The organism is Propionicicella superfundia DSM 22317 (assembly GCF_000423465.1).
In the GTDB taxonomy this organism is placed as follows: Bacteria; Actinomycetota; Actinomycetes; order Propionibacteriales; family Propionibacteriaceae; genus Propionicicella; species Propionicicella superfundia.
Genome location: NZ_AUIA01000018.1, coordinates 1 through 112,504 on the forward strand (window position 1 = coordinate 1; position 112,504 = coordinate 112,504).

Consider the following 112,504-nt stretch of genomic DNA (forward strand, 5'->3'; position numbering starts at 1 on the left):
CGACGCCGATCCGGCGGAACGTATCGAGCTGATCGATCACCGCCGGCGCCGCACGCGTCCCGATCAACTCAGCCCCCGCCATCAAGAACACATACGCATTCTGCGCATGCGGCGCCTTGATCCCCGACACCTTCACCCGCGTACCCGACCCCGCCAACGTGTCCACCATCACCAACACCTGCTCCAACGTCGGCGCCTCGAACTGACCCGTCGCCGACTTCGCCCAATCGATCCCCGCCTCCGCGATCAACCGACACGCCGTCGCAACCTCCTCCACCGACAAGAACGCCGTATCGATGATCATCTTCGTCATCACACCCTGCGCCGCATCCACATACTCCCGGAACTCCGCCAGGATCTTGTCGTACTTCCGATCCTTCAGATCATGCAGATTCATCGTGTTGTCCAACACCGTCGCCCCCCACCCGACGGCCTCCTCCACCTCCCGACACTTCACCGCACTCGACTGATTCCCGAACGGGAACCCCACACCAGCCCCCACCAACACACCCGTCCCCGCCAACTCCTCAGCCACCACCGGCGTCCAATACGACGACCCGAAACAAAACGCCATGCAGTTATACGCCACCGCCGTCTTGCACTCCGCCCGGATCTCCGCCTCCGTGATGTCCTTCCGCAAAATCGCGTAATCAAAACACTTCCCCAACTCACGCTTCGTCAACCTCGCGAAATCAGGCATGAAAGACTCCTTGTCCGTCGCACAGCAAAGCCGCCGTCGTTGGCGGCACTCGTTCGGCTCTGATCGATGTTGTGCGAACCTGTTAGAACCTGTTCAATAATGTCATCTCCTGCGGACGGCCGCAAGGGCAACCCGGACCGGACGAGGCGGTGAGCGGCGGCGTAGCTACGCTCCGGCCGGGAAGCTACCGGGGGACCGGTAGCGTCCCGGCCTTGGCGTAGCGTCCCGACCCGGGACGTAGCGACGCCGATCCATGCGTCGCCTTCGCGACCGAATGGTGGTTCTGCGCGCCGCGATTGTCTCTGGACCCATCGGTGCGGTAACACTTTGCAGGTGACGAGGTCTCATATTCTCCTGCTCGGTGTCGACGGGTTCTACCTTCCGATCCTGGAGGCCGAGCCTCTCTGCGGACCGGCGCTCATGTCGCTGGCACAAGAGGGAACGCGCGTGGACATGCGGATGCCAGTTCCGACACTGTCAGGCCCCGGGTGGGCGACGATCCTCACCGGAGTGCCCGCCGAGCAGCATGGGGTCACCAACAACCAACTCTTCGGTAACCGGCTGGTCATGTTTCCCGACCTGCTGAGCCGGGCCTTCTATGCCGATCAGACCACCGTCACCTTCGCGGCCGCCGGCTGGTCGCCGCTCGTCGATCCCGCGAGCACCGGGCCCGTCATCCACGAGCGGCGGGAGCAGCAGCTCGCGGGGCTGCACTACGTCATCTCGCGCGAGGGCGAGCAGCGCGGGTACACCGTGACCGACGCCGAGATCACCGACTACGCGGACTTCGCCCTGCGGCAGGACGTCGCCGTGGACGTCGGCTTCGTGTACTTCTGCGGCACCGACGAGGCGGCACACCTGTTCGGGACGGAGGGGCCGGAGTACCGGCGGGCCATCACGCGCATCGACACCCATGTGGCTCGCATCCTCGCCCGGGTGGAGGAGCGCGCTGCGCGGGGCGAGCCCTGGCTGGTGGCGGCGGTCACCGACCACGGACACCGTCCCGAGGGCGGCCACGGCGGCGGGTCCGACCGCGAGACGGCGTCCTTCGTCCTCGCCCGCGGTTACGGACGTCCCAATCCCGACTGGCCCGCCCGGATCGAACCGCACGAACTCGCGGGGCTGCTTCTCGCCGAACGCGCCTGAGGCCCCGGGAGCACAGGGCCCGGACCAGGACGAACCACAGGGCCGGACCGGACCGGCTCCGGACCGGAGCACGGGAGACGGGACGTCCGCACCGCCCTCCCGATCAGAGAGCCGGCTGCGCGTCCGCTCCGCCGCTGGCGGGAACGTATTCCCGGGGGACCCGGCGCGTGATGGCGCACGTGACCTCGTAGGAGATCGTGCCGAGCAGATCGGCCAGTTCGGTCGTCGTGATCCGTTCGTCGCCCGAGCGCCCCACGAGGACGACCTCGGCGCCCCGGGAGACCGCCGAGCCAGGCCCGAGGTCGACCATGAACTGGTCCATGCAGACGCGTCCCGCGATCGGGTAGGACCGGCCCTCGATGAGAACCCGCCCCGTATTGGACAGTCGCCGGTTGTACCCGTCCCCGTAGCCGACGGGGATCGTCGCGATCCGCGTGGCGCGCGGCGCCGTCCAGGTGCGGCCATAGCTGACCGTCTCTCCCGCGACGACGTCCTTCACGAACGACACCCGCGTGCTCCACGCGAGCGCCGGCCGCAGATCGACCGTCCGGGGGGTCGCCGCGTCGGGGTACGAACCGTAGATCATGATGCCGGGCCGCACCATGTCGAACCAGGTGTCGGGGTGCGCCAGGACACCCGCCGAGTTCGCGAGGTGCACGATGCGCGGACGGCCACGGGCCGCCGTGACGGCTTCGACCGCCGCGGCGAAGCGCCGCGTCTGCGCCGCCGTGTACTCGTCCTGAGCCGGGACGTCGGCGACCGCGAGATGGGAGAACAGACCCTCCAGGTCGAGGTTCGGTGCGTCGTCGATCAGCGCTGCCAGGTCGGCGGCCCGCTCCGGCCGCTCCCCGAGGCGTCCCATGCCGGTGTCGATCTTCAGGTGCACGGGAACGGTGACGCCGGCTCGACCCGCCGCCGCGGCGACCATGTCGATGGTCGTCGCATCGACGACCGTCAGCGTGATGCCGTGCGCGACCGCCGCGTCGACCTCGTCGGAGAAGCACGGGCTCAGCTTGAGAATCGGCAGCTCGACGCCTGCCCTGCGGAGTTCGAGTCCCTCGGCCACGGTGGCGACACCGAACCGGTCGGTCACCCCGGCCGCGGCCAGGTGGCGGGCGACCGGCACGGCACCATGGCCGTAGGCGTCGGCCTTGACGGCGGACAGGATCAGCCTGTCCCCCACACGAGCGCGGATTCCGCGCAGATTCTCCTCGATCGCGCCGAGATCGACCCGGGCGTACGTCGGCTGGCTCACGGACTCACCGTAGCGCCGTCCCGCCGAACTCACCGAGCGCTCTGCATCCTCCGGAATTCCGCCGATTCCCGCGGGAAGGGGAGCGCTCGGCGAGACGGGTTCTCCGCGACGGGCCCGTCAGGCGGCGTCCGTCTGCCCCGGCTCCCCCGGCACGGCATGCGCAGCCGCGACCGTCGCCGTCGCGAACTCCACGAACACGCGGACGAGACCGGTCACCACGAGCGGGAAGACCCAGCCCGTCAACAGGAACAGCACCGCGACCACCATGTAGAAGCTGTTGACGGTGCTCCCCCCGTAGGGGAGGGCGCTCATCGAGGAGTAGAACAGCCCGGCGACCGTGCCGACGTACCACAGCAGGCCCGCGGCAAACGTCCCCACATGGAGCAGTTTGCCGAGCTGCGGTGTCGCGACCTTGCTGAACCCGAAGTCGAACAGCAGGCCGAACGGGCTCGGCTTCACCGGTGCGGCCGCGTAGCCGGGGACCGTCGCCGGGTACCCGGTCGGTCCGGGGGCGGCGGAGGCCGCGCTCTGCGGATAGGACGGGCTCGGCGGATACGCCGGGGACCCGCCCTCCTGCGGCTGGACACCGTACCCGTAGGCCTGCGACACGTCGGGCGCCTGACGCGCACCCTCGTACGGATTGGGCGCCGACGGATAGCCGGCGGCCGGGTAACCCGCCGATCCGGCGGAGGAGGGGTAGCCGCCCTGCCCCTGAGGCTGCTGCGGGTCGTAGTTCGGTCCGAGGTTCGCGTAGGGATCCTGCTGCGTCATGGACCTATCCTCCCCCGCCGGGGGCCAGGTCGCAGCCCGTGGGATCCCCCGGTCCCCTCAGAACAGCAGCGAGAGGCCCGGATCCTCCAGGATCGTGGCGACGTCGCCGAGGAACTTCGACCCCATCTCCCCGTCGACGAGACGATGGTCGAACGTGATGACCACCGTGCACACGTAACGGGGCTCGATCCGCTCCTCGGCGCCGGTGCCGACCAGCCACGGACGCCGCTTGACCGTCCCGAGGCAGAGGATCGCGGCCTCGCCCGGGTTGAGGATCGGCGTCCCGGCGTCCACCCCGAAGATGCCCACGTTCGTGATCGTGAAGGTTCCGCCGACCATGTCGGACGGCTGCACGCGACCCTCCCGCGCCACGGCGATCATCCGGTTCATGGCCTGGGCGAGCTCCACGAGGTTCAGCTCGTTGGCCTGCTTGATGTTCGGCACGATGAGACCTCGCGGCGTGGCCGCGGCGATGCCGAGGTTCACGTCGCGGTGCAGGACGATCTCACCGGTCGCCTCGTCGTAGCTGGAGTTGATCTCGGGGTTGCGGGCGATCGCCAGGCACGCGGCCTTCGCGAACACCAGCAGAGGCGAGACGCGCAGGCTGGCGAACTCGCGGCGCCCCTTCAGCGACTCGACGAGCGTCATCGTCTCGGTCACGTCGATGGTCACCCACGCCGTCGCCTGCGGCACGCGCAGCGACTCGGTCATGGACGTGACCATCGCCTTGCGCACGCCGCGCAGCGGCCGCCGCTCGTGCTCGGGCCGCGTCACCCGCACCGACGACACGGCGTCGGCCGCCGCGACGACGTCCTCGCGTGTGATCACTCCCCCCGGCCCCGACCCGGGCACGCCGTGAAGGTCGACACCCAGATCGCGTGCGAGGCGGCGCACCTGCGGGGCGGCGAGCGGGCTGCGCGGCAGCGACGGCGCGGGCGGTTCGGCACCGGGCGCGGGCAGCGGATCGCCTGCCGCCTCGGCCGTCACCGCATGGGTCTCGGTGACCTCGTCCACACGCCGCGAGACGGGCCTGTCCGTCGCGTACGACTCCTGGACCTGTTCCTTCGTCTCCTCCGGCGGGACCGCGACGACGCCCTTGCGCGGCCGTCTGCTGACCGCGCCCGGCCTGGCCCCGTAGCCGACGAGCAGCGCGGCGCCCGCCTCCGCGGCGGTGGAACGTCCACCCTCGACCTCGCGCGGGGCGGCGTCGGGGGCGGCCGGAGTCGGCGCGCTGGGCGCCGACGGCGCGGACTCTGCGAGGTCGGTCACCGTCGTGACCGACGATCCGGCGTCGGGAGAGGGTCCGTTGCCCCGGCCGTCGTCGATCTCGATGACCGGCGTCCCGATCGCGACGGTGTCGCCCTCGGCGACCAGGAGGCGGGCGACCCGGCCGGCGTGGGGCGAGGGCAGCTCGACCAGGGACTTCGCGGTCTCGATCTCCAGCAGGATGTCGTTGACCTGCACCTCGTCGCCGACGGCAACGCGCCACGACGTGATCTCGGCCTCCACCAGTCCCTCGCCGGGATCGGGGAGTCGGAACTGCAGCATGGTGGTCTCCTCGTTGTCGCGCGTGCTCAGTAGGCCAGGGTGCGGTCGACCGCGTCAAGGATCCGGTCGAGGTCGGGCAGGAACTCCGACTCCAGCTTGCTCGGCGGGTACGGGAAGTCGTAGCCCGTCACCCGCAGCACGGGGGCGTGGAGCGAGAAGAAGCACCCCTCCTGGACCCGGGCGGCGATCTCGGCGCCCAGCCCGGCATTGCGGCTCGCCTCGTGGACGACCACGGCCCGGCCCGTGCGGGCCACCGACTCGAGGACCGTGGCGTCGTCCAGCGGGGACAGCGAGCGCAGGTCGACCACCTCCAGGTCCTTGCCCTCCTCGGCGGCCGCGACGGCGGCCTCCAGGCAGGTTCGCACCTGTCCGCCGTAGGTGAGGAGCGTGGCGTCCCGGCCGGGCTTCACCACGCGCGCCCGGTGCAGCGGGAGCGGCGGGGCGACCAGGTCGACCTCGCCCTTCTCGTGGTAGCGCCGCTTCGGCTCGAAGAAGATCACCGGATCGTCGCTCGCGATGGACTGCTGGATCATCCAGTACGCGTCCAGCGGATTGGACGGTGTCACGACCTTCAGCCCGGGGGTGTGGGCGAAGTACGCCTCGGGCGACTCCGAGTGGTGCTCGATCGCGCCCACCCCGCCGCCGGCCGGCATCCGCACGACGACCGGCATCGGGAGCCTCCCGTGCGACCGGAAGAACATCCGGGACAACTGGCTCACGATCTGATCGAACGCCGGGAACACGAACCCCTCGAACTGGATCTCGACGACCGGCCGGTACCCGCGCAGGGCCAGGCCGATCGCCGTCCCGACGATGCCCGACTCGGCCAGCGGCGAGTCGACGACGCGATCGGTGCCGAACTCCTCCTGCAACCCCTCGGTGATGCGGAAGACGCCGCCGAGCCTGCCGATGTCCTCGCCTGCGAGCAGCACCTTCGGGTCGGCCTCCAGGGACCGCCGCAACCCCGCGTTGAGGGCCTTCGCCATCGTGAACGCGGTCATCCGGCCACCTCCGCGTCGAGGAAGCTGTCCGCGTAGGCGACGTAGGCCGCCCGCTGCGTCGCGAGGTACTGGGGGGTGGCGGCGAAGGCTCGCGACCACATGTCCGGCAACTCGGGCGGAGGCAGCGTCAGGCAGCCGGTCCGCATCCGCTCGGCGAGCGCGTCCGACTCCGCCTGCAGGTCGTCCAGGAACGGCTGGTCGATCGCGCCGCGGTCCAGCAGGTACGCCTTCGTGCGTTCGATCGGATCCTTGGCCCGCCATTCGGCGAGCTCGGCCTCGAGCCGGTACTTGGTCGGATCGTCGGACGTCGTGTGCGCGCCCATGCGGTAGGTGAACGCCTCGATGAACGTCGGCCCCTTGCCGGAGCGGGCGCGTTCCAGCGCCCACGATGTCACCGCGTGCACGGCCAGCGGGTCGTTGCCGTCGACGCGAACCCCCGGGAATCCGTAGCCGTCGGCCCGGCGGTACAGCGGGATGCGGGACTGGCGCGCGATCGGCTCGGAGATCGCCCACTGGTTGTTCTGGCAGAAGAAGACCACCGGGGCCTGGTAGGAGGCCGCGAAGACGAAGGCCTCGTTGACGTCTCCCTGGGACGTCGCGCCGTCGCCGAAGTAGACGAGCGTCGCGCCGTTGTCGGCGGGGTCGGGATTGCCCACGACACCGTCACGTTGCATGCCCATGGCGTACCCGACGGCATGCAGCGTCTGGGTGCCGATCACGAAGGAGTACAGGTGGAAGCGCAGCCGCCGCGGGTCCCAGTCGATCATGGACGTTCCGCGGAACGGCGCCAGCAGTGCGAGCGGGTCGACGCCCATCTTCAGCGCCACCGCGTGCTCGCGGTAACTGGGGAAGACGAAGTCGAGCGGCCCCACCGCGGCGGCCGAGCCGACCTGCGCGCCCTCCTGGCCGAGCAGCGGGCACCACAGCCCGAGCTCTCCCTTGCGCTGGAGTGCGGTGCCCTCCGTGTCGAGGCGGCGGGCGAGGACCATGTCGCGGAGGTACCCGGCGACGTCCTCGTCGGTGCCCGTGAAGGCGAAGTCCGCGTTGGCGGTGCGTTCCCCTGCGGGAGTGAGGAGCTGGACGATCTCGTCCTCGGTCGTATCGGGTGTCACGCGGCGCTCCTGTCGGTCCGGACGACGGATGGACGGTGATCGCGATCGGGAGAACCGCCCCGGCCGCGACAAACCTACGGTACCGTAACCGTAGGTACCTCCCAAGGTCCAGCCCTGTGCCACACGCCGGGCGGCCCCGGATCTCCCAGGGCGGCCCGGCGGTGGGCTCTCAGTGCGCGACAGCTCCAGCGGACCCGGCACCCGTCATCGACCGCACCTCCATCTCGGCCTGAAGCTCGGCGTCCGCCGGCACGGAGGACGTGACCGTGCCGATCCATCCCGCGAGGAAGGCCAGCGGCAAGGACACGATGGTCGGGCTGGTCAGGGGGAAGATCGCGATCGGATTGGTCGCCGAGATCGCCGGCGAGAGCACGATGAGGACGATCGCCGACACGAGCCCGGTGTAGATCGACCACACCGAGCCGCGCGTGGTGAACCGCTTCCAGTACAGCGTCATCAGGATCGCCGGCAGATTGGCGGACGCCGCGACCGCGAACGCCAGCGACACGAGGAACGCGATGTTCTGTCCGTTCGCCGCGATGCCGCCCACGATGGCGAGCACCCCGATGACCACGGCGGTGGTGCGCGCGACCTTCACCTCCTGCGCCGGATCGGCCTTGCCCTTCTTCAGCACCGAGTTGTAGAAGTCGTGGGCGAACGAGGCCGACGCCGTGATCGTGAGTCCGGCCACGACGGCCAGGATCGTCGCGAACGCGACGCCGGAGATGATCCCCATCAGGACCTCGCCGCCAAGGACGAGGGCGAGCAGCGGTGCGGCGGAGTTGGCCTTGCCCGGAGCAGCCAGGATGCGCTCGACCCCCACGAGTTGCGCGGCGCCGTATCCGAGCATCAGCGTGAACAGGAAGAAGATCCCGACCAGCACGATCGCCCAGGTGGCCGAGCGACGCGCCTCCTTGGCCGACGGCACCGTGTAGAACCGCATCAGCACATGCGGCAGGCCGGACGGGCCGGCGACCAGGGCGATCGCCAGGGACAGGAAGCTGAGCTTGGTGACGACCCCTCCGGCGCCGTACTGGAGCATCGGCTGCAGGATCGCATCCCCCTTCGGATGGACCGCGGCGGCGTTGCCGAGGAGCGTGGACAGGTTGAACCCGTTCTTCGACATCACCCAGAACGTCATCAGCGCCGCGCCGGCGATGAGGAGCGTCGCCTTGATCATCTGCACCCAGGTCGTCCCCTTCATGCCTCCGATCAGGACGTACACGATCATGACGACGCCGACGACGACGATCACCCCCGACTGGGCCAGGGGATCGGTGACGCCGAGCAGCAAGGCCACCAGCCCGCCCGCGCCGGCCATCTGCGCGAGGAGGTACACGAACGAGATGGTGAGCGTCGACAGCGCCGCCGCCGTCCTCACCGGCCGTTGGTTCATGCGGAAGCTCAAGACGTCGGCCATCGTGTACTGACCGGTGTTCCGCAGCGGCTCGGCCACGAGGTACAGCGCGAGCAGCAGTGCGACGAAGAAGCCCACGGAGTACAGCAGCCCGTCGTAGCCGTAGACGGCGATGGCGCCGGTGACGCCGAGGAACGCTGCGGCGGACAGGTAATCACCGGTTATAGCAAGTCCGTTCTGGCGACCGGAAAAGGCCGCGCCGCCCGTGTAGAAGGAGCCGGCCCGCTTCTCTGAATCACGGGTCACTTTGATCACGACAAGCAGTGTGACAACGACGAATGCCGCAAAGATCGCAATGTTGATGATGGGATTCCCGGTGTTCATGCCCCCACCTCCGCTTCGACCCGCTGCCGCAATTCGGCCGCCTGCGGGTCGAGCACCGTCGCCGTCCGGCGCATGTAGAGCCACGTCGCGAACCAGGTGGTCGGGAACTGGATGAGGCCGATGATCATCCCGTTGGTGAGAGTGCCGACCAGCGGAGCGCCCATGAACTCCTCGGCGAAGGTGGACAGCAGGACGTAGAGGAAGTACCACGCCAGCACCGCCACCACCACAGGGAAGGCGAAGGTCCGGAAGCTCCGCCGGAGGCCCTGGAAGTCGTCCGAGCGCTGCATCCGGACGTAGGCCGACATCGGGGGGTGCGGGTGCGGTTCGACCGTGCTCAACTCGGGCAGAGGCCAGTGGTCCTCGGGAAGGCGGTACTCCGGCGAACTCTCGTCCGGCATACCCTGGGGGGTATCGTGCGACGTCATATCGGCCCTTCTGATCGGAAGCGGTCGGATGGGACCGGGCACCCTCGCCCGGTGGAGTCAATCAGCGGACAATCCCTGCACGGAAAGCGATTCCGTCGAACGGAATGCGGAGAAAATACGGGAGCAGGAACGGGATGTCAACACTTGTCGGGAAAAAGTCACACCCGCACCGGGCAGAAGTGACCAACGGCCGCCGCCACGGCATCGAATCACCGGAGAAGCGACCGCCGACGCCGGGAGCCGCGTCACCTCGTACGGCGGCGCGTCACCTCGTACGGCGGATCGTGTAGCTCGGCGACGTGGACGTGAAGCCATACGGATTCGTGTACGACAGCCGCCACCGGTACGTCCCCGCCGTCCCCGACCCGTACGTCAACGGAATCGTCACCTGACCCGACGAGTTCGTCACCCCCGACCGACTCCTCGACCACGACCCGCCCACCAGGAACTGCACCCACACCGTCCGGCCCGACCCCGTGTTCGGCACCGACCCCCTCACCGACACCGACCGACCCACCTTGGCCGTGGCGGGACGCGAGACGACGGCCGGAGTGGTCCCCCGCCGCGTGACCGTATAGGTCGGCGAGGTCGACGTGAAGCCATGCGGATTCGTGTACGACAGCCGCCACCGGTACGTCCCCGCCGTCCCCGACCCGTACGTCAACGGAATCGTCACCTGACCCGACGAGTTCGTCACCCCCGACCGACTCCTCGACCACGACCCGCCCACCAGGAACTGCACCCACACCGTCCGGCCCGACCCCGTGTTCGGCACCGACCCCCTCACCGACACCGACTGACCCACCAGCGCCGACGCGGGCCGGGAGGTCACGACCGGAGTGGTCCCCCGCCGCGTGACCGCGAAAGTGCCCGAGTAGGTCACCGCCGTGCCCGATCCCACCCGCAGCCGGTAGGTGTACGTGCCGGCGGTCGTGGCGCCATAGGTCAGGGGCAGCGCGACCCGCCCGTCGGACGCCGTCGTGCCCGTCCGGCTCGTCGACCAGCCCGACCCGGTCCTGACCTCCAGCGCGACCGGCCTGCCGCCGGGGTTGACCTCGCTCACCGTCGCCGTCACCGACGCCGACTGCCCGACCAGCAGCGAACCCGGGACGGACGTCGCGGCGACACTCACGGACTGCCGCGGCGGCGTCTGCGAGGGAGCCGGCGGACTCATGGTGTTCACGGTCACGAACCGCCACCCCTCGGCGGATCCCCTCACCGGCCGGTAGGTCGCCGCACCGGACTGCGAGTACGACCAGGACGACCACGTGCCGTCCCCGTTCTCGACGGCATGCCAGTACGACCAGTAGTGATCGGCCGCGACACGCTCGTCGCTCGGCAGGCCGTCGATCGACGTGAGGAGCCCCGAGCGCTGCGTGACGGCGTAGCCGGCGCTCTGCAGCGCGTCCAGACCCGTGTCGTGCGACGCGGCGCACCCGCGCGTCACCCCCTGCCCGAGCGCGGACGCGTCCACGACGACCCACACGCCGGCGCACGTCTCCGGCGCGGCGACAGGCGCGGCGCTCGCGGCGGGCACGGCTCCCCCGGCCAGCAGGCCGGCCACGGTCAGCGCGGCGACAGCCCGCAGGACGCCGCGACGCGACCTCCGCCACGTCCGCAGGTGGGTGATCAGGGACATCTCCGCCCGTCCTTCCGATGGGTCGGCGCACCGGAGGAGGACCTGGGCGCGCTGACGGTCGTCACCCGCAGGCATTCCGGCTGTACGGTTGCGCGTCAGCCCCGGAGTCGCACCGGGTTCCCCTGCATGGCCCGACCACGGTAACGCGCCCGGCGCCCGAGCGCACGCCGTCGATATCCCTGCACCCGCTCCGCCGGGCATCGACCCCTGTCAGACTGGACACGACCACGATCTGCGCGGGAGGTGCCATGCTCGTCGCCGAGGACCTTCTCCTGCTGCTCACCGACGACGACTCCGGCAAGCCCGAGGTCATGACGTCCAACTCCGGATTCCTGCTCGCCGGAGCCCTGCTGGCCGATCTGGCGCTGAGCGGCCACCTGCGGCTGACCGAGCGCGGCGAGACGACGCGCCGCAACAGGATCGTCCCGGACCCTGGCCTCGAACCCCCCGCAGACCCGCTCCTCGCCGAGGCTCTCAGCCGCGCCGCCCGGAAGAGCAGTTGGCGACCGGGCGCCCTCGTCTCCGCGCTGTCGCGGCTCCCCCGGCTCCGCACCCGCCTGTTCGAACGGCTGTCGCGGGCCGAGCTCGTCCAGCGCGACGAGCGGAGCTTCCTCGGGTTCCGGTGGTCCCGGTGGCCGGCCGTGGCGGACGGTCACGAGGCCGACGTCCGGCGGGGGCTGCAGGACGTGCTGCTGCTCGGCGCCGCCCCCGACGACCGGCAGGCGGCCCTCATCGGACTGCTCGCCGCCGCCGGCATCGTCCCCCGCATCCTGCTGCGGGGAATCGCCCACGACGGCGCCGGCGTCCGCCGCCAGACCAAGGAGTTGCGGACCCGGCACTGGGTCGCGCGGGCGACCTACGACGCGATCCAGGAGGCACAGGCCGCCGCGGCGGGCGCGGCGACCGGCGGGTCCTGACCGGCCGCGGTCCGGCGGAAGCCTCCCGCGTCGGCCCTCTCAGTCCGTCAGGGTGGCGGCGAGCACCGCCTTGATCGAGTGCATCCGGTTCTCGGACTGCGCGAACACGATGGACTGCGGCGAGCCGAACACCTCGTCGGTCACCTCCAGCTCGCTCATCCCGGCCAGCCGGTACACCTCGTCGGCGACCGCCGTGCTGCGGTCGTGGTAGGCGGGCAGGCAGTGCATGAATCTCACATCGGAGTTGCCGGTCTGCTCCAAGACGTCCATCGTCACCTGGTACGGGCGCAGCGCCGCGATCCTCCGTGCCCACACCTCTGCCGGCTCCCCCATCGTCAGCCACACGTCGGTGTGCACGAAATCGACGTCGGCCACCCCGGTACGCACATCGTCGGTCACCGTGATCCGCGCGCCCGTGATCGCGGCCGCGTCGCGGGCCTGCTCCACCAGCTCGACCGGCGGCTGGAACCCCGACGGGGCGACGATGCGGACGTCCATGCCCAGCAGCGCCCCCGCGTACAGCAGCGAGCGGGCGACGTTGAAGCGCGCGTCGCCGAGGAACGCGAAGGCGATGTCCCGATCCTCCAGGCCCGACGACTCGCGCATCGTGAACATGTCGCACAGGCTCTGCGTCGGATGCCACTCGTCGGTGAGCCCGTTGTACACGGGCACCTGCGCATGCTCCGCGAGGATCTCCACATCGCGGTGCGAACCGCCGCGGAAGGCGATCGCATCGTAGATCCCGCCCAGCATCCGCGCCGTGTCGGCGACGGACTCCTGAAGCGCCAGATGCGTGTCGTCGGGGCCGAGGTAGGTCGTGAACGCGCCCTGGTGGAACGCGGCGACCTCGAAGGAGGTCCGCGTCCGGGTCGACGGCCTGTCGAAGACGACCGCGATCGTCCGGCCCACGAGCCTGCGCGCCTCGACCCCGGCGCGCCGGTCCGCCTTCAGGCGTGCCGTCAGATCCACCAGATGCCGCCACTCCGCGGGGGTGAAATCCGTCTCCTTCAAGAAGTCACGCCCGGCAAGGGAGCGCACGGCCTCCTGCGACATATGCCCGCTGTTCCTCTCACGCGTAGGTGGCCACGATAACGGGCATGCCTCCGGCCGTGACAGTATCGACACATGCTGACTCGCTTCCTGGCGAACGCCGCGGCCCTCGCGGTCGCGACCCTCCTCGTCCCGGGAATCTCCGCCGGAGGAACGACGAACGCCGACAAGGTCTTCGCGATCCTCCTGGTCGCGGTCATCTTCGGCGTGGTGAATGCCCTGGTCAAGCCGTTCTTCACCTTCGTCACCGCCCCGCTCGTCCTCGTGACGCTCGGCATCTTCCTGCTCGTCGTGAACGCCGCTCTGCTGATGCTGACGTCCTGGCTGGCGGGGTACCTGCAGATCGGGTGGCACGTGGACGACTTCTGGTCGGCCGTCCTCGGCGCCCTCATCGTGTCGACGGTGAGCTTCATCGTCAACGCCTTCCTGGACAACAACCGAGAGGAGACGCACCAGTGACGTCCCGCCGATCCCGCGCCCACGACCGCCCGGAGCCCGGCGAGACGGACACCTTCGGCGTCGTCTTCGTGTGCACCGGCAACATCTGCCGATCCCCGATGGCCGAGTTCATCGCACGCGGCAGGGCGGAGCGCGAACTGGACGTCCCTGCCCGCTTCTCCAGCGCGGGAACCAGCGACGAGGAGGACGGCAATCCCGTCGATCCGCGGGCGGCCCGGCAGCTCCGCGCCGCCGGGTACGCCACCGGCGGTCACGTCGCCCACCGGATCACCGGTGCCGAGATCGCCGCCGCCGACCTGATCGTCGGCATGGAGGAGCACCATGTGCGCGCCCTCCGCCGCTCCGCTCCCGGCGCCGACGTCCGGCTGCTCAGCGAGTTCGACCCCGGCGCCCGGCCGGGCCAGGGCGTCCCCGATCCGTGGTACGGCGGGCAGGAGGGATTCGAGCGCACCGCCGCCGCGATCGAGGCGGCGATCCCGGGCATCTTCGCGCACATCCGCCGGTTCGCGACCGGGGCGGCCGACGCCGTCTGACGATCAGGCTGCCCGCCCCATAACGCTCCTCACAGGTCCGCCGATCCGCGGACGCGCGGCCGAACGCGTCCATGCCGGTCCGGAAAGCGTGGCAGGCTGGCACCATGCACATCCTGGTGGTTGACGACGACCAGGCGGTCCGGGACTCCCTCGCACGGTCGCTGCAGTACAGCGGCTACGAGGTCTCGACCGCCGTCGACGGCGTGGACGCCCTGGCAAAGCTGGCGGGAGCGCGTCCCGACGCCGTCATCATGGACGTGATGATGCCGCGCCTCGACGGCCTGGAGGCCACGCGCATGCTGCGGGCGAACGGCAACGACGTGCCGATCCTCGTCCTGACGGCGCGCGACGCGGTCAACGACCGGGTCGACGGGTTGGATGCCGGCGGCGACGACTACATGGCCAAGCCGTTCGCGCTCGACGAGCTCCTCGCCCGCATCCGGGCGCTCACGCGGCGCTCGAAGCCTGCCGCGGAGTTCACCACCGACCTGCTGGTGTTCGAGAACCTCACGCTCGACCTGCAGACCCGCGAGGTGACACGGGCCGGGCGGCGGATCTCGCTCACCCGCACCGAGTTCGCCCTGCTGCAGACCTTCATGGAGCATCCGCGCCGCGTCCTGGAGCGCGGCTGGCTGCTCAACGAGGTGTGGGGATTCGACTTCCCGACCACCGCGAACTCCCTCGAGGTCTACATCGGGTACCTGCGCCGCAAGACCGAGGTCGATTCCGAGCCTCGGCTGATCCACACGGTGCGCGGGATCGGCTACGTCCTGCGTGAATCCCCACCGTGATCCGGGAACTCCTGGAGAGGCTGCCGAATCCCCGCCGATTGCTGCAGGACCGGATCTCGGTCCTGGTCGCGATCGGTGTCGCCTTCGCCGTCGGTATGGCCTCCGTGGCGGCGTACGTGACAAGCGCCGTCGCGCTGTACGCCCGCACCGACGACGAACTCGTCGAGATCGCCGCCGTCACCCGCACCTGGGTACAGCGCGACATCGAGGGGATGGGCGGGATCAACAACGACGCGCTCCGCGCGGTGAACGCCAACGTCGTGCTGCTGCGCTCGGACAACCAGTCGACCTACGTGCCGGGATCGCCCGCACCGTTCACCCCCGGGGCCACCGAGCTGGCGATCGCACGCACGCAGGTGGGCTCGTCGGCGCGCACCGTCAAGGGCACCGACGGCGCGCGGTACCGGCTCGTCGCCGTCCCGCTCGACGTGGACGGGTCGTACTACGCGCTCGTCATCGGTCGTCCGCTCGCCCCCACCGAGGACATCCTCCGCTCGCTCCAGATCGCCATCCTCGTATTCGGCTTCACCGGGATCGTCCTCGCGACCGGATTCGGGTGGTGGATCGGGCGCTCGGCCGTGCGTCCGCTGCGCGACCTCAGCCAGGCCGTCGCCGTCATCACCGAGACCGACGACCTCGAACCCATCACGGTCCGGGGCGACGACGAGATCGCCGACCTGACGCGGGCGTTCAACACGATGCTGTTGAGCCTCGAGTCGTCCAGGGAGCGGCAGAAGCGGCTCATCGCCGACGCCGGGCACGAACTGCGGACCCCCCTGACCTCGATGCGGACGAACATCGAGCTGCTGATGGCCGACGACCGGTCCGGCATGCTTCCGCCCGGCGCGCGCAGCGAGATCCTCGCCGATGTGGCGGCGCAGCTCGGCGAGTTCACGACGCTCGTGGGCGATCTCGTCCAGCTCTCCCGCGAGGACCGCGTCGAGGCCGCGCCCGAGCCCATCGACTTCCAGGACGTGGTCGCGCGGGCCGTCGAGCGGGCGAAACGGCGCGGACCGAGTCTCACCTTCGACGTCTCCCTGGAGCCGCTGTACCTCGTCGGCGAGCCCGACAGCCTGGAGCGGGCGGTGACGAACCTGCTCGACAACGCGGTGAAGTTCTCCCCCGACGGGGGCACGGTCACGGTCGAGATGGCCGACGGCCGGCTCCGGATCGCCGACCAGGGACCGGGCATCGCCGAGGAGGACCTGCCGCACGTCTTCGACCGGTTCTACCGCTCCGACAAGGCCCGCACCACTCCCGGGACAGGGCTGGGCCTGTCCATCGTCGACCACACGGTGAAGGCGCACGGCGGCGCGGTCGCGGCCGGCCGCGCCCCCGAAGGCGGCGCCGAGTTCGTCGTGAGCCTGCCCGGTCGGAGCGCACCCTGGTCGTCCGACGAGGACACCGAGGAGACCGTCGTCCTGCGTCGCGACGACTTGTAGGCGCCCACCGTGGAGAGTTGATGTTGGTAGTCCAACATCAACTCTCCACGCAACGCCCGTTCGGGAGTTGTCCACAGGCCCGGAGGCGCCCCGGCACGGGAGACGCCATGCTCGGTGCATGCACAGTCGGCTCCCCACCCCGCCCGAGGCCATCTCCCTGGCCGTGCGGCAGGGCCACGCGATCGCCCGTTCCCAGCTCGCCGCGCTCGGGGTCAGCCCCGAGGTGGTCCGGCGGCTGCGCCGCGAAGGCCGCCTCGTCCCGCTGGCCCGCGGTGTCTACGCCACCGGAGACGGCGGATGGGCGCAGGTGGCCTGGGCGGGGGTGTTGATCGGCGGATCACGGGCCGTGCTCGGGCTCCGCGCCGCAGCGTTCCTGCACGGCATGGTGCGCGAACCCGTGCTACCCGTCGAGGTCTTCGTCGGGAGCGCGCGTCATGAGCGTGACGAGCGCTGGCGGTTCATCCGCTCCGATCGATCCGGGCGGGGGGACCTTCCGCGCACGTCGATCCCGCAGACTCTCGTCGATCTCGCCGCCGAGGTCGAGTCCGATGAGCTCGTCGCCTTGGTGGCGGAGGCGACACGCGCCCGTCGCACCCATGGCCGCGAGGTGCTGCACCTTCTGGACGACCTTCCCCGGCATCCGCGCCGGAGGCTCCTCGCCGACCTTGTCGCCGAGGTGGCGGCGGGGTGCGAGAGTCCGCTCGAACTGCGGTATGCGCGGGACGTCGAGCGCGCTCACGGACTTCCCCGTGCCGTCCGGCAGGCCGGCCCGACCGCCCGCTACCGTGCCGACGTCTGGTACCGGGAGTACGGCGTCGTCGTCGAACTGGACGGCCGGCGCTACCACGCGGGGCGCGCCGCGCTCATGGACATGACGCGGGACAACGAGCATCGCCTGGCGGGGCTGATCACCCTCAGATTCGGCTGGGCGCATGTCGTGGGATCGCCGTGCGACGTGGCATGGACGGTCGCGCGGGCGCTGGCTGATCGCGGCTGGTCCGGGCTGCCGGTCTCCTGCCCGCGCTGCCACCGCGTGGCCTAGCGTGGAGAGTTGATGTTGGACTACCAACATCAACTCTCCACGCTGGCCGACAATGGCGGCATGCAGCAACGTGTGGTCGCCGTCGTCGCGGCGATGGCCGAGGAACTCCGGGCGCTGGCCGACGCGACGGCCGCCGAAGGCGCGGTCCGCGAGGAGCACGTCCTCGGCAGAAGCCTCCGCCACGGCACGCTCGCCGGGACACCGGTGGTCCTCGCCCGTTCCGGCGTCGGGAAGGTCGCCGCTGCGGCCACGGCGGCGATCCTGTGCCAGCGGGCGGATGCCGTCGTGATGGTCGGGACCGCCGGAGGGCTGGCGCCCGAGGTTCGTCCCGGGGACGTGGTCGTCGCCGACGCGCTCCTCCAGCACGATGTGGATCCCCGGCCGCTGTTTCCCCGCTGGCAGGTCGACGGCGTGGTCCGGCTCCGGCCCGATCCCGAACTCACCGGCGCGCTGGGCGCCGCCGCGTCCGATGCCGTTGCCGGGCACCGCGACGCCCTGGCCGCACTCGGCCTGCCGACCCCGAGGTGGCACACCGGGCTCATCGTGAGCGGCGACCAGTTCATCGCCGACAGCGCGGCGTCCGACGCCCTGCGCCGCGACCTCCCCGACGCGCTGGCCGTCGAGATGGAAGGAGCGGCGGTCGCCCAGGTGTGCACCGGCGCCCGCGTTCCGTTCGCCGTCGCGCGCACGATCTCCGACCGGGCCGACGACGACGCCCATGTCGATTTCGCCCGCTTCCTCGCGACGGTGGCCGCCCCGTATGCGCGCGACCTCGTCGTGCGGGCGCTCACGATCCTCGGCTAGCGTTCCTGATTCGGTATCGACGCCGACAACGCCGCCTGGCGATATGACCGTCACCCCGGGCGGCGCCACGGTCGACGCAGCCCGCTGACGACAGCCACGAACGCCCGCACGTCACCCAGCCGCCCACGATCGGAGGATGAGCCTGCAACGACGGCCCGCACGAATCCCGTCGCCGCCGAGTGTATGGGGCGCATGAGGCGCGACAGCGCGTCTGATGATCGAGAAGGGACTCGACGATGAAGAACCGCATGTGCAGGGGGGCCTTGCTGTTATGGGCGGCCGCAGCGAGCATTGGTCTGATCCTGCTGCCGGGCGGTGTCGCCCGGGCGGACGACGCCGGTTCGGATGGCCAGGCGAAGCTGCAGAAGACCTCATCGGGAGGGGAAGTCTCCCAACTCGACATCTTCGCAAGAGAGGCGGGAGCTGCCTTCTTGGACAACCAGGCTGCCCTGGGCCAGTTGAAGGGTTGGATCCTGGACCAGCCCGAGACAGCGAAAAGCGGCTATCTGGAGCAGATCAACGACGCGGCCACCCTGTCCACGCGGATTCTGTGGTACGGAGACAAGAACCCGTTCCTAGTCAAGATATTGGATAAGGCCGCCAGCCTCGGTATCAAGGCCGAAGCTGAGCCCCGGTCAATGTCGCTGTCCCAAATCGGGCAGGCCACCCAGAAGATCTGGGACAACGCCGACAGGATCAACAGGTCCGGCTCTGTCGTCACATCCATCGCCGGTATCGGCCTGGAGGACAACGGCTTGGAGGTCGACGGAGTGTGGGTCGGGGCTCTCACCGCCGACTCGACGGGCAAAGTCGCTCAGGATGTTCTGGTGTCCCGCCAGGCTCTTTCCGCCGAGGTGGCCAAGCTGTCCGGAGCCAGGGCCTTCCTGATCGAGAGCGACGCGGATGTCGCGGCGACTCGGTCGAAGGACACATCGCCCTTTTGGGCGGGTGGCTACATGAAGAACACCAGCGGCGGTGTGTGTGCAACCGGTTTCTCCCTGAAGGTGGTCGGCATGATCCAAGGCCTCTCCGGCACCGTGATGACGGGTTCCCAGTGCGGCTCGGTGCACGACGCCGGCACCAACAAGTGCAGCACGACCGTGCTGTTCTCCTCGACCAGAACCATCGCCCGCTCCTTTGGCGCGACTCTTATCACCGCCTGAGGCTGCTGCGGCGGCCCGTGCAACCGGTTTCGAACCCGGCTGGCGGGCAGCCGCCCATCACATGCTTGCCCGCATGCAAAAGGAGCACCTCACATGTCCAGCCCACACGGCCTTTCGACCCGCATCCTGGCCCTCATCGCAGCCGTGGTCCTCGCTGGCTGCTCATCGGGCGCTCTCACCAGCCCCGATGCGTCCGGCGAGGACAGCCCCTGGTGGAGCGCCTCCCCCTCCCGCCCAGCCGGGTGCTGGCTGCCCGGCTCCGAACTGGTCTCGTGCGGCAGGCTCGTCAGTGTCGCCGGGCAGGGCCCCGACGGCTCGACCGTCCCCCTGCCCGGCGTGGTCCGCTTGTCATCCAGCACCTTCAGCGCGGCAGGCGACTGGCTGGAACTGGTCACCGAGATCGGCCCGTGCCACATCTCAACCACCCCGTACCGCATCAGCGACGGGCAATGGATCCCGGACCTCACGAGGCGGACCGTCGCCACCATAGGCTGCGCGACGGGCGCCGACGACACTCCCGAGTGGGTACGGGCGCTCTTCGACGACGAGTTCCACGTCGCCACGACGGACAGCGGTCGGGTCGAACTCGCCTCCGGGCCATCGGAGTGGATCGAGCTCGAATGGGAATGAGCGCTCCGCCCATCGCCCTTCGCGCGGCACCCCGCCGCCACGCACGAAACGCCGGTCCGGAGCGTGTGGGCAGAATGTGACGATGCCAAGGACGACAGGCGAAACGGACGGAGCCGGTGGGCGACCCGCGCCACCGGACTTCGACAGCTACGTCCGCACCCAGTGGGAGTCCTGGATGCGGTTCGCCTACATCGTGACCGGCAACCGCCACGACGCTGAGGACGCGGTGCAGGACGCCCTTGTGGGCATCTACCCCCGATGGCGGCGCGTGTCTTCCCACGGCGACCCAGACGCCTACATCCGCCGCTCCATCGTCAACGCCAACATCACTCGATGGCGGCGGACGCGGAAGACCACCCCATATCCAGATCTCGATCCCGCTACCCGGACCGATGGCGACGCCACCGACGCCTTCGCTGATGCGGCGCTGCTCGCCGAACTGCTGCGCGGGCTCCAGCCGCGGCAACGGGCCATCGTTGCCTTGCGCTACCTCGAGGACCGCAGCTACGCGGACATCGCAACTCTCTGCAACTGCACCGACGCGGCAGCCCGATCCGTCGTCCGCCACGCATTGAACGCCCTGCGGGATGCGGTTGACAAGGAACAACCATGAACCAAGACCAGACCAACCCAGAAGAGCCCACCGACGCGGCAGCCCACCGGAGCACCCGGGACCGCCTCACACGCGCCCTGGAGACCCTCAGCGACCCGGCAGCCACTCCGCTCACCGGGGCCATGCTGGCGGAGATCCACGCTCGCGCAGCCAGAACCAGGCTGGTTCTCGCGACTGTTGTCTGCGTCGGCGTGATCGCCCTCGTCGTCGGCATCGCCGTCGCCTCACGCCTGTCCGTCGAACCCGTGCCCTCCGGCACCGAGACCACGACGCCCTACATCGAGGCAGGGGGCGGCGTCGGCACACCTGCCGCTCCCAGCGGCTTCCGCTGGGAGACCAGAGGCTCCGTTTCTGTCGCCGTCCCCGACGACTGGACCACAGGGTCCGCACCGCGCCCGGACTACTGCGCCCGGCCGGCAACCCCGGCGCGGCCGTACATCGACCTCGACTATGCCACCGGCAGCACGTCGACCACGTGCCCCGCTTTCCCCGACGCCGCGCAGGCCATCCATGTCACCCTGAACGACGCCTCCGCCCCAGCGCCCTGGCAACCCGAGTCGTCCACATGGACACACGCGGAAACCACAATCGCAGATACACGGATCACCGTCGTCTTCACCTCGGACCAAGCGAACCTGGCTCACCAGATACTCGAATCCGCCCACGACTCGTGAGCCGCCGGAAGATGCTCGGTCTGCCGAGCGGCGCTCCGGGGACGCCGACGGGCATCAGTCCTCGACGGTCTCGCCCACGTAGTCGGCGACCCACTCCACGAGGGGCAGCAGCCGCTCGGCGAGTTCCCGCCCCCGGTTGGTCAGCGAGTACTCGACCCGCGGCGGGACCGTTCCGAACGTCTCCCGGTGCACGAAGCCGTCCGCTTCGAGGGTCCGCAGTGTCGTGCCCAGCATCTTCTCGCTGATCCCGTCGACCTCGCGCCGCAACTCCCCCCAGCGGTGCGTGCCGCCCGAGAGCACCACGATCACGAGGACGCCCCACTTGCGCGTCACATGGTCGAGGACGACGCGGGTCGAGCACTCCGCCGAGAAGAGAGGCTTGTCGCCGCCTCGGGCCCGCAACTCCGCAAAACTAACAGACATACCTGTACCTAACCAGAAAGTGGGTACCGTCATTCCGGAATACGCGTCGTCCCGGCAGAGGTTGTCCCTGGCGACACGCGCACCCGCGCACCGACGAAAGGAACCCTCACCATGACCATCCTCGTCACCGGCGCGACCGGTCACCTCGGCGGCCTCGTCATCGACGCACTCCTCGCCCGCGGCGCGGAGCCCGGCGACATCATCGCCGTCGGGCGAAACACCGAACGGCTGAGCGGGCTGGCCGGACGCGGTCTCGGGACCGCGGTGGTCGACTACACCGATCCGGCCACGGTCGCAGCCGCTGTCGCGGGCGCGGACACGGTGCTCCTCATCTCGGGCAACGAGATCGGGCAACGTCTCGCGCAGCACCGCAACGTCATCGAGGCCGCGGCGCGGGCGGGCGTGACACGATTCGCGTACACCAGCGCCCCGTTCGCCACGACGTCCACGCTGCTCCTGGCTCCCGAGCACAAGGCGACCGAGGAGGCCATCGCCGAGGCGGGACTGCCCGCCGTGATCCTCCGCAACAACTGGTACAACGAGAACGCCGTGCCCGACTACGAGCGGGCCACCGCGTCGGGCGTCCTTCTCACCAGCGCCGGGGACGGCCGCATCGCCTACGCCGCCCGAGCCGACTACGCCGAGGCGGCCGCCGCGGTCCTGCTCGCCGCCGAGCCTCCGGCGGCGGTGCTCGAACTCGCCGGCGACCGGGCCCTCCTGCCCGAAGACGTGGCGGAGTCCTTCGCCGCCGTGTCCGGTCGTCCGGTCGAGGTGCGCCACGTGACCGGCGACGAGCATCGCGCCGCGCTGCTGGCCGCGGGCGTGCCCGAGGCGGCGGTCGGCTTCGCGGTCGCCCTCGACGCCAACGTGGCCGACGGCACCCTCGGCTACACCGACGGCACGCTGTCGCGGCTCCTCGGACGGCCGACGACCCCGTTGGCGGATACGCTGCGCGAAGCCCGCTGAACGGGCGACGGCCTCGCCCGGCTGTGCGGACCTCAGCCGGGCGAGGCCCTTCGGCCCTCCGCCCGCCGTATCCCGCCGCGTCCGTACGGCATCCTCCGGGACCGTCCGGCAGTTTGCTCTTTTCTCGATCTTCTTCCGCTGTTCCCTCACACGGCCATCGCGTACTTTGCTCATGGACGGAGGCAAGGTCGCGCCGTACCCGAGCGGGCAGCGATGCCCGCAGAGAGGAGCAAGAAATGACTAACCAAGGATTGGTCATCGGCATCGACTTCGGCACCGGAAGCTCGAAGGGGGTGCTGGCCGAGCTGGACGGCAAGGTCATCGCCACTTCGGAGCAGCAGCACCGGACATCCATGCCGAAGCCCGGTCACGTCGAACACGACGCCGATGAGGTGTGGTGGGCGGACTTCCTGGCGATCACACAAGATCTGTTGCACAAGGCCAGCGGCCCGATCGTCGGCATCACGACGTCCGGCATCGGACCCTGCAGCGTCTTCTGCGACGCCAACGGGGTCCCGCTTCGCCCGGCGATCCTGTACGGCGTGGACACCCGCGCCTACAAGGAGGTGGAGGAACTCACCGACAAGCTCGGCGTCGACGCCCTGCTCGAACGGTGCGGCAACCTGCTGACCTCGCAGTCGCACGGCCCGAAGTTCCTGTGGACGGTCCGCAACGAACCCTGGGTGTGGGAGAAGGCGAAGTACTTCTTCATGAGCCAGACCTACGTCGCCTTCAAGCTGACCGGCGCCTACGTGCTGGATCATCAGTCGGCGTCCATGTTCGATCCGATGTACTCGCCCCGGACACAGAGCTGGATCCCCGAGTGGTCCGAGCTGTGCGCCCCCGGAATGGCCCTCCCCGAGCTGAAGTACTCCAATGAGATCGCCGGGTACATCACGGCCGAGGGGGCCCGGCTCAGCGGGCTGCCCGAAGGCATCCCGGTCGGCGTCGGCACGACCGACGCCTTCAGCGAGGCGATCAGCGTCGGCGTGAAGGACGCCGGCGACGTCATGCTGATGTACGGCTCGACGATCGTCGCCGATCTGATCGCCGACCACGTCATGGCACACCCGAACCTGTGGGCCTGCACCAGCGTGTACCGCAACACGTTCGCCCTCGCCGGCGGCCTCTCGGCCTCCGGGGCACTGACCACCTGGCTCAAGGACCTCACCGGCGGCGTCGAGTACGCGGTGCTCACCGAGGAGGCCGAAGAGGTCAAGCCAGGGGCCAACGGACTGCTCGCCCTGCCGTACTTCGCCGGTGAGCGGACGCCGATCAGCGACCCGATGGCCCGCGGCGTGATCGCAGGCCTGACGCTGAGCACCACCCGCGGCGAGCTGTACAGGGCGCTGCTGGAGGCCACGGCCTACGGCACCCGGCACCTGCTGGAGTCCATCAAGGAGGCCGGCGGCGAAGGAAAGCGCTTCGTCGCGGTCGGCGGCGGCACCAAGGGCGGCCTGTGGACCCAGATCATGTCGGATGTCTGCGGCATCGAGCAGGTGCTGCCGAAGCTCGCCATCGGCGCCAGCTACGGCGACGCGCTGATCTCGGCCCAGAACGTCGGCGCCGCCGACGAGGCGACGAGCTGGATGGAGCCCGCGGCGACCGTCACCCCGAACCCCGACAACAAGGGGCTGTACGACGAGATGTTCGCCCGCTACCTCGAGCTGTACCCGGCCACGAAGGACATCGCGCACTTCCTGGCCGCCAAGCAGATCGACGGCTGATCCTCGACGGGACGAGGGGTGGCGGCCTGGCCGTCACCCCTCGTGCTGTGTCGTGAGCCGTGTCCGGAGCGGGGGGCGCGACGCCGGCACCACGCCGCCCGCGCAGGTCGCCGACGTAGGGTGACGCCATGACTTCTCCGCGCTGGAAGCCCGCACGCGACGTGTCCACCGCCTCGGTCACCGCCCTCGGCCTCATCGGCGGGTGGGTGAGCGCCCGCGAGTCGGGCGTTCGGCCGCTCGGCACCGTCCTGCTCGGGGCGGCGGCGGTGTGGGCCGGGCGCACCTGGTACGCGCGTCACGGCGCGGGGCCGGCCGCCGCGCTGCTCGCGCTGTACGTGGCGGCGTTCGGCGCGTCCCATCCCCTGGCCCGGAGGATCGGCCCGTGGCCGGCGGTGCTGACCGCGACGACCGTCACGGCGGGCACGGCGTACCTGGCGTCCGACCGCCGGGCCTGACGTTGCGGGCTCGACCCGGAGCGATGGCCGGCACGCGGCGGCCGCGACCGGCAGCGGTCAGACCGGCGGCTCGGGATCGTACTGGATCCCGCGGCGCACCTGCCGCGCCCGTTCCCGCCCGGCCAGGCGGTCGACCAGATGCAGCGCCATGTCGATCCCCGCGGACACACCGGCGGCGGTGACGACGTCCCCCGTGTCGACCCAGCGCGCCTCGCGATCGGGCAGGCAGGTCGGCTCGGCGGCGAGCAGCTCGCCGAAACTCGCATGGTAGGTGGTCGCGGCACGTCCCGCGAGCAGCCCGGCGGCAGCCAGGACCAGCGCGCCCGTGCACACGCTGGTGATGAGCGCGCCGCGTTCGCGAAGGTCGCGCACCCAGGCGAGGGTGCCGGCGTCCCTCATGAGCGCGCGCGTCCCGGCGCCGCCGGGGATCACGACGAGATCCAGGTCGGGCGCCCACGCCGCGTGCGGGACGAGGACCGCGCCCTTCGCGGCGGTGACCGGCACCTTGTCACGGGCCACGAGCCGCGTCTCCCAGCCGTCGGCCGGGTGGTGGCTGGTCCAGTACGACAGGACCTCCCAGGGGCCCATCGCGTCGAGTTCCTCCACCCCGTCGAACAGCAGGATCCCGAGTCGTCTCACCCGGCCAGTATCGCCGACGCCGCCGAGCGATCCCGGCGTCAGCACGAGGACACGACCCACAGATTCTGGATGTCGGCGTAGCGGACGACGTGGGGATCCCGCTCGCCGGCGACGTCGAGGCGCACCTCGCCGTGGTCGCCCGAGGCGACCGTCCCGCACACCGTCGCGGCGCTCGTCCTCACCTTCAGGTACGGCGTCGTGGCCTTCGGCGGCGCGAGCCACAGCAGGGACGCCCCGATCAGCAGGGCGACGACGCTCACGACCGCCGCCCCTCGGGCGACGGCGAGCCGCGCCACGGACCCGCTGCGCCGCTGGACGCTGAAGTCGTCGAACGACTCGTACCGCCGCTCGAACTCGGCACGGGAGATGGTGGCGGGGTGCCCCGCCGTCGCCGTCAGCGCCGTCCACAGCGATGTGAGGCCCGCGACGGTCGCGACCACGGCGATCGCCACGACCGCGATCCTCCAGGCCGGGTCGATCGAGGCGGCATCGGGCAGCTTGATGAGCAGCAGCCCCGCGGCGGCGGTGCTGACGAGCCCCGAGAGGCCGCCTCTCCAGGCATCGACGGAGGTGGGCACCTCCTTCTCCGCGAGGGCGGCCAGCCGCTGCCAGTCCTGGCTGCGACGCTGCGCCTCCGCCGTCGGCGCGGCGGGCGGACGGTCCGGCAACGGCCGGGGGGTCTGCGGTTCGGACATGGCTCTCCTCACAGGACGTACAGCGTGAAGCAGGCGCCGCACCCGGCGACACCGCCGGGCGCGCCGTCGTAGATCCCGGGTGCGTCGCAGGTGACGGTCACGGTCGAGGGAGGTCCGTCACCGTCCCCGAGCGCGGCGGCGGACGCGACGCCTTCCGCGTCGGCCACCTCGTCGTCCAGCCGGGCCACGACGGACTGCTCGGCCTCCTCGCGGAAGGTGAAGGGGCCGGAGCAGCGCGGGCACGGCCCCGCCGCGGTGATCCGCCATCCCGTGCGGCGTCTCGCGGCGGCGGTCCTGATCCTCCCCTCCTGCTGCAACCGGTAGGACTCATCGGTCCAATGCTGCGAAGGGGTGCTCTCGTGGACATACTTCATGGCGCCTCCCCGTGGGCCATCCCACCGCGTCCCCGCGCGGTGCCCCATCGTCCCCCGGGAGAACGGGTCGGCGGCAGTCACCGACTCGATGGACGTCCCGGCGAGGCGGCGCGACGGTCCTTCCGGGCCCCACAGACTCCGCACAGGACTGTCCGACGCGGCTTGTAGGGTGGCCGAATGGACTCACGCGCCGCCTCGCCGGAGCTCGACGCCGCCGACCGCCCTCACTGGCGGCGCGATGTCGCCGTGTTCCTCTCCGGCCAGGCCGTGTCGCTGTTCGGCTCGATGATCGTGCAGTACGCGGTGATGTGGTACATCACGCTCACGACCAAGGACGGCGTCGCCGTGGCCATGTCGGCCGTGTTCGGGTTCCTCCCGCAGGCGATCATCTCGATCTTCGGCGGCGTCTGGGCCGACCGGCACAACCGGAAGCTGCTCATCATGGGCTCCGACGCGGTGATCGCGCTGACGACCCTCGTCCTCGCGCTGCTGATGCTGTCGGGGCGGACCGACCTGTGGCTCATCTTCTGCGCGCTCGCGGTGCGCTCCGCCGGAGCGGGCATTCAGACACCCGCCGTCGGTGCCCTGATCCCCCAGTTGGTGCCGACCACTCACCTGATGACCATCAACGGGCTCAACCAGAGCATCCAGTCCGGACTGATGCTCATCGGTCCCGCGGTCGCGGCCCTGCTGTACAGCGTCCTGCCGATCGGTGCCGTGTTCTTCGTGGACGTCGGCACCGCGATCATCGGCATCGGGCTTCTTGCGCTCGTGCCCGTCGGCAAGGTCGCGCGGTCCTCCGAGGCCGTCAGCTACTTCGGGGACCTCGTGGAGGGGGCGAGGTACGCGGCCGGGCACGGGCTCGTACGGTGGCTGCTGGGGCTCAACGCCGTCGTGATGGTCCTCGCCGCGGCGCCGTCCTACCTCACGCCGCTGATGGTCGCCAACACCTTCGGCGACGAGGTGTGGAAGCTGACGGTGCTGGAGCTGTCCTTCTCGGTCGGCATGCTGATCGCGGGCGCGACCGTCGGGTTGTGGGGCGCGAGGCTCGACCGCATCCGCCTCATCTTCGGCTCGGCGATCGCCTTCGGCATCCTGTCGATCGCCCTGGGCCTGTCGCCCAATCTGTGGGTGTTCTACGTCTTCATGTTCCTGACCGGTGCGGTCGTGCCCGCCTTCTCCACCCCGTCCATGACGGTGCTGCAGGAGTCGGTGGAGCCGGAGCGGCAGGGTCGGGTGTTCGGTCTCTTCGGCATCGTGTCGGCCGTGGCGATGCCCCTGGGCATGGCGGTCTTCGGTCCGCTGGCCGAGGTCTGGTCCGTGCAGGTCGTCCTCGTGCTCGCGGGGGTCGCGACCTTCGCCGCCGCGGTGCTCGCCGTGTCCCTGCCGGTGGGCCGTGCCGCGCTGCGCGAGGCCCGAGCCGTCGCCGGGGGGCCTTCCACGGGGGGCACGCCGACACAGGCCTGACGTCCGGGCTCGCTGCGCACGGGCCGACAGGGCCTTCCGCCCGCCCGGGCGGCGTCAGGCGGCGACCGCCCGCGCCGGTTCGTCCTGCGGCGGGGGGGCGTCCCCGGGCTCGGCCCGCCCGGCGCGTGCCGCCAGCATCGCGATCAGCCAGACGATGACGCCGGCGAGCATGGAGTACACCGCGGCCAGCCAGATGTTGCGGGGCTGACCGCCCGTGAACTGACCGACGATGGCCTGGCCCAGGACGAGTTCGGCCAGCCATGCGGCGGCGAGGACGACGACGTGGACACGCAACCGGCGGCGTCCCCAGGCCCGCACCAGCAGCCAGGCCAGCATCACGACGGCGACCGCTCCCAGCGCGAGGCGTGCCCACTGGAGCGCCGGGTATTCGTCGCCCTCGACGATCCGCCACACGGGCCAGCCCAGGCAGCGCACCAGCGATCCCTCGCCGGCGACGACGATGCCGAGCAGGTGCATGACGATCACCACGCCGGTCGTCGCCCAGCCCCACCGGCCGAGTCGGGACTCGCCGTCTCCCGGGTCCTCCAGACGGACGGCCGCCCACGAGATGAGGCAGAGCGCCACCTGAGCCGCTGCGACGTCCAGCACGCCGAGAGCCTTCGGCAGGCTGAAGAGCACGATCATCATGCCGAAGAAGCCCGAGGCGATCGCGGCGACCAGCGCGGCGAACGGGAACCACCGCAGGCGCCTGTCGGGAAGGCGCCGCCCGAACCACGCTGCGAAACCCAGGGACACCAGCGAGCCGAAGGCGACGACCCGGTGGGTGAACTCGATGGCCGAGTGAAGGCCGCTGGGCGTCACCTGATCGTGGAAGCACCCGGGCCAGGTGGGGCAGGCGAGTCCCGACTCGGTCGCGCAGACGGCCGACCCGAGCAGGACGGCGCCGAGGGTGAAGCCGGTCGCCAGCCGGTAGCTCCGACGCGGGACGGGCACCTGTTCGGTCACACTCATCAGCCGGTCTCCTGGATCCGCGGCACGCCGCGGCCGGACGCCGGGGTCGCCGGTGCCGATCATGCCAGTCCGGGACGTCCGCCGCTGGCGATTCGTGACGTGACAAGCACCGCGGCGGGATTCCGGTGACGCTCCCCGGTACCGGGGAGCCCACCCTGGCGTCCCGGTGATCGACCCCTGGCAGACTCGCTGACCCGCCGCGGGCGCCGCTCACACCTCGGCGTGACCGTGGCTGTGGCGGTGGTGGCTGTCGGGGAAGTGCGGATGGGAATGCGTGACGGGCTCGTGGGTGTGGACGTGCCGGTGCCGCACCCCGGCCGGGACGGGCGGTTCGTGGACGTGGTCGTGATGCCCGTCGTCGTGGGTGTGCCAGTGCTCGTGCGTGATCGGCTCGTGCGTGTGCTCGTGGACGTGCGCCTCGGTGAGGTGCAGCCAGACCCCCGCCCCCATGAGGACGGCGGCCACCACGAGCGGCCAGCCGAGCGGGTCGCCGAGTGCGACCGCGAGGCCGGCGCCGACGAAGGGGGCGACCGAATAGTACGCCCCGGCGCGGGCCGTCCCGACCTTCGCGAGGGCGGTGATGAACAGCACCAGGCTGATGCCGTACGACACGACGCCGACCGCGGCCGCCCCGAGCAGCGGTACGGCCCCGGGCAGCGTCGCTCCGAGGACCAGCGCCAGCACGAGGTTCACCGGGCCCGCGACCGCTCCCTTGACGGCCGCCAGCCAGGTGGCGTCGGTGAGGGCCACCTGCCGGGTGAGATTGTTGTCGATCCCCCAGCACAGGCAGGCGCCGAGCACGGCCGCCGCGGGCCAGACTCCGGAGAACTCGACGGCGCCCGGCCACGACAGGACGACCGCCCCGAGCGCGATCAGAGCGAATCCGGCGACGACGCGCCGGTCGGTCGCCTCGCGAAAGACGACCCACGCGATCAGGGCCGTGAACACGCCTTCGGCATTGAGCAGGAGGGACGCCCCCGAGGCGGGCATCGCGCTGAGGCCGAGCATCAGCAGCACGGGGCCGAGGACGCCTCCGAACACGATGGCGCCGGCCAGCGGCGGGATGTCGGCGCGGGCGAGGTGGACACGCGGGCTCCGGCGCACCAGCCGCCATGCGAACAGGGCGAGGCCCGACGCGGTGTACAGCAGCCCGGCCAGCAGCCACGGGCTGATGTCGCCCAGCAGCAGCTTCGCGACCGGGGCCCCGGCACCGAACAGGACGGCCGACCCGAGACCGGCCAACGCCCCCGCGGACGACGCGATCCGGCGGCTCATCCACTCACCTCCACTGCTCCTGGGCGGCACGCACCGCATCCACCAGCCCGGCGACGTCGCGGATACCGGCCGGGTCCAGCCCCAGCCGCGCGGCCGCCTGCAGCACCATGGGCTGCCGAAGACGCGCCCTTCCCACGAGATCCTCGTCGGACAACAGGGCCGCCGGCCCGCCGTGCCGCACCGCACCACTCTCCAACACTGCTACCGAATCGGCCCACCACAAGGCGAAATCTACCTCGTGGGTTGAGATCACCACTGTCGTCCGCGCCCGCAGCAGGCTCTCCAGTGCGGCGACCATCTCGTCGACGCCCTGCGGATCGAGCCCGGCGGTCGGCTCGTCCAGCAGGATCAGGCACGGCTTCATCGCCAGCGCCCCGGCGATCGCGACCCGCTTGCGCTGCCCGTACGACAGTTCGTGGATCGGGCGCTCGGCGAGATCGGCGATGGACAGGACGCCCAGCGCCTCGTCCACCCGCCGACGCACCTCGTCCTCGGGCAGGCCGAGGTTCACGGGCCCGAACGACACGTCCCGCTGGACGTCCGCGGCGAAGAGCTGGTCGTCGGGGTTCTGGGCGACGAACTGGACCACCTGACGATGGGCCCGCAGACCGCGCCGATCGTAGGCGACAGGGGCGCCGTCGACCAGCACGCGTCCCTCCCCGGGGCGGATCGCCCCCGACAGGGTGCGCAGCAGCGTCGTCTTGCCCGAGCCGTTGGCCCCGAGCAGAGCGAGCCGCCCGCCCCGGGGGATGTCGAGATCGGTCCCCCGCAGCACCTCGTGCTCCCCGAAGCGAACCGACAGTCCCTCGGCCGTGAGGTGACGGTGGCTCATCGCGCCCACTCCCACGCGAGCGCGCCGCCGCCGATCGCCGCCACCACCGCCACGCTCGCGACGAGGAACCCCGTCGACCGCACGCGTTCGGGCGCGAGGGTGCGCAGACCCTCCTCGTACCCGCGTCCGGCCAGGCCGGCCTCCAGCCGCCGCGCACGCTCCCAGGCCCGGACGAACAGGACGGCGACCCCCATCGACGCCGATCGCATCGCAGCCCGCCGTGTCGCGTAGCCGAGGCGCGCCTCCTGTGCGGCGTGGATGGCTCCGGCGGACTCCAGCAGCCCGAACGTGAAGCGGTACACGAGGGCCGCGATCTCCACGAGCGCATCGGGAAGATGCGCCCGGCGCAGTCCCTCCAGCAGGTCGACCATCGGCGTCGAGCAGGCCAGCACGAACATGGCCAGGGTCGCCGCGAGGGCACGGATCAGCAGATTGCCGGCCGTGGCGACTCCCTCGGGGGTGACGCGCACGACGAGCGCACCGTCCCACGCGACGCTCACGGCGACCGTCGCGACCCCGATCAGGATCGACACCAGCGGCACCCAGCCGATCCGGCCGAGCCTCCTCCAGCCGACCCCGACCGGCCCGACCAGCAGCACCAGGCTGACCACCGCCACCGCGCACCCACCCGGGACGGACGGCAGCGACACCGCCGCGAGCAGCAGTCCCGCCGACAGGATTCCCTTGTCACGCAGCGACCGCACGCGCCACGGGCTGGACCACGCGGCGTGGTCCAGCGCGAGGCCGTGGGCCATCAGGCGGCGGGATCGGGCGACGGCCGGCCGTCGGGAGCCGCGGCCTTGCTCCGGCGACGTCCCCACAGCCCGCCGAAGGCGAAGCCGAGGACGACGCCGCCGAGGGCGGCCTGCAGCGCGAACAGGCCCGACTCGACCTCGCCGGACTCGGGCTGGAAGAACGGCTCGAACCAGGGCTGGTAGTCGGGATTGGATTCCTCGATCTGCGCCGTGGCCGCCCCGTCGGTGCCGCCGAAGCGCTCCTCGGGGTCGGTGCGGGTGCCGCCGACGACGAAGCTGACCGCGAAGATCACGACGAGGGCGGCGACGAGCAGGATGTTGACGGTGGACTTCCGCAGCCTTCCCATCTCAGGCCTCCTTCACCGCGAGGGAGCCGAGGACGCCGAGCCGCTCCAGCTCGGGCCGGGCGACATCGGTCAGCAGACGGAAGACGAGCACGCCGAGGATTCCCTCGGCGATCGCGAGCGGCACCTGCGAGATCGCGAAGATGCCCATGAACTTCGCCACCGAGCCGAAGATGCCCGAGACGGGGTCGGGGAAGGCGAGGGCGAGCTGGAACGACGTGACGACGTACGTCGACAGGTCGGCGAACGCGAGCGCGAGGAACACGCCGACGTTGCGGTTCAGCTTCAGCTTGTTCGACAGCGTCCAGAACGCGTAGCCCACCCACGGCCCGGCGATGCCCATCGAGAAGACGTTCGCGCCGAGCGTCGTGATGCCGCCGTGCGCGAGCAGCAGCGCCTGGAACACGAGGACGATCGTGGACAGGAACGCCATCACGGGTGGCCGGAAGAGCACCGCGCCGAGCCCTGTCCCGGTGGGATGGGAGGAACTGCCCGTGACCGATGGCAGCTTGATGGAGGACAGGACGAAGGTGAACGCCCCGGCGGCGGCGAGCAGCAGGCGCGACTCGGGGTGCTCCTTCGCCTGCTTCACGACCGCACGGGCCCCATGGACGATGAATGGTGTGGACACCGCGTACCAGGCGACGCAGTGGGCGACAGGCAGGAATCCCTCAGCGATATGCATGAGTTCCCTCTCTAGGTGACGTGGCCTAAGGAACCGACGCCTGCGCACGTATCTGACTGCCAGCCGAAGCTGGATCACAGTGGCCCGACCGTCCCGGATTCGCACCGGGTTCCGTCACGCAGGCACTTGGCATGATGCCACACTTCGGACGGCCCGGAGGCCGATCCGCGGCACTCGCCGAGGGGGCTCGTCTCAGTCCAGCAGGAAGGGCATGGCCGCCGCGAGGAAGCCCTGCGGATCCCGGGAGTGGACGCGGTGACCGGCCGCGACCGTGACGACGCGCGCGTCGGGAAGGGCGGTCGCGAGCGCGACGAGGCGTGGCAGCGGGACCCGGCTCAGCGGGCCGCCCGCGACGACGAGCGCCGGCGCGGAGACGGCTCCGAGCGCGGCCCACCACTGCTGCTGCGGCGACGTCAGTTGCGCGATCACCTGCCACATCAGCCGGGGGTCGAAACGGCGCATCCCCAGCGGAGCGAGCGCGCACATCCCGAGCGCGGTGCGGCACGGGAACGGAGGCCCGTCGTACGGGCCGCGCGGCGGCACCGGGGGGTCTTCGAGGACGAGGCGCGTGATGCGGTCGGGGTCGTGCTGCGCGACGAGCGTGGCCGTGTACGCCCCGAGGGAGTGCCCGACGAGGGCCAGCCGCTCCACACCGGCGTGGTCGAGGCGCCTCAGGACGTCGTCACGGAACGCGACGAGCGGATATCTGCCGGGACACGCGGCGCCGCGGTGGCCGAGCAGCGGGAACGCCAGGGTCGTCCGGCCGTGGGCGTGGAGTGCGCCGCGCACCCGATCCCACGTCGCAGGACGGCTCGCCGCCCCGTGCAGACAGACGACAGGTTCCACTCGGCCAACCTAGCTCGGGCCGCAATCCGAGACGGGCCGGGACGCTCATCCGCGTCGGGTCCCGCGCAGGCCCTCCGGCCCGCGGATCGGCCGGTTCGGGCTGTGTCCAGCCTGTGGACGTCCCTTGACGAGCGGGCACGGCCATCGGAGACACGGGGGCCCGACGCGGGTCAACAGCGTGTCCGCCTTGTGGATGACGGGATCTCCCGCCGACGGCTGATCCCCCTGACAGGACAGGGTTTCTGCACTGATCGTCCAGGTTTCGACCGGACTGTCCACAACACTGTCCACAGAACGCCGAAGAGTCCATCATTCAATGGACTCGGGTGTCCTAGAGTCTGTTGTCAACCTGACACGCCGCCAGGGAACCGACCCAAGTTCGAGGGGCCGCCCCCATGACCGTTCCGCCATCAGCCGCACCCGCGCGACACCTGCGGGCACGCCGGAATCCCCGCTGGATCGCCGCGGGCATCCTGGCCATCTGCCTCGGCGCCGTCGGGTCGCTGCTGCTCTACTCGCGCGCCGCGACGGCCAACGTGGTCGTGGCCATGGCCGCCACCGTCATGCGCGGCGAGGTGGTCGACGCGGACGATCTCGTACAGATGACCGTCGGGCATCTCGGCGGCATGCGAGCCGTCCCGTCGGCGCGGCTCACCGATCTGGTCGGGCAGGAGGCACTGGTGGACCTCCCCGCCGGCAGCATCGTCCTGGAGGGCACGACCGGGACGTCCGAGCAGCCCGCGGGGCGGGCACAGGTCGGGATCAGGCTCCCGCTCGGCCGGCTGCCCGTGGCCGCCCTCCCCCGCGGAACGCCGGTGCGGATCATCTCGGTGCCGCCGCCGGACGCTGCCGGAACGAGCCCGGTCAGCGTGCGGGGAACGGTCGCCTCCGCTCCGCTGGAGACGGCCGACGGCGCCCGCGTGCTGGACGTGTGGGTGCCCGCGGCGTCCGCCGAGACGGTCGCCCGGCTCGCCGCGGTCGATCAGCTCGCGTTGATCCTGGAGGCGCCGTGAGCGTGCTGGTGCTGACGTCCGCCGGTGGCTCCCCGGGCGTCACGACGACCGCGGTGGGGCTGACCCTGGAATGGCCGCGGGACGCGCTGCTGGCCGACTGCAACCGCGACCCCGACCAGGCCGTCCTCGCCGGATACCTCGCGGGTGCCGATCCGAGCGGACGGGGCCTCCCCGCCCTCGCCCTCGTCCACCGGGAAGGGCGGTCCCTCGACTCCGAGATCCTGCGGGCGACGATGCCCCTGACGAGCGCGCCGCCGTACCGCAGCCTTCTTCCGGGCTTCGTGCACCCGGCCGGAAGCGACCTCTTCGCCCCGGTGTGGCCGGCGCTGCTGGACGCGTTCCAGGCGACCAGCGCGGCAGGCACCGACGTGATCGTCGACGGCGGCCGGATCGGGCGGACGGGACTGCCCGACGTCCTGGTGACCCGGGCCGATGCGCTGGTGGTGTGCTGCCGGACCAGCCTGCGCTCCCTCGCCGGACTGCGCCTGTACCTGCCGCCGCTGCAGGACGCCGCCCGCGAGGCGGGGACGCGCGTCGGGCTGCTTCTCGTCGGCGACGGGCAGCCCTACGGAGCGGCCGAGATCGCCGCGCAGTTCCAGACGCCCATCGTCGCCACGGTGGCACACGATCCCGTGGCCGCCGGCGTCTTCAGCGAGGGTCACCCCGCGCCCCGCCGCTTCGCCGAATCGCCCTACCGTCGCTCGATCGTGGCGGCCGCCTCGCGACTCTCGGCCCTCGCTGCGCGGCCCCACGCCCGGCAGGGCGCCTCATGAAGCCTCTCGGAACGATCCCGCTGCTCGCCCGCGACGACGGCCTCGATCCCACGATGCCCGCGGCGACCCCGCCCGCGCCGCGTCCCGAGTTCGCTCGCGAACCCGACGGGATCGACTGGCCGCTCATCGTCGGCCTTCGCCGGGTGGCCTCGGCCGAGATCGCGGCACGCCTCGCCGCGCACCTCGCGAGCACGGGCCGTCCTCTTCCCGAGTTCGACCGCCGGCTGCTCGGGCGCTCGGTCGTCCGCTCGGTCGTCCGCGCGCACGCACGCCAGCAGAGCGACGCCGGGCTGGCCCTGTGGTCGCTGGCGACCGAGCAGGTGTACGCACAGGCGCTCGAGAGCGCGATCTTCGGCTATGGCCGCCTCCAGCCGCTGTTCGAGATCCCGGCCGCGGAGAACATCGAGATCAACGGGCACGAGTCCGTCATGGTGCAGTTCCCCGACGGCACCCGGACGCCGCACCCGCCCGTCGCGGACAGCGACGAGGAACTCATCGAGGCCATCCGCTTCCTCGGCGAGTCCGCCACGCCGTCGCGCCCGTTCGACGAGGCGCATCCCACCATGACCCTGGCGCTCGGCGACCGGTTCCGGCTCCATGCGATCGCGTTCGGACTCACGCACAGGCCCGCGATCACCATCCGGCAGCACACGCTCACCGACGTGTCCCTCCCCGACCTGGCGGACACGGGAATGCTCCCCCGGGAACTGGCGCGACTGCTCACCGCGGCGGTGCGCGCCCGCAAGTCCGTGGTGATCGCCGGCGACCAGGGCGCAGGGAAGACCACCCTGCTGCGGGCGCTCATCGCGGCGATCCCGCACGGCGAGCGCTTCGGCACGCTCGAGACCGACTACGAGCTCCTCACGCATCTGCAGCCCGGTCGCTCCAACATCGTCGCGCTCCAGGCGCGCATCGGGATGGGCGAACTGGTCGACGGTCGGCACCTCGGGGAGTACTCCGTCGCCGACCTCATCCCCGAGGCGCTGCGGCAGAACCTCACCCGGCTCGTCGTCGGCGAGGTCCGCGGCACCGAGGCAGGCGCCATGTTCCAGGCCATGCAGGCCGGTGCCGGCACCTTGTCGACGACGCACAGCCATTCGGCGGAGTCCACGATCGACCGCCTCGCCGCCCGCGTCGCCGAAGGCGGGGTCCTGACCATGTCCGAGGCGTACCGGCAGATCGCCCACCACCTGGATCTGCTGATCCATGTGCAGCTCACCGACGACACCTGGCGAGGCGGGCGCCGGCGGCGCGTCGTCTCCGAGGTCCGCGGCCTGACCGGCGCCGTCGAGAGGGAGCGTCCCGTCACCCACCTCGTCTACCGCGCGTCCGGCGGCACCCCGGGCGTCCTCGATCCCGGCGACAGGCTCCGCCGGGACCTCGCCGAGTTCCTGCCGCACGATTCCCCGAGGGGCGATCGCCATGCCTGAGGTGCTCGCCCTCGCGTGCGGGGCCCTGATCGCAGGGGGCCTCTGCGCGTTCCTGGCCGGACTGACGGGGGTGGTTCCGCGACGGGGATCGAAGCGCCGCCGAAGCCACCGCGAACGGCGGCGGCGGCTCGGCACGGCCGCCACCGGCAGGGTCGCGCTCGCCGTCGCCGGGGGCGTGCTCGGCACGGCACTGACCGGGTGGCCCGTCGTCACGATCCTCGTCCCGGCCGTCGTCCTGCTGCTGCCCGGGCTGCTCGCGACGCCCGTCAATCGAGACCTCCTCCTCCTGGAGGCCCTCGACCGATGGGTGCGGCTCCTGGTCGCGACCCTGTCCACGGGGGTGTCGATCCCCGATGCGATCCGCGCGACACGCCGCCAGGTCCCCGCTCTCCTCGCCGATCCCGTCGCGGCGCTCGTGGCCCGGCTCGACGACCGGTGGCCGATCCGCCAGTCGCTGCTCGCGACCGCCGACGACCTGGCCAGCCCCGACGCCGACGCCGTTCTCGCCGCCCTCGTCCTCGCCGCGGAACGAGGCGGCACCGGTGCCGTCGAGACGCTCCAGTCGCTGGCCGACTCCATCGGCGACCGGCTGCGGGCCGGACGGGAGATCGAGGCCGAGCAGGCCAAGCCCCGGATCGTGGTGCGGCAGGTCACCGTCCTCACCCTCGTCATCCTGGGCGGGGCGATCATCCTCGGACGAGACTTCTTCGCCCCGTACGGCACGTGGTACGGACAGATCATCCTCGCCTCGTTGCTCGCGGCCTATCTCGGGTCGCTCGTCTGGCTGCGCCGCCTGACCGCTCCCCGTGTGCGCGAGAGGATCCTCCAGTGACCGGCCCGGTCATCGCGTTGATCGCGGGCATGCTCCTCGCGGGCGGAAGCTGGCTGATCGCGGCGGGAGCCGTCCACCATCCGCCGCGGCTGACCGACGCCCTGGACGTCCTCGACGGCATCCGCGGGGGCGCGTCCGAGGACCGCATCGCGGCCGGGGACGGCCGGCTCGAACGCGTCGGCGCCGCGGTCTTCCGCGCAGTGCGGCTCCCGCTGACGACCCGGCAGCGCTCCGCACTGCTGCGCCAGGAGCGCTCCGTGGGCGACTTCTACGCGGAGAAGCTGATCTGGGCACTCGTCGGCCTCGCGGCCCCGCTCGTCCTCACCGGGGTGCTCGCGGGCGTCGGCGGTCTCCCGGGATTCGTTCCGATCGGCGCCGGACTCGCCGGCGCGGTCGCCGGGTTCCTCGTGCCCGACCTGGTGCTGCGGCGACAGGCGAAGGCCGATCGCAGCGACGGCCGCGAAGCCCTGTTCACCTACTTCGACCTCGTCGTCCTGGAGCGTCTGGCCAACAGGTCGGGGCCCCAGGCGCTCGCGGCAGCGGCAGAGGTGTCGCAGCATCCCGTCTTCACCCGCATCCGGGGTGCGCTCGACCGGGCGCGGCTGGAGCAGACGGCACCGTACGCGCACCTACGCGCCCTCGCCGACGAGTTGGAGTTCTCCGAGCTCCACGACATCGCCGACGTGATGCGGCTCGACGAGTCCGGCGCGGCCCTGGCCGGCGTCCTCCGGGCCCGGGTGGCCGAGCTTCGCGATGCACACCTCACCGGCCGGCGCATCGCCGCACAGACCGTGTCGGAACGCATGACCCTGCCCATGACCGTCCCGACCCTCGTCTTCACCCTGATCCTGTTCGTCCCCCCGCTGCTTCGGCTGCTGACCCCCTGACCGGCCCCGTCCATCCGAACCGACCCCTACCCAAGGAGTACCCGTGCTGATCCCGTTCCAGGTCCTCGCATCGCTGGTCGCCGCACCGAGGAGGGATGAGCGCGGGCTGTCGCAGTCGACGGAGAACGCCCTCCTCGTCGCCGGCGCGGTCGCCGTCGCGCTGCTGATCGTCACCGTCGTCACGGCGTACGTGACCGGAAAGCTGCAAGGCCTGCAATGACCCGCCCGGAACGGCGCGACGAACGCGGCCTCGCGGACTCGACCGCCTGGGCGCTGCTCATGCCGTTGCTGCTCGCCCTCATCCTCGGCCTGCTGGCCGTGGGTCTGTGGATGTACGCCCGCATGGGTGCTGCCACCGCCGCCGCGGTGGCCGGCGACACCGCCGCTGCCGCGACCGGGGATCCCGACGAGGCGCGCCGGAAGGCGATCCGTATCGCCGAGAACGCCGGCGTCCGGGAGATCGACGTGTCGATCAGCCGGGCGGACGGCCTCGTGACCGTGACCGTCCGCGGGAATGCCGTCCTGCCCGTCGAGGTGGGCGGCCTCGGCCGCATCCACGAACAGGCCACGCGACCTGTCGAGGCGGCGACCCGACCATGAGACACCCGCCACCCCCGCGGGACGAGCGGGGCATGTCGATGTCCGTCGAGCTCGTCATCGTCGTCCCGGTGCTGATCGTGCTTCTCGGCGTCGTCGCCGGCGGCGGCAGGTACTGGCACGCCCGCACGACCGTGGAACGCGCCGCGGCCTCGGCCGCCCGGGCCGCCACGTTGCAGCGCTCGGCTTCCGCGGCGGAGGCGGCCGCGCGGCTCGTCGCCACGACGGAGTTGGACGGTGCCGGAGTCGGGTGCGGATCGCGGGATGTCGCCGTCGACACGTCGGGGTTCGCCGTCCCCGTCGGTCGGCCCGCCACGGTGACGGTCGCCGTGGCGTGCCATGTGTCCTTCGGAGGCCTGATCGTCCCCGGCCGGCCGGGGACGATCGTCGTCGCCCACTCCGCTTCCTCCGTCCTGGACCGCTACCGAGGGAGACACGCATGAAGATCGTGCGCGGGGTTCTCGCCCTGCTCGTCCTGCTGGGGCTCGTCGCCGGCGCTCCGGTGCTGCTGGCGGCCGCGTTCCGTCCGCCCGACCTCGGCCGGGGCTGGCGCATCCTGCTCATGCCCGATGACGGGACGCTGCTGACCTTCGCCGTCGTCCTCGCGGGCTGGGCCGCGTGGCTGGTGTTCGTCGTCTCGCTGCTGGCAGAGCTCGCCGAGCGGGTGTCGCACGGGCGGGTCCGCACACCGCGCGGGCTGCGGGCGCCGCGCGCGGCGGCGGCGTTCCTCGTGGGGGCGGTCGCCGCTCTCGCGACCCTGCGCGCCGTCGCGGGCGATGACGTCCCGCCGCCGGCCCACGCCTCGGTGCTGTACGCGCCGGTCCCCGACGCCGTGCCGGAGGCCGAGCGGCCGGCGACCGCGGCGGAGGCCGTTCCGCCGCCCGCTGCGGAGACGCAGGCCGTCGACGACGCGCACCTCTCCTACACGGTGGCTCCCGGCGACGACCTGTGGACACTCTCCGAGCAGTTCCTCGGCTCCGGAGCGCGGTGGTCCGATCTCGTCGCGGTGAATCCCGGTCTCGACCCGCGCCTCGACCTCCGGGCCGGCCAGATCCTGCGGCTCCCGGCCGACGCGAACCCGCCCGGCACGAGTCTCGCGGCCGGGCCACGTCTTCCCGCCGCTCCGCTGGACAGGGCATCGGGAGAGAGCCGGACGGTCACGGTCCAGCGCGGCGACTCCCTGTGGTCCATCGCCGAGCGGTCCCTGGGCGACGGGGAGCGGTGGCGCGAGATTCACGAACTCAACCTCGATCAGATCGCCGATCCCGACCAGATCGACATCGGCTGGGTGCTGCGACTCCCCGGCTCGGCGGGGACCGCGTCCCCGCAGCCGCCGGCACCCGAACGACCCGCGGCCAGGCCGGACTCGGCACAGACGCCGCGGACCGCGCAGCCCACGTCGGACCCCCCGGTGGGGTCGGCTCCTGCCACGCCGGCAGCCACGACGGGCTCACCCGACGAGGTCGACACGGAGGATCGGGCCACGGTGATCGCCGGCGAGTCCGCCGCGAACCCCGCGCTCCTGCTCCTCGGCGGAGCCGGCCCGCTGATGGCCGCCGGGATCTGCGCCGCGCTGGCGGCGTCGCGGGAGACGCAGGGATGGAGCCGCCCGCGTGGGCGACGTTTCCTGCAGCCCGGCGAGGACGGTGCCCGGGTCCGGACGGCTCTGGCGACCGTGGCCGATCCCCTGCGGCTGACCCTGCTCGACGCAGCCCTGCGCCTGGTCGGAGAGCACTGCCAGGTGTTCGGCATCGACCCGCCGCCTCTGTCGCGCCTCGGCGTCACCCGCGACCGGATCGTCCTCGCCTTCGACGGCGCGCCCCCCGCGCCGCCCGCGTTGTTCGAGGCCGCCGCCGACGGATGGGTGCTGCCTGCCTCCGCGCGGGCCGACGCGGGCGACCCGGCCGGGCCGCACCCGTACCCGGCCCTCGTCACGCTCGGCGAGCTCGACGGCGAGACCGTCCTGCACGATCTGCTGTCCACCCCGGTGCTGGGCATCTGCGGCCCGACGTCGGCCGTGGACGACGTGGCGACGGCCTGGGTGCTCGAACTGGCCACCGCTCCGTGGGCGCCCGACCTGCTGCTCCATGTGACCCCGGGGCTGGCCGGGCTCCTCCTCCCGGCGCGCGACGACGTCTGCTCCGGCACCGAGGACGATCTGGTGGACGGGCTGGAATCGCTCGTGGCGGCCCGGCGCGAGGGACTTCGCCACGGACTCGCCGACGTCCGGCCCGCCGCGGTCTTCGTGTTCGGCGGACGACTCCCCGCCGCCCTGCGCGACAGGGTGCTCGCCGCGCGCGCCCACGAGGCCGGCGTCACGGTCGTCCTCGCGCACGACACCGGCCCCGCGACCTGGGAGGTGACCGGCCCCGAGGCCGCTCTGCGAGGTCGCCTGCTGCCGCAGGGGCCCGCGGTGTCGCACGCGCAACGCCTGGCCGCGCAGACGCAGGCGGCGGTCGCGGAGCTCCGCCAGGTCGCCGAGAGCCCCCGGTCCACCCCGGCCCCGTGGTGGCCCCCCGAGGGCGAGGACCCGCCCCCTTCCACGCCCTCGAACCGTCCCCTCGTCGTCAGCCGCCAGGAGGAAGCCGTGCCAGGAAGCCACCGACCGCTGCATCCGCTCCTCAACCTTCTCGGGCCGATCGAACTGCTCGGGACGACCGGCTCCCCGCCCGCACGGGGGCAGCGGACCTGCATGGAGTACTGCGCCTGGCTCCTGGAGCATCAGGGCAGCACCGCCGCGGCGATGACGTCGTCGCTGCTGGTCGCCGAGTCGTCGCGGCGGTCGTCCGTGAGCAGGCTGCGGTCGTGGCTCGGCAAGGACGACGACGGCGCCGCGTACCTGCCGGACGCCTATTCGGGGCGCATCTGGCTGCACCCCGCCGTCAGTTCGGACTGGCAACAATTGCAGATTCTCATCGCGCCCGGGGTGAATCGCACACCGCCGGAGACGCTGCACACGGCGCTCGGCATGGTGCGCGGCGCCGTGCTGGCGGACGCGGCGCCCGGCCAGTGGAGCTGGGCCGAGGAGTTGCGGATGGACATCATGGCGACGATCCGCGACATCGGGCTGGAACTCACCGATCACGCCCTGAACGCGGGGGACATCGACCGTGCGCGGTGGGCGATCGCCCGCGCGCTGACCGTCTCGCCCGAGGACGAGGAGTTGCTGTGCGCACGGATCCGCACCGAACGCCGGGCCGGGAATCATCGTGAGGTCGAGCGTCTGGCGCTGAAGACCACGGCACACGCCCGCCGGCTCGGCGTCGACCTCCGGACGGACACGGTCCGGCTTCTCCAGGAGGTGATGGAGGGGCGCATCCGAGCCCGCACGATCCTGCCCTGAAAACCCGCCGCGGCACGCCGCGACCGACTGGCAATACGGGTAGGCACAGGTTCACACTTGGGGCGCAGATCTGAAACACTGTGCAACCAGCGCGTGGGAATTTGTGGGGTGCGTCATGAACGACCGATACGACGACATGTACCAGGCCGCGTCCAGGTACTACGTCCAGGGGGAGACGATGCAGAGCATCGCCCGCCACCTCGGGCTCTCGCGATCTTCGGTCTCCAGACTGCTGAAGAATGCGCGCGAGACCGGACTCGTCCGCATCAGTCTCGCCGAGCAGAGCGGCTCGCAGTCCCCGGCGGCGAAGGCCATCGGCGATGCGTTCGGTGTCCGGGTCCACATCATCTCGGTGCGCGACAGCGCCAACGAGTACGTCCGTTTCGACCAGGTCGCCCGGCTCGCGGCCCGGCTCATCACCGAGGCGGTCGGCGACAACATGCTGATCGGGGCCGCGTGGGGTGTGACGGTCGCCAACGTCGCCCGGCATCTCGGTCACCGCTCGCTGGTGGGCAGCAGCATCGTCCAGCTCAACGGCGGCGCGAACTCGCACAGCACCGGGATCCCGTACATAGGGGAGATCCTCGAGACGATAGGAGAGGCCTTCGACGCCCGCGTCGTCCACTTTCCCGTCCCGGCGTTCTTCGACTACGCCGAGACCAAGGCGGCCATGTGGCGGGAACGGTCCATCCAGTACGTCCTCAACAAACTGGCGCATCTGGACATCGCGATCTTCGGCGTGGGGTCGCCCCAGGGCGCGGTGCCGTCCCAGGTGTACACCGCCGGCTACTTCGACCCCGACGAGATCGCCCGCATAACCAAGCGGGGCATCGTCGGGGACGTGTGCACCGTCCTGCTGCGCGAGGACGGTTCCTGGGAGGACATCGATTTCAACCACCGCGCGTCGGGCGTCACACCGCGCGATCTTCGCAAGGTCCCGAAGCGCATCTGCGTCGTGGGCGACCCGCGGCGGGCGCCCGCCCTGCTGGGGGCGTTGCGGGCGGGCGTCGTGACGCACCTCGTCGTCGACGAAGGGACCGCTCGGCTCGTCCTCGACCGGATGTGAGGTCCGGGCCACGGCCCCGGCACCCCCGCCGAACGCTCTGAAACCCCCGGAAATCAGCGGGAAACCGGCAGTTTGGGAGCGCTCGGCGGATGGAGCGGGCGGGAGCACCCGCAAGGCACCCCCGCCGAACGCTCTGAAACCCCCGGAAATCAGCAGGAAACCGGCAGTTTGGGAGCGCTCGGCGGATGGAGCGGGGGTCAGTCCCGGTCGAGGGCGCGGCGGCGGCGATCCATGATGCGCAGGATCATCGGCGTGAAGATCAGTTGCATGGCCAACTCCATCTTGCCGCCCGGCACCACGATGGTGTTCGCCCGCGACATGTAGGAGTCGTGCAGCATCGACAGCAGGTACGGGAAGTCGATACCGCGCGGATTCGCGAACCGGATGACGACGATCGACTCGTCGGGCGTCGGGATCCAGCGGGCGACGAACGGGTTGGACGTGTCGACGACGGGAACCCGCTGGAAGTTGATGTGCGACCGCGTGAACTGCGGGCAGATGTAGTGCACGTAGTCGTTCATGCGCCGCAGGATCGTGTCCGTGACCGCCTCGGTGGTGTACCCGCGTTTCGCCCGGTCGCGGTGGATCTTCTGGATCCACTCGAGATTCACCACCGGCACCACGCCGATGAGCAGATCGACGTGCTGGGCGACGTTGGCGTCGTCGGTGACGACACCGCCGTGCAGGCCCTCGTAGAAGAGGACGTCGCTCGACGGCAGATCCTCCCAGGCGGTGAAGGTACCCGGGTCCTGCCCGTACGGGGCCGCCTCCGTCGTGTCGTGAAGGTAACGCCGCACCTTGCCGGAGCCGGTCTCGGCGTACGACGCGAACGTCTGCTCCAACTCGGGGAACAGGTTCGCCTCGGGGCCGAAGTGGCTCAGCGTCCCTCCCGACTCGGCGATCCGCTTGGACATCTCGACGCGGTCGTAGCGGTGGAAGCTGTCACCCTCGATGAACGTCGCGTCGACCCCTTCCCGGCGGAAGATCCCCGAGAAGGTCTGCATGACCGACGTCGTCCCCGCCCCGGACGAGCCGGTGATCGCGATGATGGGATGTTTCGTTGACATGGTGCCTGGCCCTCCTCGGCGAGTGGTCACTCGCCCCGATCGTCGAACAGGCCGCGCTCGGCGAACAGCGGCGACGTGTACGTGCGATGGGACGTCTCATCCGTGTGGTAGTCCTCGATGCGCGAGACCTCCTTGGCAGACCCGAAGATGAACGGGCTGTGCTGGTAGAGGTCGGTCGGCACCGTGTCGAGGGGCGACGCCACACCGGTCGTCACCCTGCCCCCGGCCTGCTGGACGACGAAGGCGACGGGGTCGACCTCCGGGAGCAGCAGGAGCTTGCCGTGCCGCAGGTCTGTGCGGATCAGGCGCGGCGACAGGAACACGCCTCCACGCATGAGGATCCGGTGGCAGTCGGCGACCAGGGATGCCACCCACCGCATGTTGAAGTCCTTGCCGCGGTCTCCGGACGAGCCGCGCAGGCACTCGTCGACGTACCGCTTCACCGGGGACTCCCAGAAGCGCGCGTAGGAGGAGTTGATGTGGAAATCGGTCGTCTGCTCCGGGATCCGGATCTGCGGATGGGTCTGCAGCCACTCGCCGGTCAGCGGGTCGAGGGTGAACCCGTGAGTGCCGTGCCCCAGTGTGAGGACGAGCATCGTGGACGGTCCGTAGATGGCGTAGCCGGCCACCACCTGGGTCGAGCCCGGCACCAGGAAGTCGGTCTCGCAGGCGCTCTGGTCCCCGCTGGTCCGCAGGATCGAGAAGATGCTGCCCACGGTGCCGTTGAGATCGATGTTCCGCGCACCGTCCAACTGGTCGCAGATCAGGGCGTAGTGTCCCCGCGGGATGAACCGCGGCGGGCAGATCGGGCCGTTGCTCTTGTCGGACAGCAGGCCGCAGGTCAGCCCGGTGCGGGACACCGAGGTGCTGAAGATCTCGAGGGCCTCCTCGTCGAGCGACTGCGGCGGCTGATCGGGGACGACGCCGAGTCTGCCCTGGGCGATCCGCTTCGAGATGAGCTTGCAGGCCGTGGCGACGGCCAGCACCAGGCTGTTCAGATCGCCCGTGGTGGTGCAGGACTGCGCGCGGCGCTGGTCGATCAGGAACTGCGTGAGGGTCTTGTACTCGTGGATCATCGCGCGCCCCCGGTCACCGCGTCCAGGCCTGCCGCGGCGCACCGGCGACAGGACGATCCGGCGGGTCACCGAGCGGCCTGCGGCTCTGCGAATCGGTCATGAACACCCTCCTTGCTGAAGGTGCCTCCATCGTGTGGCCCGGGACGGACGGCCACCCGGGATTCGGCAAAGTTGCACGCTTGCGCAACAGGACGCCGCCCCACCGCGCGCCTTGGACGCGTGCCGGTCAGCGCTGGACGGAGTCCCGGTACGCGCGCAGCAGCCAGGGCCAGTCGGTCTGGATGGCGTCGACGCCGAGGTCGAACAGCGGCTGCCACGCCGCAGCGGGACAGTCGAAGATCGCGTCCTCGTCCTCGTAGCCTCCGAACTGGGGGATTCCCGTCGTGAGCGTCACCGAGTTGACGAGGATGAACAGTCCCCGGCGGTGGTAGCCCTCGATGACGTCCGGATCGAACCACGGACTCTGCGGCGTCGTGGTGATGAGCTCCAGCCCGACGGTGTTGAGCTCGTCCAGGCGCAGGACGTCCTCGACCTCCTCCTCGGTGCTGCAGATCGGAACGAACGGGTACTTCGTGGGGTGGCGCCGCAGCCGTGAGATCGCCTCCATCTCCCACGCGGGAGCCTTCAGCATCAACTGGCCCGGCATGCGCAGGCCGTCGAGGGCGACCAGAAGCTGGGGCCACCGCCACCACGAGCGGTCGATCGTGAACAGCACCGGGCCACCGGCGAACTTGCCCAGCAGTTCGAGCAGGGGCTGGACGCGCGCCGTCCGGCCCGGGCGGTCGCGCCAGATGTAGGACTGCTGCCGCACCTCGGTCGCGGTCAGCGTCTGGATGTTGCGCTCGATGCCGAGATGTTCGGGCTCGAACCCGTCGTGGAACGCCCAGAAGTACATGTCGGCCGACGCGCTCACCGGGATCTGCACGACCTCCGCCCCGCTGCGGACGGCGGCGCGCACCGCCCCGATGGTGTTCGGCGCGATACTGGCGTGGCCGAGGCCGCGGTGGGCCACGACGGCGGGTTTGGCTCGGCGCAGAGTCTCACCGAGCTGAGAGTTGAGGGCGGCGTAGTCCGGAAGTCCCAACATGCTCGACCTTCCCTGGTCCCGAGCGGGATGCTCCACGGGGACAGTCTAGCGAGACCCGGCCCGTGGACACTGTGGGTCGGTCACGCGCGCTCATCCATCGGCAGGTAGTCGCGAACCGTCTGGCCCGTGTACACCTGTCGCGGGCGGGCGATCTTGTTGGTCGGATCGGCCACCATCTCGCGCCAGTGAGCGATCCACCCGGGGAGCCGGCCGATCGCGAACAGCACCGTGAACATCTCGACGGGGAAGCCCATCGCCTGATAGATGAGGCCGGTGTAGAAGTCCACGTTCGGGTAGAGCTTGCGCTCCTGGAAGTACGGATCGGCCAGGGCGGCCTGTTCGAGCTCGACGGCGAGGTCGAGCAGGGCGTCGTGACCGCTGTGCTGCCGCAGGATGGCGTCGGCGTGGCGCTTGACGATGGCGGCGCGGGGATCGTAGTTGCGGTAGATCCGGTGTCCGAACCCCATCAGGCGGGTGTGATCCTTGTTGTCCTTGACCCGGTTGATGTAGGTCTGGGCCGGGATGCCCTCGTCCTGGATCTGGCGCAGCATCTCCAGCACGGCCTGGTTGGCCCCGCCGTGCAGCGGCCCGGACAGCGCGCTGACGCCGGCGGCCACGGAGACGAACAGGTTCGCCTGCGACGAGCCGACGACGCGGACGGTGGAGGTCGAGCAGTTCTGCTCGTGGTCGGCGTGGAGGATGAGCAGGACGTCCAGGGCGCGGGTGATGTCGTCGGTGAACTCGTACTCCTCCGTCGGATACCCGAAGGACATGCGCAGGAAGTTCTCGACGTAGCTCAGGGAGTTGTCGGGGTAGAGGGTCGGCTCGCCGCGGGAGTTCTTGTAGCCGTAGGCCGCCAGCGTCGGCACCTTCGCGATGAGCTGGTGCGTGGCGCGTTCGATCCGCTCGGGCGCGAAGCCGACGGCGTCCTGGGCGAACAGGGAGAGAGCGATGATGCCTGCCGAGAGCACGGGCATCGGGTGCGAGCGGCGCGGGAAGGTCCGGAAGAAGTCGCGCATGCGCTCGTCGAGCAGCGTGGAGCGCCGGATGTCGTTGGTGAATCCCTCGAGCTCCTCGGCGGTGGGGAGCTCGCCGTAGATGACCAGATAGGCGGTCTCCAGGAAGGTGGACTGCTCGGCCAGTTGCTCGATCGGGTATCCGCGGTAGCGGAGGATCCCGGCCTCGCCGTCGATGTAGGTGATCGCGGACTTGCAGCTCGCGGTGTTGGCGAAGCCGTTGTCCAGGGTGACGTTGCCGGTTTCGTTCCGCAGTCTGGAGATGTCCAGACCGTGACCGCCCTCGACCGAGGGGACGATGGGGAGGTCGACCTGGCTGTCGCCAACAGTGAGATGTGCCACATCGGATGTCACGAGAACTCCTTCACTCACGCGGCTCCTGCCGCAATCGCCGTCGATCATGCGCAACACTACAGGCGCGTCGTGGCAGAACCGGATCTTCTTCGAGAAGTACTTGATAGTTCAACCAATCTCCTCTACCATCAGGATAGTTGACTTCTAAATGACCACGCGAGGAGAACACCATGACCACCATCGCCGACCTCACCGGAACCTATGCTCTCGACCCCAGCCACTCCCGCCTCGGCTTCGTGACGCGGCACGCCATGATCACCAAGGTCCGCGGATCCTTCGACACCTTCGAGGGCAGCGGGACGATCGACGGCACCGACGTCGCGAAGTCCGGCGTCGCGGTGACCATCCAGTCGACCAGCATCAACACCAACAACGCCGACCGCGACAACCACCTGCGCAGCGGTGACTTCTTCGGCGCCGGGGACTTCCCGACCATCACCTTCACGTCGACGGGCTTCGCACAGACCGACGAGCTCACGCTCGAGGTGACCGGCGACCTGACGATCAAGGGCGTGACCAAGTCCGTCACCGTCCCGTTCGAGTTCACCGGTGCGGCGACCGACCCGTTCGGCAACCAGCGCGTGGGGTTCGAGGGCAGCACGGTCATCTCCCGCGCCGACTGGGGGATCACCTGGAACGCGGCCCTCGAGGCCGGCGGCGTGCTCGTGAGCGACAAGATCACCCTGGAGATCGAGGTCTCCGCCATCAAGCAGGCCTGAGCGCCCGCCGCCCGGAGGCGGCTCGTCCCCAGTGAGGACGAGTCGCCTTTCGTCGTCCCGCCCGGTCACGGACGGGCACGCACGCCCGCCCGCCAGGTCTTGATCCCGCCGTCCAGGTTGCGGACCGTCCGCCCCGCCTGGGCCAGCAACCGGGTCGCCGAGTGCCCGCGCTGCCCCACGGCGCAGAAGACGAGGACCTCCGCGTCGACAGGGATCTCGTCGAGACGCTCGCGCACCTCGTCCAGCGGAACGTTGACGGCGCCGGGGATCGTCCCGGCGGCGAACTCACCGACGGTCCGCACGTCCAGAAGCATCGCCCCGTGGGTCGCCAGGTCCGCCACCTCGTGCCACTGCGCCGTCCGGACGAGGCCCCGGTGCTGGTTGTCGGCCAGGTAGCCGAGCATGTTCACGGGGTCTTTGGCCGACCCGAACTGAGGTGCGTAGCACAGGTCGAGGTCGAGCAACTCGGAGGCGGTCATCCCCGCGGTCATCGCTGTCGCGATGACGTCGATGCGCTTGTCGGCTCCGGACGCACCCACGGCCTGCGCCCCCAGGATGGCGTCGGAATCGGGGTCGACGAGCAGTTTCAGGGCCAGTGCGCTCGCGCCCGGATAGTAGCCGGCATGGTTCAGGGGGTGGGTGTGGATCACGCGGTGCGGACGCCCGCTCGCCCGCAGTGCCTTCTCGGTGACGCCCGTCGCGGCGACCTGCAGGCCGCACACGCCGACGACGGCCGTGCCGAGGGCGCGTGGGTTCCTGACCGGCAGTCCCGCGATCGAGTCGGCGGCCAGCCTGCCCTGCCTGTTGGCGGGCCCGGCGAGAGGGACCAGCCCGGCCGTGCCGTCGGGGCGGCGTTTCTCGATCACATCGCCGACGGCCCACACGCCCGGGGCGCTGGTGCGGAGTTCGTCGTCCACGGCGATGCCGCCCGCCTGCCCGAGCTCGATGCCCGCCGCGGCGGCCAGCGTGGTGTCGGGCCGGACGCCGATGGCGGCGACCACGACGTCGGCAGCGACGACGTCGCCGTCGGCGAGGCGGACCCCGCCCTCGGAGATCTCGACGGCGGAGGCTCCGAGGCGAACGGCGATGCCGTCGGCTTCGAGCGCATCCGCGACGAGCCTGGCCATCTCGGGGTCCAGCGGGGCCATGACCTGGTCGGTGGCCTCCACGACAGTCACGTCGAGCCCCCTGTGGCGCAGGTTCTCGGCCACCTCGAGCCCGATGAACCCGCCACCGATCACCGCGGCGCTGCCCGCACCCGCGATCGCCTCCGTCATGCGGTCGGTGTCCTCGATGTCGCGCAGGGTCAGTGCCCGGTCGATCCCGGGGATCGGGGGCCGCACCGCACGAGCACCGGGCGACAGCACGAGGGCGTCGTACGCGAGCTCGGACTCCTGGCCGGTGGCGAGATCGCGCACCGCGACGACCCGCCGGGCGACGTCGATCGCCGTGGCCTCGTGGTGGATCCGCACATCGAGGCGGAACCGGTCGAAGAGGGACTCGGGCGTCTGCAGGAGCAGCGCGGAACGCTCCTCGATGACACCCCCCACGTAGTAGGGCAGGCCGCAGTTCGCGAAGGAGACGTTGCCGCTGCGTTCGAGCACGGTGATCGTGGCGTCTTCGAGCAGCCTGCGCAGGCGGGTGGCGGCGGACATGCCGCCGGCGACGCCGCCGATGATGACAATGGACTTCGGGTTGTTCACGCTTGAAGCCTATACCCCAGGGGGTATATGGTTCCACCCGTAGGGAACCCGACCAAGGAGATCATCAGAACATGTGTTACCCGGTGGCGTGCAAGGTGTGCGGCAAGACGACCTGGGCCGGCTGCGGCCAGCACATCGACTCGGTGCGGAAGCAGGTTCCCGCCGGCCAGTGGTGCGGCGGACACGAGTCGCAGGCGAGCAGCTTCTTCTCGAAGCTCATCGGCCGATGACCCGGCTCCCGGCGGACGAGATGGCGTCGGTCATCCTGCGCCTCAAGCGTGCACAGGGCCAGCTCGGCGGCGTGATCGCCATGATCGAGGAAGGCCGCGAATGCCGTGACATCGTGACGCAGGTCGCAGCGGTCTCCAAGGCTCTCGACCGCGCCGGCTTCGCGATCATCGCGTCCGGCCTGCGGCAGTGCTTCACCCCCGAGGGCGAGCTGGACGAGGTCGACGTCAACGAGATGGAGAAGCTGTTCCTGTCCCTGGCCTGAGACCTGGACGCTAGGAGCGCAGCGACTCCACCACCTCGGCGAGCTGGACCATGGCCCATTCCAGCTCCCCCTCGGTGATCACCAGCGGCGGCGCGATACGGATGGTCTGAACGTGCGTGTCCTTCACGAGCAGCCCCCGCTCGAGCAGCCGCTCGCTCACCTCCCGGCCGGTCCCGGCCGCCGGATCGATGTCGACGCCCGCCCAGAGGCCGGCGGTTCGCACCTCGGTGACGCCGTGGCCCACCAGCGGCTCCAGCGCGGCCCTCAACTGCGCCCCGCGTTCCACGGCCCGCTGCTGCATCTCCCCGGTGTGCAGCAGCGCGATCACGGCGGACCCGACGGCGCTCGCCAGCGGATTGCCGCCGAACGTCGAGCCGTGCTGCCCCGGCTGTATCAGTCCGAGGACGTCCCGGGTGCCGACGACGGCGGACACGGGCACGATCCCGCCGCCGAGCGCCTTCCCGAGCAGGACGAGGTCGGGCTCGACCCCCACCTGGTCGCAGTACAGCGTCGTGCCCGTGCGGGCCATGCCGGTCTGGATCTCGTCCACGATCATGAGGACGTTGCGCTCGCGCGTCAGCCGCCGCACCTCCGCCAGGAACCCCTCGGGCGGGAGGATGACGCCGGCCTCACCCTGGATGGGCTCCAGGAGGACGGCGACCGTGTTGGGGGTGATCGCCGCACGCAACGCGTCGACGTCGCCGAACGGGACGGACGTGAGCCCCGGGGTGTAGGGCCCGAAGTCGGCCCGGGCGCTGTCGTCGTTGCTGAGCGAGATGATCGTCGTCGTCCGCCCGTGGAAGTTGTCCTGCATCCCCACGATCTCGGCCGCGTCCGGGGCGACGCCCTTGACCTGGTACCCCCACTTGCGCGCGAGCTTGATGGCGGTCTCGACGGCCTCGGCGCCGGTGTTCATCGGCAGCATCATGTCCATGCCGAGGAGTTCGCACAGGTCCTGGGCGAACGGGCCGAACGCGGACGCATAGAACGCTCGCGACGTCAGGCACACCTTGTGGAGCTGCGCGACGGCCGCCTCGACGAGGACGGGATGGTTGTGACCGAAGTTCATCGCCGAATAGGCCGACAGGAAGTCCATGTAGCGGCGTCCGTCGACGTCGGTCATCCACACGCCCTGGGCCGACTCGATGACGACCGGCAGCGGATGGTAGTTGTGAGCGGCGAAAGTCTCGATCTGGTCGATCACCGTGTGCGAACGTGCCACCTGTCCGTCCTCGCTCCCTCGGGCGGCGCCCTCGCCGCGCGCAGTCGGCTCCCACCCTAGTGGCGCTCGCCCACGGTCCGTTCGCGATTCCGGCGCCCCGGCACCGGCGCTACACGGCGGCGACGGCCACGCTGGACGAGAGCGGGCTGTCCGCGGGCAGCGACGCCAGCGCCTCCGCCCCCACGAGCCCGTCTCCGGCCGCCTCGAACGGCTCGAACCGCGGCCACTCGCGGCGGAGCCCGGCGATACAGGATTCGCGCACGTGCCGGCTGCGGAACACACCGCCGACGAGGCAGACGACGGGACGCGGCGACGCGGCCTCGCCGATCCGGGACACGGCGGTCCGCGCCGACAACGCGAGCTCCTCCCCCGCTCGCCGGCAGATGGCCGCGGCCACCTCGTCGGTCTCCGCCAGACAGGCGATGCCCTTCGCGAACGAGGCGACGAGCCGCACATGACCCGGGTTTCCCTGCAGTTCGATGTACGCCTGGGACAGATCGGGCCAGCGCTCCGTCGCCAGTTCGGTGATCGCCGTGGCGGGGCCGCGCCCGTCGTAGGCGCGCATGACGGCCTCCAGCCCGGATCGCCCGATCCAGAACCCGCTGCCGACGTCGCCCATGAGGTTGCCCCAGCCGTCCACGCGCGCGACCGAGTCCGCGCCGACCCCGAACGTCACCACGCCTGTGCCGGACGCCACCACGACGCCCCGGCGGAAGCCGACGGCACCGAGGAAGGACGTCACGGAGTCGTGGGCGAGGATCACCCGCCCGACGCCTCTCGCCCTGCACAGCTCCAGCAGGATGCGCGGATCGCCCTCCGCCCTCGTCAGACCCGTGGTGCCGACCGCCACGGTCCAGTCCGACGGGCCCGGAGCGGGGATCACCGCGGAGACCACCTCCGCCAACTGCGGCATGATCTCGGTGTTGGTGCGCAGACCGGGGAAGGACAGCCGCCGGCCCGCATGCGAGACCTTCACGGCCGTCTGCCCTCCGTCGATCGCAAGGAAGCGGTCGTCTGCCGTACTCATGGACGGGGCGCCCTTTCCGCAGGATGAACGGTGGGTGTGCCGCGCTGCGGCACACCCACCGGGATTCGTGGATCAGCCCTTGGTGAGCGGGCCGAGGGTCTTGTCGTCCTTGTACACCTCGGCGGCGTTCTCCTTGGTCACGATAACCGGGTCCAGCAGGTACGCCGGGACGATCTTGACGCCGTTGTCATAGGACTTGGTGTCGTTGACCGGGACCTCTTCGCCCTTCTGCAGGGCATTGACCATGGTGATGGTCTGGGCCACGAGCTTGTTGGTGTCCTTGAAGATGGTCGAGTACTGCTCGCCCGCCATGATGGACTTCACGGACTCCACCTCGGAGTCCTGGCCGGTCACGACCGGGATCTCCTTGCCGGCGGCCTTCACCGACGTCATCGCCGCGCGAGCGAGCGTGTCGTTCGGGGAGAGGATGCCGTCGAGCTCGGCACTGCTGTAGTAGCCCGACAGCACGGTGTCCATGCGCTTCTGCGCGTTCTCGGCCTTCCAGCCCTGGGTGGAGACCTGCGAGAAGGTCGTCTGTCCCGACAGGACCTTGAGGGTGCCGTCGTCGATCTTCGGCTGGAGCACGCTCATGGCGCCGTTGAAGAACACCTGGCTGTTGGCATCGTCGGGCGAGCCCGCGATGAGTTCGATGTTCCACGGGCTGGAGCCCTTGCGCGCCTTCAGGCCGTCGAGCAGCGCCTGGCCCTGCAACTGACCGACCTTGTAGTTGTCGAAGGCGACGTAGTAGTCGACGTCATTGGTGTTGAGCAGCAGCCGGTCGTAGGCGATGACCGTGGCGCCCGAGTCCTTGGCCGCCTTGAGCTGCGTGTTGAGCTGAGAGCCGTCGATGGCTCCGACGACGATGACCTTGGCACCCTTGGTGACCATCGCATCGATCTGGTTCTGCTGCTCCGAGACGCCGCCGTTGGCGAACTGGACGTCGGCCTGGTAGCCCGCAGCCTTCAGCCCGTCGTTGAACAGCCCTTCGGCGAGCACCCAGTTCTCCGACGTCTTCTGCGGCAGCGCGACACCGATCAAGGAGCCGGCCGCGAAGCCTCCGGAGCCACCGGTCGACCCGCTGGTCGACTCGGTCCGGCCGCTGCCACAGCCGGCCAGGGCCAACGTCGCGGCAGCAGCAAGGGCTACCGCGCCCTTCGTGAACTTCCTCATTCCGAACCTTCCTGATTGGAGCAATCGGCCGAGCCGGCTGGCTGCGGCCACGGGTGCGGTTCCACTGCGAACCGGGACGGACGTTCAGACCTTCTGTGTGACGTCCTCGACGGGGGGTGTCTCTTCCGTGGGCTCGGCGATGTCCGAGACCATCTGCTGCGCGGCCCTCCGCCGCAGCAGGAGACCGGTGATGGAGGGGCGGCCCTGCTGTTTGTTCCACACGTCGACCGCCACGGCGAGCAGCAGCACCAGGCCCTTGATCATCTGCTTCCAGTCCGCCCCGGCGCCCATGAGATCGAGCCCGTTGTTGAGGACGGCCATGACCAGACCACCGACCATGGAGCCGACGACCGTGCCGACGCCGCCCGAGACGGCCGCGCCGCCGATGAACACGGCCGCGATGGCGTCGAGCTCCCAGCCGACGCCGTCGAACGGACCGGAGGCGGTCGACCGGGCGACGAACATCATGCCGGCGAGTGCGGCCAGGGTCGACATGTTGACCATGACGAGGAAGTAGACGGTCTTGCTGTTCACGCCGGACAGCTCGGCGGCGTGCCGGTTGCCGCCCACGGCGTAGATGTGGCGGCCGATCGGGGTCTTCTGCGAGAAGAAGCTGTACAGGAACACGAGCGCGACGAGGATGAGCCCCGAGATGGGGAAGGACGTGCCGGGCCGCCCGGACGCGTACATGATCGTCACGAAGACGATGACCAGAGACAGCAGGACGATGCGCGTGATCGTCGCCCACATCGGCGGCACCTCTGCACCGACCCGGACGAGCTTGGCCCGGCCGCGGATCTGGAAGACCGCGAGGGCCACGACGGCGAGGACGCCGACGAGCAGCGTGGAGTTGTTCATGCCGGTGTCCGGGCCCCATTCCGGCAGGTAGCCGGCGCCGATGACCTGGAACGCCTCGGGCACCGGCACGGTGTTCGACTTGCCGACGAACTGGTTGGCGCCGCGGAAGAACAGGTAGCCGGCGAGTGTGACGATGAAGCCCGGGATGCCGACGTAGGCCATCCAGAAGCCCTGCCAGGCGCCGATGACCGCCCCGAGCACGATTCCGAGCAGGATGCCCGCCCACCACGGAACTCCCCAGTCACGCATGGCGATCGCCACCACGATGCCGACGAACGCCGCGACCGAGCCGACCGACAGGTCGATGTGGCCGGCGATGATCACCAGCACCATGCCGATGGCCAGCACCAGGATGTACGAGTTCCCGTTGAGCAGGTTCATCAGGTTCGTCGGCGTCCACACGCGCCCGCGCGTCAGGATCTGGAAGAGACCGACCATCACGACGAGAGTGATCAGCATGCCGAACTGGCGGAGGTTGCCCCCGAACAGTTTCTTGAGGTGCTCCATCGATGTGTTCCTTCTGGGTGGCGCTCAGGCCGCGGTCGAGGTCGCGGTGGTGGTCATGAGGCGCATGAGTTCCTCTTGGGTGGTGGCGCCGGCGTCGACGACACCGGTGATCTGGCCCTTGCGGACCGTGTAGATGCGATCGCAGATGCCCAGCAGTTCGGGGAGTTCGGACGAGATCACCATCACGCCCTTGCCCGCGTCGGCGAGCGCCCCGATGATGCCGTACATCTCGTACTTGGCGCCCACGTCGATGCCGCGCGTGGGCTCGTCCAGGATCAGCAGTTCGGGCTCGGTGAACAGCCACTTCCCGACGACGACCTTCTGCTGATTCCCGCCCGACAGCTTGACGACGCCCTCGTTCACGGTCGGCGTCTTGATCCGCAGTTCCTTGCGGTACTTCTCGGCGGCCTCGAACTCCGAGTTCAGGTCGATGACGCCGCCCGGCGCGATCCGCTTGAGGTCGGCCGAGACGATCGTGGTGCGGATGGTGTCGAGCAGGTTCAGCCCGAGCGTCTTGCGATCCTCCGTCACGTAGGCCATCCCCGCGTCGATCGCCGCCGCCACGGACTTCGGCGCGATCGGGCGGCCGTCGAGGGCCATCGTGCCGGACTCCCAGATGCCGTAGGACCGGCCGAACAGGCTCCGGGCCAGTTCGGTCCGGCCGGCGCCCATGAGACCGGCGAAGCCGACGATCTCCCCGCGGCGGATGAAGAAGCTGGAGCGGTCGCAGACCAGTCGCTCCTGCACGACGGGGTGGCGCACCGTCCAGTCGCGGACCTCGAGCAGCACCTCGCCCGGATGCGACTCGTGGTCGGGGAAGCGGGACGTCAGCTCGCGCCCGACCATGCCCCGGATGATGCGGTCCTCGTCGACGGGGACGCCGGGCTGGACGTCGATCGTCTCGACGCTGTGCCCGTCGCGGATGATCGAGATGGAGTCGGCGACGGCGGCGATCTCGTTCAGCTTGTGGGAGATCATGATGCAGGTGATCCCCTGGTCGCGGAACTGCCGGATCAGGTCCAGCAGTTGCGCCGAGTCCTGTTCGTTGAGCGCCGCGGTGGGCTCGTCGAGGATGAGGAGCTGGACGTTCTTGGAGATGGCCTTCGCGATCTCGACGAGCTGCTGCTTGCCGACGCCGATCGTCTTGACCGGGGTGTCGGGATCGTCGTCGGTGAGGCCGACCCGCGCCATGACCTCGCGGGCGAGCCGGTGCGCCTCGATCCAGTCGATGCCCAGCCGCCCGCGGACCTCGTTGCCGAGGAAGATGTTCTCGGCGATCGACAGCTCGGGGATGAGCGCGAGCTCCTGGTGGATGATGACGATCCCGGCGTGCTCGCTGGCGCGGATGTTGTGGAACTCGGCCGTGCGGCCCTCGTAGACGATCTCGCCGGAGTAGGTGCCGTGCGGATGGACGCCGGAGAGCACCTTCATCAGGGTCGACTTGCCCGCGCCGTTCTCACCGCAGATCGCGTGGATCTCGCCGCGCCGCACGGTGAGGGACACGCCGTCGAGCGCCTTCACCCCGGGGAACTCCTTGACGATGTCCCGCATCTCCAGGATCACGTCTGCACCTGTCACTGCCGCTGCCTCCTCGCACACGACTGGGCGATACTGCGCTGTCACCGCTCTCGGAGCGTAGGCAGGCCGGTTCTTGATGTCAACGATGTCTGCATGCCCATCGGCGCACACCGCCATCAGATATAGGGTGTTGACAAGGCATTTTGCCTTCTGTAACGATTTGGACACGGCTACCCGCGACAGGGCTTGTCCTACGATGTCATCCGACGCCTATACTGTTGAGTCGTGAGTTCGGGACAACACGCCCCCATCGTTCACGCGAGGCCGACGCTGGCCGATGTCGCGCGACTGTCCGGAGTGAGCCCGAAGACGGTCTCCCGTGTCTACGCCCACCCCGACGCCGTCTCGCCGGACACCCGCGAGAAAGTCCTGGCCGCCGCCGACCGGCTCCACTTCCGCCCCAACGTCCTGGCGAGCAGCCTCCGCCGCGACGGTCTCATGCGGACCGTCGGCTTCGTCACCGCCGAGCTCACGAACCAGTTCTACGTCCAGGTCGCGACCGGTATCGAGCGGGAGATGTCCGCCCACGACCTCACCATGGTGGTGGCCACGAGCGACGATCCCGAGGGGGAGAGGCGCGTCATCGACGCACTCGTGTCCCAGCGCGTCCGCAGCATCCTGTTCGTCCCGGTCGGCGCCGACCACTCCTTCCTCGAGGGCGAGCGACGGCTCGGCCTGTCGATCGTGGCCCTCGACCGACCGGCCCGCAACCTCGTGGCGGACTCGGTCGTGCTCGACAACCGCCGCGGCGGGTACCTGGCGACACGCTCGCTCGTCGAGCACGGGCACCGGCGCATCGGGTACGTCTGCAATCCGCTCGGGGTGTACACCCAGGACGAGCGGCTCGCCGGCTACGACGACGCTCTCGGCGAGGTGGGGCTGCCCACCGGCCGCACCTACCTCCGCGGGTCCGACGACGTGTCGGTGCCCATCGAACGCCTCATCGAGGACCTGCTCGACCTGCCGGACCCGCCGACCGCGATCGTCTGCGGGAACAACCGCGCGACCACCGCCGCCGTCCGCGTCCTGCGGCGGCGCCGCGCCGACGTGGCGCTCGTCGGCTACGACGACCTGGATCTGGCGGACATGTTCGGCATCTCGGTGATCCGGCACGATCCGGTCGAGCTCGGCCGGATCGCCGCACGGCGGGCCCTGCACCGCCTCGACGACCCCACCGGAGCGACGGAGATGATCGTGGTCCCCGTCGAGTACGTCGCCCGTGGCTCCGGCGAACGTCCCCCCGTCGGCTAGGAGCGCTCGCGAGGTTCGGGTCTGACGGTGGCCGGCCGCCGCGCCCGGCAGAGCGCCAACCGGCGCTCGCCGCGGGCCCGGATCAGGCCATGCCCAGCGCCTTGCGGACGTCCAGTCTGGCGTTGTACGAGATCGATCCCGTGCGGAACAACCGGACGCCGACCGCCAGCAGCGCGGCCGCGAACACGAACAGCTCCACCAGCACGATCAGCGCCTCCCACCAGTCCAGCGCCCCGGCCGCGTTGCGGAGCATGGCGGTGACCGGCGCGGTCAGGGGGAAGTAGGTGAAGATCTGCGCGACGGTCCCTCGCGGCTCGGCGATCAGCATCGCGACGGCGTAGAACGGCAGGAACAGCGACACGATCACGACCGCGAACGCGCTGCCGGCCTCCTTCGCGCTCGGCATCACCGAGCCGATCGCGACCAGCAGCCCGGTGAACATCAGGAACCCGGTGCCGAACAACAGCCCGCCCACGACCATCCGGCCGGGATCGATCACCAGCGCGCTGAGGTCGACATCGGGCAGGTCCACCAGTCCCGGCATGACAGCGAGGGCGACGATCACCGGCAGCGAGAACACGAGTCCCTGGATGATCCCCACGATCACGAGGGCGACCACCTTGCCGACGATGAGGGATGTCGGCCGGATGGTCGTCAGGATCATCTCGGTGACGCGGTTCTCCTTCTCCTCCAGCGTCACGTTCAGCATCTGGTTCCCGAGCATCATGATCGACAGGTAGAACAGCACCAGGAAGACCATCGGGGCGAGAAACGACAAGATCCCCCCTGTCGGCACCCCGTCCCTGTAGGTGCTGGCCTGGACGTCGACACCGGCGGCGGCCAGGGTCGCCAACTCCGGGTCACCGATCCGTTGAGCCACACTCGCCTTGATCAACGCCTGCGCGACCGAGGCGTACTTGCCGCTGTCGAACAAGCCCGCGTCCTGGCCGTACACCCGGGTCGCCTGCGTCGCCGGCTCGGCGGGAAAGGCGAAGTACGCGGTGGACGTCCCGGCCCGGACGTCGGCCAGCGCGGCCTCGCCGTCGGTCACCTCGCGCCCGCCCATCGCCGCCGCGAGGTGCGGATCGACGATCCCCGACGCGTCGGTGTAGGTGAAGTCGAAGCGCTGCTCGGACTGCGCGGTGGCCGCCGACTCCGTCGACGAACTGCTGAAGTACACCAGGCCGAACACCGCACCGAACAGCAGCGGCACGGCCAGCGACAGCGCCCAGAACGTCGGCTTGCGCAAGGTCCGGGTCACCTCGAACCGGATGACCCTGCCGACGTTGTGCACCGAGAGATTCATGTCAGTCCTCCGCTCGCTCCCCGTAGACCTGCAGGAAGATCTGCTCCAGGCTCGCCCGGGACGTCTCGAACCGACGGATCTCGACCCCGGCGTCCAGCAGTTCGCGCAGGATGCCTGTGGCCGGAGCACCGTCCGGAAGCGGGATCTCGGCGTAGTTCTGCTCCCGGACCGTGGGACGCACCGTCGGCGAGTCCGGCAGCCGCCCGGTGAACTCGATCCGCAGCGTCCGCCCACCGTACTGGTCCTGGACCTGGGGCACCGTGCCGTAGGCCTCGGCCACACCGTCCTTGAGGAGGAGAACCCGGTCGCACAGCCGCTCGACCTCCTCCATCTGGTGGGTGATCATCACGATCGTCGCGCCACGCTGCCGGTGCTCCTCGACGATGGACATCAGCAGCCGCCGGTTGACCGGGTCGAACCCCTTCGTCGGCTCGTCGAGGATGAGCAGCGCGGGGTCGTTCATGATGGTCACGCCGAGCTGGACCTTCTGCTGCTCCCCGCCCGACAGCTTGTCGAGCCGCGTGCGCTCCTTCCCGGCGAGCCCGACCTTCTCCAGATACCCGCGCGACCACCCCTCCGCCACCGCCGCCGGCATCCCCTTGAGCTGGCCGAAATAGGTCATGACAGGCAGCACGGGCTCCTTGCGGTACAGCCCGCGCTCCTCCGGCAGGTACCCGATCCGGGCACCCATGCTCGGATCGAACCGCGTCCCCTCGATGAGGGCCTCGCCACGAGCCGTGGGGTAGATGCCGAGCAGAGCGCGCAGCGTCGTCGTCTTCCCGGAGCCGTTGGAGCCGAGCAGACCGAAGGTCTCCCCGCGGTACACCTCGAAGGAGAGACCCTTCAGCACGTGCTGCTCGCCGAAGCTCATGTGCAGGTCCCGGACCGAGATGACCGCGTTCGGCTCTGTCATGTCCGCCAACCTAGCCAACGTTCGCACCCCGACGGGCACACTCCGGGAGTAGAATCGCGGCAACGACGCGGGGTGCCCCGGCGACATGGGGCTGAGAACACACCCGTCGAACCTGATCTAGATCGTGCTAGCGAAGGGACGTCGACATGACGACCACCACATCACTGTCATCCGCTGCGCTCGCGGCCGCCCTCGCCGATTTCCGGTCGGCCCAGCCGCTCGTCGCCTGCATCACGAACATCGTCGTCGCCCAATGGACGGCCAACGTCCTCCTCGCGTCCGGCGCCGCACCCGCGATGGTCGACAACCCGCGGGAGTCCGGCGACTTCGCGAAGGTGGCGAGCGGCATCCTGGTCAATCTCGGCACGCCGTATCTCGAACCCGTCGAGGCGATGCGCGTGGCCGTGTCCGCCGCGGCCGAGGCAGACACGCCCTGGGTCCTCGACCCGGTCGCCGCCGGCGGCCTGGCGTGGCGGACCGGGGTGGCGCGCGAGCTGCTGGGCCTCGCGAACCCCGCGATCCTGCGCGGGAACGCCTCCGAGATCGCGGGCCTGGCGGGCGGCGCGGGCGGACGGGGGGTCGACAGCTCCGAGTCGTCCGCGTCCGTCGTGGACATCGCCCGCGACCTCGCCAGAGCCCATCGCACCGTCGTCGCCGTGTCGGGCGACGTCGACCAGCTCACCGACGGCGACCGGCTCGTCCGGATCCACAACGGGCACCCGGTCATGACGCGGGTCACCGGCGTCGGATGCTCCCTCGGCGCCCTCATGGCGGGGTTCGCGGCCGTGACCGACGACCGGCTGCTGGCGGCCGCGACCGCCACGGCTCTGCTCACCGTCGCCGCCGAGCGCGCCGTGCGCGTCGCGCCCCGGCCCGGGTCGTTCGCCGTCGCGCTGCTCGACGAACTGGACGCCGTCACACCCGCCGACATCGAGGCAGGAGCGCGGCTGTCGTGACCCTCGACCTCTCCGTCTATCTCATCACCGACACCGGCCTGTGCGGCGGGTACGGCGTGGCCCGCACCGTCCGCGACGCCATCGGCGCCGGGGCCACGTTCGTCCAGGTCCGTGATCCCCACGCCACCGACGACGAATTCCTCGCCCTCGCCGTCCAGGTCGTCGCCGCCGCCCGCGGGACCGGGGTGCCGGTCGTCCTCAACGACCGCGTCCACCTCGTCGCCGCGGCGGGCGCCGACGGCGCTCACGTCGGGCAGGGAGACATGCCGATCGCACAGGCCCGGGAGCTGCTCGGTCCCGACGCGATCCTCGGCCTCTCGGCGTCCGAGCCGGCCGAGTTCGCCGCGGCCCGCGCCACGGGCGCCCGACTGGACTACGTCGGCATCGGGCCGGTGTTCGACCAGTCGACCAAACCCGACGCGGGAGCCGCCCTCGGGCTCGCCGGCTTGGCGGAGCGGGTGGCCGCCTGCCCGTGGCCGGCCGTCGCGATCGGCGGCATCGGACCCTCCAACATCGCCGCCGTTCGGGACACCGGCGTCGCCGGGGCATCCGTGGTGAGCGCGATCTGCGGGCAGCCCGACCCGGCGGCCGCGACCGCCTCGCTCGTGCGTGAATGGAGTCGTCGATGACCATCACCGCCTTGTCGATCGCCGGCAGCGACCCGTCGGGGGGCGCCGGCATCCAGGCCGACCTGAAGACGTTCTCGGCCCTCGGCGCCTACGGCATGACCGTGATCACGGCCCTCACCGCGCAGAGCACCCAGGGCGTCACCGGCGTCCACGTCGTCCCGACCGACTTCGTGAAGCTGCAACTCGACACCGTCCTGGCGGACATCGCACCGACCGCCGTGAAAATCGGGATGCTCGCCACGACCGACCTGGCCGACCTCGTCGGGCAGTACCTGCCCGGGTTCGCGATCAGCGTCCTCGACCCCGTCATGGTCGCCACCAGCGGGGACCGGCTCCTGTCGCGCGACGCCGAGGACGCCGTCCGCCGGCTCATCCCCCTGGCGAGCCTCATCACCCCGAACATCTCCGAGGCGGCCGTCCTGCTGGACACCGCCCCGGCGACGACGACGGCCGGACTCGAGGCCCAGGCCCGGGCCCTGCTCGACCTCGGGGCCCAGCGGGTCCTGCTGAAGGGCGGGCACCTCGACGACGCCGCGACCGACGTCTACACCGAGCCCGGACGCACCGTCCGACTCACCGCGCGCCGCGTCGCCACGACGAACACGCACGGCACCGGCTGCACCCTGTCGTCGGCGATCGCGGCGCTCCGCCCGGTCAGCGCCGACTGGGTCGACGCCGTCGCCGCCGCCAAGGAGTACCTGACCGGGGCGATCGCCGCGGCCGACGGTCTGCGGATCGGGAGCGGCAACGGCCCGGTGCACCACTTCTTCGACATCTGGGAGCGCGCATGAGGTTCACCGACCGCCTGTGGGAGGCCATCGTCCCGATCCGGGCCGCGATCGGCGAACACCCGTTCCTGCAGACACTCGGGGACGGGACCCTCGACCGCGACCTGTTCGTGGGATACCTCACGCAGGACGCCCTCTACCTCGGCCAGTACGGACGCGTGCTCGCGGGTCTCGCCACGATGGCGACCGACCCCGCCGACCTCGTCTTCTGGGCGACCGGCGCCCGGGAGTCCATCGAGGTCGAGCGGCAACTCCACGCCAGCCACGTCGCGGACCCCGACGCGGCCACGATGTCGCCGACCTCCCGCGCCTACACGTCCTACCTGCTCTCGCTCCTCGCGGGTGGGAACTACGCCGAGGCCGCGACCGGCGTCCTGCCGTGCTACTGGGTGTACCAGGACGTCGGGAACGAACTGCTGGAGCGCGCCGGGCGGCTGGACGACCACCCGTTCGCCGACTGGATCGGGCTGTACTCCGATCCGGCCTTCGCCGGTCAGGTCGAGCAGGCCCGCCGCATCGTGGACCGGCTCGGCGATGCCGCCGACGAGACCACCGCGGCGCGCATGACGACCGCGTTCGTCACGGCGTCGCGGTACGAGTGGATGTTCTGGGACGCGGCCTGGCGCCGGGAGCCGTGGCCCGTCTGAGGACCTGTCAGGGCTCGGGCGTCGCGCGCCGGTCGTGGGCGCCACGGGTGCGGTCGACGGCGACGAGCGGCGCGTACGCCGGATGCCGGTCGATCCACGCGGCCACGAACGGGCACAACGGGTCGACACGGAGCCCGAGGGCCGCGATGTCGTCGAGTGCATGGTGGACGAGGGCACTCCCGACGCCGTGACCCTCGTAGCGTCGTTCGACGAGGGTGTGGGGCAGTTGGATCACGTCGCCGTCGAGCCGGCGATACTCCGCATAGCCCGCGACCTCGTCGCCGAGCAGCGCCTCGTAGCGCGATCGTTCGGTGTTCTTCCGGATGATGACGTCCGTCATGTCGAGACCCTATCCGAAGGGCCCTGGTGAGGCACGGAATCCCTGTGGGCACGGCGGTGCAGGGCGCGCGGAAGGTCACCGTACCTTTATCGAATCGGAATGGAATCGGAACACGACCAACTTGACCAGCACTTCGGCGGAATGTTTGGGTGAGCCATGGCTAGCCCGTTGGTCCAACTCAGCAAGGTGAACAAACACTTCGGGGATCTGCATGTCCTGCAGGACATAGATCTCGAAGTGAACAAGGGTGAGGTCGTCATCCTCATCGGCCCGTCCGGGTCGGGGAAGTCCACCCTGTGCCGCACGATCAACAGGCTTGAGACGTTCGAGTCCGGGTCCATCCTCATCGACGGCGTCCCACTGCCCGAGGAGGGACGCGCGCTCGCACAGTTGCGTGCCGATGTCGGGATGGTGTTCCAGTCGTTCAACCTGTTCGCACACAAGACGATCCTGGAGAACGTCACGCTCGGCCCCATGAAGGTGCGCAAGCTCGCCAGAGCGGACGCCGAGAAGGAGGCGATGCAGCTCCTGGAACGGGTCGGCGTCGCGCACCAGGCGAAGAAGGTCCCGGCACAGTTGTCGGGCGGCCAGCAGCAGCGGGTCGCCATCGCGCGATCGCTCGCGATGCACCCGAAGGTGATGCTCTTCGACGAGCCCACGTCGGCCCTCGATCCTGAGATGATCAACGAGGTCCTCGACGTCATGGTCGAGCTGGCGGCCTCGGGGATGACGATGATCGTCGTCACGCACGAGATGGGGTTCGCCCGGAAGGCGGCCGACCGGGTCGTCTTCATGGACGCCGGTCAGATCGTCGAGACGGCCGTCCCCAATGAGTTCTTCGCCAATCCGAAGACGGATCGTGCCAAGGACTTCCTCAGCAAGATCCTGACCCACTGATCCGCCGCAACCAAGGAGGAATGGAAGTGTCTGCAAAGAAACTGGCGATGGGGGCCCTCGCGGGGGTTCTCATGCTGTCCCTGGCCGCGTGCGGCTCGGGCACGACCGGGTCCACATCCGGATCCGGCGACACAATCAAGATCGGCATCAAGTTCGACCAGCCGGGTCTCGGCCTGAAGCAGGGCGACACGTACACGGGCATGGACGTCGACGTCGCGAAGTACGTGGCGGACAAGCTGGGCTATTCCGAGTCGCAGATCGAGTGGACGCAAGCGCCGAGCGGGCAGCGGGAGTCGCTGATCGAGAACGGTCAGGTGACCTACATCGTCGGCACGTACTCGATCACCGACAAGCGCAAGGAGAAGGTGTCCTTCGCCGGTCCGTACTTCATCGCCGGCCAGGATCTGCTGGTCCGGGCCGATGACACGTCGATCACGGGTGTGGACGCGCTGAGCGGCAAGAAGCTGTGTTCGGTGACCGGGTCGACGTCCGCGCAGAACGTCAAGGACAAGGTGCCCGACGTCAACCTGCAGGAGTTCGGCACGTACTCGGAGTGTGTGGCCGCTCTCGCCGCGGGCAGCATCGACGCGCTGACCACCGACGACACGATCCTCGCCGGCTACGCCGCGCAGGAACAGTACAAGGGCAAGCTGAAGGTCGTCGGCAACACGTTCTCGACCGAGAACTACGGCATCGGCCTGAAGAAGGGCGACACCGAGCTGTGCACCAAGATCACCACCGCGATCACGGAGATGATCTCGGACGGCTCCTGGCAGACGTTCGTCACCAACAACCTCGGCCCGGCCGGCTTCACCCCCGGCGCCGGCAACCCGCCCACCCCGGCGGCCTGCTCGTAGCCCTGTGGTGCCGCCCGGCGAACGACCCTCGCCGGGCGGCACCCTCGCGAGTCAGGGTCGAACGAGTCGAGAAGTAAGGAGGCACAGTGGGTGAGATCCTCGCCAACTACGACTTCGTCGGAGCATTCTGGCTGACCATTCAGCTCTCGGTCCTCGGGACGATCGGTTCGCTGCTGCTGGGCACGATCGTCGCCGTCCTCCGGGTCGCCCCCGTGCCGGTGCTGCGGGCGATGGGCACGGGCTACGTGAACACGATCCGCAACACGCCGCTGACATTGCTGATGGTGTTCTCCATCCTCGGCCTCACCTACATCCTCGGCCTCCAGATCTCCGACAACGCGAAGACGAACGCGTTCTGGTGGGCCGTCATCATGCTCAGCCTGTACCACGCGACGTACGTCTGCGAGGCGCTGCGCAGCGGGGTCAACACCATCCCGCCGGGGCAGGCCGAGGCGGCGCGTTCCATCGGTCTCACCTTCGGCCAGTCGCTACGCGAGGTGCTCCTGCCACAGGCGTTCCGCGGGTCCATCGCGCCGCTGGGCTCGGCCATCATCGCCCTCATCAAGAACAGCACGGTCGCCGCGATGATCGGCGTGACCGAGGCCGCCGGCCTGATGTCGGAGGTCGTCGAGAACGAGACCGGCACGCTGGGCGTCTTCTTCATCTTCGCGGTCGGGTTCCTCATCATGACCTTCCCGCTGGGCGTGGCCGTCACCTGGATGTCCGAGAGACTGGCGGTGAAGCGATGAGCGCCCCCGCCCTGTTCGACGCGCCGGGTCCGAAGACCCGGGCGCTGTACAACGTCTTCACGGTCGTCGCCCTCGCCGTCGTCGCCGTCATCGGCTACGTCGTCATCACCAAGATGGGTGAGAAGGGCCAACTGGCGCCGTACATGTGGGAGCCGTTCCTCACGCCCGTGGCCTGGGTGGAGTATCTGATCCCCGGCCTGCTCGGCACGCTGCGGGCCGCCGCGACGGCCATCGTCCTGGCACTGGTCTTCGGGCTGCTGTTCGGCATGGGCCGGCTCTCCCGGTCGCCGTTCATCCGCATCCCCTGCGGCCTCGTGGTGGAGTTCTTCCGGGCCGTCCCGGTCCTCATCATGGTGATCTTCGCGTTCGGCGTGTACTCGGGGCTGCAGCTGTTCGGCAGCGCGCTCAACCCCTTCATCGCGGTCGTCACCGCTCTCACGCTGTACAACGGATCGCTGATCGCCGAACTCGTCCGCTCGGGCGTGAACGCACTCCCCAAGGGTCAGAGCGAGGCGGGTCTGTCGATCGGTCTCACGCGTGGCCAGACGCTGCGTCAGATCCAGCTCCCACAGGCGCTGACGGCGATGCTCCCGGCCCTCATCGGGCAGACGGTCGTCATCCTCAAGGACTCCGCGCTGGGGTATTCGATCACCTACCTGGACCTGCTCAACTGGTCGAAGACCCTCGGCAGTGCGTACGGGAACACGATCCCCGCCTACATCGTCGCGGCCGGGCTGTTCATCACGCTGAACTACCTGCTCACCCGGCTGGCATCGCTCGTGGAGCACCGCCTCCGCAGTCGTGGGCGCACGGCCGGCGCGGTCACCCAGGCGATCCCCGCCGCCCCGCTCGGTCCGCCCGAGGGCGAGGAGATCCTCCATCCGCACGGCCACCAGGAGGAGCCTCCGCGCTGAGCGCCGCCGTCCTGGGCACGTCGCTACCGGTGGGGCGTCGATGCTCCCGCGTCGCTACGCTCCGGCCGGGAAGCTACCGGGCGACGGGTAGCTTCGCGGCCTTGGCGTAGCGGCGCGGCCGAAGGGTAGCCACGTCGAGCGGCTCCCCGTGCACCACGACGTCCGGGCGCACCATGCCGCCGCACGCCGGGCAGCGCCTCACAGGCGGGGATCGACCGGCTCGGACTCCAGTGCCAGCACCGCGAAGACGGCCTCGTGCACGCGCCACAGCGGCTCGCCGCGAACGAGCCGGTCCAGCGACTCGCGTCCGAGGGCGTGCTCCCGGATCGCCAGGGACGCCTTGTGCCGCAGGCTCCGCGACCGCAGCCGCGCGAGGTTCCCGGGGCGGGCGTACTCGGGGCCGTAGATGATCCGCAGGTACTCCGGGCCACGGACCTTCACCCCGGGCTGGACGTCGCGGGCCCACCTCCGCTCGCCATCGGCGTCCGGCAGCGGCTTGACGATCATCCCCTCACCCCCGTCGGCGGTGAGGCCCTCCCACCAGGCGGTGGCCGCGTCCCGGTCGGCCTGCTCGGCGAGATCGACCACCCGGCGCCGCGTGGCACGGAAGAGCCCGGGGTCGGCGGCGACGAGACGGTCCGACAGGTCCAGGTGCCACCGATGATCGACGTCGACGAAGGTGCGGCCCTCGGCGGCGAGCACCTGGAAGACGGCGAGCTGGACACCGTCCAGCCCCTCGGTCGGCCACACATACCGGCGCCACGCCGCCGCATACGCGCGGGCGTCGGCGAGCCGGGCCTGCGTCCAGTCGGCGGTCTCGGTCACGTCGAGGCCGCGGGCGCGAGCGCTCTCGACGGCCGCCACGGCGGACGGCAGCGCCAGCTCGGCCGCCGCCCCGACCGGTGCGTACTGCTCCCGCAGCAACCCCATCGACTTCGCCGACCACGGCAGGAGCTCGGCGTCCAGGAGCAGCCACTCGCTGCCGAGCTCGCCGAACAGCCCCGCGGTCGTCGCGGCCGCGCGCACCCGTCCGAGCAGCGTCTCGGTGAGATCGCCCGGGAAGAACGTGCGGCCCGTCCGCGTGTACACCGCGCCGCCGTCGGGCCGCAGGTACACGACCGCGCGGGACCCCATGTGCTTCTCCTCGCACACCACGTTGCCGACGCTCCACGCCGCGTACTGGGCGAAGGCCTCCTCCGGGTGCTCCAGGTATCCCTCGCGCTGGGACGTCGCCACCGGGCACATCGTCGCCGGCAGGTACGGCACGAGCCGCGGGTGGAGAGCGAACCTGCTCATCACCTCGAAGGCTCCGGCGGCGTTCTCGGCCGTCACGGTGACCCGGCCGCCGGCGGTCTCGACGGCCCGCCGCCCGAGGACGTCGTCCAGCCGCAGCTCGTCGCGCGGCCGCTCGGCCGGCCGGGCGCCGCCGAGCGGCTTCACCGGCTCGCAGTGGACCGCCCGCGCGGGAACCTGGACGGTCTCGCGCTCGGGGTAGCGCAGCGCCGACAGCATTCCGCCGAACACGCAGCCGGTGTCGAGGCAGATCGTGTTGTTGACCCACTCCAGGTCGGTCGTCGGCGTGTGCCCGTAGGCGACGAGCGCCCGGCCGCGGTACTCCTCGGCCCACGGGTATCGCACGGGCAGGCCGAACTCGTCGGTCTCGCCGTCGGTGTCCCCGTAGAGCGCGAACGACCGCACCCGGCCCGACGCGCGCCCGTGGTAGGCCTCCTTCAGTCCCGCATGGGCGACGACGAGATTCCCGTCGTCGAGCACGAGGTGCGAGACGAGGTCGTAGCACCAGTCGCGCACGGCGCGGCGGAACTCGGGCGGCTCGGCGTCGAGCTCGGCGAGGGTCTGGGCGAGTCCGTGGGACACGTTCACGTTCCGCCCGTCGAGGGCGCGGACGAGCTTCGCCTCGTGGTTGCCGGGCACGGCGAGGGCGTGCCCGGCGGCCGTCATGCCCATGACGAGCCGCAGGACGCCGGCCACCGCGGGTCCGCGGTCGACGAGGTCGCCGAGGAAGACGGCGGTGCGCCCCTCCGCGTGAGCGGCGTCGACGGGCCGGCCGCGGTCGTCCCGGCTCACGGCGTACCCCAGCGTGGCGAGCAGGTCGAGCAGTTCGTCCAGGCAGCCGTGGACGTCCCCGACGATGTCGAAAGGTCCGTGCAGGCTCCGGCGATCGTTGAGGAGAGGGTCGCGGACGATCGTGGCCTCGTCGATCTCGGCGGGGCCCTTCAGCACATGGACCGCCCGGAACCCCTCCTTCGCACCTCCGCGCAGAGACCTGCGCAACTGGGCATGCTGCCGCCGCACGGGCCCCTCGCCGAAGGCCCGGTCGGGACGTGCCCGGTTGCGTTCTATGGCCAGGTTCACATCGACGTCCAGCACGAGGGCGACCGGGAGGACGTCGTGGTCGCGGGCCAGCGCCACGAGCGCCGCGCGGGACTCTGCGCTCACGTTGGTCGCGTCCACGACCGTCAACAGGCCCCGGTCGAGTCTCTTGCCCACGATGTAGTGCAGGACGTCGAACGCGTCGCCGGATGCGGCCTGGTCGTTCTCGTCGCCGCTCACCAGGCCGCGGCAGAAGTCCGAGCCGATCACCTCGAACGGGGCGAATGCCCGGGCGCCGAAGGTGGACTTCCCCGAGCCCGACACCCCGACCAGGGCGACGAGGCTGAGCGCGGGCACGTGCAGTTCTCTCATGCGGCCCTCCTGCCGAACACGGCGAGCTGGGTGGGTGCGCCGCGGTCGGGATCGACGTCGCCGACGCCGCGGAGCTCGACGTCGTACCCGTGGACGTCCGCGACGGCGGCGGCCCACGCGGCGAACTCGGCGCGCGTCCACTCGAAGCGGTGGTCGGCGTGACGCAGGCGCCCCTCGGGCAGTCCGTAGACCGCGTTGTACTCGACGTTCGGCGTCGTGACGACGACGTGGCTGGGCCGCGCGGCGCCGAACACGTTGGCGGCGACCGATTCCAGCCGGTCGGGCGGGATGTGCTCGATCACCTCCACCAGGAGGATCGCGTCGTAGCCGGCGAGCCCGTCGTCGCGGTAGGTCGCCGAGGACTGCCGCAGCGTCAGCCGCGCCCGCTGCCGGTCCGACAGTCGGTGCAGGCGCAACCGCCGCTCGGCGGTCGCGAGGGCGCGCGGCGAGACGTCCACCCCGAGGATCTCGGTGAAGTGGGGGTCGGCGATCAGCCGCCGCAGATAGTGGCCCTCGCCGCAGCCCAGATCGACGACTCGCCGGGCGTCGACCTCGTGCAGGGTGTTGAGGACGGCCTCGGCACGTCGAGCCGCCAGGGGCGGGCGGCCCGCGACGTCCGCGGAGCCTGTCTCCGGCATCGACGGCACCGCCGGCGCGACCTCGCCCGCCGCGACGGTCTCGCCGGCCGGGCCTGTCTCGTCGGCCGGTTCGGGCAGCGCCCCGTCGCCGGTGTCCGCCGCTGCGCCCGCGGTGTCGGGCACCGCACCGTCGAGCGCGTCGAGCCTGGCCGTCGCGTCGGCGACGAACTCGCGCCTGAACGCGAGGTAGCGGCGGGGGATGAGATCCCTGGCGGGGGGGGCGGGCAGCCACGCCTCGGCCCGCCGCAGCAGTTTCTCCACCTCGTCGGAACCGACCCAGTAGTGCTTTGCGTTGTCCAGGACCGGCAGCAGAACGTAGACGTGGCTCAGCGCGTCCGCGAGTCGCTGCTCACCGGACAGGGTGAGGTCGACGTAGGGGGCGTCGCCCCAGTCGAGGCCGGGGGCGAGCGGAACGCTGCGCGCGTCCACGGTCCAGCCGAGCGGCTCGAACAATGCGCGTACCTGTGCGTCGGCGGACGCGTCGCGGTGCGTCCGCACGGGTACGCACGGGATCCGCACGGTCAGCGGGAGCGCGCGGTCGGCCAGGCCGGGCCGAGCCGGGCATTCGCCGTTGAGCGCGCTTCGGAACACGCGTCCGAGTGCGACCGACACGAGCGACGACGCCGCGTACGGCCGGTCGTTCACGTACTGGTCGAGCAGGCCCGACTCGCTCCGGAAGCGCTTGCCGCGGACGAGGGCGATCGGGTCGATGTCCAGCAGCAGCGCACACGTGCTCTCACCGGGCTCGTCCACCGGGTACAGCACCGTGGCCCGCCCGGCGGCGAGGTCGAACGTCTGCACGCGACCGGGATGCTTGTGCAGCAGGAAGCCGAGGTCGGGTGCGTGGGGACCGGTCAGAGTCACGGACAGGAACATCTCGCCATTGTGTCGGACTCCCGGTACCCGGGGCATCCGACTTTCGGGCTCATCGCAGCCGGCCCGCCGTGCGGCCACGCCGTCCCCACCGGGCGGAACTCCCGGGCCGGACACGCGCGCATGCACCCAGCCCGTCCGGTTGCGGGGTTCACCGCCAGGTTGCGAGGCATACCGCCCCGGTGGACGCAGCCCTCGAACCGTGACCACCACCTTGCGAGGCATACGGCGCCGGATCCGGGCCGGATAACCCGTGCAACGTGGCGGTCACCCCGCAACGGCCGGATGACCCGGCCTCCTATGCCTCGCAACCTGGCTCACTCGGCGTCCTGGCGCTCGGACCACGGCTCACCGCACTCAACAGGACTGCGTCGAGATCCTCGCAGTCAGGCCAGCAGCGACCCCGCCCAGAGACCGGCGAACGCGGCCGCGGCGGCGCCGCCGGCCGTCACGACGGCGTACAGGACGGCGCGGTCGGGACTCCCGGAGAGCCCGAGGCGCATGGCCTCGACGGCCGCCGTGCTGAACGTCGTGTAGCCGCCGCAGAAGCCCGTCCCGAGCACGAGGCGGAGCTCCGCGGGAAGGCCCGGCGCGGCATGGGTGGCCCAGCCGGTGAGGATGCCCAGCAGCAGTGCGCCGCTGACGTTGACGACGATCGTCCCGATCGGCAGCCGTAACCGGTTGTGCCGTGCGACGAAGGCATCGACGAGAAAGCGGGAGATCGCTCCGAGACCGCCGGCGAGACCCAGCAGGAACAGACTCATGCGACCGCCTTCCCGGCCAGGGGCACGAGCCGGCGGGCGGCCAGGTACCCGAGGACGGCGGCGAGCGGGCCGCCGACCACGCTGGCGACCAGGTAGCAGACCCCGACGAGCGGGGCGACGGCCAGCGCTTGCACGGTCTCGACGGCGAACGTGCTGTACGTGGTGTACCCGCCGATGAGACCGGTCCCCACGGTCAGCCGGATCAGGCGGCGCCGGCCGCTGTCGGGCCCGCGCCGTCCCAGCGCCTCCAGCAGGAACGACAGGACGACCGCTCCGGTGAGGTTGATGACGAACGTCGTCCACGGGAAGTCCCCCGGCGACACCGGCCACAGCCGGGACAGCTCGGCCCGCGTCACGGTGCCGAGGGCGCCGCCGAGGCCGATGCCGAGCAACGGGAGCAGGTCGCGGTGAGGGGGTCTGAGGCGGGAGCGGCTCACTCCCACGGTGCCCTCCCTCGCCAGTCGACGACCTGGAGCGGAACCACGAGGACGGGGCGGTGCTGCCGGTGCGACAACTGCATCTGCAGCGAGCCGTTGAGGAAGTCCGACACCCGGTGGGCCCGGCCGACCCGCGTCCCGACGACGATCGCGGCGGCGTCCACGGCCCGCGCGAGATGGGTGAGGGAGCGGTCGACGCGTCCGGCGAGATAGCGGAAGTGCCACTCGGCCGGCTGCCCGGCGAGGGCGTCTCCGAGCTGCACGACGAGCGTCTCCTTCGTCGTCGTCCACGTGTCGTCGGCCGCGTCGGGGTTGATGGGCAGGTGCCGGACCGTCCCGTCGGGGTACTCGTCCTCGGTGTAGCGGGACGCGTCCACGTAGGCGAAGTACAGCGCACCGCCGGTCGCCGCGACCAGGGACGCGGCGGTCAGGGCGACGAGCGACGGCTGACCGGGTGTCACGGCGACGACGAGGGGACGCCCGGCGAACGGGGTCAGTCGCGAGGGATCCGGCTGCGGCGGTATTCGATCCACCATGGTTGTCCTCACTGGCTCACGGGCGCAGGGGCGCCCCTCTCGCGGAACGGTAGGCAACCATCAGCACGGGGGCGGTTCGGGCCGCGAGGCGACCCCGGTGGGATCCATCACCACGGGCAATGGTAGGGCGACGACCGTGCGGTGCCCGCCGGCGTCCGTCCCTCAGCCGCGAGGGTCGTCCGAGAGAAGCTCGGAGACCTTCACGCCGAGTTCCTCCGCGTCGGGGATGTCGTGCAGGACGACCGGTGCCTCCGCCGACGTGGTGAAGACCAGCGTCCCGCAGCCGAAGACGCGATCGGACAGCGACTTCTCGTACGACACGTTGCTGATGCTGCGCAACGGCAGATCGTGACCGGTCCTCGTCAGGATCCCGCGGCGGGTGATGAGGCGGTGGTTGGTGATCGTGTACGTCGTCGTCAGCCAGCGCAGCAGCGGCAACAGGAACAGCGGGAACACGGCGACCAGGACCGCGGCGACGATCACGATCAGCGACCACGGCTGCCAGGTGGCCGGCATGACGACGAGCGCGACGACGGCGAGGACGACGACGACGATCGCCAGCGCAGTGGGAAGGATGAGCACCTTGGGATGCGTCCGGAGGTGAGCGACCTCGCGCTCCCCCTGACCGAGCTGGTTCTCTGGCAGGCCCATGGGTACATGGTTCCACAGGCGGCACTCACAGCAATACCTGAGGAGAGACTTAGGATTTCTCAGTGGTTTGTGCTGGAATGGAGGCGATGTCCGTTGCTCAGCCAGGTCCCCCCGTGGCCGTCAGCGTTTCCCACCCGCGCCTGGACTCGCTCACAGGCCTGCGGTGGGTTGCCGCCCTCGTCGTCTTCGCCTTCCATCTGCGCAATATCGGCCAGATCGGCGGTATCGCGCAGAAGGTGCTCAACCATGCCTTCGGAGCCGGGGCCACCGGCGTGTCCCTGTTCTTCATCCTCTCCGGCTTCGTTCTCACCTGGAGCCATCGTCCGGGGACGACCGTGGCCCGCTTCTGGCGCAAGCGCCTCGCCCGGATCTACCCGCTGCACGTCGTCGGCGTGGCGCTCGCCCTGGTGCTCGGCTTCACCCTCATCCCCCGCATCGCCCCCACCGACCCGATCCCGGTGATCGCCAACCTCCTCCTCGTGAGCGCCTGGAACCCCGAGTGGTTGCAGGTCGGCAACCCCGTGAGCTGGACGCTGGTGTGCGAGGCCTTCTTCTATCTCGCGTTCCCCTTCCTCATCGCGGTCGTCGCGCGGCTGCGATCCGCCGCGGTCGCCGTCCTGGCCCTCGCCTCCACGGCCGCCACCATCGCGATCCCGCTGTTCACCGACCAGCTCCCTGCGATCGTCGCCGCGCACAGCTCGCCGCTGGGACGGCTGCCGGAGTTCCTCCTCGGCATCTGCCTGGCGCACCTGATGCGCACCGGTGCCTGGCGCGGCCCGAGCCTCACCCTCGGCGTCTTCACGGCGCTCGCCGGCTACGCATGGGCCAACGACGACCTGACATCCCCGTTGAGCTACTCGGCGTACACCGTCGTCGGGTTCGCGCTGCTCACCGCCGCCCTGGCGCGTGCGGACATCGCCGGGCACGGCGGCCTGCTCGCCACGCGTCCCCTGGTGACCCTCGGCGCGGTGTCGTACGCGTTCTACCTGTTCCACCTGCTGATCCTGGAAGCCTGGGTCTCGCTGTGGAACGCCGTCGGCATCACCCACAGTTGGAGCACGTCCGCGCTCGTCGCCACGACGGCGTTCCTGATCGCGCTGGGCGTGTCGTGGCTGGCCCACCGCTACATCGAGCAGCCCGGCGTCAGGCTGCTGAACCCGCGGCGTCCGGCGCCGATGCCTGTGCGGGAACGGGAGCTGGCCCACACGCCGGCCTGAGCGCGGCGACCGGGGACGAGGGCGACGCCACCGTGGCCGTGATGGGTCCCGCACTGGCGTTCTGCTCGACCCGTCGGCCGAGTTCGCTCGGGCGTACGCAGCGCCTTCGACGTCGCGGCGAACAGCTCAGCGGTGCCCCGGGTCATCGCAGAGGAGCGGTGGCCCGGTCGGCGCTCGTCCCGCCGGGGCCTGATCGGCGCTCTGGTTGGGGTCGACGGCGTCCGCGACGCGCGCGGGGATCAGGGAGCGTGCTGCGTCGCGAGACGCCGTCGAGATCGGGGGGACCGGCGAGGAGGCGCCGGCCAGGGTCGTGGCGCGGGCCGACGGGCCCGGCACCGGGGGCGAGTCACCGGAGAGCGGGACGGCCACGCCGCCGTTCCCGCCCCCGGGGCCGGGGAACAGCAGACCGGTCCCGCCGACGGCTCCGACGCCGACGGCGGCCGGCAGACCGCGCCGACGCACGGGAGTGGCCGGAATCGCCCGGCGCCCGGAGGCTGGGCCTTCCCCGGTGCTGCTCGCGTCCGTCACGTCGCCCCCTGTGTGCTGGACGCCGGCCCGCGCCGGTGTCCTCCGTTCGATGGACACGCTATCCACGGACAGGGTCAGCCTGAGACGTTCTCAGGAAATTTCTCAGCAATTTTTCGAGGCGGATCTTCCCATCAGGATTGGCTCTTCTCGCTCCGAGCCGTGCAGTAACCTGAGAAACCCCTTCACCGACCGTAGATGTCGCGACGCCGGTAGCCGACCGCTCCGAGGACGAGCAGGACGGCCCCCGCGGCCAGAGTGACCGAGAACGCACCCCAGGTCATCTCGTCGGCCGGCAGGTGAGGCAGGTGCCCCCACGGCTGGAGCTTCAACAGCCAGTCGGGGACGTCGAACAGGGGCAGCAGCCAGGACACCACGATCGTCCACCCCACGACCGCCCACGAGAGACCGAACCAGCGGGGCAGCCACCCGATGAGGAACATCGCGAGGCCGAGGACGAGGACGACGCCCGGCAGCAGGGCACAGGCCGCCTGCGTGTACGTCCCGATCAGGTCGGGCGACCCGTCGTGCTGCGCCTGCGCGATCGGCAGCAGCGCTCCCGTCGCCACGAGCAGACCCGCCGGGAGCAGAACGGCGGGGACCAACGTGCTCAGCGCATAGGCCCAGCGCGAGGTCGCCGTCGCCAGCATCACCTCGGCCCTCCCCGCGGTCTCCTCCTGCCGCAGCCTTCCCAGCACGAGCACGCCGCTGAGGGTGACCACCGTCGCCATGATGGAGAGCATGGCCGCGAAGAAGGCCGCCTGCAGGGCGCCCGCCCCTCCGCCGAGCCGTCGCAGCATCTCCGCCAGCGCGTCCTGCCCTTCGAGCAGCGAGCCCATCGACAGGGACAGGGAGCCCATCGACAGCGCGGAGACCACGATGGCGATGGTCCAGCCGACGATGCCGCCGCGCTGCAGCCGCCATGACAGGCCGCGGGCGTCTCGCAGGTACGGCGCCGCGTCGGCCGCGCCCAGGGATGGCTGCCGCAGCCCGGCGCCGTGGTCGCGCAGGGCCTCGAGGCGGAACGCGAGGGCCGACAGCACGATCGTCACCGCCGCCGGAAGGGCCAGCACCCACCAGCGCTCGCCCGCGTAGGGACGCGCCAGCGCGGCCCAGTCCAGGGGCATCGCCCAGGTCCAGGCGTCCGGCTCGGTGCGCGACCCGTCGACGAGTGCACGCGCGAGGTACAGCCCGCCGAGGAGCACCCCGACACTCCACGCCCTCGCCGTCCGAGAACTCTCGAACACCTGGGCGACGACCGCCGCCACGGCCGCGAACATCGCACCGGTGAGGCCGATCCCGAGACCGGACGCCCACCCGCCGGCGACTCCGGCGAGGGCCGCCATGGACGCGCCGATGACCGCCCCGCAGAAAAGGGAGGCCGCAACGGCGAGCGCCAGGCCCGCGGCGAGCGGGACGGCGCGGGACACCGCCCCGGACCGGATCAGTTCGACCCGCCCGTTCTCCTCCTCGTCACGCGTGGCCCGGATCACGCCGAGAGCCGCCATCATCGCCGCGCCGGCCGCCGTGAACGTGCCGACCCGCCAGAACGTGAAGCCCCCGGCGGTCGTCAGGTCGATCGCCGGACCGAGGATGGCGCGCATCGTGGGGTTGGCGGCGAGCTGAGCGAGCATGACGGCGCCGCTCGGCCCGTCGGGGACGAGGTCGTGGTACTTGGTCACGGTGGCCGGCAGCAGCATGGCCAGCCCGGCGATCCAGCACAGGTAGAAGACGAGATTCCGCCGGAGCGCCAGCCGCAGCGCGGTGCCGAACCCGGTCACGCCGAGGCCCTCTCGGCGTACTGCGCCAGGAACAGCTCCTCGAGGCTGGGCGGGGTCGCGGTCACACCGCGCGCTCCCGCCCGCGCCAGGGCCGCCAGCACCGCCGGCATCGCCTCGTCGGCGACGTGCCAGGTCGTCCGCCCGTCGCTCCTCGTGCGTTCCGACACCCCCGGCAGCCCCGACACCACGGACGGGTCGGCCAGCTCGGCGACGACGACGGTCCGGTGCAGGTGGCGGAGTTCGTCGAGCGTCCCCGTCTGCACGATCCGGCCGCTCTTGATGATGCTGACGACGTCGCACAGCGCCTCGACCTCGGACAGGATGTGACTGGACAGCAGCACCGTGCACCCCGCGTCCCGTTCGGTGCGGATGTAGTCGGTGAAGGTGCGCTCCATGAGCGGATCCAGGCCGGACGTCGGCTCGTCGAGCAGCAGCAGCTCGACATCGGATGCGAGGGCGGCGATGAGCGCGACCTTCTGCCGGTTTCCCTTCGAGTACGTCCTCCCCTTCTTCCGCGGATCGAGGTCGAAGCGCGCGATCAGGTCGTCGCGTCTGCGCTTGTCGAGCCCGCCCCTGGCCCGGCCGATGATGTCGATGGCCTCGCCGCCGGTGAGGTTCGGCCAGAGGTTCACGTCCCCGGGGACGTAGGCGAGCCGGCGGTGGAGTGCCGCGGCGTCGCGCCACGGATCCCCGCCGAGGAGGACCGCCGTGCCGGAGTCGGCGCGCAGCAGCCCCAGCAGCACCCGGATCGTGGTCGACTTGCCCGCGCCGTTGGGCCCGAGGAAGCCGTGGACCTGTCCCGTCCGGACCTGCATGGTGAGGTCGTCCAGGGCGACGGTCGCGCCGAACCTCTTCGTGAGGCCGGCGATGTCGATGGCAGAGGTCATCAGGACTCCTTGTCCGTGACGAGGTGGGTCTGGTCGTCGCTGCCGGGAGGGGTCATCGCGTTCATGGCGTCCAGCCAGCGCGCGTCGGCCAGCAGCGGGTGGGTGAAGATCTCGATCGTCGCGCGGGCGTAGCGCGGGTAGGTGTCCGGCGCGAGGACGTCGTCGCCGCCGCCGAAGAGGCGGGCGACGTGCTCGCCGAGCAGACCGGCACCGGCGCCGAGGGCGACGAGGACGACGGCGATGGAGTAGTCGTCGTCGTAGCGGCGCAGCGTGCCGGCCTCGGCGCCGTCGCGCAGCATGTCGACGGTCGTGTCGACCATGCCGTCGAAGACGTGCTGCGCGACCCGCCCGCCGTGCCGCAGGCACATCGCGATGTAGTCGTGGAGCGGGCCCAGCTCCGGCCGCTCGGTGAGGTAGCTCCGCATGTCCGGCAGCGGTCCGGAGCCCATCACGAGGTCCTTCTCCTCGCCGATGCGCTGCATGACCCAGTCGTCGCACGCCCGGCGCAGCCCGTCCTTCGACCCGAAGTGGTACGAGACGAGGCCGACCGGCACGTCGGCCTCGGCGGCGATCCGGCGCAGCGTGACCCGCTCCCAGCCCGTCCGAGACACGAGGGCGACCGCAGCGTCGCGAATGCGCGCGGCCGTCGTCAGATCATCGGTTGAACTCATGTTCAATATCTTGAACCTGCGTTCAACTCAGGTCAAGCCGTTCGCCACACGCTGCGTGGTCCGCTCACGGCTGCGGTCGTCGAGGCCGCTGGCTACGGATCAGCCGTCGTGCAGATGGCCATCGAGTCGATCCGGGATCTCGGCCGGCGCGGCGTCCGGCTGCGCAGCCTGACCGAGTACCATGGGCGTGTACATGTCTTACACCCGGAGGAGGTGTCGTGACCGTCACGATCCGACTGACCAAAGAGGAAGAGGCGCGGCTTGATGGGTTGGCCCGGCGTACCGGTCGGACCAAGTCCTTCTACGTGCGAGCGGCGATCCGCGAGTACCTGCAAGACCTCGAGGACGCCTACGCCGCCGACGAGGCGCTCCGCGAGCTGACGGCCGCCGGCGGCCGCGGTGCTCCGCTGGCAGACCTCGAAGCGCAGTTGGGGATCACCGGCGGCGACGTGACTCGCGCGACCGCCGAACTGCGCGCTGCCGGCGACCTGTGAACCCGCCGAACTGGACGGTCGAGACGACGTCCACGTTCGACCGCGCCCTCCGCCGCCTCGACCGACCCGTGCAGGCCCGCATCATCGCCTACCTTCACGCCGTCGCCGAACTATCAGACCCTCGACGTCGAGGACGTGCGCTGACAGCCACCCACGCAGGAACGTGGCGATACCGCGTCGGCGACCACCGGATCATCGTGCAGATCGTCGATGAACGGCTGACGATCCTTGCCCTCACAACCGGTCACCGATCTGCCATCTACTGAGAAGACCCGCCTGGCTCATGACCGTCAGGGGGTCTGCCGATCATGGCGACGAACGCGCTGCCGCCCAGCAGGAAGACGATCGCGGCCACGAAAGGGTCGGCGGCAGCACGCCTCATGGTGCGTCGCCTCGACCGCATCGCAGGCAGCGAGACGATGGCGATCCAGACCAACGAGTCAGCGGGGCGCCGGCTCCGCGAGCACGCGGGCCAGTTCGGCCCGCCGCTCGGCCTGCTCGGCCGGATCGGGCACGGGCAAGGACGCGAGCAGCCGCTTCGTGTACGGATCCTGCGGGCTGCCGAGGATCTCCGAACCGATGCCCTGCTCGACCAGCTCACCGCGATACAGCACCCCGATCCGCTGCGCCAGCATGTCGACGACGGCCAGGTCGTGGCTGATGAACAGGCAGGCGAACCCGAACTCGGCCTGCAACTGCGTGAAGAGCTCCAGCACCGTCGCCTGCACGCTCACGTCGAGCGCCGAGGTCGGCTCGTCGGCGATCAGCAGGTCGGGACCGAGCACGAGGGACCGCGCCAGCGACACCCGTTGCCGCTGCCCCCCGGACAGCTCGTGCGGGAAACGTCCCGCATACGCCGCCGGCAGCTCCACGGCCTCCAGCATGCGGCGGACCGCCGCACCCCGGTCGGGCGCCGACATCGTCGGCCGGTGGATCGCCAGCGGTTCGCCGATCGCGTCCTCGATCGTCAACTGGGGATTGAAGGAGGTCGCCGGATCCTGGAAGACGAACCCGATCCGGCTCCGCAGCGGCCGGAAGTCCCGCTCCCGGGTACCGCGCATCTCGTGCCCGAACACCTTCAGCGACCCGCCGCTGACCGGTTCGAGCCCCGCGATGGCGCGACCGATGGTCGTCTTGCCGGAGCCCGACTCCCCGACCAGCCCGTACACCTCGCCGGGCGCGATCCGGAAGTCGACGCCGCGCACGGCCCGGAACGGAAGCACACCGAGCCGCCCCGGGTACTCGATGACAAGGCCGGACGCCTCCACAACGGGTTCGGCCGCGGCGAACGCCGCCCGGCTCTGGTCTGTGACGCCCGCCGAGGCCGACGCCCGCCCGATGCGCGGGACGGCGTCCAGCAGTTGCCGCGTGTACGCCTCCTGCGGGTGCGAGAAGAGGTCGGCCACCCAGTTGCGCTCGATGATCTGCCCTCTGTACATCACGGCGACCGAGTCCGCCAGGTCGGCGACGACGCCCATGTTGTGGGTGATGAGGATGATCGACGTGCCGTACGCGTCGCGCACGTCCCGCAGCAGTTGCAGGATCTCGGCCTGCACCGTGACGTCCAGGGCGGTGGTGGGCTCGTCGGCGACGATCAGCCGCGCGCCCATCTCCAGCGCCATCGCGATCATGATGCGCTGCTTCTGGCCGCCCGAGAACTGGTGCGGATACTGGGTGATGCGTCGCTCCGCGTCGGGAATGCCGACCTTCGCCAACGCGGCGACCGCGCGCTGCTTGATCTGCCTGCGGGTCACCTTCGGGTCGTGGGCGCGCAGTCCCTCGCCGAACTGCCACCAGATGGGGAAGACGGGGTTCAGCGCCGAGGACGGCTCCTGGAAGATCATCGACACGTCCTGGCCGCGCACCTCGCGCAATTGCGCGCCGCTCAGCCCGACGACGTTCCGGTCGCCGATCCAGATCGCACCCGTCGTCGCGGCGGTCTCGGGCAGCAGCCCGAGGACGGACCGGCCGGTGACGGTCTTGCCCGACCCGGACTCCCCGACCAGGGCGAGGATCTCGCCGGGAGCCACCCCCAGGCTGACGCCCTTCACGGCGTGGACGTCCGCGACGTCGGTGACGAACGTCACCGCCAACTCCTCGATCCGCAGCCGGTCGGGCTCGCCCGAGGTCGCGAACGCCGGCAACGTGGACTCGCTCATCGGGTTCCCCCTTCGACGGCCAGGCCGGGTTCGTCGGCGGTTCCGCCTTCCGCGGCCGCCGCGGCGGCCGCCTTGCGCACCTTGCGCCGGGTCCGCAGCCGCGGGTCGTTGAGATCGTTCATGGACTCGCCCATGAGCGTCATCCCGAGCACGGACAACACGATGGCGACGCCGGGGAACACCGAGGTCCACCAGATGCCGCTCGTCACGTCCGCGACCGACCGGTTGAGGTCGTATCCCCATTCGGCCGCGGCCGTCGGCTCGATCCCGAAACCGACGAAGCCCAGACCGGCCAGCGTGAGGATCGCCTCCGACGCGTTGAGAGTGAGGATCAGCGGCAGGGTGCGTGTCGCGTTGCGCAGGATATGGGTGAACATGATCCGCCGGTGCGGTGCGCCCATCACCTTGGCGGCCTCGACGAACGGCTCGGCCTTGAGGCGGACGGCCTCGGCCCGGATCACCCGGAAGTACTGCGGCACGAAGACCACGGTGATCGACAGCGCCGCCGACAGGATGCCGCCCCACATGCTCGACCGGCCCCCGGAGATGACGATGGACATCACGATCGCGAGCAGCAGCGACGGGAACGCGTAGATCGCGTCGGCGAACATGACCAGGACACGGTCGAGCCAGCCGCCCACGTACCCCGAGATGAGGCCGAGCAGGACGCCGATGACGATGGAGGCCAGAACCGCCGCCACGATGACGCCCAGCGCGGTCCGGGTGCCCCAGATCGTCCGGCTGAGGACGTCGAAGCCGCTGACCGTCGTCCCCCACAGGTGGGCCGACGACGGAGGCTGCTGCGTCCCGAAGTCGCCGTCGGGGCCGCTGGTCTGCGCCCACGAGTAGGGGGCGATCACGGGGGCCAGAGCGGCGGTGAGGACGAGCAGGGCGGTGAGGGTCACACCGACGATGAGCATGCCGCGCTGCAGCCCGCGGCTGCGGCGAAGGTCGCTGACGACGGGGAGGGCGGCCCACCAGGGGGTTCGGGTCTCGGACATCTGGACAGCCCCCTCAGTACCGGATCCGCGGGTCGATGAGAGCGGCGATGACGTCGACCACGAAGTTCGTCAGCGCGACGATCACGGCCATCATCATCACGATCCCCTGGACCGCCACGTAGTCGCGGGACGACATGTACTGGGTGAGGATGAACCCCAGTCCCTTCCACTCGAACGTCGTCTCGGTGAGCACCGCGCCGCCGAGGCTCATCGCGATCTGCATGCCCATCACGGTGATGACGGGGATCAGCGCGGGCCGCAGTCCGTGGCGGTTCACCAGACGCGTCTCGCGGACGCCGCGCGACCGCGCCGCGTCCACGTACGGCTGTTCGAGGGTGCCGATGAGATTGGTGCGGACGAGCCGCAGGAACACGCCGCCGGTCAGCAGGCCCAGGGCCACCGCGGGAAGGACGGCGTGCGAGGCGACGTCGGCCAGGAGCGCCGGATCACCGAGCCGCAGGGCATCCAGCCAGTAGAACGGGGACGGGTTGGCCACGTTCTGCAACTCGACCTCGCCGCCGGTCGAGACGCGGCCGTTGACCGGCAGCCAACCGAGGTTCACCGAGAAGACCAGCTTCAGCAGCAGGCCGATGAAGAACACCGGCGTGGCGTACCCGAGGATCGCGAAGACCCGCAGCACCGCGTCCGGCCAGCGGTCGCGAAGGCGGGCGGCGAGCATCCCGAGCGGGACGCCGATGAGGAGCGCCACGATGAGGGAGTTGAGGACGAGTTCGGCCGTCGCCGAGCCGTACGTCATGAGGATGTCGGTGACGGGACGATTGTCGGTGTACGTCGTGCCGAAGTCGCCGCGCAGGATGCCGCCCAGATACTCGACGTACTGGACCAGCAGCGGCCGATCGTACCCGGCCGCGTGGACCCGTTCGGCGAGCTGATCGGGCGGGAGGCGGCCGCCCAGTGCCGCGGTGATCGGGTCACCCGTCAGGCGCATGAGGAAGAACACCACCGTCATCAGGATGAAGACGGTGGGGAAGATCAGCAGGAAGCGGACGAAGATGTACCGGCCGAGGCCGCCCGACTTCCGGCCCGAGCCGGTCGCGGTGGCGTCCACCTGCGCGGTCGCCGCGCCGAGCGGGAGCTCGATGTCGCTCAGCGACTCGCTGCGACGCTCTTCGGTCGGTGTGCCCATGGACGTCCTTCCTGAGGGGCTGCCGGGCCCCGCGAACGGGGCCCGGCAGCCGTGTGCATCACTTGCTCAGCGGAGCAAGGCGGAACTTGAACGAGGCGTCCAGGGTCACGCCCTGCACCGACGTGCCCGAGATGGCGAACTGCTTGCCCTGCAGCAGCGGCAGCGTGGAGATGTCCTTGGAGACGAGATCCTGGATCTCCAGGATCGCCTTCTCCCGCTCGGCGGTGTCGGTGATCGAGACCTGCTTGGCGATCAGGCTCTGCACGGTCGCGTTGTCGTAGTGGTTGTTGAGGAAGTTGTCCTTGACGAAGAACGGCGACAGGTAGTTCTCCGGATCGGAGTAGTCGGGGAACCAGCCGAGCTGGTACACCGGGTAGACGTCGTTCGTGCGGTCCTTGGAGTACTGCACCCACTCGGTCGACTGCAGATTGACCTTGAACAGGCCACCGTTCTCGAGCTGGGTCTTGATGAGCGCGTACTCGTCGCCCGAGCTCGGACCGTAGTGGTCCGGGTTGTACTGCAGGTTGATCGTCACCGGCGTCGCCACCCCGGCATCGGACAGGGCCTTCTTCGCCTTGTCGAGGTCCGGCTTGCCGTTGCCGTCGCCGTAGAGGGTCTTGAACTGCTCGCCGGCGCCCTTGAGGCCGCTCGGCACATACCCGTACAGCGGGGTGTAGGTGTCCTTGTACACGTTCGTCGCGATCGCGGACCGGTCGACGAGGTCGGCCATCGCCTGCCGCACGGCCTGCGCCTTCGCCGTGCTGGCGTCGGACGTCGTGGCCCCGAACGGCATCGTGTTGAAGTTGAACACGATGTAGCGGATCTCACCACCGGGCCCCTCGTGGACCGCCACCTTGTCGTTGCTGCGCAGCGATGCGATGTCGGTGGCCGACAGGCTGCGGTAGGCGACGTCGATGTTTCCCTGCTCGAGGTCGAGCTTCATGTTGCTCGCGTCGGCGTAGTACTTCGTGTTCACCGTCGAGTTCGCGGCGTTGCCCAGGGAGCCCTGGTAGCCGTCCCATGCCTTGAACGAGATGAGCTGGTTCAGGCTGTACGAGCTGATGTCGTACTGGCCGCTGAACGGGTGTCCCTCGACGATGTCGGCGTCGGCCAGCACCTTGTCGGCCGGGAAGACCTCTTCGTCGACGATCGGCCCTGCCGGGCTGGCGAGAATCTGCGGGAAGATCTGGTCGTTGGCCTGCTTCAGGGTGAAGACGACGGTCGTGGCGTCGGTCGCCTCGGTCTTCACGAGATTGCCGAGCAGGGAAGCCGGGCCGTTCGGGTCGTTGATCTTGACCATGCGGTCGAAGGTGAACTTGACGTCGGAGCTGGTGAGGTCGTGGCCGTTCACGAACTTGAGCCCCGGCTTCAGCTTCACGGTGTAGGTGGTCGGCGTGGTGTACGACGCCGATTCGGCGAGGTCGGGCTGCGGGGTGACATCGGTGGCACCGGGGGCAGTGTTCATGAGGAACCCGTAGATCTGGTTCATCACGAAGAAGGACCCGTTGTCGTAGCTGCCGGCGGGATCGAGCGAGGTCACCTTGTCGGTGGTGCCGGTCGTGATCGCCCCCGACGAGGTCGTTCCGGAACCGTTGTCCTTGGTCTGGGCACATCCTGCGGCGCCCAACGCCAAGGCGGCCGACGCGGCGATGACCGCGAGCGCTCGGCGATGGCTGTAGAACATAGTCGTTCCTGTTCTCGATATGGAAGCGCCGGCTTCCGCGGATAGAGGCCGGCGTGGCTCGGGGCGGATCACTCAGAAGCCACCTCGCCCCTTCACTGTGGGGCATCATTGTCCGTGTTCCTCACCCGGGACAAGAGGTCTCACCAAATGACCCGCGATGAGGGCTTTTCTGCGCGGGGCATCACGAAATCGTGATCTTCGCGGGGCACGGGGAGCAGGGCCGGGCCGGTCCACGACCGACCCGTCGAACACCTCGTCATCCGGCCGTTGCCCGGAGAACGGCGCCCCCTGGCGAGTCACACGAACTCATCGCCGACCGGATGTGACCCCTGGACGGGATAGCTTCCCTTACCACGGAGTATTCAACGCCCGTCCAGGGCTTTCGGCTCCGTACTCTCGCCATTCCCGAAGGAGCGACACCCCATGAACAGCACCCACCTTGCGCGGCCGACCGATGAGTGGAAGACCTGGGGTCGGATGGTGTTCCCCCGCCCCGCCCTCGTCGCGGTCCTCGGCGCGATCGCGATGATCGCCGGCGGTTGCACGGCCACCCAACCGTCCGCCTTCCCATCGGAGACGCCCTCGTCGCCGGCCGTCGCGAGTCCGTCCCCGAGCCCGTCGATCACGCCGGTCGTCCACGTCACGCCGTCTGACGGCGACACGCTGCTCGGTTCGCTCGACGACCAGGACAGTTCGGCGACGGTCGGATCGTTCCGGGTCACCGGGGAGCGCATCCTCGTCTACCTGACGTGTCAGGGGCGCGGGATCATCACGGTTCAGTTGGAACAAGTCGGGGGCTTCAACGGGGACTTCACCAAGGATTGCCGAGAGGCAGATCCGACCCTTTCAGTTGACTCCCAGGTCGACCGGCACGCCGTCGTGGACGTCGCGGTCGTGTCGGCTCCCGGCCAGCGCTGGGCGGTCTCGGTCGTGGACCCCGGGAACTGACGGCCCTTCGTCCTTCCGGTGGGTCGGGCACCATCGATGTCCGACCCACCGGAGGAGACCCCGAGCACCCTGGTGCGGGAAGACGACGTCGTCGCCCACACCACGGGCCCGCTGCCCAAAGGCCTCCTTTTCCGGGCCGGGTACCATGTCGGGACCGCAACGACACCGGGAGAACGCATGCGGCAGACGGGATCCGAGGGCGCACGAGTCCGGAACGAGAACACGGCGACGCCGCGCGAAGGACGCCGCGCATGAAGCGGCGGGGACTGGTGACGGCCGCCGTGGGCGTCGTCGCCCTGGCCGCGGTGGCGACCGGACTTGTGGGCGTGGCCGTCCTTCTCGGCAGCGGCGGGCGAACCGTCGAGATCCCGTCCGACGAGTCGCCGCCGGCGACACCCGGCGCCGACACGCAGGCGGCGTTCGCGCAGACCCGGGTCTTCTTCGGCCACCAGTCCGTGGGCGCCGACATCATCGGCGGCCTGTCCGCCGTGTACACGGGCACGTCGACCTCGCCCGACCTCGTCGAGAGCCGCACGGCGCAGCCCGGGACGGGTGGAGTGTTCCAGCACGCCGCGGTCGGCGCCAACGGCGATCCGTCGGGCAAGATCACCGACTTCGCCGCACTGTTGAACGGCGGCATCGGCGACGACGTCGACGTCGCGCTGATGAAGCTGTGCTACATCGACTTCACGTCGTCCACCGATCCGCGGGCGCTGTTCGAGGAGTACGCGACGACCATGGACGCCCTCGAACGGGCATACCCCGACGTCACATTCCTGTACACGACCGCCCCTTTGACGGTCGACCCGGGCTGGGCCCAGAAAGCGACGTCGACGTTCAAGGTGTGGCTCGGCAGGACGACGTCCAACACGCCCGAGAATCTCGTGCGCGGCCAGTACAACGACCTGATCCGCGAAAGGTACGGCTCCACCGGGCGGCTGTACGACATCGCGGCCCTCGAATCGCGGCTCGACGACGGCTACCACGCGGGCAAGGAGTACGAGGGCGCCACCTACATGGTGATGAACCCCGACCTCGCCTCCGACGGCGCACATCTCAACGAGCGTGGGGCACGACTGCTCGCCGAAGGGCTCGTGCGACTCGTCGCGGCGCTCCCTCGCGACACCTGAGTCGCCCGTCCTCGACGGCGCCGGGAAGCCTGCCGTCAGGTCCGCGCCCGTCGACGAGGGCGCCCTCACGACGTCCCCGCGAGCGACACACGACCGCAGAGACCCGGTGCGATCCGCGGATCGATCCTCGCTGTCCTATCCTCACCTGGCAGACGAACCGCAGCGCACGACGGACAATGGTCTGACGCGCAGAGGAGGTTGGATCATGGAGCAGGACATCGTCGTCAGTCCCCCGTCGGCGTGGGACGCGAGGACGCTACGCGGTCTCCTCGACATCTGCGGCGAGGATCGCGCGGTCAACGGCCGCAGCCCGTTCCACCCCGCGTCGCAGGCCCTCATCGTCCACCGGCTCGGTGAATGGCTCGCACATCCGGGGCGCAATCGGCTCGTGGCCCGTGTGGGCGGCTTCGTGCAGCACGCAGCCGCCGCGTACGTCCGCAACTACATCGGCTACGAGATCTCACCGGGGGCGAAGATCGGCCGCAGGGTCCACTTCGCGCACCAGCACGGCATCGTCATCGCGCCCGAGACGGAGATCGGCGACGACGCCCTCATCCTCCACGAGGTGACCGTCGGGCTGCGCATGGACGCGCAGGGCGGGACGCCCGAGGCCGGCGCCCGCATCGGTGCCCGCGTCCGCATCGGCACCGGTGCCCGGATCCTCGGAGCGGTACGGATCGGGGACGGCGCCAACATCGGCCCCAACGCCGTCGTCATGACGGACGTCCCCGAGAACGCCAGTGTGATCGCGGCTCCCAGCCGCGTGCTGCGGCTGCGCTCGGCGGACGACCGGGACGCGTCGTGACCCTCGCGGGACTGATCGGCGGCGACGAGCGCGCCGCGACACCCGCCGTGATCGACCCTGTCGGTGCCGTCTCCCGCGCGGACCTGTTCGCGCGGGCGACCGCGCTCGCGGCCGGGATCTCGGCGGCGGTCCCCGGCACCGCGCGGATCGGTGTCCGCACCAGCACCGACGCGCAGGGGGTCGTGGATGTCCTCGCCGCCCTGCTGTCCGGCCGCCCGGCCGCGATGCTCCCCGCCGACGCGAGCCCCGAGCAGCAGGCCGCGGCATCGGGCTGCGCGGCCCTGCTGCACGACGGCCTGATCACGCCCGTATCCGGCGTCGATCCGTCGCCGCGCCTCGACACCGGTTTCGGCATCCCTGCCGGAGGGTCACGCGAGGCGGTCGTCCTGTTCACGTCCGGGACCACCCACCTGCCGCGCGGCGTCCGCCTGACCGAGGCCGGTATCGTCGCGAACCTGACGGCGATGCTGCGCCTCGCCGTCCGCTGGGGACCGTCGGACAGGGTGGGCCAGATCCTCACCCTCTCCCATTCGTTCGGACTGTCGATGGCGCTGCTGGCGCTGGCGACCCGGACACCGCTCGTCATGCTGCCCGACGGGCCCCCGTCGCGCCGGCTGGCGGCCGGGCTCACCGACGGCGAGGTGACCGTGTTCGCCTGCGTCCCGTACTACCTGCGGCTGATGGCCACGCGCGGGATCGAACTCGGCGGCGACGTCGCACCACGGCTCGCCCACCTCTACCTCGCCGGCGGCGGCATCGGCGACGACGACCTGGCGGCGGTCGTCCCCCGCTTCCGGGGCGAGACCTACCTCATGTACGGCTTCACCGAGGCGACCGCCCGCGTCGCGGTGCGTCGCGGGAGCGACGGCGCGCCGCCGGACTCGGTCGGCCTGCCGCTGCCCGGCACACACGTCCGCATCGTCGACGAGACGGGCGCGCCGGTCCCGGCGGGCACGACCGGCCGCATCCAGGTGTACTCGCCGAGCCTCATGATCGGCTATCTGGGCTCCGATCCGAGACCGCCCGGCGAGCCGGTGACCACGACCGACCTCGGGCACCTGGACGAGGCCGGAAACCTGTTCGTCACCGGCCGGGAGGCCGAGATGCTGAACTTCCGCGGCAACCGCGTCTCGGTGGTGGCGGTCGAGGCCGTCGTCAACCTCATTCCCGGGGTCCGCGAATCACTCCTGCACCCGGACGGACCCGGCGAGGACGCGCAGGGAGAACTGCTCGTCGTCGCCGCGGACGATGCCGACCAGCGGGCGATCCGGCGCCAGGTGTTGTCGGCCGTGACGCCGAAGGGACTCGTCCGGCAGGTGACGTTCGTCGCCGACCTGCCGCGCACGCGCTCGGGCAAGGCGTTGCGGCGCTGAGCCTCACCGGCCCCGTCCGGTCGGTCCGGTCCCTTGCGGTCCGGTCCTGTGGTCTGGTCCTGTGGTCTGGTCCTGTGGTCTGGTCCTGTGGTCTGGTCTGATTCGGTTCTGTGGTTCGGGGGATGGTGCCGTGCGCAACCACCCGCCTCGCAAGCTCGGCGGGGGCCAGTCCCATCCGCGCTCACGGCACCATCCCCCCAACCACAGAACCACCCGCCCAGCCCGACGGGAACCAGCCCCAACCACGCCCACGGCACCATCCCCCCAACCACAGAACCACCCGCCCAGCCCGACGGGAACCAGCCCCAACGCACTGCGATCTGCGCCTTCGGAACCCCGTCCGAAGCCAGCCTCCTGATCAGCGCCCAGTCCTCCAAAGTGATCACTCTCCAATCGTTGAGTGTTCACTTTTCGAGCGCCGCTATCGATCAGTTCTCAAGCGCCGTCGACACCCCCGCCCAGCCCGACAGGAACCAGCCCCAACCACGCTCACGGCACCATCCCCCGAACCACAGAACCACACGCCCAGCCCGGCGGAGTCAGCGAACCCCGCCCACCCACGCCCCGACCGTTCCCGAACCAGAGAAGCACCCCCGACAGCCCGCCGTGTGACCAGTTCACCGCCGAGGGCGCGCCGCTGACTGCCAGGTTGCGAGGCATATCAGCGCTGGCGTCGTGACCAGGAAGAGGTGACCGCCACCTTGCGTGGCATACGACCCCCGGATCCGGGGGCGATAACCCGTGCAACGTGGCGGTCAGCCCGAGCCGACCCGCCAGCCCGGTCCCGTATGCCTCACAACCTGGCAGTCAGCCCCACGCGGGCCGCGGGGCGGACGATCGCGAACCCGGCGCGGCCCGAACCGCCCCCGGCCACGGCCGGGGACGATCAGATCGTCGTCCGCAGGTACTCCGCGTACGCGGCGCGACGCGCATACAGACCGAAGAACTTCTCCACGTCGCCGGCGGCGAGCCCGAGGCGCTGCGCGACCCGGGCCGGGTCGTCCCCCTCGTGCCAGGCCAGCCACAGCGCATCGCCCATCTCGACGGACGTCCCGTAGAAGTACTCCTCCTGGCTCTGCGGAGCGCTGAACGTGTCGGTCGTGGGCGGCCGGCTGCGGATCTCCTCGGGGACGCCGAGAAACTCCGCGAGGTCGTACACCTGGGTCTTGAGCAGTGGTCGCAACGGGAACGCCTCGCCGCACCCGTCGCCGAACTTCACGAAGAACCCCTGGTCGATCTCGAGCCTGTTCGACGTGCCCACGACGATGAGGTTCTCCTCGTCGGCGATGCGGTACGTCATCAGGGTCCGCACCCGCTGCTTCTGGTTGGTGGCGGCCATGATGGTGAGGAAATCGCGTCCGCCCAGCCGGTGGCGCCGCGCCTGCCCGTCGCGCACCGCGTTGAGGGCGAACGTCTGCAGCCGATCCCCGTCGCCGGTGGCCGGCTGGAACTCGACCGAGAACGTGTCCCCCGCGTCGGGGTCGAACCCGGGCTCGAGACGCCGCACGACCGCCAGCCGGTCGTCGTAGCAGCCCAGCGCGTCGAGGACGGGTGTGATGTCGGTCTCGCGGCAGCGGACCCCGACGCTGTCGGCGGCGAGCCGCGCCAGCCCGGCCGTCTCGGCAGAGCTCTCCTTGTCGGGCAGGGTCACGCCCTGAACGCGCCCAGCGCCCAGAGCCCGCACGGCGAGGGCGACGCAGACCGACGAGTCGATCCCGCCGCTGAGGGCGACGATCGCTCCGGTGCGGCGGAACCGCCGCACCGTGTCCCGGATGTCGGCGGCGAGCGCATCGGCCACGGCCTCGACGTCGTCGAGATGGACCGAACGGCCCGCGCTCTCACGGTCACTCATGGGTACTCCCTATCCTTCGGCTACGCCACGCCGTACGTATCGGCGAGTATCTCGACGCTGACGATCCACAGCAGGGCGAGGTCGTCGTGGAAGCTCGTCCGCCCCTGCCGCAGCTTGTTCACGAGCCACGCCACCCGCTTCGGGTCGAACACCCCGTGCTCGCGCAGCGCGGCAGGCGCGAGGACGGCGTCGATCAGCTCCGCGCCCGGCACGGACCGGAACACGTCCCCCTCCGGAGCTGTGTACGGCTGCTTGACCCTGTCCCGGATCGCGGCCGGGACGTCATCGCCCACAGCACGCTTGAGCACCGCCTTCTCCTGCAGCCCCGCCAGCTTCGACTCCAGCGGAAGGGTGAGGGCGAAATCGACGACATCCTCGTCGAGGAACGGGTAACGGGCCTCGATGCTGTGCGCCATGTAGGGACGATCGCACTGGCTCGCGAGCAGGGACGAGGCCAGGAAGTAGGTCACCTCGAGGTACTGGGCCTGCTCGACGGCCGACCAGCCGAGGTACGCCGCGGGAAGGCCGTCGCGCACTCGGGCGAGCACCGTGTCGACCGTGAGCCCGGCCCTGTGCTCCGCGGCCAGGTACTGCGTGATCCGGAACGACGAGCTCCACCGGTTGAGGTGGGAGAACAGCGGGTCGTCGCGGCGATCGATGCCCTGCTCGTAGAACGCCCGCTCCACAGCCCGGCCGAGGTGGGACTGTTGCGCGAGGACATCGGTCAGCGCGGCGGGCAGCGTGTCGGAATCCGGGTCGCGGCTCCAGGCGTCCCGGATGGCCGCGATCTTGAAGAGGTCGTAGCCGCAGAACAGTTCGTCGGCCCCCTCGCCGCTGAGCACGGCGCGCGTGCCGTGAGCCTCGATGGTCGCGGCAAGCGCGATGGACGACGCGGAGGCGGTCCGCGTGAGCGGCTGCTCGGCATGCTGGACGGCCTCGACGAGAGTCGCGGCGACACTGCGGTCGCCGCACAGGATCGCCATGTGGTCCGTGTCGAACTCGGTGGCGGCGAGCGCCTGGAACGGCTCCTCGTCGAGCGCCGCCTGTGCGAACTGGATGGAGTAGCTCGTGATGCGCCCGGTGGGATGAGCCCCGCGGAGCAGGGCCAGGACCGCGCTCGAGTCGAGACCGCCGGACAGCAGCACCGCCGGATCGCCGTAGACCGGCACCCGCCGCTCCACCGCGCGCCCCAGCAGGTCACGGAGCCGAGCGGCCTGATCGGCGAAGGGAGCCGGGTCGCGCTCGGCCGCATAGCGGAACTGCCAGTAGGACGTTCGCTCCACCCCGGCGGCGCCGATCCTGACGTAGCCTCCGGGGCGCACGGTCTCGACACCCGCGTACACGGACCGGCCCGGGTGGGTACCCCAGAGGACGCCCACGTCGATGACGTCGGACAGGCTCAGCCTGGGATGCAGTCCCATGGCACGCAGGGACTTCACCTCGGAGGCGAAGGCCACGCCTCCGCCGGCCGTATGCGTCCAGTGCAGCGGCACGATCCCGAAGCGGTCCCGGGCCAGGAGCAACTCGGACGTCACGTCGTCCCACAGCGCGAAGGCGAACTGCCCCTTCAGCCGGGACAGCGCCGCGACGCCCCAGTGGATGAGCGCGTGCAGCAGCACCTCGGTGTCGCCGTCGGTGGCGAAGCGGCGTCCCTCGCGTTCGAGCTCGGTCCGCAATTCGCGGAAGTTGTAGATCTCGCCGTTGAAGGCCAGCAGGTGCCGGCCGGCGGCGTCGCGCATGGGCTGCGCCGAGGTGGGTCTGTCCACCATCGCGAGCCGTGCCGTCCCGAAGGTCGCCGAGCCCACCCGGTCACAGCGAGAGTCGTCGGGCCCGCGGTGCTGCACGGCATCCAGGCCGGCGAGCACCGCGGCCTCGGAAGGCCGGGCCGGGCCGACGCCTCTGTCGCCCACCAGGCCGACGATGCCGCACATGACGCTACGGACGGTTCGCCACGATGAATGCGACCACGCTGTCGACGCTCGCGAATGTGGACCGGACCTCTTCGGACGGCTCCAGCGGCCGGTCGATCTCCTCTTCGATGAAGACGGCGACCTCGGCAATGCCGAGCGAATCGAGGATCTCGTCGACCAGGGGCGCGTCATCGGCCAGCTCGTCCTCGTCCAACGGAACCAGGCGTTCGAGAATCAGGTCTCGCAGACGCCGCGTCACATCAGTAGCAGCATCAGTCATTCAGGTCGCACCCCCGCGTTCGTTACGCCGAACACTACCGTCCCGGCCGGGTCAGCACACCAAGGGATACAGCGCCCCCGCAAGCCCGGCCGGACATTTCGATCCGGCCGGCACAAACACATTTCGTATCTTCGCGACAGGGCCGCGGCTACGGCACACGTACAATGGCCAATGCTCCATCCGGTCGCACGACAACTCCCCATCGTTGCGGCAAATCCCGCGGGACAGGATTCAGACCCATGACCTTCCGGCACGTGCTCGCCATCGTGTGGCAACGACGCGTCCTCGCCCTCGCGACAGCACTGCTGGTGTTCCTCGCCGCGCTGCTGTACTCGCGACTCGCGCCCGTCACCTACGCGGCGACGGCGCAGCTCCGCTACAGCCCCGCGGCGACGTCGACCCTGGCCGGGAGCACCGGCTACGGATCCATCGCCCTGGACGTCGACCCCGACTACGTCACCGGGCCCGAGATCGCCGAAGCGGCCGCGAAATCGCTCACCGGCGACAGTGCCGCCGCCGTCCAGGCGTCCATCACGACCGAACTCGTCGAAGGCGTCCGCTCCAGCAAGCTGAACGTGACCGCCACCGGCACGACGGCCGAGCAGGCGAAGGACCGGGCGAACGCCGTGGCGAAGGCCTACACCGACCACCTGGCCGCCCAGGTGACCGCCGGGGAGGAGAGCCTCCGCACGCAACTGACGACGCAGCAGAAGGCGCAGACGGACGCACTCAGCGCCCTGAACAAGAACGCCGACGACCGGCTCGCGCAGCAGCGCTTCAACGACGCCAGTGCGCAGATCACCCAGTTGCAGACGCAGATCACCTCCATCGAGAGCGCCGGCGCGCCGGCGAGCATCCTGCAACAGGCCACGAACGGCACCGCACAGGGCGTGTCCCTGCTCACGCTCCTGCTGGTCGGGCTGGTGAGCGGTGTCATCGCCGGTGCCGGCATCGCGCTCATCCGCGAGCAGTTCGACGACCGGCTGCGCACGATCGACGACGTCAACGAGGCCATCGGCGGGCCCATCATCGCCGACATCGCCAAGGTCTCGCGCCAGGAGCTCGCGGTGCATCCGCTGCCCGCGGCCTCGCGCGTCCCGACGCCGTTCAACGAGAGCGTCCGGACGCTTCGCACCTCGCTGCAGGTCGTCTTCCCGCAGCGGCACGCGCTCTTCGCTTTGACGAGTTCCGAGCCGGGCGAGGGCAAGACCTTCCTCAGCGCCAACCTGGCCGTCTCGTTCGCCCACGCCGGCCGCAGCGTGATCCTCGTCGAGGCCGACCTGCGTCGCCCGCGGGTCGGCACGTACTTCAACCTCCCCGACGCCGCACCCGGGTTCGCCGATGCGCTGGAGCTCGATCGCGACGGGGCGGCCATCGCCCGGACCCTCGTCGGCACCGGGTTCCCCAACCTGCGCATCCTGCCCGCGGGCAGCAGCAGGCAGGAGCCCGCCGACCTCCTCGCGGGCGATTCTCTCGGCACGGTGCTCGGCCGGTTGCGCGACATGGCCGACATCGTCATCCTCGACACGCCTCCAGGGCTGGCGCTCGCCGACGCCGCCATCGTCGGCGGCGAGACCGACGGGGTCATCGTCGTGGCGTCCCTGGGCCGCACGACCGGGACGGCCCTCAAGGGAACGCTTCAGACACTGCGAGCGAACCGTGCCGAGGTGATCGGGGTCGTCGCCAACAAGTCCCGCCGGGCGAACGTGAAGAGCTACGGGGGGTACTACACGGAGGATCCGACGGCACCGGCGGGCGGCTCCGGGTCGGCCGCCGAGACCCCGCTGCCCGTGCCCGGGTCCCCCGCGTCCGCCGACCCCCTCGATGGTGAGGCGGGCGACGGCGCCCGCGTCGCTCCCGCTGCCGGGGAGCCGCTGGACGGGCACCCGGCCGACGGCGCGCCCACGCGCGACGCGCAGCCGGAGGGGCAGGCGCTCGACACGCCCCCCGCCCGGCCGTTCACCTCACGCCGGCACCACTGACGCCCGCCCGGCGCAGCACGTCGTCCATCGCCGCGACCCGGACGCTCCAGTCCTGGGCGTCGAACGGACCGACCTGTCCGGGAGGCGAGGCGATGAGGTCCGCGATCGCGCCGGGCAGGGTCTCGCGCGGCGCCACGGCCACCCCGGCGACGCCGTCCAGCTCGCGAAATCCCGCAACGGGGGTGGACGCGATCGGCCTGCCGATGGCCTGATACTCGTAGAGCTTGATCGGATCGAGGCTCTCGGTGAAGTCGTTCACCACGTGCGGCACGACGAGCACGTCCGCATGCTGCAGATAGCCGGGGATCGCCGTGTGCGGCCTCGGCCCGAGCAGGACGACCCCCGCGGTTTCCCGGAGGCGCCTCGTGTGGGCGGTCGACAGCGCGTCGGGCCCGACGAACACGAGCGTCCCGCCGAGGCTCGCCAGACGCGTCCCGATGGCGACGCCGAGGTCGACGTCGAGCCGGTCCTCGTGCAGCGTGCCGACGTACAACGCCGTCGGCGCCGCCGGCAGGTCGTCGGGCCGCGGCTGCGGCCGCCGGTACCAGGCGACGTCCACCCCGTTCTGGATCAGCTCCACCGGCCGGATGGGCGACTTCGTCGCCAGCAGCCCCGTCGAGCACACGACGACGACGGTGCACTCCCGCATCAACCGGCCCTCGTTGGCCACGATCCGGTCGTGTTCGCGCGGCGACCGGTCCGCCTCCACCCAGTCGTCGGTGATGTCGTAGATCGCCGGCCACCCCGTGCCCGCGAGATGCGCCCAGTTCGGGTCGTTCACCCACAGCACGGGCCGCTCCATCCGGAGCCGGCGCGCCGCCCGCCGGACGCTCGCCGCCAGCATCCTGTCGGCGAGGGGACCGGCCACGCGGGGCAGCAGCTTCGTGGGCTGCAGCGCGTACAGCCGTCCGTCGTACCCGTCGAGACGACGCAACCCTCGTCCGAGGCGCGGCCGCACCCTGCGCCTCGCGGCGTGGAGCGGATCGGCGGGCGGCTCGACGAGGAGGACGCGCAGGTCGGGATCGCCGCGCAGCAGTCCGTCGAGGAGGTACTGGTTGCGCCGCCACACGTCGTCCCAGGACTCCAGCGAGCAGACGATGAGGTCACGGCTCATCGCGCAGGGCCTGTCGCCGCCCGTCCTCGCCCGGCGCGGGGCGCGGTGAGGTAGAAGCGCAGCCTCCACCGCGCGTCGTCGCGCGCCTCGCCCGATGCCAGGACGCTGCGGACGGCCGCCCCCGCGACCGTCGCCGCACGGTAGACGATCTCCCCTGCGGCGCCGAAATGCTTGTGGATGTAGGCGAGCTGGGACGTATGGAACAGTCGCGAGCGAACCTGCGAGTCGGAACTCGTGCCCGCACCGACGTGCGTGCCGACGACGGCCGGCACGTAGCCCGTGCGCCAGCCGCGCGCCACGGCCCGCCGTTGCCAGTCCGTCTCCTCGGCGTACAGGAAGAACCGCTCGTCGAACCCGCCGACGTCCCGCAGGGCGTCGCCCTTCAGCAACAGGATCGACCCGATCACGAAGCCGTGACGGCGATCGAGCCGTCCCAGTCCCAGCGCCACGAGCCAGGCCCCCAGCGGACTGGGGAAGGGCCATACGACCCGGTCGGGGGTGCCCGAATCCGGTGCGGTCTGCCGCGGGGCGACGCAGGCGAGGCGCGAGTCGGCGTGCAGTTCGCGCTCCAGGGCGCCGACGGCGTCGGCGGCGATGGTCGCGTCGGGGTTCAGCAGCAGGACGTCGGCCGCGCCGCGACCGCGCTCGGCCAGCGAGCGGAGGGCGATGTTGACCGCCGCCGCGAACCCCAGGTTCGCGCCGGGATCGACGTAGTGGGCGCCGAACTCCTCCGCAAGGGCGCAGGTGTCCGGATCGGACGAGTTGTCCACGATCGTGATCGGGAAGCCGGCGAGCGGGGCGAGGGCGGCGCGCAACGGATCGGGCGACCCGTACGCGACGACGACCACCTCGGGGTCGGGCAGGTCACCCTGCGGGGGCTCCTCCGCGGCGAGGACCTCGTCGTAGAAGGCACGGTGCCGCTCCCCGATCGCCGCCCAACTGTACTGCCGGCAGTGCTCCAGCCCGGCCGCCCGCAACGCGGCCCACCGCGCCGGATCGGCGACCTCCGTGAGCGCCCGGCCGATGGCGTCCGGATCGCCGGGCGGGACGAGGATCCCGGCGTCGCCCACCACCTCGGGCAGGGCACCGCTCGCGCTGGAGATCACCGGCACCCCGGAGGCCATCGCCTCGACGACGACACGGCCGAACTGCTCCAGCCATCCCTTCGTCGGCAGCGACGGGACGACCAGAACGTCCAACTCCCGGTAGAAGGCGGGCAATTGCGCGCCAAGATGACCACGGAAGTCCACCCGCCCCGCGATGCCCAGCTCATCGGCCAGGGCGGTCAGGGCGTCCCGCTCGGGACCGTCGCCGGCGACCTCCAGGGTGCAGTCGGGAGTGCGGGCGATCGCGCGCAGCAGGACGTCCACACCCTTGTACGTCTCGAGCCTGCCCGCGTACCCCACCTTCAGCGGCGTGCGCGGAGCGTCGTGGGCACCCGGGGTGAAGACGTCCAGGTCGGTCCCCAGCCCGATCAGCTTCGGCTGCGCCCGCAGCCCCTTGTCCTGCAGGATCCGGCCGGCCTCGACGTTGCACACGTAGGCGTTCGCGGCCCGGCGCAGCGCCCACCGCTCGGTCCAGCGGATCGGGATCGGATACCGCTTGGGGATGTTCTGCGCCGCGTACATCACGACCGGAGCCGTCACGCCCCGCAGCCGCATCAGCGCGAGGACCTCGGCCGTCTGCGTGGCACACGGCTCCTCGTGCAGGTCGATGAGATCCCAGTGCTCCCCGAGCAGCCGCCACAGCGGCCGCGGGTCGAACAGGAAGCCGTTGGGATGCGTGCCGAGCGTGCCGACCCCCACGACGAAGTCGTCGTCGCCCGGGTCGAGGTCGATGTCGGCTCCGCCCTCGTTCCACCTCGTCGCCGACACCATCGTCAGGTCGACCCCGCGCCGCACCAGTTCCCGCTCGCGCTCGCGCCAGGCGCTCACCACGCCGTGGTGCGCGGCCCGCAGCACCCGCAGCGGCCGTCCGGCTCCCGCAGCCACCTCGTCCACCTGCCGCCCCCCTCAGCTTCGGTCTGCGGCAAGACTATGCTGGCCAGACTGAAGATGGCATCCGGACGGAGGGGTCGAATCATGACTCACGGGCCGACGTCCACGCTCGCCGCGCAGGGTGAGGCGCTGCCCGTCGCCCGGAATCGGCTGCCGTCGCTCATGTTCGTCTGCACGGCCAACAGATGCCGATCACCCCTCGCGGAGGCCCTGGCCCGCCGCATGCTGGCCAGGCACGGCCGAGCCGCGGGCGTGTCGTCCTCGGGCCTGCTCCAGGACGGGATGCCGACACCCGACACGGGCGTCGCGGTCGCCGCCGAATACGGACTGGACCTCACCGGTCATCGCAGCCGGCGCTTCCGGGAGTCGCTGCTCCCGCCCGACGCACTGATCCTGACCATGACGCGCGCGCAGGCGCGCGAGATCGTGGCGGCCTGGCCCGGCTTGTGGCCGCGGGTGTTCACCCTGAAGGGCTTCACCGAACTGGCGAGTGACGCCTCCGCCCCGCGACGCGCGGATTTCCTCGACTGGATCGACGCCGTGGGCTCGGGGCGGCAGCGGTCGTCGCTGCTCGGCAACGGCACCCCCGACGAGGTCCGCGACCCGATGGGCCGGCCGGCCACCGTCTGGCGCGAGGTGATCGAGGACCTGGGCCGTGAGCTCGACGCGCTCCTCGCCCTCGCCTCGCCCCTGCTGCCCGCCGCACCCGTCGACGACGGGACCGGACCCGGGGCGCCCGGATGACCCGCCTGCGTCCCGTCGCGGTGCGGAGCCGGTGGCGGACGGGCCGGCTTCGGCTCGGCGACATCGCCGCCGTCGCGATGGCCGTGGGCCTGCTGCTGCTGGTGGCCGCCGGCCTCGGGTTCGCGACCGCCGAGTTCGGGGAACTGGCCATCGTCGCCGCCATCGGCATCCTCGCCGTCGGCCTCGCATCCACCGACATCGCCCTCCTGCCGGTCCTGGCGTTCCCGGCGATCCTGCTCCCGATGCGTGCCGGGCCGCTCAGCGTGACCGACCTCGTCCTGATCGCCGCGACGCTCCCCGCGTTCCTTCTGTACCGGCGCGACGAGGCCAAGCCGCTCCAGCCCCTTCTGTGGCTCGGCATCGCCTACCAGGCGATGCTCGTCCCGACGCTCCTGCTGAACCCGTATCTGTCGAACCTCGTCGAATGGGGTCACGAGCTGTTCATGGTGATCGGCTCGCTTCTCGTCGGCTGGGTCGTCGGCCGGCGCGGGTATGCCGGCGCCGCGCTCAAGCTCTACGTGGGGGCCTGCTCGCTCATCGGCATCGCCGCCTTCGTCGTCGGCGCCCTGATGCTCGTCCGGGAGGGATCCTTCGGGCCGGTCTACCTGTGGATCTTCCACAAGAACTTCACCGGCGACACGCTGGCCTTCGCGTTCCTCATCGCGTTCCTCCGCCCGGACTGGCTCGGCTGGAGCAAGCGCTTCGCCTACATCTCCCTCGTCGCCTGCGGCCTCGGCATCGCGGCGTCGGGCGCGCGCCAGGCCATGGTGTCCGTCGCCGTGACGGTCGTCCTGATGGCGCTGCGGGGCAAGGAAGGCGGGGGCGGCCGGGGGCGGATCCTGCTGCTCGCGCTCATCCCCGGCATGTGGTTCGTGCTGAACTCGCTGTCGGACCAGCTCGAGGCCTACGCCGAGGGAGACCGCTTCAACTCGGCCGCGCAGCGCCTCGAATGGTTCGGCCAGTCGCTCGACATCTGGGCCGAATCACCGGTGTTCGGCGTGGGGCTGCGCTGGTGGTACACCGACCGGTTCTCCGGCGCGGGATTCCAGCCCCCCAACGCGATCTTCGAGATGCTGTCGTCGGCCGGTGTCGTCGGGACGATCGGCTTCCTCGTCCTCATGGGCGGCGGGCTCTGGTTCCTGCTCACGATCGACCCGCGCTACGGGAACCTCGCGGCGGCCATGCTGCTGGCGCGCTTCGTCCAGGGCCAGTTGGATCTGTACTGGCTGGCCGGGCTCTCCTCCCTGCCGTGGATGATGGCCGGGCTGGTCATCGGAGTGCAGGCACTGCACCGGCACGGCCCGGCGTCCGCGCGGTCGTCACCGGTGGGACAAGCACTTTCACCTCCCTGACGGGCACTCGCCCACCGCACCTCCGTCCGGTCCGGCCCGACGCCGGCGTCGGCAGATCTTTCGGTCCGGACACCTCGCCGGGCGGCTCGATCCGGGTTTACTATCGCCGCGTCGCGTCACTCGGCGCGGCGTCGACGGTCGGCCCAAGGGGGGACGGTGCCGGAAACGCGAGTCGCACTCATCACAGGCATCACGGGGCAGGACGGCGGGCACCTGGCCGGCCTTCTGCACGGCAAGGGGTACGAGGTCGTGGGGCTCATCCGCGGCCAGAACAACCCGCGGCGGCCCGCCCTGCTCGAGGCGCATCCCTTCGTCCGCCTCGTCGAGGGCGACGTGACCGACCCGGTGTCGCTGGCCCGGGTCGTCGACCACGCCGACCCGACCGAGATCTACCACATGGCTGCGCTGAGCCACGTGGGCTACTCGTTCGCGAACCCCACGCTGACCATGTCCGTCACCGGGCAGGGGACGCTCAACGTGCTGGAGGCCGTGCGCCTCACCGGCCGCACCGACAAGACCCGCATCTACCAGGCGTCCAGTTCGGAGATGTTCGGCGGCCTCGACTACAACCGGCCGGGCCTCGGCTACGACGAGGACTCCCGCTTCCACCCCCGCAGCCCGTACGGCGTCGCGAAGCTGTACGCGCACTGGATCGCCCGGAACTACCGGGAGAGCTACGGGATGTTCGTCTCCTGCGGGATCGCGTTCAACCACGAGGGCGAGAACCGCGGGGAGGAGTTCGTCACGCGCAAGATCTCGAAGGCGGTGGCGCGCATCCACCTCGGCCTGCAGGACAGGGTGCGGCTCGGGGCGCTGTGGCCGAAGCGTGACTGGGGATACGCCGGCGACTACGTCGAAGGCATGTGGCGGATGCTCCAGCACTCCGAACCCGGCGACTTCGTGCTCGCCTCCGGCGTCACCCATTCCATCGAGGACTTCCTCACCGCCGCGTTCGCCCGGATCGGCGTCGAGGACTGGCGCCCGTACGTCGAGCACGACGAGGCGCTGCTGCGGCCCGCCGAGGTGGACATCCTGCTCGGCAACCCCGCGAAGGCCCACAGCGTGCTCGGATGGGAGCGACGCGTCGACTTCGAGGGACTGGTGGACCTCATGGTCGCCGCCGACCTCGACCGCGAGCGCAGGGCGCACCCCGAGGCGGCCCGGTGACGCGACCGGGCGGCGGCACCGTCACGGTGACGGGTGCGAGCGGGTTCGTCGGCGCACATGTCGTGGAGCTGCTGCACGAGCGCGGGCTCGAGGTCGTCGGCGTCGTCGACCAGGACGATCCCGCCGGCGAAGCCGACGACCTGGTGATCGCCGACCTCGCGGCGGGTTTCCCGGCCGAGGCCCTGAGCGACGTCGTCATCCACCTCGCGGGCCTGACCGCCGTCGGCCCGTCCTTCGCGGAGCCCCAGCGCTACCTGGAGTCCAACAGCGCCATGGTCACCCACCTGTGCGAGACCGTCCTGTCCTCCGGTCGGCCGGTCCGCACGCTCGTCGCGGGCAGTGCGGCGGTGTACGGGGGTGCGTCCGGCGACACGCCGCTCGACGAGTCGGCCCCGCTGCGGCCCGCCTCGCCGTACGCCGTGAGCAAGGTGCTCGTCGAGTACCAGGTCGGCTACTACCGCACCCGCGGCCTGGACGCCGTCGTGATGAGGCCCTTCGGCAGCCTCGGCCCCGGGCAGGGCACGGGATTCCTCGTCCCCGACCTCACCGCCAAGGTGCAGGCGCTGGCGCCCGGGGAGCCGCTGCCCACCGGCCCGCTGGACATGGAGCGCGACTACACCGACGTGCGGGACGTCGCGCGGGCCTATGTGGAGGTCGCGCTCGCCGAGCGTCCGGCCCACGACGTGTACAACGTGGCCTCGGGGCGGGCCGTCGCGGTCCACGACATCCTGGCCCTCGTCTGCGCGTCGCTGGGACGTCCCGTGCCCGCCCTCGCCATCGACCCCGCCCGCGCGCGGGCAGCAGATCCCAGCCGCGTCGTCGGGGACGCGTCCCGGCTGCGGCGCGAGTTCGGCTGGACACCCCGGATCCCGCTCGCGACCTCGATCACGGACTATCACGAAGGCTTGGAGCAGGCATGACCGGTGTCATCGTCCACGAGTGGATCGAGCCGCTCGGAGGGGCGGAAAGGGTCGCCGACCGGATCTCGGGCCTCTATCCCGACGCCCCCATCGTCACGCTGTGGAACGACGCGCCGGAGCGCTTCGCCGCGGGGCGCGTGGCCGAGAGCTGGCTGGCGCGCACGCCGCTGCGACACCACAAGGCGCTCGCCCTGCCGCTCATGCCCGCGACGTGGCGGCATCTCGGCCGCAGCGACGCGTCGTGGGTTCTCGCCTTCTCGCACCTGTTCAGCCACCATGTGCGGTTCTCGGGCCCGGCGCGCGGCGCGCGCAAGCTCGTGTACTGCTACACGCCGGCCCGGTACATCTGGAATCCGGAGTCGGACGTCCGCGGCCAGGGCGTCGCGCAACGCATCGCGTCGCCCGGGCTGCGCGTCCTCGACAGGGCGCGTGCGCAGGAGGCCGACTCGATCGCGGTCGTGAGCCACTTCGTCCGCGAGCGTGTCGAGCGGTACTGGCACCGCGACGCCGTCGTCATCAATCCGCCGGTCGCCGTGGCGTCCTTCGCCCGGCACGGCGGGCTCACCGCGGCCGAGGAGGACGTCCTGGCAGCGCTCCCGGACACGTTCCTGCTGGGCGCGTCCCGATTCGTCGCGTACAAGCGGCTGGATCTCGTCATCGCGGCGGGCCGGGCCGCGGACGTCCCGGTCGTGCTGGCCGGCGACGGTCCCGAGCGCGCCCACCTGGAGGAGCTGGCGGCCGGGCATCCGGGGCTGGTCCACTTCGTGCCGCGCCCGTCCGACGCCCTGCTGCGGGCCTTGTACCAGGCGTGCCTGGCGTACGTGTTCCCGCCCGTCGAGGACTTCGGGATCATGCCGTTGGAGGCGATGGCGGCGGGGGCGCCGGTCATCGCCCGGCGACAGGGAGGCGCGGCCGAGACCGTCCTCGACAAAGTGACGGGCGCCCTCGTGGACGACTTCTCCGGAGCCGAGGTGCGGGAGGCGCTGGAGCGTGCGGGGACCGCGGCGCCCGCCGCGCTGGCGGCCCGTGCGGCGGAGTTCGACGAGACCGTGTTCGACGCGCGGATCCGGGCCTGGCTGGGCCCTGACGCCTGAACGACCGACAGCCGCGCTGTTGCCCGACCGTGGCGGGGTGCGGTTCGATGAAGATGTCCGGCGGGAGGGCCGCCGATGTCTGGGGGGGACACACATGGGGATCGAACACGGGCCTGCGCCCATCGCGACGTGGCGTGACCGGTGGAGCGGACAACCGGGCGGCGTCGTCGTCCTCGATCTGGGCGAACAGCCGCCGTCGGATCTGTTCCCGTTGCCCTCCGACCCGTTGCCGGACCCGGCGTATCCGACCCGGATGGTCATGAGCTCCGTGAGCGGGCTGCTGCAACTGGAGGACGATCCGACGACGCCGGAGGAGCCGATCGGGGTCGAGCCCGCGGCTCTCGTCCGGCAGGCCGAGCTGTGCGTGGACGATGCCGAGGCGGCCGGGTTCGTGATCCCGGGCACGCGCGTCCTGGAGTACCCGAGTCCGCATGGCGGCTCGTGGGCCCGGCAGTTGGCCCGCCGCGACATGGTCGAGGTCGCCGCGGGCGAGGCCGAGCTCCTGGTCGACGTGCACGGCATGATGCACGACGCGGACCAGCATGCGGGGTTCACCGAGCGGCTGAGCCACATGGGGCCTGACAGCGTCCTGCTGATGATGATCCACAACGTGACGTCGATCGTCCGCAACGGCATGTGGAACGCCTTGAAGAACGGGCATTTCGCGTACTATTCGGCGCCGTCGCTGGTGCGTATGGCCCGCGAGATCGGCCTCGTGGGCGTGGGGGCGTGGGAGTACGCGCTCTACGGCAACGGGACCACGATGCTGGCGTTCGCGCGGGCCGGCAGCCGCTGGGGCGGCGAGGCGGCATCGGTGACCGACCTGGTCGCGAAGGAGACCGCCGAGGGCGTCACCGACCCGCAGTGGGTCGCGTCCCTGGGCCGGTCGCTGGAGACGTCGGTGGCCGCGATCCGCGCGTACCTGGCGAACACCCGGGCCGCGGGCCTGAAGGTCGGCGGGTACGGTGCCGCGTCGCGCACGTCGGCGCTGCTGTGCTCGGCCGAGGTCACGACGGACGACGTCACGGTGATCGCCGATGCGGCCCCGGGCAAGCACGGCCGGACGATGCCGCGCAACCGCATCCCCATCGTCTCGCCGGCCGACCTCGTCGCCTCCCGGCCCGACCGGGTGCTGCTGTTCGTCCCCGATCTGTTGCCCGAGGTGCGTGCGGCGTACCCCGAGATCGAGGCCGGCGGCGGGAGGTGGGTCGTCATGGACCCGACTCCCCGCGAGGTCCCGCCCGCGAGCTGATCCGCACGCGCGGCGCCCGCGACCGGTTCGCGGCGGCGGCCGTCAGTCGACGCCGAGGAACTCCTTGTAGGCGGCCCAGGACATCCCGGCACGATCGCGCTCGCTCACGATGGTGATGGGTGCCGGCCAGCGGATCCCGAGCTCCGGGTCGTCGTAGGCGACGGTGATGTCCTCGTCGGGACCGTAGAAGTCGTCGATCTTGTAGCAGAAGTCCGTGACGGCGGTGAGCGCCTGGTACCCGTGGAGGAAGCCGCGGGGGATGAAGACCTGCCGGGCGGTCTGGTCGTCCAGCACGAACGTCCGCACCTCGCCGAACGTGGGCGATCCCACCCGGGTGTCGACCGTGACGTCCAGCACCGCGCCGTGCGCGCACCGCACGAGCTTGGCTTCGCCCTTGTTGATGCGCCCGTGCATGCCCCGGACGACGCCCTGGTAGGAGCGCGACTGGTTCTCCTGTTTGAAGCCCGTCGCGTCGATGCCCGCCTGGGCGGCGTAGTCCACGTCGTAGGTGCGGGTGAAGTACCCGCGCTCGTCCCGGTGCGGCGTGGGCTCGAAGACGACCAGCCCCTCGATGTCCGTCTCGATGATCTTCATGGGCCCACCCTAGTTCTCGTGCACCGGGGCCGTTTCGTGAGTCCGTCGTCCCGACAGGCCGCGCCGAGCGCTCTGAAACCACCGGATTTCGGCGAGTTTCCGGCAGCTTGGGAGCGCTCGGCGGGCCCGGTGGTGTCCGAAGGCGGGAGGCGGGAGGCGGGAGGCGAGGTCAGCACGGCCAGGTGTCGTGCCTAGGGACGCAGCCCCTCCAGCAGGGTTGCCATCTCGGCGATCTCGGCGGTCTGGGCGGTGACGATCGCACGGGCGAGGCGCACGACGTCCTCGTTCTCCCCCGAGGCGATGACGGCCTCCGCCATCGTGATCGCACCCTGGTGATGCGCTGTCATCAGGTCGAGGAACCGCCGGTCGAAGGCCGTGCCGCTGCGGGAGGAGAGGTCGCTCATCGCCTCGGCCTGGGTCATGCCGTCCATCTCCATGCCGCCGTGGTCCATGCCGCCGTGGTCGGTGTCGGCGCCGGTCGGCTCGCCCCAGGCCGTCAGCCAGCCGGTCATACGTTCGATCTCCGGTCCCTGAGCGGCCTTGATGCGCTCGGCCAGCGCCGTGACCTCCGGTGTGGATGCCTTCTCCACGGCCAGGTCGGCCATCTCGATCGCGCCCTCGTGGTGGACGATCATCATCTGGGTGAACTCGGTGTCGGCCGCGTTGTGGGCCGCCGCGACCGTTGAGGTGGCGGACGCCGGCGGGGTGTCCGCGGTCGGCGCGGCGCAGGCCGTGAGGACGAGAGCGAGGGCCCCCGCCCCGAGGGTGAGGGCGCGGCGGATCCGTGACGTCATGGCACTCCTGTCGATGTCGCCGGCTCCGGTGAACTGCGAGCCGGACCGCCAGCGTGTCCGGACCGGATCAGGATCCGGCGGGGATTCGGTCAAGACGCGGTCAAGAAACCGCGGCTTCGGATCGGAGGTCCCTTGCGGGCAAGGCGTCCGCGCGTACGACTGGTCACAGCGGGGCGGAGGCGCCGTGAGACGTCGGGAGCGTCAAAGTGAAGGTGGATCCACGGCCCGGCCCGGGGCTGGCGGCCGTCAGATCGCCGCCGTGAGCCTCGGCGATCGCCCGGGCGATGGTGAGCCCGATGCCGGACCCGGCCGCGTCCCCGGCCCGGGCGGTGTCCCCGCGGTAGAAACGCTCGAAGACGTGGGGCACCTGCTCGGCCGCCATGCCCTCGCCGGAGTCCGCGACGGCCACGGTGGCGACCCGGCCCGGCCCGCGATGCCCGGTGACGGTCACGCGACCGCCCGCCGGGGTATGCCGCAACGCGTTGGCGAGCAGGTTGCCGAGCACCTGCGCGATCCGCTGCGGATCGGCCCACACGTCCACGTCGGGGACGTCCTGGGCGAGCCCGACCGACGCGGCGGCGTACCCGGTGCGCACCTGGTCGAGCGCCTCGCTCACGAGACCGGCCAGGGACTGCGCGCTCGGATCCAGCGCGATGCGGCCCTCCTCGGCGCGGGAGACATCGTCGAGGTCGCGGGCCAGACGGGTCAACCGCTCGGCCTGCCGCTCCAGGACCCGCCGGGTGGAGTCGTCCCACGGGATCACGCCGTCGGCGAGCCCCTCGAGATGGGCGTCGAGGGTCGCGATCGGGGTGCGTAGCTCGTGCGCCAGGTCGGACAGCAGCCGGCGACGCGTGTCCTCCACGCTGCCGAGCCGGCGAGCCATCTCGTTGAACGTGTCGCCGAGCGCGGACAGCTCGGGTCCGGCATCGGTGACGGGCACCTGGGCGGTGTAGTCGCCGGTGCTGATCCTGCGGGCGGCGGCGGTGAGGGTGTCGAGGGGGCCCCGGATGCGGCGGGTGAGGTACCACGTCACGGCCAGCGCCAGGGCGAGCGCGACGAGCAGCCCGACGCCGAGCGAGACGGCCCCCGCGCTGGCGAACGCCTCCTCGATGTGGGGGATCGCGGGCGCGTCCGGCGCCTGACCCGACTCGACCAGGTGGGCGTGGAACAGGGGCGGGCCGATGATCGCCGCCACCAGTGCCGCGGTCAGCACGCCGGCGACCAGGGCCACCGCCTGCGAGACGAAGAGCCGCGTCCCCAGCCGCCAGCCCGAGACGGACGTCCGGTCGCCGTTCATCCCTTGCCCATCCGGTAGCCGACGCCCCGCACGGTCAGGACGTAGCGCGGATCGTTCGGGTCGTCGCCGAGTTTGCGGCGCAGGTTGGCGATGTGGACGTCGACGACGTGGTCGTCGCCGAGCCAGTCCGCGTCCCACACCCGGTCGATGATCTGGCGGCGGCTGAGGGCGACCTTCGGAAGGCCCGAGATCACGTCGAGGATGTCGAACTCCGTCCGGGTCAGGTGCACCGGCTCCTGGCCGATCCAGACCTCACGACCGGCGGCGTCGATCCGCAGGTCGCCGAACACCCGCGGCGGCTCGATCTCTGTGGCCGCCGCCGCCGCGCGGCGGGGACGCCGCAGGACGGCCTGGACACGGGCGACGAGTTCTCGGGTGCTGAACGGCTTGGTGATGTAGTCGTCGGCGCCGACGGACAGCCCGATGAGCCTGTCCACCTCGTCGCCGCGGGCGGTGAGCATCAGCACGTAGCAGTCGGAGAAGGTGCGGACCTGGCGGCAGACCTCGATCCCGTCCAGCCCGGGCAGGCCGAGGTCGAGGACGATCACATCGGGGTCGAGCGTCCGGGCGCTCGTCACCCCGTCCGGACCGGTGTGCTCCAGTGTCACGTCGTATCCGGCCCGCTCGAGATAGGACGCGACAACGTTCGCGAGCGCCACCTCGTCCTCGACGAGCAGGATGCGTTCCTTCGTGATGTCGTGGTGCGCCATGCCCGCCAGTATCGCGCCGAGCCCCATCGGGCCGGTCCCGCGACCGTGTCCCTCTCGGCGCGTCTTGATCGCTTCTTGACCCGTTCTGAACGGTCACCGGATCGCGCGCGGGCACGCTGGCGACGTGACCGAACCCCGCCGCGCCGACCGAGCCGTGCCCGCGATAACGCTGATCACCTCACCGGGGTGCCACCTCTGCGATGACGCCCACCGGGTGCTCGCAACGCTCGCCGACGAGCGACGGATCGTCCTCGGGACGGTCGATGCCGAGTCGCCGGAGGGAGAGACCGTCGTCGCCGCCCACCGCCCGTCCGTCTTCCCGCTGGTGTTGCTGGACGGGGCCTACTTCAGCGCCGGACGCCTGCCTCGGCGCAAGCTCGCCGCCGCCCTCGGTCTGGACAGGTCGGTGGCCTGATGGGGGCCGGTCTGCTCTCGGCCGGGAGCATCCTGGCGGCCTTTCTGGCCGGCGGGGTGGCGCTGTTCGCGCCCTGCTGCATCGTCTTCCTCGCCCCGAGCTACCTCGCTGCCGCGGTGAAGAACCGGCGGTGGCGGCTGCTTCCGCTCACCTTCGTCTTCACCGCCGGGCTGGGGCTGGTGCTCGTCCCGATCACGCTCGGGGTGAGCCTGCTCGCCGGGGCGATCGCCAAGTACCACACCGTCCTGTACTGGGCGGGCGGCCTGTTGATGATCGGCCTGGGAGTCCTGTCCCTCTCGGGACGGATGTGGTCGATGCCGTCGATGCTGCGCGCCCCCGACACCGGCCGGGCCGACACTGCGACGTTCTTCAGCCTCGGGGTGTTCTCCGGCATCGCGTCCAGTTGCTGCGCGCCGGTGCTGGCGGGGGTGATGACGCTGTCGGCGATGTCGGGCTCGCCCCTCGGCGGGTTCGCGCTCGGCCTGGCGTACGTCTTCGGGATGGTGCTGCCGCTGTTCGTGATGGCGCTGCTGTGGGACCGGCTGCCCAAGGGACGCCCCCGGCTCGGCGCCCGGCCCGTCCGGTTCGGCGTGGGTGGTCGCGTCGTCCACACGAACACCGTGAACCTCGCCGTCGCGATCGGCTTCGCGATCATGGGCGTCGCCGTCATCTCCCAGGCGAGTTCCACGAACATGACCGGCGGCGACAGCCCGCTGGTGCCTGTCGGTGAAGGACTCGCCGCCGCGTTCGAGGGCCTGCTGGCGTGGACCGCGCCGGTCCCCGAGCCCGTGGTCGGCCTCGGTCTGCTGGCCCTGGCCACCGTCTTCGTCGTCGTCAGCCTCCGCGACCGCCGGCGGCCGACCGTCCCGCCTGCGGCCGAGCCCGAGGCCGCGGCTCCTTCCGAGAACTGCCACTGAGGATCGCCCATGACCCACAAGACCCGTCCGCCCCACCGGAGCCGCCGTGCGCAGTTCCGCGAGGAACGACGGCAGCATGCCCGGACGAGGCGCCGCCGCCGCCTGCTCGCCGTCGCCGGAGGGCTGGTCGCCGTTGCGCTCGTCGTCGTCGGGCTGTGGTCGGCCGTCCCCAGCGGCGGCGACACGGCCACCGCGGCGCCCGACTTCACGCTGCCCACCACCGAGGGCGGTTCCGTCACGCTCAGCTCGCTGCGCGGGTCCCCGGTCATCCTCTATTTCAACGAGGGCGCCGGTTGCGGCTCGTGCACCGTCCAGATGGCCGAGATCGAGAAGAACCCCGGCTTCGCCGCCGCCGGCATCACCGTGCTGCCGATCGTGATGAACAGTGCCGAGGAGATCCTGCCCGACCTGAAGACCTATGGCGTCACGACGCCGTACCTGCTGGACGACGGGACGGTGTCGGCGGCGTACAACGTGCTCGGCAAGGGCATGCACGAGGGTCTTCCCGGGCACGGCTTCGTCCTCGTCGACGCCGATGGCGTCCAGCGCTGGTACGGAAACTACCCGTCCATGTGGCTCGACCCGGCCGACCTTCTCGCCGAGTCGACCTCACGGCTGGGATCGTGATCCGCCTGGCGCCCTGACCCATCTGGTTCCCGTCAGCGGCTGCGTTCAGCCGTTGACGAGGCTGGACCGCTCCCAGCGCCGTTCAGGCGCGGTGCTGAGGCGGAACGTAGAGGCGTTCGAGCGGGATCTCCTCCCCGGTGGGGGTGTCGACGATACGGATACCGAGCTCGTCACGGACGAGTTGAAGGTCGGACCCTACCGGCAGATCCCAGATGCCGATGAGCGCAGGCTCGATCGCACAGAGGTCGTTGAAGTCGACGATCCGCCAGTTGGCGGAGTTGTTGAGGTAGTCGCTGGTGTCGATATGGCTCATGACCTGCCATCCGTTGTCAGCGGGCGCCTTCGACGGGCGCCGCACCATCCACCGCACCTTGCCACGCCCCTCCAAGACATTGAGCGTGGCCAGACATGCGCCGGCTTTCGGGATGAACTCGATACCCGCGGGGGACACAGCAACTCCGATCTTCTCGCCGTAATGAACCGCATGCTACCCGTGGCAGGGCTCACTCCCGGGCCGACCCCGTGGTCAGTCCCGTGGGTGTGCCGCGTCGTACTCCTGCGCACGCCGGAGCAGATCAGCACGCCCCCACGGAAGATTGAAGAGGAAATCCCGCAGCGTCCGGTTGTAGTACCTGTTGACAATCACATCGAAATCAATATCAGGCCGCTCGAACACCACATCATAGAACGGAGCCAACTCCTCATCATCCGCGCTGATATCCTCCAACGCCTGGAGCGGAACCCCGGACCGCGCGGACCGCAGATTGATATCCGCCCCCCCATCGAGCAACCGCTTCAACAACGGCGCCTCCAACACGAAATCATGCTTCTTACGCCCAGCGAACAAGACATGCAACGCGTTGACATTGTCACTCCTGATCACCGCCGACGCATCGGCACCATCATCCAACAACCGGTTGGCGATCCTCACCCGATCAACCATGCCCGAGTTCATCAAAGCCCCATGCAGCGCCGTCGTACCACCCGGCTCCCGATACTCGACAGCCAACTTGGCATCGTACTGCTCCATGAACCGCTCAAACGTATCACTCTCGGCGGAATACCAAGGATTCCACGCCATCA

At 70.6% G+C, this 112,504-nt stretch carries 114 protein-coding genes and 2 riboswitches (1 of these 116 cut by a window edge); of the genes, 55 read left to right on the plus strand and 59 right to left on the minus strand.

Annotation, left to right across the window (positions count from 1 at the left end; genetic code table 11):
* Positions 1-700: deoxyribose-phosphate aldolase (gene deoC / locus G555_RS0102995; protein ID WP_028707716.1), on the minus strand; the 700-nt coding region annotated here is incomplete at its 3' end.
* 333 nt (positions 701-1,033) lie between these two features.
* Between deoC and G555_RS21695 the strand changes: the two genes are divergently transcribed.
* Positions 1,034-1,846, plus strand: coding sequence for an alkaline phosphatase family protein (locus G555_RS21695; RefSeq protein ID WP_211223159.1), 813 nt, complete (start codon positions 1,034-1,036; stop codon positions 1,844-1,846).
* 103 nt (positions 1,847-1,949) lie between these two features.
* Here G555_RS21695 and alr read toward each other — a convergent pair whose 3' ends face one another.
* The 8 genes from alr to G555_RS22770 all read right to left on the minus strand — a co-directional run bounded on the left by alr (position 1,950) and on the right by G555_RS22770 (position 11,341).
* Positions 1,950-3,101, minus strand: coding sequence for an alanine racemase (gene alr, locus G555_RS17630; RefSeq protein ID WP_036921027.1), 1,152 nt, complete (start codon positions 3,099-3,101; stop codon positions 1,950-1,952).
* A gap of 117 nt (positions 3,102-3,218) precedes the next feature.
* The gene (locus G555_RS21015) at positions 3,219-3,872 is read right to left on the minus strand and encodes a DUF4282 domain-containing protein (protein WP_028707718.1); all 654 of its coding nucleotides are present in this window, start codon (positions 3,870-3,872) and stop codon (positions 3,219-3,221) included.
* A 57-nt stretch (positions 3,873-3,929) separates the two neighbouring features.
* Positions 3,930-5,420 (minus strand): dihydrolipoamide acetyltransferase family protein, encoded by a 1,491-nt coding sequence (locus G555_RS0103015; protein ID WP_028707719.1) that lies wholly within the window; start codon positions 5,418-5,420, stop codon positions 3,930-3,932.
* A 26-nt stretch (positions 5,421-5,446) separates the two neighbouring features.
* The gene (locus G555_RS0103020; protein ID WP_028707720.1) at positions 5,447-6,421 is read right to left on the minus strand and encodes an alpha-ketoacid dehydrogenase subunit beta; all 975 of its coding nucleotides are present in this window, start codon (positions 6,419-6,421) and stop codon (positions 5,447-5,449) included.
* Complete coding sequence (locus tag G555_RS0103025; protein ID WP_036920979.1) at positions 6,418-7,533, minus strand: thiamine pyrophosphate-dependent dehydrogenase E1 component subunit alpha; 1,116 nt, start codon at positions 7,531-7,533, stop codon at positions 6,418-6,420. The genes G555_RS0103020 and G555_RS0103025 overlap by 4 nt, the downstream gene beginning before the upstream one ends.
* Before the next feature lie 169 nt (positions 7,534-7,702).
* A complete protein-coding gene (locus G555_RS0103030) occupies positions 7,703-9,274 on the minus strand; it encodes a solute symporter family protein (protein ID WP_028707722.1) in 1,572 nt (523 codons plus the stop codon).
* Positions 9,271-9,675 carry a DUF485 domain-containing protein gene (locus G555_RS0103035; protein ID WP_169337850.1) on the minus strand — a complete coding sequence of 135 codons (405 nt, stop codon included), beginning with the start codon at positions 9,673-9,675 and terminating at the stop codon, positions 9,271-9,273. Before G555_RS0103035 ends, G555_RS0103030 begins: the two co-directional genes overlap by 4 nt.
* A gap of 292 nt (positions 9,676-9,967) precedes the next feature.
* Positions 9,968-11,341 carry a hypothetical protein gene (locus G555_RS22770; protein ID WP_051208332.1) on the minus strand — a complete coding sequence of 458 codons (1,374 nt, stop codon included), beginning with the start codon at positions 11,339-11,341 and terminating at the stop codon, positions 9,968-9,970.
* Positions 11,342-11,589: 248 nt separating this feature from the next.
* Between G555_RS22770 and G555_RS17645 the strand changes: the two genes are divergently transcribed.
* Positions 11,590-12,258, plus strand: coding sequence for a GPP34 family phosphoprotein (locus G555_RS17645; protein WP_051208334.1), 669 nt, complete (start codon positions 11,590-11,592; stop codon positions 12,256-12,258).
* 39 nt (positions 12,259-12,297) lie between these two features.
* On the opposite strand, the gene argF is transcribed toward G555_RS17645, so the two are convergent.
* A complete protein-coding gene (gene argF, locus G555_RS0103050; protein WP_028707724.1) occupies positions 12,298-13,311 on the minus strand; it encodes an ornithine carbamoyltransferase in 1,014 nt (337 codons plus the stop codon).
* Between the two features lie 72 nt (positions 13,312-13,383).
* Between argF and G555_RS0103055 the strand changes: the two genes are divergently transcribed.
* From G555_RS0103055 to G555_RS0103100, 10 genes are all read left to right on the plus strand, one after another.
* The gene (locus G555_RS0103055) at positions 13,384-13,767 is read left to right on the plus strand and encodes a phage holin family protein (protein ID WP_028707725.1); all 384 of its coding nucleotides are present in this window, start codon (positions 13,384-13,386) and stop codon (positions 13,765-13,767) included.
* On the plus strand, positions 13,764-14,300 hold the full coding sequence (locus tag G555_RS0103060) for a low molecular weight protein-tyrosine-phosphatase (RefSeq protein WP_425413818.1): 537 nt from the start codon (positions 13,764-13,766) through the stop codon (positions 14,298-14,300). Before G555_RS0103055 ends, G555_RS0103060 begins: the two co-directional genes overlap by 4 nt.
* Positions 14,301-14,404: 104 nt before the next feature.
* The gene (locus tag G555_RS0103065) at positions 14,405-15,091 is read left to right on the plus strand and encodes a response regulator transcription factor (RefSeq protein WP_028707727.1); all 687 of its coding nucleotides are present in this window, start codon (positions 14,405-14,407) and stop codon (positions 15,089-15,091) included.
* Positions 15,088-16,533 carry a sensor histidine kinase gene (locus tag G555_RS17650; protein ID WP_036920982.1) on the plus strand — a complete coding sequence of 482 codons (1,446 nt, stop codon included), beginning with the start codon at positions 15,088-15,090 and terminating at the stop codon, positions 16,531-16,533. Before G555_RS0103065 ends, G555_RS17650 begins: the two co-directional genes overlap by 4 nt.
* A gap of 118 nt (positions 16,534-16,651) precedes the next feature.
* On the plus strand, positions 16,652-17,575 hold the full coding sequence (locus G555_RS21025) for a type IV toxin-antitoxin system AbiEi family antitoxin domain-containing protein (protein ID WP_051208339.1): 924 nt from the start codon (positions 16,652-16,654) through the stop codon (positions 17,573-17,575).
* Between the two features lie 12 nt (positions 17,576-17,587).
* The gene (locus G555_RS0103080) at positions 17,588-18,379 is read left to right on the plus strand and encodes a 5'-methylthioadenosine/adenosylhomocysteine nucleosidase (protein ID WP_211223160.1); all 792 of its coding nucleotides are present in this window, start codon (positions 17,588-17,590) and stop codon (positions 18,377-18,379) included.
* 236 nt (positions 18,380-18,615) lie between these two features.
* On the plus strand, positions 18,616-19,542 hold the full coding sequence (locus G555_RS0103085) for a hypothetical protein (protein ID WP_156887410.1): 927 nt from the start codon (positions 18,616-18,618) through the stop codon (positions 19,540-19,542).
* 93 nt (positions 19,543-19,635) lie between these two features.
* A complete protein-coding gene (locus G555_RS0103090) occupies positions 19,636-20,172 on the plus strand; it encodes a hypothetical protein (RefSeq protein WP_028707730.1) in 537 nt (178 codons plus the stop codon).
* Between the two features lie 82 nt (positions 20,173-20,254).
* Positions 20,255-20,785 (plus strand): sigma-70 family RNA polymerase sigma factor, encoded by a 531-nt coding sequence (locus G555_RS17660; protein ID WP_084634643.1) that lies wholly within the window; start codon positions 20,255-20,257, stop codon positions 20,783-20,785.
* Positions 20,782-21,459, plus strand: a complete 678-nt coding sequence (locus tag G555_RS0103100; RefSeq protein WP_028707731.1) for a hypothetical protein — start codon at positions 20,782-20,784, stop codon at positions 21,457-21,459. Before G555_RS17660 ends, G555_RS0103100 begins: the two co-directional genes overlap by 4 nt.
* Before the next feature lie 54 nt (positions 21,460-21,513).
* Here the strand turns inward: G555_RS0103100 and G555_RS0103105 are convergent, their stop codons facing one another.
* Positions 21,514-21,882, minus strand: a complete 369-nt coding sequence (locus G555_RS0103105; RefSeq protein ID WP_028707732.1) for a winged helix-turn-helix transcriptional regulator — start codon at positions 21,880-21,882, stop codon at positions 21,514-21,516.
* A 111-nt stretch (positions 21,883-21,993) separates the two neighbouring features.
* Here G555_RS0103105 and G555_RS0103110 point away from each other — a divergent pair, with 111 nt between their 5' ends.
* The 3 genes from G555_RS0103110 to G555_RS0103120 all read left to right on the plus strand — a co-directional run bounded on the left by G555_RS0103110 (position 21,994) and on the right by G555_RS0103120 (position 25,030).
* On the plus strand, positions 21,994-22,848 hold the full coding sequence (locus tag G555_RS0103110) for an NAD(P)H-binding protein (protein WP_028707733.1): 855 nt from the start codon (positions 21,994-21,996) through the stop codon (positions 22,846-22,848).
* 236 nt (positions 22,849-23,084) lie between these two features.
* Positions 23,085-24,575: an FGGY-family carbohydrate kinase gene (locus G555_RS0103115; RefSeq protein ID WP_028707734.1), complete on the plus strand. Its 1,491-nt coding sequence runs from the start codon at positions 23,085-23,087 to the stop codon at positions 24,573-24,575.
* Positions 24,576-24,703: 128 nt separating this feature from the next.
* Positions 24,704-25,030 (plus strand): hypothetical protein, encoded by a 327-nt coding sequence (locus tag G555_RS0103120; RefSeq protein ID WP_028707735.1) that lies wholly within the window; start codon positions 24,704-24,706, stop codon positions 25,028-25,030.
* Positions 25,031-25,087: 57 nt separating this feature from the next.
* Here the strand turns inward: G555_RS0103120 and G555_RS0103125 are convergent, their stop codons facing one another.
* From G555_RS0103125 to G555_RS0103135, 3 genes are read right to left on the minus strand one after another with little or no spacing between them, the layout of a single operon-like run.
* Positions 25,088-25,669 (minus strand): DJ-1/PfpI family protein, encoded by a 582-nt coding sequence (locus tag G555_RS0103125; RefSeq protein WP_028707736.1) that lies wholly within the window; start codon positions 25,667-25,669, stop codon positions 25,088-25,090.
* 38 nt (positions 25,670-25,707) lie between these two features.
* Positions 25,708-26,364, minus strand: coding sequence for a hypothetical protein (locus G555_RS0103130; protein ID WP_028707737.1), 657 nt, complete (start codon positions 26,362-26,364; stop codon positions 25,708-25,710).
* Between the two features lie 8 nt (positions 26,365-26,372).
* Positions 26,373-26,738, minus strand: a complete 366-nt coding sequence (locus G555_RS0103135; protein ID WP_028707738.1) for a hypothetical protein — start codon at positions 26,736-26,738, stop codon at positions 26,373-26,375.
* A 177-nt stretch (positions 26,739-26,915) separates the two neighbouring features.
* Here G555_RS0103135 and G555_RS17665 point away from each other — a divergent pair, with 177 nt between their 5' ends.
* Complete coding sequence (locus G555_RS17665) at positions 26,916-28,205, plus strand: MFS transporter (protein ID WP_036920986.1); 1,290 nt, start codon at positions 26,916-26,918, stop codon at positions 28,203-28,205.
* Between the two features lie 54 nt (positions 28,206-28,259).
* On the opposite strand, the gene G555_RS0103145 is transcribed toward G555_RS17665, so the two are convergent.
* From G555_RS0103145 to G555_RS17675, 7 genes are all read right to left on the minus strand, one after another.
* A complete protein-coding gene (locus G555_RS0103145) occupies positions 28,260-29,177 on the minus strand; it encodes a COX15/CtaA family protein (protein WP_156887411.1) in 918 nt (305 codons plus the stop codon).
* Between the two features lie 210 nt (positions 29,178-29,387).
* Positions 29,388-30,452, minus strand: coding sequence for a DMT family transporter (locus G555_RS0103150; RefSeq protein ID WP_036920990.1), 1,065 nt, complete (start codon positions 30,450-30,452; stop codon positions 29,388-29,390).
* 4 nt (positions 30,453-30,456) lie between these two features.
* On the minus strand, positions 30,457-31,284 hold the full coding sequence (locus tag G555_RS0103155; RefSeq protein ID WP_028707741.1) for an energy-coupling factor ABC transporter ATP-binding protein: 828 nt from the start codon (positions 31,282-31,284) through the stop codon (positions 30,457-30,459).
* Positions 31,281-32,039: a cobalt ECF transporter T component CbiQ gene (gene cbiQ / locus G555_RS0103160; RefSeq protein WP_036920993.1), complete on the minus strand. Its 759-nt coding sequence runs from the start codon at positions 32,037-32,039 to the stop codon at positions 31,281-31,283. Before cbiQ ends, G555_RS0103155 begins: the two co-directional genes overlap by 4 nt.
* Positions 32,039-32,386, minus strand: coding sequence for an energy-coupling factor ABC transporter substrate-binding protein (locus G555_RS17670; protein ID WP_211223161.1), 348 nt, complete (start codon positions 32,384-32,386; stop codon positions 32,039-32,041). The genes cbiQ and G555_RS17670 overlap by 1 nt, the downstream gene beginning before the upstream one ends.
* A gap of 1 nt (position 32,387) precedes the next feature.
* Entirely contained in the window at positions 32,388-33,068 is a 681-nt protein-coding gene (locus G555_RS0103170; RefSeq protein WP_028707743.1) for an energy-coupling factor ABC transporter permease, read from the minus strand.
* A gap of 26 nt (positions 33,069-33,094) precedes the next feature.
* Positions 33,095-33,205: riboswitch (cobalamin riboswitch) on the minus strand.
* A 55-nt stretch (positions 33,206-33,260) separates the two neighbouring features.
* Positions 33,261-33,914 (minus strand): alpha/beta fold hydrolase, encoded by a 654-nt coding sequence (locus tag G555_RS17675; RefSeq protein ID WP_051208343.1) that lies wholly within the window; start codon positions 33,912-33,914, stop codon positions 33,261-33,263.
* 395 nt (positions 33,915-34,309) lie between these two features.
* Here G555_RS17675 and G555_RS0103180 point away from each other — a divergent pair, with 395 nt between their 5' ends.
* The 10 genes from G555_RS0103180 to G555_RS0103225 all read left to right on the plus strand — a co-directional run bounded on the left by G555_RS0103180 (position 34,310) and on the right by G555_RS0103225 (position 43,855).
* Entirely contained in the window at positions 34,310-34,927 is a 618-nt protein-coding gene (locus G555_RS0103180) for a hypothetical protein (protein WP_028707744.1), read from the plus strand.
* A complete protein-coding gene (locus G555_RS0103185; protein ID WP_028707745.1) occupies positions 34,924-35,700 on the plus strand; it encodes a hypothetical protein in 777 nt (258 codons plus the stop codon). The genes G555_RS0103180 and G555_RS0103185 overlap by 4 nt, the downstream gene beginning before the upstream one ends.
* Positions 35,697-37,130: a TadA family conjugal transfer-associated ATPase gene (locus G555_RS17680; RefSeq protein ID WP_084634645.1), complete on the plus strand. Its 1,434-nt coding sequence runs from the start codon at positions 35,697-35,699 to the stop codon at positions 37,128-37,130. Before G555_RS0103185 ends, G555_RS17680 begins: the two co-directional genes overlap by 4 nt.
* On the plus strand, positions 37,123-37,962 hold the full coding sequence (locus G555_RS17685) for a type II secretion system F family protein (RefSeq protein WP_084634648.1): 840 nt from the start codon (positions 37,123-37,125) through the stop codon (positions 37,960-37,962). The genes G555_RS17680 and G555_RS17685 overlap by 8 nt, the downstream gene beginning before the upstream one ends.
* The gene (locus tag G555_RS0103200; protein WP_028707747.1) at positions 37,959-38,849 is read left to right on the plus strand and encodes a type II secretion system F family protein; all 891 of its coding nucleotides are present in this window, start codon (positions 37,959-37,961) and stop codon (positions 38,847-38,849) included. The genes G555_RS17685 and G555_RS0103200 overlap by 4 nt, the downstream gene beginning before the upstream one ends.
* A 43-nt stretch (positions 38,850-38,892) precedes the next feature.
* On the plus strand, positions 38,893-39,069 hold the full coding sequence (locus tag G555_RS22150) for a hypothetical protein (RefSeq protein WP_156887412.1): 177 nt from the start codon (positions 38,893-38,895) through the stop codon (positions 39,067-39,069).
* Positions 39,066-39,449 (plus strand): TadE/TadG family type IV pilus assembly protein, encoded by a 384-nt coding sequence (locus G555_RS0103210; protein ID WP_028707748.1) that lies wholly within the window; start codon positions 39,066-39,068, stop codon positions 39,447-39,449. Before G555_RS22150 ends, G555_RS0103210 begins: the two co-directional genes overlap by 4 nt.
* Positions 39,450-39,481: 32 nt before the next feature.
* Positions 39,482-39,889, plus strand: a complete 408-nt coding sequence (locus G555_RS0103215; RefSeq protein ID WP_051208347.1) for a TadE/TadG family type IV pilus assembly protein — start codon at positions 39,482-39,484, stop codon at positions 39,887-39,889.
* Entirely contained in the window at positions 39,886-42,789 is a 2,904-nt protein-coding gene (locus tag G555_RS17690) for a LysM peptidoglycan-binding domain-containing protein (RefSeq protein WP_036920995.1), read from the plus strand. Before G555_RS0103215 ends, G555_RS17690 begins: the two co-directional genes overlap by 4 nt.
* A 115-nt stretch (positions 42,790-42,904) precedes the next feature.
* Positions 42,905-43,855 (plus strand): sugar-binding transcriptional regulator, encoded by a 951-nt coding sequence (locus G555_RS0103225; protein ID WP_028707750.1) that lies wholly within the window; start codon positions 42,905-42,907, stop codon positions 43,853-43,855.
* A gap of 197 nt (positions 43,856-44,052) precedes the next feature.
* On the opposite strand, the gene G555_RS0103230 is transcribed toward G555_RS0103225, so the two are convergent.
* The 4 genes from G555_RS0103230 to G555_RS0103245 all read right to left on the minus strand — a co-directional run bounded on the left by G555_RS0103230 (position 44,053) and on the right by G555_RS0103245 (position 48,455).
* On the minus strand, positions 44,053-44,922 hold the full coding sequence (locus tag G555_RS0103230; RefSeq protein ID WP_028707751.1) for a phosphoribulokinase: 870 nt from the start codon (positions 44,920-44,922) through the stop codon (positions 44,053-44,055).
* A gap of 26 nt (positions 44,923-44,948) precedes the next feature.
* On the minus strand, positions 44,949-46,067 hold the full coding sequence (locus G555_RS0103235) for a class 1 fructose-bisphosphatase (RefSeq protein ID WP_211223162.1): 1,119 nt from the start codon (positions 46,065-46,067) through the stop codon (positions 44,949-44,951).
* Positions 46,068-46,224: 157 nt separating this feature from the next.
* Positions 46,225-47,085 (minus strand): glycerophosphodiester phosphodiesterase family protein, encoded by an 861-nt coding sequence (locus G555_RS17695; RefSeq protein ID WP_051208349.1) that lies wholly within the window; start codon positions 47,083-47,085, stop codon positions 46,225-46,227.
* Positions 47,086-47,165: 80 nt separating this feature from the next.
* Complete coding sequence (locus G555_RS0103245) at positions 47,166-48,455, minus strand: citrate synthase (protein ID WP_028707753.1); 1,290 nt, start codon at positions 48,453-48,455, stop codon at positions 47,166-47,168.
* Positions 48,456-48,625: 170 nt separating this feature from the next.
* Here G555_RS0103245 and G555_RS0103250 point away from each other — a divergent pair, with 170 nt between their 5' ends.
* Positions 48,626-49,174, plus strand: coding sequence for a YceI family protein (locus G555_RS0103250; protein WP_028707754.1), 549 nt, complete (start codon positions 48,626-48,628; stop codon positions 49,172-49,174).
* Between the two features lie 65 nt (positions 49,175-49,239).
* Here the strand turns inward: G555_RS0103250 and G555_RS0103255 are convergent, their stop codons facing one another.
* Entirely contained in the window at positions 49,240-50,877 is a 1,638-nt protein-coding gene (locus G555_RS0103255; RefSeq protein WP_036920999.1) for an FAD-dependent oxidoreductase, read from the minus strand.
* 71 nt (positions 50,878-50,948) lie between these two features.
* Between G555_RS0103255 and G555_RS22530 the strand changes: the two genes are divergently transcribed.
* Both G555_RS22530 and G555_RS0103265 read left to right on the plus strand, forming a co-directional pair.
* On the plus strand, positions 50,949-51,107 hold the full coding sequence (locus tag G555_RS22530) for a hypothetical protein (RefSeq protein WP_169337851.1): 159 nt from the start codon (positions 50,949-50,951) through the stop codon (positions 51,105-51,107).
* The gene (locus G555_RS0103265) at positions 51,104-51,370 is read left to right on the plus strand and encodes a metal-sensitive transcriptional regulator (protein WP_028707756.1); all 267 of its coding nucleotides are present in this window, start codon (positions 51,104-51,106) and stop codon (positions 51,368-51,370) included. Before G555_RS22530 ends, G555_RS0103265 begins: the two co-directional genes overlap by 4 nt.
* A 10-nt stretch (positions 51,371-51,380) precedes the next feature.
* On the opposite strand, the gene rocD is transcribed toward G555_RS0103265, so the two are convergent.
* From rocD to G555_RS0103290, 5 genes are all read right to left on the minus strand, one after another.
* On the minus strand, positions 51,381-52,592 hold the full coding sequence (gene rocD / locus G555_RS0103270) for an ornithine--oxo-acid transaminase (protein WP_028707757.1): 1,212 nt from the start codon (positions 52,590-52,592) through the stop codon (positions 51,381-51,383).
* A 109-nt stretch (positions 52,593-52,701) separates the two neighbouring features.
* Positions 52,702-53,619 carry an N-acetylglucosamine kinase gene (locus G555_RS0103275; RefSeq protein ID WP_028707758.1) on the minus strand — a complete coding sequence of 306 codons (918 nt, stop codon included), beginning with the start codon at positions 53,617-53,619 and terminating at the stop codon, positions 52,702-52,704.
* 72 nt (positions 53,620-53,691) lie between these two features.
* Positions 53,692-54,789 carry a substrate-binding domain-containing protein gene (locus G555_RS0103280; protein ID WP_028707759.1) on the minus strand — a complete coding sequence of 366 codons (1,098 nt, stop codon included), beginning with the start codon at positions 54,787-54,789 and terminating at the stop codon, positions 53,692-53,694.
* Between the two features lie 84 nt (positions 54,790-54,873).
* Positions 54,874-56,154, minus strand: a complete 1,281-nt coding sequence (gene mmsB / locus G555_RS0103285) for a multiple monosaccharide ABC transporter permease (protein ID WP_028707760.1) — start codon at positions 56,152-56,154, stop codon at positions 54,874-54,876.
* Between the two features lie 24 nt (positions 56,155-56,178).
* Entirely contained in the window at positions 56,179-57,732 is a 1,554-nt protein-coding gene (locus G555_RS0103290) for a sugar ABC transporter ATP-binding protein (protein WP_028707761.1), read from the minus strand.
* Between the two features lie 225 nt (positions 57,733-57,957).
* On the opposite strand from G555_RS0103290, the gene G555_RS0103295 reads away from it, so the two are divergent.
* Positions 57,958-58,983, plus strand: a complete 1,026-nt coding sequence (locus G555_RS0103295; protein WP_211223163.1) for a LacI family DNA-binding transcriptional regulator — start codon at positions 57,958-57,960, stop codon at positions 58,981-58,983.
* Between the two features lie 82 nt (positions 58,984-59,065).
* Here the strand turns inward: G555_RS0103295 and G555_RS0103300 are convergent, their stop codons facing one another.
* Positions 59,066-60,289 carry an ABC transporter permease gene (locus G555_RS0103300; RefSeq protein ID WP_028707763.1) on the minus strand — a complete coding sequence of 408 codons (1,224 nt, stop codon included), beginning with the start codon at positions 60,287-60,289 and terminating at the stop codon, positions 59,066-59,068.
* Position 60,290: 1 nt separating this feature from the next.
* Positions 60,291-61,202 (minus strand): ABC transporter ATP-binding protein, encoded by a 912-nt coding sequence (locus G555_RS0103305; RefSeq protein ID WP_028707764.1) that lies wholly within the window; start codon positions 61,200-61,202, stop codon positions 60,291-60,293.
* Positions 61,203-61,260: 58 nt separating this feature from the next.
* A riboswitch (TPP riboswitch) is annotated at positions 61,261-61,358 on the plus strand.
* Between G555_RS0103305 and thiM the strand changes: the two genes are divergently transcribed.
* The 4 genes from thiM to G555_RS0103325 all read left to right on the plus strand — a co-directional run bounded on the left by thiM (position 61,349) and on the right by G555_RS0103325 (position 64,222).
* Positions 61,349-62,158 (plus strand): hydroxyethylthiazole kinase, encoded by an 810-nt coding sequence (thiM, locus tag G555_RS0103310; protein ID WP_028707765.1) that lies wholly within the window; start codon positions 61,349-61,351, stop codon positions 62,156-62,158. Its footprint overlaps the riboswitch before it by 10 nt.
* Positions 62,155-62,787 carry a thiamine phosphate synthase gene (gene thiE / locus G555_RS0103315; protein ID WP_028707766.1) on the plus strand — a complete coding sequence of 211 codons (633 nt, stop codon included), beginning with the start codon at positions 62,155-62,157 and terminating at the stop codon, positions 62,785-62,787. The genes thiM and thiE overlap by 4 nt, the downstream gene beginning before the upstream one ends.
* Positions 62,784-63,578, plus strand: a complete 795-nt coding sequence (gene thiD / locus G555_RS0103320) for a bifunctional hydroxymethylpyrimidine kinase/phosphomethylpyrimidine kinase (RefSeq protein WP_084634654.1) — start codon at positions 62,784-62,786, stop codon at positions 63,576-63,578. Before thiE ends, thiD begins: the two co-directional genes overlap by 4 nt.
* Positions 63,575-64,222, plus strand: a complete 648-nt coding sequence (locus tag G555_RS0103325; RefSeq protein ID WP_028707768.1) for a TenA family protein — start codon at positions 63,575-63,577, stop codon at positions 64,220-64,222. The genes thiD and G555_RS0103325 overlap by 4 nt, the downstream gene beginning before the upstream one ends.
* Before the next feature lie 7 nt (positions 64,223-64,229).
* Here G555_RS0103325 and G555_RS17700 read toward each other — a convergent pair whose 3' ends face one another.
* Entirely contained in the window at positions 64,230-64,562 is a 333-nt protein-coding gene (locus G555_RS17700; RefSeq protein WP_051208351.1) for a GNAT family N-acetyltransferase, read from the minus strand.
* 156 nt (positions 64,563-64,718) lie between these two features.
* Between G555_RS17700 and G555_RS0103335 the strand changes: the two genes are divergently transcribed.
* From G555_RS0103335 to G555_RS17705, 4 genes are all read left to right on the plus strand, one after another.
* Positions 64,719-65,459 (plus strand): amino acid ABC transporter ATP-binding protein, encoded by a 741-nt coding sequence (locus tag G555_RS0103335; RefSeq protein WP_028707769.1) that lies wholly within the window; start codon positions 64,719-64,721, stop codon positions 65,457-65,459.
* A gap of 20 nt (positions 65,460-65,479) precedes the next feature.
* Complete coding sequence (locus G555_RS0103340) at positions 65,480-66,316, plus strand: glutamate ABC transporter substrate-binding protein (RefSeq protein WP_036921004.1); 837 nt, start codon at positions 65,480-65,482, stop codon at positions 66,314-66,316.
* 86 nt (positions 66,317-66,402) lie between these two features.
* The gene (locus G555_RS0103345; protein WP_028707771.1) at positions 66,403-67,065 is read left to right on the plus strand and encodes an amino acid ABC transporter permease; all 663 of its coding nucleotides are present in this window, start codon (positions 66,403-66,405) and stop codon (positions 67,063-67,065) included.
* A complete protein-coding gene (locus tag G555_RS17705; RefSeq protein WP_084634657.1) occupies positions 67,062-67,979 on the plus strand; it encodes an amino acid ABC transporter permease in 918 nt (305 codons plus the stop codon). Before G555_RS0103345 ends, G555_RS17705 begins: the two co-directional genes overlap by 4 nt.
* A 198-nt stretch (positions 67,980-68,177) precedes the next feature.
* On the opposite strand, the gene G555_RS0103355 is transcribed toward G555_RS17705, so the two are convergent.
* The 6 genes from G555_RS0103355 to G555_RS0103380 form a co-directional block, all read right to left on the minus strand.
* Complete coding sequence (locus G555_RS0103355; protein ID WP_028707772.1) at positions 68,178-70,682, minus strand: polynucleotide kinase-phosphatase; 2,505 nt, start codon at positions 70,680-70,682, stop codon at positions 68,178-68,180.
* Complete coding sequence (locus tag G555_RS0103360) at positions 70,679-72,196, minus strand: methyltransferase (protein WP_028707773.1); 1,518 nt, start codon at positions 72,194-72,196, stop codon at positions 70,679-70,681. The genes G555_RS0103355 and G555_RS0103360 overlap by 4 nt, the downstream gene beginning before the upstream one ends.
* 383 nt (positions 72,197-72,579) lie before the next feature.
* The gene (gene crcB, locus G555_RS0103365; RefSeq protein ID WP_028707774.1) at positions 72,580-72,957 is read right to left on the minus strand and encodes a fluoride efflux transporter CrcB; all 378 of its coding nucleotides are present in this window, start codon (positions 72,955-72,957) and stop codon (positions 72,580-72,582) included.
* On the minus strand, positions 72,954-73,400 hold the full coding sequence (locus G555_RS0103370; RefSeq protein ID WP_051208353.1) for a fluoride efflux transporter FluC: 447 nt from the start codon (positions 73,398-73,400) through the stop codon (positions 72,954-72,956). The genes crcB and G555_RS0103370 overlap by 4 nt, the downstream gene beginning before the upstream one ends.
* Complete coding sequence (locus tag G555_RS0103375; protein ID WP_028707776.1) at positions 73,391-73,930, minus strand: universal stress protein; 540 nt, start codon at positions 73,928-73,930, stop codon at positions 73,391-73,393. The genes G555_RS0103370 and G555_RS0103375 overlap by 10 nt, the downstream gene beginning before the upstream one ends.
* Before the next feature lie 162 nt (positions 73,931-74,092).
* Entirely contained in the window at positions 74,093-74,581 is a 489-nt protein-coding gene (locus tag G555_RS0103380) for a PH domain-containing protein (protein WP_028707777.1), read from the minus strand.
* Positions 74,582-74,694: 113 nt separating this feature from the next.
* On the opposite strand from G555_RS0103380, the gene G555_RS17710 reads away from it, so the two are divergent.
* Complete coding sequence (locus tag G555_RS17710) at positions 74,695-75,798, plus strand: acyltransferase family protein (RefSeq protein WP_169337852.1); 1,104 nt, start codon at positions 74,695-74,697, stop codon at positions 75,796-75,798.
* 126 nt (positions 75,799-75,924) lie between these two features.
* On the opposite strand, the gene G555_RS21030 is transcribed toward G555_RS17710, so the two are convergent.
* The 4 genes from G555_RS21030 to G555_RS17725 all read right to left on the minus strand — a co-directional run bounded on the left by G555_RS21030 (position 75,925) and on the right by G555_RS17725 (position 79,662).
* The gene (locus G555_RS21030; protein ID WP_156887414.1) at positions 75,925-76,326 is read right to left on the minus strand and encodes a hypothetical protein; all 402 of its coding nucleotides are present in this window, start codon (positions 76,324-76,326) and stop codon (positions 75,925-75,927) included.
* A gap of 182 nt (positions 76,327-76,508) precedes the next feature.
* On the minus strand, positions 76,509-78,104 hold the full coding sequence (locus G555_RS17720; RefSeq protein ID WP_051208355.1) for an ABC transporter permease: 1,596 nt from the start codon (positions 78,102-78,104) through the stop codon (positions 76,509-76,511).
* On the minus strand, positions 78,101-78,991 hold the full coding sequence (locus G555_RS0103400; RefSeq protein WP_028707779.1) for an ABC transporter ATP-binding protein: 891 nt from the start codon (positions 78,989-78,991) through the stop codon (positions 78,101-78,103). Before G555_RS0103400 ends, G555_RS17720 begins: the two co-directional genes overlap by 4 nt.
* Entirely contained in the window at positions 78,991-79,662 is a 672-nt protein-coding gene (locus G555_RS17725) for a TetR/AcrR family transcriptional regulator (protein ID WP_051208357.1), read from the minus strand. Before G555_RS17725 ends, G555_RS0103400 begins: the two co-directional genes overlap by 1 nt.
* A gap of 218 nt (positions 79,663-79,880) precedes the next feature.
* Between G555_RS17725 and relB the strand changes: the two genes are divergently transcribed.
* Together relB and G555_RS0103420 are read left to right on the plus strand one after the other, a co-directional pair.
* On the plus strand, positions 79,881-80,156 hold the full coding sequence (relB, locus tag G555_RS17730) for a type II toxin-antitoxin system RelB family antitoxin (RefSeq protein ID WP_051208359.1): 276 nt from the start codon (positions 79,881-79,883) through the stop codon (positions 80,154-80,156).
* Positions 80,153-80,422 carry a type II toxin-antitoxin system RelE family toxin gene (locus tag G555_RS0103420; protein WP_028707780.1) on the plus strand — a complete coding sequence of 90 codons (270 nt, stop codon included), beginning with the start codon at positions 80,153-80,155 and terminating at the stop codon, positions 80,420-80,422. The genes relB and G555_RS0103420 overlap by 4 nt, the downstream gene beginning before the upstream one ends.
* A 174-nt stretch (positions 80,423-80,596) precedes the next feature.
* Here the strand turns inward: G555_RS0103420 and G555_RS0103425 are convergent, their stop codons facing one another.
* Genes G555_RS0103425 through G555_RS0103440 form a run of 4 tightly spaced genes read right to left on the minus strand, consistent with a single transcriptional unit; the run spans position 80,597 to position 86,147 of the window.
* Entirely contained in the window at positions 80,597-82,315 is a 1,719-nt protein-coding gene (locus G555_RS0103425) for a dipeptide ABC transporter ATP-binding protein (RefSeq protein WP_028707781.1), read from the minus strand.
* The gene (locus tag G555_RS17735) at positions 82,312-83,316 is read right to left on the minus strand and encodes an ABC transporter permease (RefSeq protein ID WP_036921075.1); all 1,005 of its coding nucleotides are present in this window, start codon (positions 83,314-83,316) and stop codon (positions 82,312-82,314) included. The genes G555_RS0103425 and G555_RS17735 overlap by 4 nt, the downstream gene beginning before the upstream one ends.
* A 13-nt stretch (positions 83,317-83,329) precedes the next feature.
* Positions 83,330-84,463, minus strand: a complete 1,134-nt coding sequence (locus G555_RS0103435; protein ID WP_084634659.1) for an ABC transporter permease — start codon at positions 84,461-84,463, stop codon at positions 83,330-83,332.
* A gap of 58 nt (positions 84,464-84,521) precedes the next feature.
* A complete protein-coding gene (locus G555_RS0103440; protein WP_028707783.1) occupies positions 84,522-86,147 on the minus strand; it encodes an ABC transporter substrate-binding protein in 1,626 nt (541 codons plus the stop codon).
* A 423-nt stretch (positions 86,148-86,570) separates the two neighbouring features.
* Between G555_RS0103440 and G555_RS0103445 the strand changes: the two genes are divergently transcribed.
* From G555_RS0103445 to G555_RS0103460, 4 genes are all read left to right on the plus strand, one after another.
* Positions 86,571-87,095, plus strand: coding sequence for a hypothetical protein (locus G555_RS0103445; RefSeq protein WP_028707784.1), 525 nt, complete (start codon positions 86,571-86,573; stop codon positions 87,093-87,095).
* A gap of 251 nt (positions 87,096-87,346) precedes the next feature.
* Complete coding sequence (locus tag G555_RS17740; protein ID WP_051208361.1) at positions 87,347-88,225, plus strand: hypothetical protein; 879 nt, start codon at positions 87,347-87,349, stop codon at positions 88,223-88,225.
* Positions 88,226-88,430: 205 nt separating this feature from the next.
* The gene (locus tag G555_RS21035) at positions 88,431-89,030 is read left to right on the plus strand and encodes a serine O-acetyltransferase (protein WP_156887415.1); all 600 of its coding nucleotides are present in this window, start codon (positions 88,431-88,433) and stop codon (positions 89,028-89,030) included.
* Positions 89,027-90,403, plus strand: a complete 1,377-nt coding sequence (locus tag G555_RS0103460) for a class I adenylate-forming enzyme family protein (protein ID WP_028707785.1) — start codon at positions 89,027-89,029, stop codon at positions 90,401-90,403. Before G555_RS21035 ends, G555_RS0103460 begins: the two co-directional genes overlap by 4 nt.
* Before the next feature lie 886 nt (positions 90,404-91,289).
* Here G555_RS0103460 and nadE read toward each other — a convergent pair.
* The 3 genes from nadE to G555_RS22535 are packed head-to-tail and all read right to left on the minus strand — an operon-like array spanning position 91,290 to position 94,445.
* Positions 91,290-92,255, minus strand: coding sequence for an NAD(+) synthase (gene nadE, locus G555_RS17750; RefSeq protein ID WP_036921016.1), 966 nt, complete (start codon positions 92,253-92,255; stop codon positions 91,290-91,292).
* A gap of 20 nt (positions 92,256-92,275) precedes the next feature.
* Positions 92,276-94,186: an asparagine synthase (glutamine-hydrolyzing) gene (gene asnB / locus G555_RS17755; protein WP_051208366.1), complete on the minus strand. Its 1,911-nt coding sequence runs from the start codon at positions 94,184-94,186 to the stop codon at positions 92,276-92,278.
* 4 nt (positions 94,187-94,190) lie between these two features.
* On the minus strand, positions 94,191-94,445 hold the full coding sequence (locus tag G555_RS22535) for a phosphopantetheine-binding protein (protein ID WP_169337854.1): 255 nt from the start codon (positions 94,443-94,445) through the stop codon (positions 94,191-94,193).
* A gap of 239 nt (positions 94,446-94,684) precedes the next feature.
* Here G555_RS22535 and G555_RS0103480 point away from each other — a divergent pair, with 239 nt between their 5' ends.
* A complete protein-coding gene (locus G555_RS0103480; protein ID WP_028707786.1) occupies positions 94,685-96,427 on the plus strand; it encodes a polysaccharide biosynthesis tyrosine autokinase in 1,743 nt (580 codons plus the stop codon).
* Here G555_RS0103480 and G555_RS17765 read toward each other — a convergent pair.
* Positions 96,405-97,541 (minus strand): glycosyltransferase, encoded by a 1,137-nt coding sequence (locus tag G555_RS17765; protein ID WP_051208368.1) that lies wholly within the window; start codon positions 97,539-97,541, stop codon positions 96,405-96,407. The two genes, G555_RS0103480 and G555_RS17765, sit on opposite strands and share 23 nt — an antisense overlap.
* Positions 97,538-99,532, minus strand: a complete 1,995-nt coding sequence (locus G555_RS21040) for a glycosyltransferase (RefSeq protein WP_169337855.1) — start codon at positions 99,530-99,532, stop codon at positions 97,538-97,540. The genes G555_RS17765 and G555_RS21040 overlap by 4 nt, the downstream gene beginning before the upstream one ends.
* Positions 99,533-99,622: 90 nt before the next feature.
* Here G555_RS21040 and G555_RS21045 point away from each other — a divergent pair, with 90 nt between their 5' ends.
* From G555_RS21045 to G555_RS17780, 6 genes are all read left to right on the plus strand, one after another.
* A complete protein-coding gene (locus G555_RS21045; RefSeq protein ID WP_051208371.1) occupies positions 99,623-100,282 on the plus strand; it encodes an arsenate reductase/protein-tyrosine-phosphatase family protein in 660 nt (219 codons plus the stop codon).
* Entirely contained in the window at positions 100,279-101,634 is a 1,356-nt protein-coding gene (locus G555_RS0103500) for an O-antigen ligase family protein (RefSeq protein WP_028707787.1), read from the plus strand. The genes G555_RS21045 and G555_RS0103500 overlap by 4 nt, the downstream gene beginning before the upstream one ends.
* A 156-nt stretch (positions 101,635-101,790) precedes the next feature.
* Positions 101,791-102,801: a GDP-mannose 4,6-dehydratase gene (locus G555_RS0103505; protein ID WP_028707788.1), complete on the plus strand. Its 1,011-nt coding sequence runs from the start codon at positions 101,791-101,793 to the stop codon at positions 102,799-102,801.
* Positions 102,798-103,721: an NAD-dependent epimerase/dehydratase family protein gene (locus G555_RS0103510; RefSeq protein ID WP_028707789.1), complete on the plus strand. Its 924-nt coding sequence runs from the start codon at positions 102,798-102,800 to the stop codon at positions 103,719-103,721. The genes G555_RS0103505 and G555_RS0103510 overlap by 4 nt, the downstream gene beginning before the upstream one ends.
* Complete coding sequence (locus G555_RS0103515) at positions 103,718-104,815, plus strand: glycosyltransferase (protein WP_028707790.1); 1,098 nt, start codon at positions 103,718-103,720, stop codon at positions 104,813-104,815. Before G555_RS0103510 ends, G555_RS0103515 begins: the two co-directional genes overlap by 4 nt.
* Positions 104,816-104,909: 94 nt before the next feature.
* Positions 104,910-106,067 carry a hypothetical protein gene (locus tag G555_RS17780; RefSeq protein WP_084634667.1) on the plus strand — a complete coding sequence of 386 codons (1,158 nt, stop codon included), beginning with the start codon at positions 104,910-104,912 and terminating at the stop codon, positions 106,065-106,067.
* Positions 106,068-106,109: 42 nt separating this feature from the next.
* Here the strand turns inward: G555_RS17780 and rfbC are convergent, their stop codons facing one another.
* The 4 genes from rfbC to G555_RS0103540 all read right to left on the minus strand — a co-directional run bounded on the left by rfbC (position 106,110) and on the right by G555_RS0103540 (position 109,462).
* The gene (gene rfbC, locus G555_RS0103525; protein ID WP_028707791.1) at positions 106,110-106,661 is read right to left on the minus strand and encodes a dTDP-4-dehydrorhamnose 3,5-epimerase; all 552 of its coding nucleotides are present in this window, start codon (positions 106,659-106,661) and stop codon (positions 106,110-106,112) included.
* A 191-nt stretch (positions 106,662-106,852) separates the two neighbouring features.
* A complete protein-coding gene (locus G555_RS0103530) occupies positions 106,853-107,455 on the minus strand; it encodes a DUF305 domain-containing protein (RefSeq protein WP_028707792.1) in 603 nt (200 codons plus the stop codon).
* A gap of 163 nt (positions 107,456-107,618) precedes the next feature.
* Complete coding sequence (locus G555_RS0103535; protein WP_051208374.1) at positions 107,619-108,752, minus strand: sensor histidine kinase; 1,134 nt, start codon at positions 108,750-108,752, stop codon at positions 107,619-107,621.
* Positions 108,749-109,462 carry a response regulator transcription factor gene (locus G555_RS0103540; protein ID WP_028707794.1) on the minus strand — a complete coding sequence of 238 codons (714 nt, stop codon included), beginning with the start codon at positions 109,460-109,462 and terminating at the stop codon, positions 108,749-108,751. Before G555_RS0103540 ends, G555_RS0103535 begins: the two co-directional genes overlap by 4 nt.
* Positions 109,463-109,586: 124 nt before the next feature.
* Here G555_RS0103540 and G555_RS0103545 point away from each other — a divergent pair, with 124 nt between their 5' ends.
* Genes G555_RS0103545 through G555_RS0103555 form a run of 3 tightly spaced genes read left to right on the plus strand, consistent with a single transcriptional unit; the run spans position 109,587 to position 111,421 of the window.
* On the plus strand, positions 109,587-109,877 hold the full coding sequence (locus G555_RS0103545) for a glutaredoxin family protein (RefSeq protein ID WP_211223164.1): 291 nt from the start codon (positions 109,587-109,589) through the stop codon (positions 109,875-109,877).
* Positions 109,877-110,794: a cytochrome c biogenesis CcdA family protein gene (locus tag G555_RS17785; protein WP_036921023.1), complete on the plus strand. Its 918-nt coding sequence runs from the start codon at positions 109,877-109,879 to the stop codon at positions 110,792-110,794. Before G555_RS0103545 ends, G555_RS17785 begins: the two co-directional genes overlap by 1 nt.
* Positions 110,795-110,803: 9 nt before the next feature.
* Positions 110,804-111,421, plus strand: a complete 618-nt coding sequence (locus G555_RS0103555; RefSeq protein WP_028707796.1) for a peroxiredoxin family protein — start codon at positions 110,804-110,806, stop codon at positions 111,419-111,421.
* Between the two features lie 82 nt (positions 111,422-111,503).
* Here the strand turns inward: G555_RS0103555 and G555_RS0103560 are convergent, their stop codons facing one another.
* Complete coding sequence (locus G555_RS0103560; protein ID WP_281168167.1) at positions 111,504-111,872, minus strand: DUF2185 domain-containing protein; 369 nt, start codon at positions 111,870-111,872, stop codon at positions 111,504-111,506.
* Between the two features lie 75 nt (positions 111,873-111,947).
* Positions 111,948-112,504, minus strand: partial view of an ankyrin repeat domain-containing protein gene (locus G555_RS0103565; protein WP_028707798.1) — the 3' portion only. 16 nt of this gene lie beyond the right edge of the window; the window shows 557 of its 573 coding nt (coding positions 17-573); the start codon falls outside the window, past its right edge; it ends in the stop codon at positions 111,948-111,950.

Excerpts from the sequence above, each read along its gene's own strand:
- G555_RS21015 (WP_028707718.1), bottom strand. The coding sequence starts at position 3,872 with ATGACGCAGCAGGATCCCTACGCGAACCTCGGACCGAACTACGACCCG.
- G555_RS0103015 (WP_028707719.1), bottom strand. The coding sequence starts at position 5,420 with ATGCTGCAGTTCCGACTCCCCGATCCCGGCGAGGGACTGGTGGAGGCC.
- G555_RS0103020 (WP_028707720.1), bottom strand. The coding sequence starts at position 6,421 with ATGACCGCGTTCACGATGGCGAAGGCCCTCAACGCGGGGTTGCGGCGG.
- G555_RS0103030 (WP_028707722.1), bottom strand. The coding sequence starts at position 9,274 with ATGAACACCGGGAATCCCATCATCAACATTGCGATCTTTGCGGCATTC.
- G555_RS0103035 (WP_169337850.1), bottom strand. The coding sequence starts at position 9,675 with ATGCCGGACGAGAGTTCGCCGGAGTACCGCCTTCCCGAGGACCACTGG.
- G555_RS22770 (WP_051208332.1), bottom strand. The coding sequence starts at position 11,341 with ATGTCCCTGATCACCCACCTGCGGACGTGGCGGAGGTCGCGTCGCGGC.
- G555_RS17645 (WP_051208334.1), top strand. The coding sequence starts at position 11,590 with ATGCTCGTCGCCGAGGACCTTCTCCTGCTGCTCACCGACGACGACTCC.
- argF (WP_028707724.1), bottom strand. The coding sequence starts at position 13,311 with ATGTCGCAGGAGGCCGTGCGCTCCCTTGCCGGGCGTGACTTCTTGAAG.
- G555_RS0103055 (WP_028707725.1), top strand. The coding sequence starts at position 13,384 with ATGCTGACTCGCTTCCTGGCGAACGCCGCGGCCCTCGCGGTCGCGACC.
- G555_RS0103065 (WP_028707727.1), top strand. The coding sequence starts at position 14,405 with ATGCACATCCTGGTGGTTGACGACGACCAGGCGGTCCGGGACTCCCTC.
- G555_RS21025 (WP_051208339.1), top strand. The coding sequence starts at position 16,652 with ATGCACAGTCGGCTCCCCACCCCGCCCGAGGCCATCTCCCTGGCCGTG.
- G555_RS0103080 (WP_211223160.1), top strand. The coding sequence starts at position 17,588 with ATGTTGGACTACCAACATCAACTCTCCACGCTGGCCGACAATGGCGGC.
- G555_RS0103085 (WP_156887410.1), top strand. The coding sequence starts at position 18,616 with ATGAAGAACCGCATGTGCAGGGGGGCCTTGCTGTTATGGGCGGCCGCA.
- G555_RS0103090 (WP_028707730.1), top strand. The coding sequence starts at position 19,636 with ATGTCCAGCCCACACGGCCTTTCGACCCGCATCCTGGCCCTCATCGCA.
- G555_RS17660 (WP_084634643.1), top strand. The coding sequence starts at position 20,255 with ATGCCAAGGACGACAGGCGAAACGGACGGAGCCGGTGGGCGACCCGCG.
- G555_RS0103100 (WP_028707731.1), top strand. The coding sequence starts at position 20,782 with ATGAACCAAGACCAGACCAACCCAGAAGAGCCCACCGACGCGGCAGCC.
- G555_RS0103105 (WP_028707732.1), bottom strand. The coding sequence starts at position 21,882 with ATGTCTGTTAGTTTTGCGGAGTTGCGGGCCCGAGGCGGCGACAAGCCT.
- G555_RS0103110 (WP_028707733.1), top strand. The coding sequence starts at position 21,994 with ATGACCATCCTCGTCACCGGCGCGACCGGTCACCTCGGCGGCCTCGTC.
- G555_RS0103115 (WP_028707734.1), top strand. The coding sequence starts at position 23,085 with ATGACTAACCAAGGATTGGTCATCGGCATCGACTTCGGCACCGGAAGC.
- G555_RS0103120 (WP_028707735.1), top strand. The coding sequence starts at position 24,704 with ATGACTTCTCCGCGCTGGAAGCCCGCACGCGACGTGTCCACCGCCTCG.
- G555_RS0103130 (WP_028707737.1), bottom strand. The coding sequence starts at position 26,364 with ATGTCCGAACCGCAGACCCCCCGGCCGTTGCCGGACCGTCCGCCCGCC.
- G555_RS0103135 (WP_028707738.1), bottom strand. The coding sequence starts at position 26,738 with ATGAAGTATGTCCACGAGAGCACCCCTTCGCAGCATTGGACCGATGAG.
- G555_RS17665 (WP_036920986.1), top strand. The coding sequence starts at position 26,916 with ATGGACTCACGCGCCGCCTCGCCGGAGCTCGACGCCGCCGACCGCCCT.
- G555_RS0103145 (WP_156887411.1), bottom strand. The coding sequence starts at position 29,177 with ATGAGTGTGACCGAACAGGTGCCCGTCCCGCGTCGGAGCTACCGGCTG.
- G555_RS0103150 (WP_036920990.1), bottom strand. The coding sequence starts at position 30,452 with ATGAGCCGCCGGATCGCGTCGTCCGCGGGGGCGTTGGCCGGTCTCGGG.
- G555_RS0103155 (WP_028707741.1), bottom strand. The coding sequence starts at position 31,284 with ATGAGCCACCGTCACCTCACGGCCGAGGGACTGTCGGTTCGCTTCGGG.
- cbiQ (WP_036920993.1), bottom strand. The coding sequence starts at position 32,039 with ATGGCCCACGGCCTCGCGCTGGACCACGCCGCGTGGTCCAGCCCGTGG.
- G555_RS17670 (WP_211223161.1), bottom strand. The coding sequence starts at position 32,386 with ATGGGAAGGCTGCGGAAGTCCACCGTCAACATCCTGCTCGTCGCCGCC.
- G555_RS0103170 (WP_028707743.1), bottom strand. The coding sequence starts at position 33,068 with ATGCATATCGCTGAGGGATTCCTGCCTGTCGCCCACTGCGTCGCCTGG.
- G555_RS0103180 (WP_028707744.1), top strand. The coding sequence starts at position 34,310 with ATGACCGTTCCGCCATCAGCCGCACCCGCGCGACACCTGCGGGCACGC.
- G555_RS17680 (WP_084634645.1), top strand. The coding sequence starts at position 35,697 with ATGAAGCCTCTCGGAACGATCCCGCTGCTCGCCCGCGACGACGGCCTC.
- G555_RS17685 (WP_084634648.1), top strand. The coding sequence starts at position 37,123 with ATGCCTGAGGTGCTCGCCCTCGCGTGCGGGGCCCTGATCGCAGGGGGC.
- G555_RS0103210 (WP_028707748.1), top strand. The coding sequence starts at position 39,066 with ATGACCCGCCCGGAACGGCGCGACGAACGCGGCCTCGCGGACTCGACC.
- G555_RS0103215 (WP_051208347.1), top strand. The coding sequence starts at position 39,482 with ATGTCGATGTCCGTCGAGCTCGTCATCGTCGTCCCGGTGCTGATCGTG.
- G555_RS17690 (WP_036920995.1), top strand. The coding sequence starts at position 39,886 with ATGAAGATCGTGCGCGGGGTTCTCGCCCTGCTCGTCCTGCTGGGGCTC.
- G555_RS0103225 (WP_028707750.1), top strand. The coding sequence starts at position 42,905 with ATGAACGACCGATACGACGACATGTACCAGGCCGCGTCCAGGTACTAC.
- G555_RS0103230 (WP_028707751.1), bottom strand. The coding sequence starts at position 44,922 with ATGTCAACGAAACATCCCATCATCGCGATCACCGGCTCGTCCGGGGCG.
- G555_RS17695 (WP_051208349.1), bottom strand. The coding sequence starts at position 47,085 with ATGTTGGGACTTCCGGACTACGCCGCCCTCAACTCTCAGCTCGGTGAG.
- G555_RS0103250 (WP_028707754.1), top strand. The coding sequence starts at position 48,626 with ATGACCACCATCGCCGACCTCACCGGAACCTATGCTCTCGACCCCAGC.
- G555_RS22530 (WP_169337851.1), top strand. The coding sequence starts at position 50,949 with ATGTGTTACCCGGTGGCGTGCAAGGTGTGCGGCAAGACGACCTGGGCC.
- G555_RS0103265 (WP_028707756.1), top strand. The coding sequence starts at position 51,104 with ATGACCCGGCTCCCGGCGGACGAGATGGCGTCGGTCATCCTGCGCCTC.
- G555_RS0103275 (WP_028707758.1), bottom strand. The coding sequence starts at position 53,619 with ATGAGTACGGCAGACGACCGCTTCCTTGCGATCGACGGAGGGCAGACG.
- G555_RS0103280 (WP_028707759.1), bottom strand. The coding sequence starts at position 54,789 with ATGAGGAAGTTCACGAAGGGCGCGGTAGCCCTTGCTGCTGCCGCGACG.
- mmsB (WP_028707760.1), bottom strand. The coding sequence starts at position 56,154 with ATGGAGCACCTCAAGAAACTGTTCGGGGGCAACCTCCGCCAGTTCGGC.
- G555_RS0103300 (WP_028707763.1), bottom strand. The coding sequence starts at position 60,289 with ATGAATCTCTCGGTGCACAACGTCGGCAGGGTCATCCGGTTCGAGGTG.
- G555_RS0103305 (WP_028707764.1), bottom strand. The coding sequence starts at position 61,202 with ATGACAGAGCCGAACGCGGTCATCTCGGTCCGGGACCTGCACATGAGC.
- thiM (WP_028707765.1), top strand. The coding sequence starts at position 61,349 with ATGACGACCACCACATCACTGTCATCCGCTGCGCTCGCGGCCGCCCTC.
- thiD (WP_084634654.1), top strand. The coding sequence starts at position 62,784 with ATGACCATCACCGCCTTGTCGATCGCCGGCAGCGACCCGTCGGGGGGC.
- G555_RS0103325 (WP_028707768.1), top strand. The coding sequence starts at position 63,575 with ATGAGGTTCACCGACCGCCTGTGGGAGGCCATCGTCCCGATCCGGGCC.
- G555_RS17700 (WP_051208351.1), bottom strand. The coding sequence starts at position 64,562 with ATGACGGACGTCATCATCCGGAAGAACACCGAACGATCGCGCTACGAG.
- G555_RS0103335 (WP_028707769.1), top strand. The coding sequence starts at position 64,719 with ATGGCTAGCCCGTTGGTCCAACTCAGCAAGGTGAACAAACACTTCGGG.
- G555_RS0103340 (WP_036921004.1), top strand. The coding sequence starts at position 65,480 with ATGGAAGTGTCTGCAAAGAAACTGGCGATGGGGGCCCTCGCGGGGGTT.
- G555_RS17705 (WP_084634657.1), top strand. The coding sequence starts at position 67,062 with ATGAGCGCCCCCGCCCTGTTCGACGCGCCGGGTCCGAAGACCCGGGCG.
- G555_RS0103355 (WP_028707772.1), bottom strand. The coding sequence starts at position 70,682 with ATGAGAGAACTGCACGTGCCCGCGCTCAGCCTCGTCGCCCTGGTCGGG.
- G555_RS0103360 (WP_028707773.1), bottom strand. The coding sequence starts at position 72,196 with ATGTTCCTGTCCGTGACTCTGACCGGTCCCCACGCACCCGACCTCGGC.
- crcB (WP_028707774.1), bottom strand. The coding sequence starts at position 72,957 with ATGAGTCTGTTCCTGCTGGGTCTCGCCGGCGGTCTCGGAGCGATCTCC.
- G555_RS0103375 (WP_028707776.1), bottom strand. The coding sequence starts at position 73,930 with ATGGTGGATCGAATACCGCCGCAGCCGGATCCCTCGCGACTGACCCCG.
- G555_RS0103380 (WP_028707777.1), bottom strand. The coding sequence starts at position 74,581 with ATGGGCCTGCCAGAGAACCAGCTCGGTCAGGGGGAGCGCGAGGTCGCT.
- G555_RS0103400 (WP_028707779.1), bottom strand. The coding sequence starts at position 78,991 with ATGACCTCTGCCATCGACATCGCCGGCCTCACGAAGAGGTTCGGCGCG.
- G555_RS17725 (WP_051208357.1), bottom strand. The coding sequence starts at position 79,662 with ATGAGTTCAACCGATGATCTGACGACGGCCGCGCGCATTCGCGACGCT.
- G555_RS0103425 (WP_028707781.1), bottom strand. The coding sequence starts at position 82,315 with ATGAGCGAGTCCACGTTGCCGGCGTTCGCGACCTCGGGCGAGCCCGAC.
- G555_RS17735 (WP_036921075.1), bottom strand. The coding sequence starts at position 83,316 with ATGTCCGAGACCCGAACCCCCTGGTGGGCCGCCCTCCCCGTCGTCAGC.
- G555_RS0103435 (WP_084634659.1), bottom strand. The coding sequence starts at position 84,463 with ATGGGCACACCGACCGAAGAGCGTCGCAGCGAGTCGCTGAGCGACATC.
- G555_RS0103440 (WP_028707783.1), bottom strand. The coding sequence starts at position 86,147 with ATGTTCTACAGCCATCGCCGAGCGCTCGCGGTCATCGCCGCGTCGGCC.
- G555_RS0103445 (WP_028707784.1), top strand. The coding sequence starts at position 86,571 with ATGAACAGCACCCACCTTGCGCGGCCGACCGATGAGTGGAAGACCTGG.
- G555_RS17740 (WP_051208361.1), top strand. The coding sequence starts at position 87,347 with ATGAAGCGGCGGGGACTGGTGACGGCCGCCGTGGGCGTCGTCGCCCTG.
- G555_RS21035 (WP_156887415.1), top strand. The coding sequence starts at position 88,431 with ATGGAGCAGGACATCGTCGTCAGTCCCCCGTCGGCGTGGGACGCGAGG.
- nadE (WP_036921016.1), bottom strand. The coding sequence starts at position 92,255 with ATGAGTGACCGTGAGAGCGCGGGCCGTTCGGTCCATCTCGACGACGTC.
- asnB (WP_051208366.1), bottom strand. The coding sequence starts at position 94,186 with ATGTGCGGCATCGTCGGCCTGGTGGGCGACAGAGGCGTCGGCCCGGCC.
- G555_RS22535 (WP_169337854.1), bottom strand. The coding sequence starts at position 94,445 with ATGACTGATGCTGCTACTGATGTGACGCGGCGTCTGCGAGACCTGATT.
- G555_RS0103480 (WP_028707786.1), top strand. The coding sequence starts at position 94,685 with ATGACCTTCCGGCACGTGCTCGCCATCGTGTGGCAACGACGCGTCCTC.
- G555_RS17765 (WP_051208368.1), bottom strand. The coding sequence starts at position 97,541 with ATGAGCCGTGACCTCATCGTCTGCTCGCTGGAGTCCTGGGACGACGTG.
- G555_RS21045 (WP_051208371.1), top strand. The coding sequence starts at position 99,623 with ATGACTCACGGGCCGACGTCCACGCTCGCCGCGCAGGGTGAGGCGCTG.
- G555_RS0103500 (WP_028707787.1), top strand. The coding sequence starts at position 100,279 with ATGACCCGCCTGCGTCCCGTCGCGGTGCGGAGCCGGTGGCGGACGGGC.
- G555_RS0103515 (WP_028707790.1), top strand. The coding sequence starts at position 103,718 with ATGACCGGTGTCATCGTCCACGAGTGGATCGAGCCGCTCGGAGGGGCG.
- G555_RS17780 (WP_084634667.1), top strand. The coding sequence starts at position 104,910 with ATGGGGATCGAACACGGGCCTGCGCCCATCGCGACGTGGCGTGACCGG.
- rfbC (WP_028707791.1), bottom strand. The coding sequence starts at position 106,661 with ATGAAGATCATCGAGACGGACATCGAGGGGCTGGTCGTCTTCGAGCCC.
- G555_RS0103530 (WP_028707792.1), bottom strand. The coding sequence starts at position 107,455 with ATGACGTCACGGATCCGCCGCGCCCTCACCCTCGGGGCGGGGGCCCTC.
- G555_RS0103535 (WP_051208374.1), bottom strand. The coding sequence starts at position 108,752 with ATGAACGGCGACCGGACGTCCGTCTCGGGCTGGCGGCTGGGGACGCGG.
- G555_RS0103540 (WP_028707794.1), bottom strand. The coding sequence starts at position 109,462 with ATGGCGCACCACGACATCACGAAGGAACGCATCCTGCTCGTCGAGGAC.
- G555_RS17785 (WP_036921023.1), top strand. The coding sequence starts at position 109,877 with ATGGGGGCCGGTCTGCTCTCGGCCGGGAGCATCCTGGCGGCCTTTCTG.
- G555_RS0103555 (WP_028707796.1), top strand. The coding sequence starts at position 110,804 with ATGACCCACAAGACCCGTCCGCCCCACCGGAGCCGCCGTGCGCAGTTC.